Raw genomic sequence first — 115,343 nt, 5'->3', positions numbered from 1 at the left:
CTACAGGGCGGGTGTGCCGTGCGTCAGTCGACCAGGTTGACCGGGCGCACGATGTCGGCGCCGATCTCCGCGGCGATGCCGTTGAGCACGTCGGCCGGCACCGCCGAGTCGACGGTCAGCGCGACCAGCGCGCGGCCGCCCTTGGCGTCCCGGCTGACCTGCATGCCCGCGATGTTGACGCCGGCGTCGCCGAGCAGCTTGCCGATGATGCCGACCACGCCCGGGCGGTCGCCGTAGCGCAGGAACACCATGTGCTCGGTGAGCTGCAGGTCGACGTCGAAGCCGTGCACCTCGACGACCTTCTCGATGCGCTTCGGGCCGGCCAGCGTGCCGGACACCGAGATCGCGGTGCCGTCGTTGAGCGTGCCGCGCACCGTGACCAGGTTGCGGTGGTCCGGGCTCTCCGAGCTGGTGACCAGGCTGACCTCGACGCCGCGCTCCTGGGCGAGCAGCGGGGCGTTGACGTAGGACACGGCCTCTTCGACGACGTCGGAGAACACGCCCTTGAGCGCCGCCAGTTCCAGGACCTTGACGTCGTACTGGGTGATCTCGCCGCGGACCTCGACGTCCAGGCGCTGCGCGACGCCGCCGGCCAGCGCGGTGAAGATGCGGCCGAGCTTCTCGGCGAGCGGCAGGCCCGGGCGGACGTCCGGGGCGATCTCGCCGCCCTGCACGTTGACCGCGTCCGGCACCAGCTCGCCGGCCAGCGCGAGGCGCACCGACTTGGCGACCGCGATGCCCGCCTTCTCCTGCGCCTCGTCGGTGCTCGCGCCGAGGTGCGGGGTGACGACCACGTTGTCGAACTCGAACAGCGGGCTGTCCGTGCACGGCTCCTTGCTGAACACGTCCAGGCCGGCGCCCGCGACGCGGCCTTCCTTGAGCGCGGCGGCGAGCGCCTGCTCGTCGACGATGCCGCCGCGGGCGGCGTTGACGATGCGGACGGTCGGCTTGACCTTGTGCAGCGCCTCGTCGCCGATGAGGCCGAGGGTCTCCGGCGTCTTGGGCAGGTGCACGGTGAGGAAGTCGGCCTGGGCGAGGACGTCGTCCAGCGGCAGGATCCGCACGCCGACCTGGGCGGCGCGGGCGGGCTGCACGTAGGGGTCGTACGCGATGACGTTCATGCCGAACGCCGACATGCGCTGCGCCACCAGCACGCCGATGCGGCCGAAGCCGACCACGCCGAGGGTCTTCTCGGCGAGTTCCACACCGGTGTACTTGCTGCGCTTCCACTCGCCGTTCTTGAGCGCGGCGCTCGCCTGCGGGATGTTCCGCGCGACGGCGACGATCAGGCCGCACGCGAGTTCGGCGGCGGTGACGATGTTCGAGGTCGGCGCGTTGACGACCATGACACCGGCCTTGGTGGCGGCGGGCACGTCGACGTTGTCGAGGCCGACGCCGGCGCGGGCGACCACCTTGAGGCGGCCGGCGGCGGCGATCGCCTCGGCGTCGACCTTGGTGGCGCTGCGCACGAGGATCGCGTCGACGTCGGCGATCGCGGGCAGCAGCTCGGCGCGGTTCGCGCCGTCGCAGTGCCGGATCTCGAAGTCCGGACCGAGTGCGTCGACCGTGGCCGGCGACAGTTCTTCAGCGATGAGGACGACGGGCTTGCTCACTGCGATCCTTTGCTTTTCCTCGGCAGCGATGACGGCGCTCCTCGGCGCACGGCGACGCTGCGCGCGGAGGCGGGTGGGTCTGACGCGCTGCCGATTCTAGTGCCGGACTTGTGCGCGGATTGCCGGAGTCCGGAAGCTGGACGGGGCAAGATCGCCGCGGCACGGCGCGCCGAGCCTGGGACCGCCCGTTACGGAGCGACGAACCAGCCCACCGTGACGCGCCGCTGCCCCCCGCGGTCGGCGATGACGACCTCGCCCGAGCCGCGGCTGTTCAGCCGGTGGCTGCCGCCGTACGGCAGCGCGACACGTTCGCCGTTCTCCAGCCACACCTCGGACACCGGCGCGTCCTGCGACCCGCGGACCCAGGTGACCCACCACGCGCCCGCGGTGTCGCAGGCGAACTCCAGGTGCACCCGCGACACGAACAGCCAGTCCGCGGGCGTCACCAGGTGGCAGCGCGACGCGTCGCGGCCGACCGACATCCGGGCGCCCGGATCGGTGGGCGCGCTGGCCATCAGCATCGCCACGGTCGCCGCGTCGTCGGCGCCCGACGTCGAGGCCATGTTGAGTTCGAGCACCGGTTCTTCCCCTCCCGAAAACCTTGCCCCCGGAAACCCTGCGTCCCGTGCGGTCAGGCGCCGCTCGACCGGCGCGGCGATTGTGCGCCGCACGGGCACGGGCCGCGCCCCGCTATGCCGTGCGTGACCGCGGTCTGCGCGATCAGGTCCCAGCCGCCGTGCACGTGCCGCACGGTGTCCAGGTAGTTCGGGCCGAGCAGCTCGTTCAGCTCGGGGCACAGACCCGAACTGTAGAACTCGCGGCGCAGCTTCGTCTTGCACCGTTCCACGGTGGCCGCGGACAGGTGCAGCAGGTCGCACAGTTCGCGGGTGGATTTGGCGCGTTTGACCTGGCGGCCGTGGATCCAGTCGCAGGACATCGCGGTCAGGACCTCGATCTCGGTGTCCGACAAACGGTTCTGCAGCACGTAGGGCGCGACGTCCTGGGTCTCCGGGACGCCGATGTCGCCTTCGGTGGGTTCGTCGCCGGCCAGCTGCGGCAGGGACAACCGCCATTCGACGACGACCCGGCGTCTGCGTGCCAGGTCGCTGATGACGATGCGGCCGGAGCGCTGGGCGCCGAGCGGGAGGGTGGCCCCGTACGGCACGGGCTCCGACACGCCTTCACGGTCGATCTGCACGAGGGCGACCGGCCTGGTGTGCGAGCCCTGGATCCATTCGACGGTCCACCGCTTCTCGTCGGTGAACACGAACTCCAGGTGCGTGCGCGAGACGAAGCGCCAGTCCTTGGGGGTGTCCAGGCGGCAGCGCGACGGATCGCGGCCCACGGCGAGCCGCTGGCCCGGCTCACTGGGCATCTTCACCGTGCGGGACCGCGGTAGTTCCTGGTCGCGCAGGTCAGCGTCGTCCGACGTCGCCGCAGTGAGGATCAGTTCGAGCATCGCCATCCGTCCGGTCTCTGTCCCCTTGTGGGGGGTTCCTCCTGGTGCACCATGGTCGCGAGTCGACCGTAAGGCCTACCCGCCTGCCGGGGAATCCTCGGGTCCCTCCTGGGGCCGGGGACGGGGTGCGACCGATTGGGGTGTCGGCAGCGCCTCGCATTCGATGACGACCGCGGTGGCGTCGTCGTCGCCGCTCTGCACGGCGGTGACGGTGAGGGTCGTGGCGGCGTGGAACGGGTCGCCGTGGATCAGGTCCGCGACGGTCTCGTCGGCCAGGTGCCCCACCCCGTCGGTGGCGAGCACCACCCGGTCGCCCGGGTGGAGTTCGATGCGCTGGAGTTCCGGGTCGGGCTGCTGGGAGCCGCCCAGCGGGGTCGACGTGAGCAGCCACGGGCGGCCCAGGTCCGCCGCGTTGCCCTGCTCGGTGAGCCGGAACGCGGCACCGCCGCGGACCAGCCAGCAGACGCTGTCGCCGCAGCCGGCCAGGTGCAGGCGGCCGTCCTGGACGACCGCGGCGACCACGGTGGTGCGCATGCCTTCGTACGTCTGCCCGTGGCCGTGCCGGCGCACCGCCAGGTCGGCGAGGGCGATCGCGGCGCGCAGCCGGTCGCTCCAGCCCGCGGACAGGTCGGCGGCGGCGAGGTCGGCGACCAGGGTGCGGCAGGCGACGTCGGCGGCGTACCAGCCGGAAGGGTGGCCGCCGAGGCCGTCGGCGACGACGAAGACACTGCCCGTGGCGGCGTACCGGTCGTCGTTGTCGCGGGCGGTCAACTCCGGGCCGAGACCCAGGCGTTCGCGGCGGGCAGCGCGGCGGCGGCCGGGGTGGGACGCGGCGGACCAGGCGGACGCCTGGACTTCGACGTCCGGGGCGGCGGGCTTGGCGTCCTGTTCGCGGCGGCGCGCGACGCTGTCGGTGCGCGAGGTGGTCTCCACGTCGTCGTCGACCTCCGGGGCGGGCGCGGGTGCGGCAGGGGGCGGGGAAACGGGCTGGGGTGCGGGCTGCGGTACGGGTTGGGGGCGCGCGGGGGCGGCGCGCTGCGCGGGCGGCGCGGTGACCGGGCCGGGCGGCGGCGGTACGGCGGGCGGGTCCGCGGGCAGCGCGCGCAGCGACGGGACGGTGGTGTCCGCGCCGCCGGGCGGCGCCGACCGGGCCGGGTCGCCGGGCGCTGACTGCACGGGGCGGGCGGGGGCCGGCGGCGGGTCCGGCAGGCCGGGGCCGACGTCGAGGTACAGGTCGCCGTACATGTCGTCCACGGCGGCGTCGTCCGCGCCCGGGGCGTCCGCCCGGTCGGCGCGCAACTCGTCCTGCCGCAACGTGCGTTCGAATCCGGCGGGCGGCCGGAGCTCGCCGGGCGCGCCCGGGTCGCCGCCCGGCGCGCGTTCGCCGGACGGCAGCAAGCCGCCGCGGGCCGGCACGGCCCCCTCCCGGCGGATGGAGTCCCCTCTGCCCCTCATCTGCCTCACGCTCCACGAGGTCGGTCCGGAACTGCGATCCGGTGCGCCGTCGCAACGATCCCACCAGCATCGCGCCTTCGGGTGTCCCACCGCACCGGTCCACCGACTCCGATTGTTCCGCAAGCGCACCCGCGCCGTGCGGCGACCGGCCACAACATCACCGAACCGGGACGGGATCGGGCCGTTCCGCGGATATCGAACCAGGGCGTGTCGGGGGCCGAACGACGCAGCGCCCCCGGCCCGTTGGGCCGGGGGCGCTGTCGACGGTCCGTCAGAGCGCGGTTCAGCGCTCGTCGTTGACCCAGCTCATCATCTTGCGGAGCTGCTTGCCGGTGACCTCGAGCTTGTGCTCGGAGTCGGCCTTCACGTACTCCTTGTACTTCGGCAGGCCGGCCTTGTACTCGGCCATCCAGGTGGCGGCGAACGAGCCGTCCTGGATCTCCGCGAGGACCTTCTTCATCTCCGCCTTGGTGTCGGCGGTGATGATGCGCGGGCCGGTGACGTAGTCGCCCCACTCGGCGGTCTCGGAGATCGACCAGCGCATCTTCTCCAGGCCGCCCTCGTACATGAGGTCGACGATGAGCTTCAGCTCGTGGAGGCACTCGAAGTAGGCGATCTCCGGCTGGTAGCCCGCCTCGACGAGGGTTTCGAAACCGGCCTTGACCAGCGCGGCGGTGCCGCCGCACAGCACGGCCTGCTCGCCGAACAGGTCGGTCTCGGTCTCCTCGGTGAAGGTCGTCTTGATGACGCCGGCGCGGGTGCCGCCGATGCCCTTCGCGTACGACAGGGCGAGGTCGAACGCCTTGCCCGACGCGTCCTGCTCGACCGCGACGATGCACGGCACGCCGCGGCCCTCTTCGTACTGGCGGCGGACCAGGTGGCCCGGGCCCTTCGGGGCGACCAGCGCGACGTCGACGTTCGCCGGGGGCTTGATGAAGCCGAAGCGGATGTTGAAGCCGTGGCCGAAGAACAGCGCGTCGCCGTCCTTGAGGTTCGGCTCGATGGCCTCGGCGTAGACGTCGGCCTGGACCGGGTCCGGGGTGAGGATCATGATGACGTCGGCCTCGGCCGCCGCCTCGGCCGGAGTGACGACGCGCAGGCCGGCCTCCTCCGCCTTGGCGCGGCTCTTCGAGCCTTCCAGCAGGCCGACACGCACGTCGACGCCGGAGTCGCGCAGCGACAGCGCGTGGGCGTGGCCCTGGCTGCCGTAGCCGATGACCGCGACCTTGCGGTTCTGGATGATGGACAGGTCGGCGTCGTCGTCGTAGAACAGCTCGGCCACTTGGGGTATCTCCTTTGGACACGGATTTCGGGTCGCGACCCGCACGCCCATTTTGGCAAATGATGCGGCCGGTCCGTCCCGGTGGTTTGCAGTGTGAGACTCGGCTGCTCACCGCACGGCCGTGAGGGGCCGTGCGGCGGGCGGCGCGGGCGCCCGCCGGACGCGCCCTAGGCGCTGCGCTCGACCGGGCGCAGCGAGCGGTCGGTGATCGAGCGGGCGCCGCGGCCGATGGCGACGACGCCGGACTGCACCAGCTCCTTGATGCCGAACGGCTCGAGCATGCGCAGCATGGCGTCGAGCTTGTCCGAGCCGCCGGTCGCCTCGATGGTCACCGCGTCGGGCGACACGTCGACGGTCTTGGCGCGGAACAGCTGGACGATCTCGACGACCTGCGAGCGGGTCTCGTGGTCGGCGCGGACCTTGACCAGGAGCAGCTCGCGCTGCACCGACTGCGCCGGGTCCAGCTCGACGATCTTGAGGACGTTGACCAGCTTGTTGAGCTGCTTGGTGACCTGCTCGAGCGGCAGGTCCTCGACGGCCACCACGATCGTGATGCGCGAGATGTCGGGGTGCTCGGTGGTCCCGACGGCGAGCGAGTCGATGTTGAAGCCGCGGCGCGAGAACAGCGCGGTGATCCTGGCGAGGACGCCGGGCTTGTTCTCGACGAGGACCGAGAGGGTGTGCTTGGTCATGGTGTTTCGTCAGCCTTCCTGCTGCCGCGCGGGCGCGCTCACTCTTCGCCGTCGCCGAAGTCCGGGCGCACGTCCCGGGCGGCCAGGATTTCGTCGTTGGACGTGCCGGCCGCGACCATCGGCCACACCATGGCGTCCTGGTGGACGACGAAGTCGACGACCACCGGGCGGTCGTTGATCTCCATGGCCTGCTTGATGGTGGCGTCCAGGTCGTCCGGGTTGTCGCAGCGCAGGCCCACGCAGCCCATCGCGTCGGCGAGCTTGACGAAGTCCGGGATGTGCTTGCTGTGCAGGTCGGTGTTCGAGTAGCGCTGGTTGTAGAACAGCGTCTGCCACTGGCGGACCATGCCGAGGCTGCCGTTGTTGATGACGGCGACCTTGATCGGGATGTTGTTCAGCGCGCAGGTGACCAGTTCCTGGTTGGTCATCTGGAAGCAGCCGTCGCCGTCGATCGCCCAGACCGTGGTCTCGGGCATGCCGACCTTGGCGCCCATCGCGGCCGGGACCGAGTAGCCCATCGTGCCGGCGCCGCCGGAGTTGAGCCACGTGTACGGCTTCTCGTGGTCGATATAGTGCGCCGCCCACATCTGGTGCTGGCCGACGCCCGACGCGAAGATCGTGTCCGGGCCGCTGATCGCGCTGAGGCGCTCGATGACCAGCTGCGGGGACAGCGTGCCGTCGTCCGGCAGGTCGTAGCCGAGCGGATAGCGGTCGCGCCAGTCGTTCAGCTGCTCCCACCAGGCGGTGTAGTCGCCGCGGCGGCCGGCCTCGTGCTCGGCCTGGACGGCGACCACCAGGTCGGCGATGACCTCGCGGGCGTCGCCGACGATCGGCACGTCCGCGACGCGGTTCTTGGAGATCTCCGCGGGGTCGATGTCGGCGTGCACGATCGTGGCGTTCGGCGCGAAGGTGTCGAGCCTGCCGGTGACGCGGTCGTCGAACCGGGCGCCGAGGGAGATGATCAGGTCGGCGCGCTGGAGGGCGGTGACCGCGGCGACGGTGCCGTGCATGCCGGGCATGCCCAGGTGCTGCGGGTGGCTGTCCGGGAACGCGCCGAGGGCCATCAGCGTGGTGATGACGGGGGCGCCGGTCAGCTCGGCGAGGATGCGCAGCTCGGCGGATGCGTGCGCCTTGAGGACGCCGCCGCCGACGTACAGCACGGGCTGCTTGGCCTCGGACAGCAGGCGCGCGGCTTCCCGGATCTGCTTGGCGTGCGGGCGCGTGACCGGGCGGTAGCCGGGGAGTTCCGCGGTGCCGGTCCAGACGAACTCGGTGGCGGCCTGCAGCGCGTCCTTGGAGATGTCGACGAGGACCGGGCCGGGGCGGCCGGTGGACGCGACGTGGAACGCGGCGGCGATGGTGGGCGCGATCTCGGCCGGGTCGGTCACCAGGAAGTTGTGCTTGGTGATCGGCATCGTGATGCCGCAGATGTCGGCTTCCTGGAACGCGTCGGTGCCGATCGACGAGCTGGCGACCTGGCCGGTGATCGCGACGATCGGCACGGAGTCCATGTGCGCGTCGGCGATGGGCGTGACGAGGTTGGTCGCGCCGGGGCCGGACGTGGCCATGCAGACGCCGACGCGGCCGGTCGCCTGGGCGTAGCCCTCCGCGGCGTGGCCCGCGCCCTGCTCGTGGCGGACGAGGATGTGCCGGACCTTGGTCGAGTCGAGCATCGGGTCGTACGCGGGGAGGATCGCACCTCCCGGAATGCCGAAGACGGTGTCGACACCGGCGGCTTCCAGGGAGCGGATCAGCGCCTGTGCTCCTGTCACCTGCTCAGTCATGGGATTTCGTCTCTTCTCGATCGCGGTCGGCATCTCGTGGTCGCGGTGTCCCGCGGCAGGTCTCCCGGCGCTTCGACGAGGCGGGCACCGGTCCACCGCAACAAAAAACCCCTCGTGCCGTCAGGCATGCGAGGGGAGGCGCGTGGGCTGTGCGGTGCTCAGCTCACGCGCGCGGCTACTACGAGGATGCGGGTCTGCATGGGTCGACCATTCCTCCGAGGGCCACTCGGTGTCAAGCGGGCTTGTTTCGGGTCTCAGCATACGGACTGATCGTCCCATTTCAGCCTTGCGGGCGCTGGACGGGCAGCGCCGGGGAGCGTTCCGGAGGTGCGGGTTCGGCGGGTGCCGCACCGCTCGGGACCACGGCGGTCTCCCCCAGTGTGCCGGTCCGCAGGACGTGCAGCACACCGTCGTCTTCGAGCGGGCCGGAGTACAGGAACCCGGTGCCGCGCTGGCAGCCCATGTCGCGCAGCATGACCGCCTGGTCGGGGGTCTCGACGCCGGCCGCGACGAGGGTGAGCCCGAGGTCGAGGCCGAGCCGGACGATCGTCGAGGTGAGCGCGGTCAGGTGCGGACACGTGCCGACCTCGGCGACGAACGAGCGGTCGATCTTGAGCGTGTCGATGGGCATGCGGCGCAGGTAGGCGAGCGACGAGTGGCCGGTGCCGAAGTCGTCGACGGACAGCCGCACGCCGAGCCGCTTGAGGGCGCCGATGCGGTCGAGGAACGCGCCGGCGCTTTCACCGCGGACGTTCTCGGTGATCTCCAGGGTGAGCGCGTGCGGCGGCAGGGCGGAGCCGCGCAGCACGGCGTCGACGGTGTCGACGAAGCCGGGCGCGGTGAGCTGCCGGGCGGGGAGGCTGACGCTGGCGCCGATGTCGTGGCCCTCGGCACGCCAGCGCGCGGCCTGGTCGGCGACCTCTTCGAGGACCCAGCGGCCGAGCGGGGCGGGGGTGTCGGCACCTGAGACGGCACCGGACTGGCGCAGGTACTCGGCCGGGCCGATCAGCGCGCCGCGGTCGTCGCGGCGGCGCAGCAGCGCTTCGACGTCCCGGATCCGGCCGGTGGCCAGGTCGACGACCGGCTGGTAGAGCACGGTGAGGCGCTTCTCGTGGAGGGCGCGGCGCTGCCGGGCGGCGCGTTCGACGCGGCGGACGGCGTCGATGTGCATCTGCGGTGCGTACACCTCGACGCGGCCTTTGCCGCCGGACTTGGCGCGGTACATCGCCAGGTCGGCGTTGCGCATGAGCTCGGCGGGGTCGATGCCGGGGGTGGAGAACGCGATGCCGATCGACGCGGCGACGCGGACTTCCTGTCCGCCGATCCGGTAGGGCGCGGACAGCGTGGCGAGCAGGCGTTCGGCGATTTCCCGGATGGCTTTCGGGGAGGCGTCGCCGGCCAGCAGCGCGGCGAATTCGTCGCCGCCGAACCGGGCGACGGTGTCGCCGACCCGCACCGCGTGCTCCAGGCGGCGGGCGGCCTGGACGAGGAGTTCGTCGCCGACCGCGTGGCCGCCGGCGTCGTTGACCGCTTTGAAGCCGTCGAGGTCGAGGAAGAGCACGGCGACCGTGGGGGTCTGGCCGCGCCGCTGGGCGAGCGCGTGCTGGATGCGGTCCTCGAACAGCGCGCGGTTGGGCAGGTCGGTGAGCCGGTCGTGGAACGCGTCGTGTTCCAGCCGGGTCTGGAGTTCGACGCGGTCGGTGACGTCGCGGCTGCTGAGGATGATGCCGTCGCCGTAGTGGTTGACCGCGGATTCGGTGTGCAGCCAGGTGCCGTCGGCGGACCGGACCCGGCAGTCGACGCGGGTCATCGCGGGCTGTCCGGCCTCGTCGAGGAAGCGCCGCAGCTCGCTCTGCACCCGGGCGTTGTCGTCGGGGTGGATGAGCAGGTCGAGGCGGGTCCCGACGAGTTCTTCGGGCTCGAAGCCGTAGACGCGGCGCACGGCGTGGCTGACGTACTCCAGCACGCCGTCCCGGCGGGCGATGATGATGACGTCGCTGGAGCCCTGCACGAGGGACCGGAAGTGGCTTTCCGCGACCGCGAGTTCCTGGGCCATGAAGACGTTGTCGACGAGCATGATGCCTTGCCGCAGCACGAGGACGACGAGGACCGAGCCGCCCGCGACGAGGACCACGGGGTCGAGGCGCCGTCCGGCCACCGCGTCGCCGAGGACGCCCGCGGTGCACACGGCGGCGGCGATATAGGGGGTGAGCGCGGACAGCATGGACAGCGTGCGGTGCACGGGCGCCGGGTCGGCGGCGGCGTCCGGCGGCGGGTGGTCCACGTCGCCCATCCACGGGGCGACGGCGAGCAGGATGCTGCCGGTGAACCAGCCCGCGTCGAGGAGTTCGCCGGAGCGGTAGCCGCCGTGCAGGCCGGGGGTGGTCCACAGCGCGTCGCTGACGACGGTGACGGCGAGGGCGACGAGGGCCGCGTTGAGGGCGGCGCGGTCGGCGCTGCCGGCCCGGAAGCGCAGGCCGAGGACCATGCTGACGAGCAGGATGTCCATCACCGGGTAGGCGAGCGTCAGCGCGATCTTCAGCGCGTCGGTGCGGTCGCCGTCGGCGGCGCGGGCGAGCGCGAGGCTCCAGCCGAGGGTGAACAGCGACCCGGCGACGAGCCAGCCGTCGAGCACGATGCACACCCAGGCGGCGAGGCCTTTGGGGCGCTGGGCGACGAGCAGCAGGCCGAGGATCGCGGGCGGCGCGAAGAACAGGAAGAACCAGTCGGCCGGGCCGGGCGTCGGCACGGTCTGGTCGAGGACGACTTCGTACCAGCCCCAGATGCCGTTGCCCACGGCGACCATCAGGGCCGACATGCCGAGCAGCGCCCAGGACAGGCCGACCCGGTCGCGTTGGCCGACGGAGCGGGCCAGGCACGAGACGGCGGCGGTCCCGGCGGCGGCGGACAACCCGAAATCGCCCATGGTGAGCGAGACCGCGGGGCTGCCCCACCCCAGGATCGCGCCGATCGTGTACGCGACGCACAGGGGGACGGCGACGGCCACGACACGCCGCCTGGTGCGGGTTCCGGACAAGGTCAGCGATCGCGCCCGCTCGGGCCGTCCGCGGCCGGACTCGGCGTGCGGGCGGCGGGACCGGCGCAGGCGGCGCGGAATTCCCCCGGCATGTGACGACTCCCCTCCTCACCGGATCCTGGGGAAACCAGGGCCCGGCGTTCCACGAATCGGACGATACACCACTTCCGTCACTGTGTGCTTTCTCTCAGAAACACAGGGTAACGGACTTTGGTGTGGTGCAAGACGGCTTCCCGCAACTTGCGCCGGAACCCGCAGGAGAAGGGGCGGTGGCCGGATAACGACCGGCGAAGTTCGGGAAGGGAGAGGCCGGTGGGACGGCTGTGGCTCGATCCGGCCGGCGACCCGTCGGCCCGGCGCGTCTAGCGCTTCAGGATGACGACGCCCTTGCCGGAGGCCACGCGTGTGAAGCCCTGCTGCTCGACCATGAAGTCGATCCAGCTCTTGGCCCACTCCTGCTTGCCGTCCCACGCGTCGATGGCGAGCCAGCCGGGGCCGGGCAGCACGGTCGGGAAGGCGGTGACCCGGTCGCGGGAGGTGAGGCGCGGGGCGAGGCGTTCGGTGGTGGCGACGTTGACGCCGTCAGGGACGAGCGCGAGGAGTTCCTCCGCACGGTGGACGCGTTCGGGTACCACCCACTCCGGCTTGTGGAGCAGTTCCATGAGCGGGAAGTCACGGGCCAGGGAGACCGAGACGGCTATCGGGACGATCGCCGCCTTGGCGGCGTACCGGCGCAGCCAGTCCCGGCGTGATGCGCGCAGGCTGGTCACCGCGTCGGCGAAGGCCGCGAACACGATGGGCATCAGGACGGCGCTGTAGTGGAAGGCGGTGCCCCAGTAGTACTGGTTGCTGGACGTGAAGCGCCACAGCAGCGTCGGCAGGACGAGCGCGAGCAGCGGCGACCGCAGGGCGAGGAACCCGGTCGGCAGCAGCAGCATGAACAGCGTCATCCACTTCACGCTGGGGAACAGCATGTGCTTGGGCAGCCCGAGCGCCAGGTCGCCGAGCGGGACGGACGCCGCGCTCGCGCCGGGCACCGCGTTGCCGGCCCGTTCGGTGCCGTCGAGGTTGCCCCAGAACGGATAGGTGCCGGTGTCGTTCAGCGACGGCAGGACGACGAACACGACGAGGACGAACGCGACGATGCCGACGCCCGCGGAGACGGCCGCCCACTTCCACTGGCGTTTCCAGGCGAGCCAGCAGGCGACCGCGACGAGCGTGAGCGGCAGGTCCTCCTTGACCAGCACCAACGGCAGCAGCCAGCAGACGCCGGGGCCGTACTCGGCGCGCAGCAGGCGTTCGAGGCCGAACGCCAGCATCGGCACGGCGAAGCAGATTTCGTGGAATTCGAACGCGACGGCGCTCTGCAGGCCCCAGCTGAGTCCGTAGGCGATGCCGAAGGCCGCACCGCCGAGGTTGCCGAAGGTGCGCATGCCCATGCGGGTCATCGGCACGACGGACAGCGCGATCAGCACGGATTGCGCGACGAGCAGCGTGCCGGCCCCGGGGAAGATCCGGTAGACGGGCGCGAGCAGGGCGAGGATCGGGTGGAAGTGCTCGCCGAGGACGTTGAATCCGGGGTCGCGGATGTCCGAGACGGGGGCGCGGAAGTGCGCGTAGTTGCGGACGACCTGTTCGAAGAGGCCGAGGTCGTACGCGTGCGTCTCCATGCGGCGGTGCTTGAGGAGCGCGTACGTGGTGTAGACGATCGCGAAGGCCGTGAAGAGCAGGTACGGCACGGCTTCCGGCCCGAGTCCGAGCCGCGCGGGCAGGCCGCGCCGTTCGGACCGGCCGCCTTCCACCGGACCCGGGAGTTCGCCGGGGATGCGGGTGCGGGTGTCCGTTTCGGTGGCGATCGTGCCCTCCGCGGCGCGGCCGAGTCGGCTGGCCGGAATCTTCATGGTTCTCCGCTTCGATGCGCGGCCTTCGGTTGCCCCCCTGCGGCGCGGACCCAGACCTTACAACGGGAAACGCGGTCTCCGGGGCCGCCGGTTGCCGGCTGCCCCGGAAATAATCCGAACGATGTCCGCGGCGGGCGGGCCCGGTCGCGATGCGGGTCAGGCGCCCGGTCCGGCCACGATGTTGGCGAGCGGCCGTCCGGTCCCCCACGCGGTGAGCTGACGGTGGATCAGGCGTTGGGCGCGCGGCAGGAACGCCGACGAACTGCCGCCGACATGCGGGCTGATGAGCACGCCGGGCGCGTGCCGCAGCGGGTGGTCGGCGGGCAGCGGCTCGGGGTCGGTCACGTCGAGGGCTGCGGTGAGCCGCCCGGTGGCGACCTCGGCGAGCAGGGCGCCGGTGTCGACGACCGCGCCGCGCGAGATGTTGACGAGCAGCGCTCCGTCCCGCATGTGGGACAGGAACTCGGCGTCGGCGAGGCCGCGGGTGGCGGCGGTGAGCGGCGTGACGAGGACGACCACGTCGGCGTGCGGCAGCAGCTTCGGCAGGTCCGCGGCGGCGTGCACGGGAGCGCCGTCGGCGGTGGTGCGGGCCCGGGAGGCGACGCGGACGATGTCGGTCTCGAAGCCGGCGAGGCGGCGTTCGACGGCTTCGCCGATGGCGCCGTAGCCGACGATCAGCACGGTCTTGTCGGCGAGCGCCGGGTAGAAGCCCGCGAGCCATTCGCCGGAGTCCTGACCGCGGACGAACGCGGGGATACCGCGCAGCGAGGCGAGCGTGAGGGTGACGGCGAGTTCGGCGGTGCTTGCTTCGTGGATGCCGCGGCCGTTGCACAGCGTCGCGCCGTCGGGCAGGTACGGCAGCGTGTGCTCGTACCCGGCGGTGAGGGTCTGGACGACGCGGACCTGCGGCATGTCGGCGAGCAGCCGGAGCGGGGCGGGGTCGAACGTGTAGGGCAGGACGTAGAACGCGACGTCGGTGTGCGCGGCGGGCGGCTCGGCGATGCCGTCGTACACGTCGACCGCGGCGGGGTCGATGCCCTCGGGGACCGGGCCGAGGTCGGCCAGGGGGTACGGGACGAGGACGCGGTGCGGGGCGGAGGTGGCGCCGCCGGGGTGCACGGGGGTTGTCGCTGAGGCCATGCGGGGAACTCTACGGACACTCCAGGGGGCAACCGGGGCGGGTTCCCGGCATGGTCGGCGGCGAGAGGCGGATCCCGTGGTGCGTATCCGGTCCCGGGCGGTGGCGGTGGCCTGTGCGGCGGCGTTGGCCGTTGCCGCGGTGGGCTGTTCGGAATCGTCGTCGTCCTCGGCGGGGAAGCCGTCGGTCGTCGCGCCGGGCTCCGGCGCGCGGGTGTCCGAGCCGCCCGGGCCGACGGCGGGCACGGTGCCGGCACTGACGGTCACGGGCGACGTGGTGACCGGGCTCGACGCGCCGTGGGCGCTCGCCCGGCTGCCGGACGGGGACACCTTGGTCACCGACCGGGACACGGGAGCGATCTCCCGGTTCGGGCCGCACACCACGGGCGTCGTGGAGGTCGGCCGCGTGCCGGGGTCGGTGCACCGCGGCGAGGGCGGGCTGCTGGGACTGGCGCTGTCCCCCGCGTTCGACCGCGACGGGCTGCTGTACGTCTACACGACGACGGACTCGGACAACCGGATCCTGCGGATGCGCTACTCCCCCGACGGCGGCCTGGGTCCGGCCGAGGTCGTGCTGTCGGGGATTCCGTCGGGCTCGAACCACAACGGCGGACGCCTCGCCTTCGGCCCGGACGGCATGCTCTACGCCGGGACCGGCGAGGCGGGCGACAAGCCGCTCGCGCAGGACCCGTCGTCGCCGGGCGGCAAGATCCTGCGGATGACGCCGGACGGCAAGCCCGCACCGGGCAATCCGCGCGCCGACTCGGTCGTCTACACCCTCGGGCACCGCAACGTGCAGGGCCTCGCGTGGGACTCGGCGGGGCGGCTGTGGGCGTCGGAGTTCGGGCAGGACACGTGGGACGAGATCAACCTGATCGTGCCGGGCGCGAACTACGGGTGGCCGGTCGTGGAAGGACAGGCGGGCGACCCGAGGTTCGTCGACCCGAAGGCGCAGTGGCCGACGTCGGAGGCCTCGCCGAGCGGGATCGCGATCTCCGGCGACGTGATCTACATGGCGGCGCTGCGCGGTGAGCGGCTGTGGCAGATCCCCATCCGGGGCATCGAAGTCGGCACGCCGGTCGCGTGGTTCGAGGGGCGTTACGGGCGGCTGCGGACGGTGCTGGCCTTGCCCGACGGGACGCTGTGGGTCCTCACGAACAACACGGACGGCCGGGGGTCACCGCAGCCGGGCGACGACCGGGTGTTGGCGGTGCACCTGAGCTGACCTCTGTGCGGCGGCGGGGCCGCAGGAGGGCGGGCGGCAGGACGCGGGCGGGGGCAGGGCGGGCTGCGGCGCGGCAAGGAGCGGCGAACCGGGGTGGCCGTGGTCCGCAACGCCCGTCACTCCTCCTCAGCCCCCGTCCGTGCTCCCCTCACGCCGTGTCGAGCAGTTGCAGGCGGTTGGCGAGCGCGGCCGCTTCGCCGCGGCTGGAGACTTCGAGCTTGCCGAGGATGTTCGACACGTGGACGCTCGCCGTCTTCACGCTGATGAAGAGTTCCTCGGCGATCTGCCGGTTGCTGCGGCCGTCCACCACGAGCCGCAGGACGTCGCGCTCGCGCGGGGTGAGGACCGGGCCGTCGGTCACGACGGCGTCGGCGGTGTCGGCCGCGCGCAGGCCGGGGACGGGGGTGCCGTCGAGCGGGAGGCGGGCGCGGCGGGCGAGGAGTTCGGTTTCCTCGGCCAGCGGGCGGGCGCCGAGCGCGACCGCGGCGTGGTGGGAGGCGGACAGCACCTCGGCGGCGCGGCCGCGGTCGCCGGCCGCGATGAGCACGGCGGCCAGGCGGCAGCGGACCCGGGCGAGGACGTAGGGCTGGCCCGCCTTCTCCCATCCGGCGACCGCGTCCTCCCACAGGGCGACGGTTGCTTCGCCTTCCGCGCGGGCGAGTTCGGCGCGGAGGTTGACCGCGTGCGCGGCGTCCATCTCGCAGTCGCGGGCCAGCGACAGCGCGGCCGTGCGGATCCGGGTGAGGGCTTCCTGGCGGGCTTTCAGCTCCGCTCCCCCGCGCGGGTAGCCCGCGAGTTCGGTGACGTCGCCCTCGGCACGGGCGGCTTCGACGAGAAGTGGCCACACGTAGCGCTGGTGCCCGGCGGGCAGCGGGATGCCGAGTTCGGTGGCGAGGATCTCCCGGACGTCCGTCAGGCGGCCGAGGCGGCGGGCGACGGCGACTTCGAGGGTGCGCAGCGGCAGCCGGAACTGCGGCTCGATGTACCACTTGCTGGCGGCCATCTCGCGGGCTTTGTCGAGGCAGTGGGTGGCGCGGGCGATGTCGCCGCGGGCCAGGGCTATCTGCACGACGAGCTGGTGCATGTGGGCCTGTGTCTGGGCCTTGGGGTCGTATTCGAACGACTCGTCGAGGAGCCGGTCGGCTTCGTCCCACTGGCCGAGCGAGATGAGGCTTTCCGCGAGGTTGCCGATGGTGAAGGCGCCGATGCCGCGCATCAGGCCGCGTTCGCGGGCGATCCCGGCGGATTCCCGGGCGGCGTCGGCGGCTTCGACGTGCCGGCCGAGGCCTTCCAGGACGGAGGCCTGGTTGCTGAGCACCAGACACATGATGTCGGGTTCGGAGGCGCGCTTGGCGATCGCGAGGGCTTCGTCGAACTGCGCCAGCCCCTCCTCGACGTGGCTCAGGCTGACCAGCAGGCAGCCGAGGGTCTTGAGGATGGCGGCTTCGTCGGCGGGGCTGCCGATGCGCTGCGCGATGGCGAGCGCTTCGCGGGCGGTGGCGACGGACTTCTCGGTGGGCTTTTCGAGCATCTCGTCGCGCGCGATCTGGCCGAGCACGCGGGCGTGCTCGATGGACGGCGGGAGGTCGACGAGGAGCGCTTCGGCCTTCTGGAGTTCGGCGAGGCCGCTGGACCGGCTGCTGTTGCGCAGCAGTCCGGCGCGCAGCGTCCACAGGTGGGCGGCGGTGCGCGGGTCTTCGGCGGGGTCGACGAGGTCGAGGGCTTGGCGGGTGAACGCCAGGGCCTTGTCGTAGGCGCTGTCGAAGCGGGCCGGCGGGATGGCGGTCAGCAGCAGGTCGAGCAGGGTGATGCCGGTGAGGGCTTCCGGTTCGGCGACCTGCTCCCAGAGTTCGAGGGCGCGTTCGAGGAGGCGGAACTGCTCGCCGAACGCGTAGCGGGCGCGGGCGGCTTCGGCGGCGGCGAGGACCGCGGGCAGCGCCTCGGTCGCGCGTCCGGCGTGGTACCAGTACATCGCCAGGCGGCTGGCGTGCTCGTCGGCGGGCACCAGCTCGGGGTTGCGTTCGAGGGCTTCGGCGTAGCGGACGTACTTGCGCATGCGTTCGCCGGGCAGCAGGTCGTCGCGGACGGCTTCGCGGACCAGGGCGTGCCGGAACTGGTAGCCGTCGCCGTCCTTGGTGGGCAGCAGGACGTAGCGCGAGATGGCGGCGCGGAGGGCGTCGTCGAGTTCCATTCCGCCGAGCCCGGCGACCTCGCTGAGTAGCGCGTGGTTGACGGTGCTGCCGCCGACCGCGGCGAAGCGGACCACCCGCTGCCCGGCTTCGGGAAGCTCCTCGACGCGGATGAGGAGCAGGTCACGAAGGGTGTCGGACAGGCCGTCGAGGCGGCCGCCGCGCACGCTGCAGGCGAGTTCTTCGACGAAGAACGCGTTGCCTTCGGATTTCTGGAAGATCTGCCGGACCAGGCGGCGCGGCACGTCTTCGTCGAGGATGCCGCGGAGCTGTTCGCCGACCTGGGCGCGGGTGAGCCGGCCGAGGTCGAGCCGGCGGACCGCGCGGATGCGGTCGAGTTCGGCGAGGAAGGGCCGCAGCGGGTGGCGCCGGTCGACGGCGTCGGCGCGGTAGGTGCCGACGATGAGGATGCGGCCGCGGCGCAGCGAGCGGATGAGGAAGGCGAGGAGTTCGCGGGTGGAGGCGTCCGCCCAGTGCAGGTCTTCGAAGGCGACGACGAGGGTGCGGTCCTGGCCGAGGCGTTCGAGGACGCGGAGCATGAGTTCGAACAGGCGGGCGCGGTCGTAGTCGCCGGAGGCGTCGCCGGCCGGGGCGGGGGCGATGTGCGGCATGACCCACGCGAGGTCGTGCTCGCGGCCCGCGACCGCGTCGGCGAGTTCCGGGCCGAGGCCGTCGGACAGGGCGCGCATCGCGGCGGAGACCGGGGCGAAGGGCAGGCCTTCGGCGCCCAGCTCCAGGCAGCCGCCGACCGCGGTGACCGCGCCGGAGGACTCGGCCTGGGCGAGGAACTCCTGGAGCAGCCGGGTTTTGCCGACGCCGGCCTCGCCGCCGACGAGGACGACCGCGGGTGTCCCGCCGTCGGCGTCCCGCAAGGCCTCGGCGAGCCGCGACAGCTCGGGCAGGCGGCCGACGAAAACGGGACTGACAGCGACAGAAGGCACGCAGTCGAGGATGTCATGAAGGACCGTCACCGGGCCCCTCCTTTTCTCCCAGGGCGCACTGCGTTGTCGCAGGTCACACGTGAACCGCCGGGCGGTTTTCCGGGGGCGTCCGGACGGCCGGCGGGTTCCCTGCCGGAAACGGCCGGACGCGCGGGCGCGTCCTGTCAGCGCGCCCGCGCGTCCGCCGAAGAGGTCCGGGCCGCCCCCGACAGGCATCCCGGACCTCTGGTCTTTTCACAGTGCGGGCCGTACGGACCCGGCAATGCCTCCGGTACTGGAAGACCGTGAGTCGCGCTCCGCGAGGCGTGCCTGGCGGCGCTGCTCGCGGCGGGTGCGCAGGGCACGGGACACGGTGCGCTCGTGCTCGGCGGCACGGTGCAGTTCGTTCTCGCGGGCCCGGAAGTACTCGTACTCCAACATGCGATTTCTCCTTGTGACGTCCCGGCGGCGGCTCCGTTGTCGGTTCCGCTCTTTCCGGGGGCTCCCGGCCTTCCGGGGGCATGTCATAAGGTTCGCGTCCCAGACCCCGCCCGAGCATCGGGCGGATGCCCGATCTTGCCGGGCCGCGGGGCCTCAGGCGGGCCTAAGGCCCCCTCAGGGGGGCTTAGGCAGGCGATACGTGGCACCTACATGCATGGGGTGCGGGGCGTTTGCCCGCGTTGGGGGCCTCAGACGCCCCGGAAACGCCGACGGACGCCGTCCCCGGGGTGGGGAACGGCGCCCGTCGGGCGGAGCCGGGCCGGCGTCAGGAGACGCCGAGCTTCTCCAGGATCAGCTCCCGGACCCGGGCCGCGTCGGCCTGGCCGCGGGTGGCCTTCATGACCGCGCCGATGAGCGCGCCCACCGGGCCGAGGTTGCCGCCCTGGATCTTGGCGACCGCGTCGCCCTGCGCGGCGATCGCGGCGTCGATGGCGGCACCGAGCGCGCCTTCGTCGGACACGACCTTCAGACCGCGCTTCTCGACGACCTGGTCGGGGTCGCCCTCACCGGCCAGCACGCCTTCGATGACCTGGCGGGCCAGCTTGTCGTTCAGCTCGCCTGCCTTGACCAGCGCGGCCACCCGGGCGACCTGCGCCGGGGTGATCGGCAGAGCCGTCACCTCGACGCCCCGCTCGTTGGCGTTGCGGGCGAGTTCGCCGAGCCACCACTTGCGGGCCGCGTCCGAGTCGGCACCGGCGTCGACGGTCTCGACGATCGCGTCGAGCGCGCCCGCGTTGACCACGGACTGCATGTCGAAGTCGCTGATGCCCCAGTCGGCCTGGAGGCGCTTGCGGCGCACCGAGGGCTTCTCCGGGAGCGTCGTGCGCAGCTCTTCGACCCACTCGCGGGACGGCGCCACCGGGACCAGGTCGGGCTCCGGGAAGTACCGGTAGTCCTCGGCCTCTTCCTTGATGCGGCCGGCCGTGGTGCTGCCGTCCTCCTCGTGGAAGTGCCGGGTCTCCTGGACGATCGTGCCGCCCTCGGACAGCACGGTGGCGTGCCGCTGGATCTCGAACCGGATGGCGCGTTCGACGGACCGCAGGGAGTTGACGTTCTTCGTCTCCGAGCGGGTGCCGAACTGCTCCCGGCCGTGCGGGCGCAGCGAGAGGTTCGCGTCGCAGCGCATCTGGCCCAGCTCCATGCGGGCCTCGGAGACGCCGAGCGCCTTGATGAGGTCGCGGAGTTCGGCGACGTACGCCTTGGCGATCTCCGGGGCGAGCTCGCCCGCGCCCTCGATCGGCTTGGTGACGATCTCGATGAGCGGGATGCCGCACCGGTTGTAGTCGAGCAGCGAGTAGTCCGCGCCGTGGATGCGGCCGGTGGCGCCGCCGACGTGCGTCGACTTGCCGGTGTCCTCTTCCATGTGCGCGCGCTCGATGCCGACGCGGTACGTCTTGCCCTGCACCTCGACGTCCAGGTAGCCATCGAACGCGATCGGCTCGTCGTACTGCGACGTCTGGAAGTTCTTCGGCATGTCCGGATAGAAGTAGTTCTTCCGGGCGAACCGGCACCATTCCGCGATGCTGCAGTTGAGCGCCAAGCCGATGCGGATGGCGGACTCCACCGCGGTGGCGTTGACCACCGGGAGCGCGCCGGGCAGGCCGAGGCAGGTCGGGCAGACCTGGCTGTTGGGCTCGCCGCCGAACACGGTCGAGCAGCCGCAGAACATCTTGGTGTGCGTGCCGAGTTCGACGTGGACCTCAAGGCCCATGACGGGGTCGTACGCGGCGAGCGCGTCCTCGTACGACATCAGGTTTTGCGTGGCGGTCACAGTTCCTCGATCTCCGCGTGGTCGTCCTGCTCCTCGCGGAGCGAGCGGATGAGCAGCGCGAAGCCGGTGACGACGGCGGCGGCCGAGATCAGCGCGTCGGCCAGCTCCAGCTTGTCGTGCTTGCCCTTGGCTTCCTTGATCTGCTTCATGACGCCGATCGCGCCGAACACCTGCATGCCGACGCCGATGATCTTGCCGGCCTTGCTCTTGGGGGCCTTCTTCTTGGCCATCGCGTGTCTCCTCGAAAGTTCCCGTGCGAGTTCCGGGCGTTACAGCGCCGGGGCCTGGTCCAGCAGCGGACCGCCCCACCGGGCGAGGTACCCGGCCTCGACGGCGGCACCCACCTTGTAGAGCCGGTCGTCGGCCATGGTCGGCGCGATGATCTGCAGGCCGACCGGAAGGCCGTCCTCGGGCGCCAGACCGCACGGCAGCGACATCGCGGCGTTCCCGGCCAGGTTGGACGGGATCGTGCACAGGTCGGCGAGGTACATCGCCATCGGGTCGTCCGCGCGCTCGCCGATGGGGAACGCGGTGGTCGGCGTGGTCGGCGAGACCAGCACGTCCACCTGCGCGAACGCGGCGTCGAAGTCCCGCGAGATGAGCGTGCGGACCTTCTGCGCCTGGCCGTAGTAGGCGTCGTAGTAGCCGGACGACAGGGCGTAGGTGCCCAGCATGATCCGGCGCTTGACCTCGGGGCCGAAGCCGGCCTCGCGGGTCAGCGACATGACCTCTTCGGCGGAGCGCTCGCCGTTGTCGCCGACGCGCAGGCCGTACCGCATCGCGTCGAAGCGCGCGAGGTTGGACGACGCCTCGGACGGGGCGATCAGGTAGTACGCGGGCAGCGCGTACTGGAAGTGCGGGCAGGAGATCTCCACGACCTCGGCGCCCAGTTCGCGCAGCAGCTCGACGGCTTCGGTGAAGCGCTGCGTGACGCCGGCCTGGTAGCCCTCGCCGCCGAACTCCTTGACCACGCCGATGCGCATGCCGCGCACGTCGCCGCTGCGCGCGGCGCCGACGACGTCCGGGACGGGCGCGTCGATGGACGTGGAGTCCTTCGGGTCGTGCCCGGCGATCGCGGCGTGCAGCAGCGCGGCGTCGAGCACGGTGCGCGCGCACGGGCCGCCCTGGTCGAGCGACGACGAGAACGCGACGAGGCCGTAGCGGGAGACGCCGCCGTAGGTGGGCTTGACGCCGACGGTGCCGGTGACCGCGGCGGGCTGCCGGATCGAGCCGCCGGTGTCGGTGCCGATCGCCAGCGGCGCCTCGAACGCGGCGAGCGCGGCGGCGCTGCCGCCGCCGGAGCCGCCGGGGATGCGGGTGAGGTCCCACGGGTTGCCGGTGGGGCCGTAGGCGGAGTTCTCGGTGGAGGAGCCCATCGCGAACTCGTCCATGTTGGTCTTGCCGAGGATGACGACGCCGGCGTCCTTGAGGCGGCGGGTGACCGTCGCGTCGTAGGGCGGGAGCCAGCCTTCGAGGATCTTCGAGCCGACCGTGGTCGGGACGCCCTCGGTGGTGAACACGTCCTTGAGCGCGAGCGGGACGCCGGCCAGCGGGCCGAGTGCGTCGCCCTTGGCGCGGCGGTCGTCGACGGCCTTGGCGGCGGCGAGCGCGCCGTCGGTGTCGACGTGCAGGAAGGCGTGGACCTTGCCGTCGACTTCGGAGATGCGGTCGAGGTGCGCCTGGGCGACCTCGACGGCGGAGACGTCGCCGGACGCGATGCTCGCGGCGGTCTCGGCGGCGGTGAGCCTGGTCAGATCGGCCATCGCTACTGCTCCTCCCCGAGGATCCGCGGGACGCGGAAGCGCTGGTCCTCGGCGGCCGGCGCACCGGACAGGGCCTGGTCGGGGGTGAGCCCCGGCTGGACCCGGTCGGGCCGCATCACGTTGGTGATGGGCAGCGGGTGCGACGTCGGCGGAATGTCGTCGGCGGCGACCTCGCCGACGCGGGCGACCGCGCCGATGATGTCGTCGAGCTGCGTGGCGAGGTGGTCTAGCTCCTCGGCCTGCAGCTCCAGCCGCGACAGCCGGGCGAGGTGGGCGACCTCCTCGCGCGTGATGCCAGGCATGCAGCGATTCCTTCAGGGGTGGCTGGGGATGGTTGGGTCGTGGCCATCCTAGTTCCCGGGCGGGGTCGACCCCATGGCATATAGGGGTGCACCTGAGGGTGAGAGGTGGTCCGGGACCCGGCGGGGCAGCCGTCGGACGGCCCCGCGGTGCTTCAGCCGGTGACCCGGGTCTGCCGCTGCGCGGGCAGCGGCCGCTCCGCGGACCGCTTGTCGGCGGTGTGGCGGTGCGGGGCCATGCGGGCGCCGACGCCGTGCCGGACCAGCCAGGCGGTGGCTTCGTCGCGGGGCAGCGCGCGGGCGATCAGCCAGCCTTGCGCGCTGTCGCAGCCCAGGTCGCGCAGCCGGTCCCAGGTCGCGTCGTCCTCGACGCCTTCGGCGACCACCCGGAGGCCGAGCGAGTGGGCGAGGTCGACGGTGGAGCGGACGATCGCGGCGTCCTCCTCGTCGACGGTCAGCCGGGCCACGAACGAGCGGTCTATTTTGATCTCGCTGACCGGGATGTGCCGCAGGTGCACGAACGACGAGTAGCCCGTGCCGAAGTCGTCCAGCGACAGCCGCACGCCGAGCTTGCGGAGCGAGTCGAGGCTGTCCGCGGCGCGCTGCGGCTCCTCCAGCAGCACCCGTTCGGTGATCTCCAGGTGCAGCGCGCCCGGCGGCACGCCGTGCCGCAGCAGTCCGGCGGCGACCGTGTCGGCGAACGCGGGGGCGTGGATGTCGCGGGCGGACACGTTGACCGCGACCGGCACGTCGATGCCCGCGCGGTGCCAGATCGCCACCTGGGCGAGTGCTTCGTCGACGACGTAGCGGGTCAGCCGCGGCATGAGGCCGGTCTCTTCGGCGAGGTGCACGAACTCTTCCGGCGATATGTAGCCGCGTTCGGGGTGGCACCAGCGCACGAGTGCCTCGCAGCCGTCGACACGGCCGGTCGTGAACGACACCTTCGGCTGGTAGTGCAGTTCGACCTGGTGCATGTCGAGGGCGCGGCGCAGGTCGCCGAGCAGCAGCAGCTTCTCGCGCGTGTTGACGTCGCGCGCCGGGTCGTACAGCTCCACGCCGCTGCGCAGCCGCTTGGCGAGGTACATGGCGACGTCGGCGTACTGCAGGAGTCCCTGCATGCCGTCCGCGTGGTCGGGGAACACCGCTACGCCGACGCTGACTTCGATGTCGAGGGACAAGTCGTCGAGTTCGAACGGCTCGCCGAGGACCTCGACGACCTGCCGGGCGAGGGCCAGCGCGATCTTCTCCGGCGGCAGGACCCCGAATTCCACGTCGATCGGCCGCAGGTCCGGGATGAGCACCGCGAACTCGTCGCCGCCGAGCCGCGCGACGGTGTCCGCGGGTCCGACCACGTCGCGCAGCCGCTGCCCGACCTGGCGCAGCAGCCGGTCGCCGGACAGGTGCCCGAGGGTGTCGTTGACCTCGTGGAACCGGTGCAGGTCGAGGAGGAACAGGGCGACTTTGCGGGACCCGTCGGCGCGCCGCAGGGCGCGTTCGCCGCGTTCCAGGAGCAGCCGCCGGTTGGGCAGGCCGGTCAGCGGGTCGTGGCGGGCGTCCTGTTCGCGGTCGAAGCTGACCCGGGTGGCCTGGTAGAGGCTGAACATGGGGCCGGCGAACAGCGGGAGCGCCCACGGGTTGGCGTGCGTGACGACGGCGATGAGCGGCGCGAGGCCGATGAGCGCGCCGTGCGCGAGGAGGCGGGAGCGGAGTTCCTCGCGGGCCAGGGCGCTCGGCCGGGTGCCGCGCCAGCTCGACCGCAGCAGCCAGCCGAGGCCTTGCGACACCGCGACCAGAACAGCGCCCGCGGCCAGGACCGCGGGCAATTCGTCGGCGTCGAGGTGCCGGACGACGTCGGGTCCGGGGCTGATCCCGCAGAGCCGCAGCAGTCCCTCCGCGGCGAGGAACGCCAGGATGTAGTGGCCGACGAGGTAGGCGATCCGCCACAGCGCGTCGCGGCGGAGCACGCAGGCCACCACCACCGGGACCGCTTGCCAGATCGAGGCGACGACCCAGCCGTGCACGATCAGCAGCGCGTAGGTGACCGCGACGGACGGCACGGCGCCGGGGACGTAGAGGCCGCGGCGGGTGATACCGGTGTGCAGGCCGTCGAGCAGCACGAGGCAGAGCAGGATCCACAGGTCGGCTTCGGTGTACGGCACCGGGGTCTCGCCGGACGCCAGTTCGCCGGCGACCGCGCCGAACAGCGCGAGGTTGCCGACGGTGGTAACGACGAGGATGTTGGCGAGGAAGGGGCCCGGGCGCGCGATACGCGACAGATCCGTGCGTCCGATCCGTCGCATGCACATGCTCCCCTGCGGCTCTTCCGGGCGGTTCTCCCGTCCGGCGGGCCGGACTGCCCGGCCGCGGCAAGGGGTACGCAACACGTTCCGCGACCGGGCGGCAAGCCCGGCGACGACCGGGTTCCCGATCAGGGTAGGGGGCGAAGGGTGCAGGCGGCAGCGTTATCGCCCAGAACGCCCGCGTCCGGATTCGGAGGGTCGGCTTCCGACTTCCTTCCTCACCACGGCGCTTGACGGGACGTCAGATACGGCGTCCGGCCGGTTGCCGTGGTGCGGCGTTGGCGATGGCGTGGGTTGTTATTCGGCCGGTTCCTCGGCCTCCGCGGCCGCCTCCGGAGTCTCTCCCGCTTGTGCCGCGACCCATGCGCGGGCGGCGTCGGCGCCTTCGGAGAGCAGGACCGCGAAGCCTTCGTCGTCGAGGATCGGCACACCGAGCGAAACGGCCTTGTCGTATTTCGAACCCGGGTTGTCGCCGACCACGACGAAGTCGGTCTTCTTCGATACCGACCCGGTCACCTTCGCGCCTTCGTTCTCCAAGGCTTCCTTGGCGCCGTCCCGGGTGAATCCGGCCAACGTGCCGGTCACCACCGTCGTCAGCCCGGTGAGCATGCCGGGCACCTTCTCGGCACCGCCCTCTTCGACGAACCGGACGCCCGCGGCACGCCACTTCTCGAGGATCTCGCGGTGCCAGTCCTCCGCGAACCACTCGACGATCGACTCGGCGATGATCGGCCCGACGCCTTCGACCGCGGCGATCTCCTCGACGGACGCCGCGGCCAGCCGGTCCAGGTCGCGGAACTCGCTCGTGATGGCGCGGGCGGTGGTGTCGGAGACGTGCCGGATCGACAGCCCGGTCAGGATCCGCCACAGCGGCTGCTGCTTGGCCTTCTCCAGACCGTCGAACAGGACCTGCACGGTCTTCTTCGGCTCGCTCGGCTTCTTCTCGGTGCCCTTCGTCGCGAAGAAGGACATGACCTTCTCTTCGCCGGTCTTGTCGTCGATCTTGGGCATGCCGGTGCGGGGGTCGCGGACCAGCACCTGGATCGGCATGAGCTGTTCGACGGTCAGGTCGAACAGGTCGCCCTCGTTCTTCACCGGCGGCTCGGCCGGCTCCAGGGGCTGGGTCAGCGCGGTCGCCGCCACATAGCCGAGGCCGTCGATGTCGAGGGCCTTGCGCCCGGCCAGGTAGGAGAGCCGCTCGCGGATCTGCGCGGGGCAGAACTGCGCGTTCGGGCACCGCACATCGACGTCGCCCTCCTTCATCGGCCGCAGCTCGGTGCCGCATTCGGGGCAGTGCGTCGGCATCTCGAACGGACGCTCGGTGCCGTCCCGCAGGTCGACCACCGGGCCGAGGACCTCCGGGATGACGTCGCCGGCCTTGCGCAGCACGATGGTGTCGCCGATGAGGACGCCCTTGGCCTTGACCACGTCCTGGTTGTGCAGGGTCGCGTAGGCGACGGTGGATCCGGCGACCTTGACCGGCTCCATGACGGCGTACGGCGTGATGCGCCCGGTGCGGCCCACCCCCACCGCCACGTCGATCAGCTTGGTGTTGACCTCCTGCGGCGGGTACTTGTACGCGATCGCCCACCGCGGCGCCTTCGACGTCGCCCCGAGCCGGCCTTGCAGCGCGATCTCGTCGACCTTCACCACCACGCCGTCGATCTCGTGCTCGACGGAGTTGCGGTGCTCGCCGAAGTAGCGGATGAACTCCTTCACCTCGTCGACGGACTTGACGACCTTGTTGTGCTTGGCCGTCGGCAGGCCCCAGGCGAGCAGCCTGTCGTAGGCGTGCGACTGGCAGTCGATGGCGAAGCCGCGGCGGGCGCCGATGCCGTGGACGACCATGTGCAGCGGCATCTGTGCGACCGCACGCGGGTCCTTCATGCGCAGCGAGCCGGCGGCGGCGTTGCGCGGGTTCGCGAACGGCTTGTCGCCGGCCTCGACGCGGCGGGCGTTCAGCGCGTCGAACTCCTCGATCGGGAAGAACACCTCGCCGCGGATCTCCACCAGCTCGGGCACGTCGTGGCCGCCGTCGTCGCGCAGGCGCGTGGGGATCTCGCCGATGGTGCGGACGTTGACGGTGATGTCCTCGCCGGTGCGGCCGTCGCCGCGGGTGAGCGCGCGGACCAGCTCGCCGTTCTCGTACAGCAGGTTGACCGCGAGGCCGTCGACCTTCAGCTCGCACAGGTAGTGGAAATCGGCGCCCGCGAGGTCCTTGTGCAGGCGGTCGACCCACTCGTCCAGCTCGTGCTCGTTCATCGCGTTGTCGAGGCTGAGCATGCGTTCGAGGTGGTCGACGGACTCGAAGTCGCCGCCGGGCGCGCCGCCGACGGTCTGGGTCGGCGACTCGGGGGTGCGCAGCTCCGGGTAACGCTCCTCGATGCCTTCGAGTTCGCGCATGAGCGTGTCGAACTCGGCGTCGCTGACGGTCGGGGCGTCCTTGACGTAGTACCGGAACCGGTGCTCTTCGAGTTCCTTGGCGAGGGCCGCGGCCCGGTCGCGCACCTCGGCGGGGATGCCCTGGTCGTCGGTCAGGTCAGCCACGTCGTCAACCTCCAGCGATGCCGGTGGGCCGGCAGGTGTCCGGGTGTGTCCCGCTGTCTTGCTCTGGTTGTGCCTGGTCAGCTTTCGGGTGCTTCGTGCAGCACCTGGGCGGCCTCCACGCTGTGCTTGAGCACCCGGCGCACCCACGCCGGATCCGCCCCGGCCAGGCCGCACGCCGGCGTCACGACCACCGCCGCGCCCAACTGCTCCGGACGGAAGCCGAGCCGCTGCCACAGCGTCTTGACACCCCTGACGGTACCGGCCGGGTCCGACAACGGACGCGCTCCCGCGCCGGTGTTTCCCCTGGTCGTGGCACGGTTCGTCACCCGCGCGGGGACCGGGGCCGGGGGCAGCGACGGGATGATCCCGAAGAGGAATCCGACGCCGCTTTCCACCGCCTCGCCGATCGCTTCCTCGTCGCGGTCGCGGAGCAGGGAGAAGTCCAGGGACACGGCTTTGACCCCGGCTTGGCGCAGAAGGCCGATCGGGACGTTGGGCGCGCAGCTGTGCACGGCCGCCGGGCCTTGGACGGCGTCGACGACGATGGCCAGCGCGTCGCGCACCACACCCTTGTCGATGGCCCGGAGCTTCCCGAACCCGCTCGCGGTCGGCACGGTGCCGGCCAGCACGCCCGGCAGCGCGGGCTCGTCGAACTGCACGACGAACTCCGCACCGGGAATGCGCTTCCGCAGGTCGGCGAGGTGGTTGCGGAGGCCTTCGGCGAGAGACTCGGTGATGTCACGGCAGGCACCGGGGTCGGCCAAGGCCTTGTCGCCGTGCGGGAGTTCGACCGTCGCGGCGAGAGTCCAGGGACCGGCGACCTGCACCTTGAGCGGGCCCCGGTAACCCTGCGTGAACTCCTCGAGCGCGTCGAGGTCCTCGCGCAGCCACGAGACCGCCCGGCGGTGATCCCGTCCGGGCCGGTCGGCGAACCGCCAGCCGGAGGGCTGGACCTCCGCGAACAGGTCGACGAGCAGCCCGGCGCCACGGCCGGTCAGGTCCGCCCCGACGCCGCGGTCGGGCAGCTCCGGCAGGTGCGGAAATTGCCCCAGCTCCCCGACGACGAGCCGCACGGCCTCACGGGCGTCGGTACCGGGGAGAGACCCGACACCGGTGGCGGAGCCGGGGAGCCAGGGGTAGGGCGACGGGGACGCGGGGGTGGAGGCGTCGGCGGGGGTGGTGGTCACGGGGTTGAGGGTACTGACCGCGGGGTCGGCGGCCGTAGGACCGTGATCGGGACACGTTCCGTTTCGCGGGTGGGCCGCGACGGTGCTCCGGGAGCAGGGCACCGTCGCACGCACGCACGTGGCTAGGCCGGCTGACGGGCCGGGACCTGCTTCTCGGCACGCTTGGCGGCCAAGTGCCGCTGCCGCGCGGTGCCTCCGGAGATCCGGTGCAGGCGGTACCCGCCGGGCTTGCCCGCCTCGTCGGACAGGTGTTTGACGATGCCGGTGCACACGGTTTCCTTGAGCTTGGCGCCCATGCGGCCGTCGACGTTGAACCACACCGCGACGTCGGAGCGGGTGGCGAACTGGAAGATGCCGGTGTGGCGGCCCAGGCTGATGCACTGGGCGGCGAACGACTGGTTCAGCGTCTCCGGTTCCTCCCCCGCGATCCGGGACAGCACCGTGTCGGCGGCGCGCGCGCCCAGAGGCATCGCCGCCTGGCAGCTCATCCGCAGCGGCAGGTCCGAGGGGGCCGCGGCGTCCCCGGCGGCGATGATGCGCGGGTCGTCCACGCTCGTCAGCGTCTCGTCGGTGAGCAGGCGGCCCGCCGCGTCGGTGCTCAGACCGCTGCGGGCGGCCAGGTCGGGCACGGTGAACCCCGTTGTCCAGATGGTGACCCGGCTCGGCAGCTCGCGGCCGTCGGCGAGTCGCACGGTGTCCGCGGTCACCGCCGTCACCCGGGTGTCCGGGCCGTCCAGCACCGTCACCCCGAGGCGGGCGAGCTGCTTGGCGACCGAGCGCCGTCCCCGCGCGTGCAGGTACGGACCGAGGACCCCGCCGCAGACCAGGGTCACCGCGCGCCCGCCTTCGGCCAGTTCGGCGGCGGTCTCGATGCCCGCCGGGCCCGCCCCGACAACGGTGACCGCGGCCGACGCGGGCTCGCCGTCGAGGACCGCGCGCAGCCGCTGCGCGTCCTCCAGTTCGGCGACCGGGTAGGCGAACTCCGCCACGCCGGGCACCTCCGTGCCCGCGCCGGCACTGCCCACCGCGTGACGAGGTAGTCGTAGCCGACCGCGCCACCCGACGCGAGCGCCACGCTGCGCTCGGCCGCGTCGATCCGGGCCACGGTGTCGACGACCAGCCGCACCCGATCGTTGAGGACCTTCCGGTATTCGACGACCGCGCTGTCGGTCCCGCCGACCAGCTGGTGCAGGCGGACCCGGTGGACGAAGCTCGGGCGGGGGTTGACCAGCGTCACCGCGACATCGTCGCGCTGTGTCAGGCGGTTGGCCGCCATCACGCCCGCGTAGCCTCCGCCGATCACGACGACCTTGGTGTTCTCCATCATGGCGTCTCCTCCGTGTTCCAGGGGTTCGGCCTCAAGACACCGCTCCCCCGGGCCCCGTGACAGGTTGTGAGGCAGGCCACAATCCGTTGCTGTGCGGGGGTCGATCCACCGTGACGGCGCGCCCGCCCGGCGGTTCGCGGGTCGCGCCCGGTTCGGCGCCCGGATGCACCTCGCCGCTGTCGACGCCGATGACACCGGGGCATGAGCTGTTGCGGGGGCCTTCCTCGATGAGGAAGGCCCCCGCAACAGGTGAAGCGGTGATGTCGTTCGTTCAGGCCGCGAAGGCCTCGCCGATGCTCTTGCCGATCTCGCGGCGCATCAAGTAGAAGTCCGGATTGTGCGGGGCCGCGCCGTGTTCGAGGGTGTAGCCGCTGCGGAGTTCGGGGCCGGTGTTGGGGATATGGCCGGCGAAGAGCTGGGCGAGGCGGGGTTCGGCGGCGATGAGGTCGTCGCGGTCCGCGAGGTTGATCCAGCGTTCGACGTAGGCGGGCGGCTGGGCGGGCTGCGGGCGGACCCAGTCGTCGATGCACGTGTCGGGGCCGAGGGGCGAGCCGAGGGTGATGAGCAGCGGGAGCGGGCGGCGCAGGCGGTGCGCGACCTCGTAGGCGACGACCGCGCCGAGGGAGTGGCCGATGACGACGCGGGTGTCGAAGCCGATGTCGGCGGCGACGCGGTCGAGGACGCGGTTGCGGGTGGCGTCGTCGGTCAGGTAGCGGGTGAGTTGGCCGAGGGCCTTGGTGACGAAGCCGCCCGCCGAGCCGGGGCCGTCGGCGGCGAACCACTTGAGGCCGGAGAGGCCGCAGGTCGGGGACAGGACGACGGTGCGGCCGGTCTGGTCGGGGCCGCCTTCGAGGCGGGCGATCTCGCGGGCGGCCCGCTGCCGCTCGGGCGGCGCGGAGCTGCGGGCGGCGGCGCGGTCGAGCCATTCGCGGCCTATGCGGTCGGCCATCGCGTGCCGGAGGCCGTCGGCGTCGGCGGCGTCGGGCTGCGACGGGTGGCGGCGCATGACGTCGCCGTAGAAGGCCATGCGGGCGTCGATCCCGCGGCGGGTCTGGCGGTATTTCCACAAACGGTCCGCGGTCTCCGGGTAGCCGGCGGCTTTCACGCCGCGGGCCAGCCGGGGCAGCCACTCGTCCTCCAGGCTGCGGGCCGACCTGAACTCCTGTGCGATCCCGTGCACCAGCACGATTGCGGCCATCGCTCCCCTCCCAAGCCCCCGAGTCCCGAAGCGTGCACACCCAGCGAAAGGCCCGGCCGGCGCGGGGAACGCGGGCCGGAGAGTGGTTTCGCTACCTACTCTTACCCAGCCGGTCACCGAAGTTGCCTTCTGCGTAACAGGAGATCCGGAAATCCGGCGAAGGCGCCAAACATCATGTGATCGTCATATCGACCGGGCGGGGTCGGTGGGGTGTACAGGCAACGGCCGCACGCGCGGGGGGATTTGCCGGACGGTGCCGGCAGGGCCGTGCGCGCCCGGGACCGGGCTCCCGGGCGAACTGCCTACGCAGGCAAGGGAGAAGCGCTAGGCGGCGCTGCTCGTGCCGTCGATCGTCGCCGACCCGATGACGCGCGTCCCGTCGTACAGCACGACCGCCTGGCCGCGCGCCACCCCGCGCATCGGGGTGTGCAGCCGGACGCGGACGGTGTCGCCGTCGATCTCCGCGACCGCCGGGTGCTCGTCGCCGTGCGCGCGGACCTGCGCGGTGCAGTCGAGGACGCCGGTCGGTGCGGGGCCGCACCAGCGCGGGCGGATGCCGGTGAGGCCGTCGACGTCGAGCGCCTCGGCCGGGCCGACGGTCACGGTGTTGCTGACCGGCGAGATGTCGAGGACGTAGCGCGGCTTGCCGTCGTCGGCGGGGCGGCCGATGCGCAGGCCCTTGCGCTGGCCGACGGTGTACGCGTACGCGCCCTCGTGCTCGCCCAGCTTCGTGCCGTCCCGGTCGACGATGTCGCCGGGCGTGCGGCCGAGCCGGGTGGCGAGGAAGGCCTGGGTGTCGCCGTCCGCGATGAAGCAGATGTCGTGGCTGTCCGGCTTGCGGGCGACGGCCAGGCCGCGGCGCTCGGCCTCGGCACGCACGTCGTCCTTGGTGTCGGTGCCGAGCGGGAAGAGCGCGTGCGCAAGCTGGTCGGCGTCCAGGACGCCGAGCACGTACGACTGGTCCTTGCCCTGGTCGACCGAGCGGTGCAGCTCGCGGCCTTCCGGGCCGTCGACGACGACCGCGTAGTGGCCGGTGCAGACCGCGTCGAAGCCCAGCGCCAAGGCCCGGTCCAGGAGCGCCGCGAACTTGATCTTCTCGTTGCAGCGCAGGCACGGGTTGGGGGTGCGGCCGGCCTCGTACTCGGCGAAGAAGTCCTCGATGACGTCCTCGCGGAACCGCTCGGCGAGGTCCCATACGTAGAAGGGGATGCCGATGACGTCGGCGGCACGGCGCGCGTCGCGGGCGTCCTCCAGCGTGCAGCAGCCGCGGGCGCCGGTGCGGAACGACTTGGGGTTCTCGGACAGTGCCAGGTGCACGCCGGTCACCTCGTGCCCGGCCTCGTGGGCGCGGGCGGCCGCGACCGCGGAGTCGACGCCGCCGGACATCGCGGCGAGGACGCGCAGCGGGCGCCCCGCGGCGGCGGGGCCGGGCAGCGTGCCTTGCTCCGGGCGCGCGGTCCCGGCGCTCGGCTCGGGCAGCATCGGCAGCGGCTCGCAGACGGCGGGCGGCAGGGTGGCGTCGTGATCAGTCATGGCCCCACCAGGGTACGGGGTGCGCGGCCCCCACCCGGCGGCAATATCCCCGGTCGCACACGGGCGCGGGGCGCCCGCGACCCCGCTTACCGCCGCTGTGCCGTCAGTCCCGCCATCCGGGCCCGGGCCACCACCGGTCCGATGGCGCCGGCGAGCTGCTCGACCTCGTCCGCGGTGGACGTGTGGCCGAGGCTGAAGCGCAGCGAGCCGCGGGCGCGGGCGGCGTCCCGGCCCATGGCGAGCAGCACGTGGCTGGGCTGGGCGACGCCGGCCGAGCAGGCCGAGCCGGTGGAGCATTCGATGCCGCGGGCGTCGAGGAGCAGCAGCAGCGAGTCGCCTTCGCAGCCGGGGAACGAGAAGTGCGCGTTGCCGGGCAGGCGGTGGGCCGGGTCGAGCCGTGCGTCGCCGTTGAGTTCGGCGTCGGGGATCTCGGCGAGGATGCGCCGCACCAGGCCGTCGCGCAGGGCGCCGACGCGGGCCGCGTACTCGGGCTGCTCGCGGACCGCGATCTCGGCGGCCGCGGCGAACGCGGCGATGGCCGGGGTGTCGAGGGTGCCCGACCGGACGTCGCGTTCCTGACCGCCGCCGTGCAGGACGGGGACGGGCGTCAGGTGGCGGCCGAGCACGAGCGCGCCGCAGCCCAGAGGCCCGCCGAGCTTGTGTCCGGAGACGGTCATCGCGTCGAGTCCGGCGGCGGCGAAGTCGACCGGCACCTGGCCGACGGCCTGCACGGCGTCGGCGTGCACGGGGATGCCGAATTCGTGTGCGACGTCCACCAGCTCGGCGATCGGCTGAACGGTGCCGACCTCGTTGTTCGCCCACATGACGCTGACCAGCGCGACGCCGTCCGGGTCGCGGGCGATGGCGGCGCGGAGCACGTCGGGCGACACGCGGCCGTCGCTGTCCACGTCGAGCCATTCGACCTCGGCGCCTTCGCGGGCCACCAGCCAGTCGATCGGGTCCATGACCGCGTGGTGTTCGACGGGCGACGCGAGGATGCGGCGCCGCGCGGGGGCCTCGCCGGTCCGGGCCCAGTACAGGCCTTTGACGGCGAGGTTGTCGGCCTCGGTGCCGCCGCCGGTGAACACGATCTCGCTGGGCCGCGCGCCGACGGCCTCGGCCAGGATCTCGCGGGATTCCTCGACGATGCGCCGTGCCCGGCGCCCGGATGCGTGCAGGGATGAGGGGTTGCCGAGGACGCCGAGCTGCCGGGTCATGGCCCGGACGGCTTCGGGGCGCATCGGTGTGGTCGCCGCGTGATCGAAGTAGGCCATCGCATCGGGAAGTCTAGTCGCGTACCGCCAGTCGGTTGCGGCGTGGCGGGCCGTCGCCGGATTCCCGCGGGTCGCGCGGGGAGCGCGGGGCGGGTACGACGCGTGCGTCCGGGCGCGCGGCGGCTGTGGCCGACGGGTGGTCGGCGGCTTTCGGACGGCGCGGGCGGGGTGCGCGCACGCGTCCGTAGCGGGGTCCGCCCGGCAGCAGCGCGTCGAGGGTGAGGCGCAGCGCGAGCCACCGTGCGGCGAGGAAGCCGCGCGGCGGGGGCGGGGGGACGTCGACGTCGTAGGTCAGGGGTTGCTGGATCTCCCACACATCAGGTGCAACGCCGGTCGCGCCGGTTGGGCACGCGCGGCGCGCGGAGTTCCCCAGCACGTGCCGCCCGGCCTGGTGGGGCGCCGGCCTATTCGTACTTCTCGAAGACCTCGGAGTTGCGGCGCCAGGCCCGCGGCGCGCGCCAGTTGTAGCGGAGTGCGAGGACGCGGAAGGCGAAGGCGAAGACGGCGGCGCAGGTCGCGGTGAAGGCGTTGAGCGAGTCCGTTTCCACGAGGAGCGCGACCAGGCCGGCGCCGAGCATCGCGGGCACGGTGTAGATCTCCCGGTCCCAGCGCAGCAGCATGGGGACTTCGTTGGCGAGGACGTCGCGGATGGCACCGCCGCCGACGGCGGTGGTGATGCCGAGCGCGGCGGCCTGCACGGGGCCGAGGCCGTAGGCGAAGGCTTTGGCGGTGCCGGTGACGCAGAAAAGGCCGAGGCCGGCGGCGTCGAAGATGTCGATCGCGGCGTAGATGCGCTCTACCTGCGGGTGCAGGAAGAAGACGAGGAACGCGGCGAAGAGCGGGGTGATGAAGTAGCCCAGGTCGCGGAATGCGGCGGGCGGGACGTCGCCGATGATGAGGTCGCGGATGACACCGCCGCCGAGAGCGGTGACCTCCGCGAGCACCACGATCCCGATGACGTCGAAGTTCTTGCGTACCGCCGTGAGGGCGCCCGCCACGGCGAAGACGAAGATGCCGGTCAGGTCGAGCACTTGTTGGACGGTGTGGCTGTAGATCTCCTGGATCTCCTGAGGCGGCATGGCAGAAATTGTGCCTTGTTGTCCGGGCAGCGCAGTTCCCCGGGGCGGACCGCCGTTTTCCGCGGGCCCGGCGGGAACCGCTGGGTAGCCTCGGGGAATGGATGCCCGACTGCGCGCCTTGTGCGATCTCTCCCTCGCCTCCGCCCGAGAAGGCGCCGGCCTTCACGAATACGACGGCCGGATTCAGGACCTCTCCCCCGCCGGCGTGCGCGCCGCGCTCGGCGCGTTGGGCGGCGCACCGCTGGACGACCCGCACGACGAGGCGCACATCATCGCGTTCGAGGAACACGCGCGCGTCGTCCACGGCGAGCTGGAGATGCACCGCCGGGACCCGCGCCCGCACCTGGAGAACCTCGAACTCTCCGTCTACGACAAGGAGTACGCGCCCGCGGAAGAGCGGGCGCTGGCTCGCTCCCGGCATCTGGAGAAGTGGCCGGACGCCGTCGACATGGCCTTGGCGTCGCTCGACCAGGTGACCGCGCCGGTCGCCGACGCCCTGCTCGGCCCCGCCCGCGGGCAGGCCGCCGCGGTGCGGCCGGAGGACGGGGAGGTCGGCGAGAAGGCGCTGGCCTCGCTGCGCCGCCTGGTCGCGCATCTGGAGCGGGCGGCGCAGGTCGGCGACCCGGACACGGCCCTCGGCGGCGCGGCGCTGGCCCGGCTGATGGGCTCGGCGGACGCGGTCGACGTCGACCTCGGCAGGCTGGCCGAGCGGGCGGATGCCGAGCGGGACCGGCTGCGGGGGCTCCTGGCGGAGGCGTGCAAGGCGTACAACCCGGCGCGGACGGTCGAGGAGCTGGTGCCGGAGCTGCTGGCCGACCATCCGGATGCGGACGGGGTCCTCGCCGAGGCGCGGGCGCAGACGCTGGAGGTCATCGAGTTCACCAAGGCCCGCAAGCTGGCGCCGTACGTCGACGGCGTGTGCGAGGTCGGGCCCGCGCCGGAGTCGATGCGCTGGGCGATGGCGATGATGTCGTGGAACGCGCCGGGCGAGCCGGAGGCCCCGTCCTGGTACTTCGTGACGCCGCCCGAGCCGGACTGGCCGGCCGACGAGATCGAGGAGTGGCTGTCGGTCTTCAGCCGCACCACGCTCCCGGCGATCACCGTCCACGAGGTCGCCCCCGGGCACTTCGCGCACGGCCGCGCGCTGCGGCGGGCGCCGTCGGACGTGCGCCGGGTGCTGCATTCGTCGTCGTTCGCCGAGGGCTGGGCGCACTACATCGAGGAGGTGTGCCTGGAGGAGGGCTTCCGGGTCGGCGATCCGCGCTACGCGATCGGAATGTGCCTGGAGGCGCTGATCCGGGTGACCCGGCTGGCCGCGGCGATCGGCCTGCACACCGGCGCGATGGACGTCGCGGAGGCCACCCGCCGGTTCATGGCGGACGCCCACCTCGCCCGCACCGCCGCGGTGAGCGAGGCCCGCCGCGGCACCTTCGACTGGAACTACGGCTGCTACACGTGGGGCAAGCTCGCCCTGCGCGACCTCCGCGACGAAGCGAAGGCCGCATGGGGCGCGGGCTTCACGTTGGAGCGCTTCCACACCGCACTGCTGGACCTGGGCAGCCCGCCCGTGGGACTGGTGCGCACGGCGGTGGAACGCGGCTGAAGCCCGGCCGAATCGTCAGGCGTGGGGCCGGGGCGGCGTCGGCTGTTGCGGGTAGGCCTGCAGATAGGCCTGCTGTGCCGCGGCGACCCCGGCCTCCCGCCAGTGCCAGATCGTGGCGACCTTGGCGTGGAAGTCCGGGTCGCGCTGCCCCGGGCCGTCCAGCGGGACACGCAGGCGCACCCGGCGGCCGCTCGTCAGGGTGAGGCGCACGTACCAGGTGCCGAAGGTGTTCTTGGCTTCGACGGCGGCGATCTCCCCCCACGCGAAGTGCCGCGTGGTGAACGCCTTCAGGGTGAGGCCGTGCGGCGTGAGCACGGTCGCGAACCTCGCCGAGTAGAAGCCCATGAAGAGGAGCACCGGCCCGGCGCCGAGCCCGAAACGGGACACGTCGAAGGTGATCATGGCGATGCCCACCGCGGTGATCACCGCGCCCGGGACCAGCAGGGCCCAGCGCTGCCCGAGCGACAGCACCATGCGTATCTCATGCATGGCGGGCACTGTGGCAGACCGGGCGCGCGGCCGGAAGGCCGGGGCCCATCGTCCGGGTTGGCCTCAGACGAACGACCGCGTGTGGTCGCGGAGCCAGCCCGCGACCGGGTCGTACGGGTCGTCGAGCGGCACCCACGACAGCGGGCCGCCGGGCATCGCCGCGGAGGCCCGGGCGACGGCGGCGTGGACGCGGTCGGTGGTCGCCGGGTCGGCGTCCGCGGTGCGGATGCCGAGGACGACGCGGGGCGCCCCGACGGACGGTTCGACGTAGGCGCGGTGCGCCGCGCGGACCACGCCGCTGCCCGCCAGCTCGGCGGCCACCATCGACCAGAACGCCGGGTCCTGCACGCTGGGTTCGCCGACCCGCAGGGGTCCGGGCAGGGTGCGGTCCAGGCCGGTGACGATGCGCCGCAGGTCGAGGAACGGGATGCCGATCCCGCCGCCCTGCATGTGCGGGTCGAGCCAGATGCCCCACCGGTCCGGGTACAGCGTCGCGCCGATCTCCTTGACCGCGTGCACCTCCCACCCGCGGTCCCAGCGGCTCTCCCGGAGCTGCTCCTCGGAGGTGAAGGCCGGGGCGTAGTGCGAGCCGTGGACCTCCATGTTCCCGTACTGCGCGTCCGGGCTGCCGGGCTGTCCCTGCCAGAGCAGCATCCAGACGTGGCCCCGGTCCAGGGCCTGGAGCAGGACTTCGTAGGCTTCGTATCCCTGCGGCGCGACCTGCCGCATCGCGTGCTCGACCTCGTTGGCGGGAAACGCCACCGGTGTCCTCCCCGTGCGGTGCGTGACGAAGGCAACCATCGTATGTGCCGACAGGCGTCAAGGGCGTTCGTAGAACGGGCGGACCGCGTCCAGCATCCAGTCGCCGATGGGGTCTTGGGCGAGATCGATGAGCACGAGGTTGACCGGCCACGGGGATCCGGCGCGGGCCACGGCGCGCTCCAGCGCGGCCACGGTGGCACGGCGGTCCTCCTCCTGCCAGCGGTCGAGTTCGACGCCGACGAACAGACACGGGGCGTCGGATTCGACGACGCCGAGGGCGCGCCTGGCGGTGAGCACGACCGGGGTCACGGCGAACTCCTCGGCGGCCGCGGCGAGGAAGACGTACGGCTCCTCGGCGGGCTCCGGCTCGGCCAGCGTCACGCGGGCGCCCATCGCCCCGGCGCCCGGCGGGCGGGACAGCTCCAGGACGCCCTGCGGCGGTATCGGGATGCCGACCTCGCCGCCCGGGTTGACCGCCATGCCGACGTGCGGCGGCAGGCCGCGGGCGAACTCGCGGACCGGGGCGACGGTGAACGGCATCAGGCCCGCGGCGCGGCGCAGCTGCTCCTCGGAGCTGAACACGGGCACGTACGGCAGGCCGTCGATTTCCGTGGTGGGCAGCGTGAGTTCGGTGTCCTGCGGGCTGCCGCCCGCGGGCAGCGGCACCCAGACCTCGGCGTCCGCGAGCACCGCCAGCAGCTCGCCGGTCCGCGCCGGATCGTGCAGGGCCGCGGCCAGGCACTGCTCGACATGGTTCGCGGGGAACGCCACCGGGCCACCTCCAATTGATGATCTGCGGCCAGCCTAGGGCGTGGCGGGGCCGAGGCGGCGGGGCGGCGGCCGCGGACATGCGAACGGCGGGGACCTTCCGGTCCCCGCCGTCGCGTGCGTCTGCCGCTCAGCCGAGGAGTTCGGCCTGCAGCGAGATCGGCACGCCGGCCTTGAGCGCCTTGCTCACCGGGCAGTTCTCCTTGGCGTCCGCCGCAACCGCCGCGAAGTCCTCGGTGCTGATACCCGGCACGTGTGCCTTGACCGACAGCACGATGCCGGTGATGCCCTCGCCGGGCTGGAAGGTCACGTCCGCCCGGGTCTCCAGCGAGTCGGGCGGCGTCCCGCGGCCCGCGAGGGCGTGCGAGAGCGCCATCGAGTAGCAGGACGAGTGGGCGGCCGCGATGAGTTCCTCGGGGCTGGTCTTGCCGTTCGCCGCCTCCGCGCGGGACGGCCAGGACACCTCGTAGGTCCCCACGCCCGAGGAGTCGAGCGAAACGGTCCCCGAGCCGCCGATGAGCGGGCCCTTCCAGTCAGTGGTCGCGGTGCGCGTGGTCGCCACGGGCAAGCCTCTCTGTGCGGTGCGTGCGTCTCCGGTCGGCCGCGGTATCCGGCCTGGTCGCGCCCACGCTAGCAACGGAAGCCGCGGGTGCCGATCGGAGAAACCTCCGACACGCCCGCGGCATCCCCGGGCGGGACCGATAGCATGCGCCCACAACTTCACACCGGCCCTCGACCCCATGCGGGAGAGCCCCCGACGCCGCGCGGCCTTCCGGCCGAGCGTCCCGGGGCGCCGAAGGAGCAATTCCTCCCCGGAAACTCTCAGGCCCCAAGTACCGTGCGGGTGAGGCGACTCTGGAAAGCAGTCCCGCGCACGCCCGGCGGGGCTCACCCACGGTGCAAGCCGCGGTCCGCCCGACTCCGCTCGGGCCCGCGCGTGAAGCTCTCAGGTCCATGACAGAGGGGGAGGCGACCCACCAGCCCCGTGCTGCGTGCCCGGCTTGTCCGGCGTGCCGCGCGACGCCCAGGGAGCCCCCTTGCCGGACCGCCTGTTGTGCCCGCCGCCTGCGCCGCCGCTCGCGCCGTCTTTTGTCCCGCCCGCCGTCGCGCCTGTCGTGCGGGCTGCCGCGCTGCTTTGCGTGCCGGCGGGCCGCCGATCGCGCGCCGCCGCACCGCCTGCCCGGCGCGTGTGCGCGCGACATCGCGACAATCCGCACGAAATCATGGCGATCAGGTTCCCTTCGGCCCCAGCCGCCGGCCCCACCCGCGAGGAGTCCAGCCGATGACGTCCAGCCCCTCCCCCGCCGCCGAGGCACCCCGCGAGCGCCGTACGCCGCTCGACGCGGTGCACGACGCGCTCGGCGCCACCATGACCGACTTCGCCGGGTGGCGGATGCCGCTGCGCTACGGCAGCGAGTCGGCCGAGCACCGGGCGGTCCGCGAAGCCGCCGGCCTGTTCGACCTCACGCACATGGGCGAGATCGCGGTCACCGGCCCCGAGGCGGCTCGCGCACTCGACCACGCGCTGGTCGGCTACGTGTCCAAGATCGGCGTCGACCGCGCCCGCTACACGATGATCTGCGACGCCGACGGCGGCATCCTCGACGACCTGATCGTCTACCGCACCGGCGACACGGAGTTCCTGGTCGTCGCCAACGCCTCCAACGCCAACGTGGTCGCCGCCGAACTCGTCGCCCGCGCGGCCGGCTTCGACGCCGCCGTGGCCGACCGGTCGGAGGACTACGCGCTGCTCGCCGTGCAGGGCCCGCACGCCGTCGCGATCCTCGCCCCGCTCACCGGCCTCGACCTCGACGCGGTCAAGTACTACGCCGCCGACCGCGCCACCGTCGCCGGCGTGGACGTGCTGCTCGCCCGCACGGGCTACACCGGCGAGGACGGCTTCGAACTGTTCTGTGCCCCCGCCGACGCCGAGCGCCTGTGGACCGCGCTCGCCGAGGCCGGCGTTCCGCACGGCCTCATCCCCGCGGGCCTGTCGTGCCGCGACACGCTGCGCCTGGAGGCCGGCATGCCGCTGTACGGGCACGAGCTGTCCACCGCGCGCACCCCGTACGAAGCCGGCCTCGGCCGCGTCGTGCGCCTCGACAAGCCGGAGGACTTCGTCGGCCGCGACGCGCTCGCCGCGCGCGAGCAGGCCGGCCCGGCCGCGGCCCTCGTCGGCCTGCGCGCCGTCGGCCGCCGCGTGCCGCGCGCCGGATACGCGGTGCTCGACCCGGACACCAAGGAGCCGATCGGCGAGATCACCTCCGGCGCGCCGTCGCCGACGCTGGGCGCGCCGATCGCGATGGCGTACGTGCCCGTCGACCGCACCGAGCCGGGCACCCGCCTGGCCGTCGACGTCCGCGGCACCGCCGAGCCCGTCGACGTGGTCGCCCTGCCGTTCTACAAGCGCGCCTGACCCGGGCCGCCCGTCCCGGCGGCCCGCGCACGACCCGCAGCAAGACCCGCAGCAAGAGCCAGCGGAACCCCCGCTGCGAAACCCCGCAAACCGGCACGAAATCCCCTGAGGATCGGCGCCGCCCTCCCGGAATGGAGAATGGACCTGTGAGCGCACCCCAGCACCTGCTCTACAGCAAGGACCACGAGTGGCTGACGACGGACGGCGACCCGGCCGTCATCGGCATCTCGGAGTTCGCGGCCAACGCCCTCGGCGACGTGGTCTTCGTCCAGCTTCCCGAGGTCGGCACGCGGGTCACCGCGGGCGAGCCCTGTGGTGAACTGGAGTCGACGAAGTCGGTGAGCGACATCTTCGCCCCCGCCGACGGCGAGGTCGTCGAGGTCAACACGGCGGTCGTCGACGAACCCGAACTGGTCAACTCCGACCCGTACGGCGACGGCTGGCTGATCAAGGTGCGCCTGGACACCCCGGCGGAGAAGTCCGACGCGCTGCTGTCCGCCGACGAGTACATCGCCTTCACCGGCGCCTGAGCACCCGATCGAGGAGCTGACCCACCGTGACGATCCTGGACCGTCCCCTGGCCGAGGTGGACCCTGAGGTCGCCGCCGCCGTCGCCGACGAGCTGCACCGCCAGCAGTCGACCCTGGAAATGATCGCCTCCGAGAACTTCGCGCCCGTCGCGGTCCTCGAGGCCCAGGGCTCCGTACTGACCAACAAGTACGCCGAGGGGTACCCCGGGCGCCGCTACTACGGCGGCTGCGAGTACGTCGACGTCGTCGAGAACCTCGCCATCGAGCGGCTCAAGGCGCTGTTCGGCGCCGAGGCCGCGAACGTGCAGCCGCACTCCGGCGCGCAGGCGAACGCCGCGGTGTACTTCGGTCTGCTGCAGACCGGCGACACCGTGCTGGGCCTGGACCTGGCCAACGGCGGCCACCTGACGCACGGGATGAAGCTCAACTTCTCCGGCAAGCAGTACAACGTCGTCTCCTACAAGGTCGACGAGGCCGGACTGGTGGACATGGGCGAGGTCGAGCGCCTCGCCAAGGAGCACCGCCCGAAGATGATCGTCGCGGGCTGGTCGGCGTACCCGCGGCAGCTCGACTTCGCGGCGTTCCGCCGGATCGCGGACGAGGTCGGCGCCTACCTGTGGGTCGACATGGCGCACTTCGCCGGCCTGGTGGCGGCGGGGCTGCACCCGAACCCGGTGCCGCACGCGCACATCGTCACCACGACCACCCACAAGACGCTGGGCGGTCCGCGCGGCGGCGCGATCCTGGCCACCGAAGAGCTGATCAAGAAGATCAACTCGGCCGTGTTCCCGGGCCTGCAGGGCGGTCCGCTGGAGCACGTCATCGCGGCCAAGGCGGTGGCCTTCAAGGTCGCCGCGGGCGACGAGTTCAAGGACCGGCAGAAGCGCACCCTCGCGGGTGCGAAGCTGCTCGCCGAGCGCCTGCTGCGCGAGGACGCGGCGGCGGCCGGCATCAAGGTGCTGTCCGGCGGCACGGACGTCCACCTGGTGCTCGTCGACCTGGTCGAGAACCACCTCAACGGCCGCGAGGCCGAGGACCGCCTGCACGAGGTCGGCATCACGGTCAACCGCAACGCGGTCCCCAACGACCCGCTGCCGCCGATGAAGACCTCGGGCCTGCGCATCGGCACCCCTGCGCTCGCCACCCGCGGCTTCTCCGACGGGGACTTCGTCGAGGTCGCGGACGTCATCGTCGAGGCCCTCAAGCCCGACTACGACGACGCCAAGCGCGACGCCCTCAAGGCCCGCACCGCGGCGCTGGCGGCGAAGCACCCGCTGTACCCGAACCTCTGAGGGTTCCCTGCCTGATCCGACGGCCCCGCCGCGCTCGCGCGCCGGGGCCGTCGGCGTTCCCGGGTGGCCGTGACCGGGACACGCCTCCCTCGTTTGGCTCAGCATGAAAACGCTTAGTACAAAACCCAGGGCCGTTCTGTACAATTCAGACATGACTGCTGAGCCGCTGCACACTCCGACCGAAGTTCCCGTCAGCGAGGCTCGCCCCCGGCTGGCCGAGCTGGTGGACGACGCGGCCCACGGGCAGGTCGTCTACCTGACCCGGCACGGGCGCCGCGTGGCCGCCATCGTCCCCGCGGACCTGCCGGAGAAGGCCGGCGACGTTCAGGTGCGCGCACTCGCCCGCCAGTTCTCCGAGCGCCACGCGGGCCTGCTCGAGCGGCTGAAGGACGCATGACGGCGCCCGTCTACCTCCTCACCGCGGCAGACGTGATCGCGGTGGCCGAGGAGATCACCGGGAACCCCGGCGTGCGCGACATCGGATTGATCGAGTCCGCGGTGGCCCGCCCGGGCGCGTCGGCCTTCGGCCAGGACGCATATCCCGACCTGTGGACGAAGGCCGCGGCGCTGCTGCACTCGCTGGTCGCGAACCGCGCCTTCGTCGAAGGCAACAAGCGCACCGGGCTCGTGGCCGCCGTCGTGTTCCTCGCGCGCAACGGCGTCGACACCGACCGGCTCGACGAGGACGCCGCGTTCGACCTGGTGGTCGGCGTGGCCAAGGGCGTGCTCGTGGAAGTCGACGACATCGCGGCGGCGTTGCGTGCCGTCCTGCGCGCGGCGGCCTGACCCGCGCGTCGACCACCGACGGCCCCGGTCCCTCGCGGGGCCGGGGCCGTCGGTGCGTCGGTCGTCGGTGCGTCGGGTCCTGTTCGGCTCAGCGGCCGACGAACTTGGCCTTGCCCGGGCCGCTTTCCACGAAGCTCTTCATGCCGATCGCCCGGTCCTCGGTGGCGAACAGTCCGGTGAACTGCATGCGCTCGATCTCCAGGCCGGTGTCGATGTCGGCCTCCAAGCCGCGGTCGATGGCCTCCTTGGCGGCGCGGAGCGCGTACGCGGGGCCCTGGGCGAACTGCGCGGCCCACGCCAGCGCCGCCTCGTAGACCTCGGCCGGGGGCACCACGCGGTCGACGAGGCCGATCGCGAGGGCCTCCTGCGCGTCGACGAACCGGCCCGAGTAGATCAGGTCCTTGGCCTTGGCCGGGCCGACGAGCCGCGGGAGGCGCTGCGTGCCGCCCGCGCCGGGGACGATGCCGAGGAGGATCTCCGGCTGGCCGAGCTTGGCGTTGTCGCCGCAGACCCGGAAGTCCGCGCACAGGGCGAGTTCGCAGCCGCCGCCGAGGGCGTAGCCGGTGATCGCGGCGATGACCGGCTTGGGAATGCGCGCCACCGCGGTGAACGAGGACTGGAGGGCGGTGCCGCGGTCGACCATGTCCGTGTAGGACATGGTCTCCATCTCCTTGATGTCCGCGCCGGCCGCGAAGACCTTCTCGCCGCCGTAGATCACGACGGCGCGGATGTCGGCGCGTTCGGTCGCCTCCTGGGCGGCCGCCCGCAACTCCTCCTGGAGCTGCACGTTCAGCGCGTTCATCGGCGGCCGGCTCAGCCGGATCGTGCCGATCCCGTCGGCCACCTCGAGGTTCACGAACTCGCCCACGTCCCAGCTCCTTCTGCGCTTCGGTCACACGGGGCGGCGCAGAATCGCGGCGCCGCGCGTACGGCTCGGCACGGCCCGGGAGCCTGCCGCCGCCGACTCTACGGCCCGGTACACGCGGCGGCGGGGCCGGGCCGCCGAAGCGTGCCCGACCCCGCCGCGCGAGTCCCTCGATCGGCCGGATGCCGGCCGATGCCCGGAGGTCAGCCCTTGTTCGCGCTGCCCGCAATCCACTGGTCCCAGGAGAGGTTCCAGTCGCCGAAGCCGTTGTCGGCGGCGACGGTCTTCTCCTTGGCGTTCACGACCTGCACGACATCGCCGGGGTTGGCCGCGTTGTCGAAGAACCACTTCGCGTTGTCCGGGGTCATGCTGACGCAGCCGTGGCTGGTGTTCTTGGCGCCGAAGATCGCCGGGTCCGCCCAGTAGTTGCCGTGCACGAACGTGCCGGACGTGGTGATGCGGACCGCCGAGGGCACGTCCTTGATCAGGTATTCCGCGCCGAGACCGACCGTCTGCGAGTCCATCTTGGTCTGGGTGTACTTCTCCTGGACGACCATGATGCCGCCCCAGGTCGCGTACTTGGGGACCTCGCCGGTGGTGACCGGGATCGTCTTGACCAGCGCGTCGTTCTTGTAGACCTTCATGGTCTTGGTGTCGACGTCGACGACGCTGACCGTCTTGGTCTTGCTGATCTTCACGGTGAAGCTCTTGAACTGCTCGAACTTCGCACCGTTGCCGGCGTCCACGCCGCGCAGGTTCAGGTCGACCTTGACGCTGGTGCCGGTCGCCCAGTAGTCCTTCGGGCGGTAGTCGACGCGCTGGCTGCCGAACCAGTGCCAGGAACCCTGGACGGCCGGGGTGGCCGTCACCACGAGCGCCTTCTCCACCGCGGCCTTGTCCTTGACCGGGGCGTTGAACGTAATGGATATCGGCTGGCCGACGCCGACGGTGGCGCCGTCCTCCGGGGTGAAGCTGGCGGTGATCTTCTTGTCGTTGGTCAGCGTGGTGAAGGTCGTGGTCGCTGTCGTCGGGCCGACCTTGTTCGACGCGACCGCGGTCACCGTGTACTTCGAGCCGAAGGTGAACGGCGCATTGGGCTTCCAGGTCTTGCCGTCGGCGTCGAGCTTGCCGTCGACTTCCTCGTTCCTGGAGTTGGTGACCTTGACGCTCTCCAGCTTGTCGCCGTCGCCCACCGCGACGGTGATCGGCTGGCCGACCTCCACGCCAGTGGCCTTGTCGGCCGGGGTCACGGTCACCTGGGCCGGGTCGCCGCCGGTGCCGGGCGCGTTCGAAGCACCGGGTGCGCCGGGCTGGTCGGTGCCCGATGTCGCCGCCGCGTTGTCCGTCTTCTTCTTGTCGCCACCGCCGGAGCTGCAGGCGGTGACCAGGAGCATCGCACCGAGCAGGAGCGCGACGAGAGCGCGCCAGCGCGCCGGTGGTCGACCTGGGCGCGGCTGCGGTGCACGGGACATCTCGGGGGTTCCCTTCACGTACGAAATGGGCCCGGGTGGGAGCCGGGTCGCCGGGGAGAAACGGCCGGAGTGCCGGGGTATGCGCCACTGACCGTTCGCTTGATTGACGTCACGAGCCGTACATCGGTTTCACTTTCCGGCGCGTCGTAGCCGAATCGGAACACTTCGCACGACGTCAGACGCATGATTCCATGCGGCTTCGCACACTTGTCCAGCGGTGTCCCGTTCCGCGGTCGGATCTCAGCCACGCCGGTCGGCGGCGGCGAGCGCGGCGACCAAAGCGGGGTCGGGATCGGCGTCGGAGGCGGTGTCCGGAGCGGGCACGACGACGGTCTCGTACGGCGATTCGGGTGCCGCGGTGCCGGGTGGGAGGACGGTGACGATGCGCCGCAGCCCGGTGTCCTCGGCGGCGTCGAGGAGCCAGTCCCAGGTGTCGAGCGGGCTGCCGCCGCCGTCGGGTCCGGTGTCGAGGTGGACGACGGTGTAAGCGCCTTCGAGGACCGCGCCGAGGCGCAGCGGGTCGGAGAGGTCGCCGACCGAGACGCGCGCGCCGACGGCGCGCAGCGGGGCGGCACGGTGCGGGTCGCGGACGACGGCACGCAGGTCGGGCACGCCGGCCGCGGCGAGGTGGCGGACGAGCGCCCGGCCGAGCGGGCGGTCCGCGCCGGTGACGACGACGGGCATGGGCCCACGGTAGTCGGGTACGCGGGGGCGTCGGTGCGGTGGCCTGGCGCGCGTCGGAGTCGGCGGTATCGGCGTCTGCGGTGGCAATGTGAAGGTCTTGTGCAGGTGGAAGCGCGGTGTTCGGTGCCGTGCGCCGCACACATCGAGTTGAAGCACAATTGCGCGCTCCGCCAACCGGGTTGGTTGACGAGCACTTGTCTACAAAGTCACGAGACTGGGCGAAACGGGCGAATTCCATCCCGTACGGCGGAGCCTGACGCACCCTCAAGCGGCGCGCACTCGTTGGTTTCCGCGCTTCCGGATCACCCCCGCGAGGGAACCCCGCCGCAGACGTTGGATTTCGATCACTGCATGCGACAAGTTGGTCACACGACGTCGCCGCGCCGGAGGGGTTGGCCACCCCGTCCGGCACTCGATCAGCACCACCGAACTCCAGGTCCGCACAAGGCGCTCCGCGCGAGCCGCCGCCGGCCCGGAACCATCACGGAGGACTCTCATGAAGCGCACTCTCGGCACCCTCGCCGCCGCCCCCGTCGCCGCCGTCGTGCTGCTCCTCGGCGCCGGCGCCGCGTTCGCGGACAACGGTGCGGATGCCAACAACGGGTCCACCTCCACCTCGACGACGACGTCGACGTCCACCACGTCGAACTCGGGCAGCGGAAACGTGACCGGCGGCGTGGACGGCAACTACAACGCCACGCAGCAGAGCGCCACAGGCTCGGGCGCCAACAACCAGAACAACACCGCGGGCGTGAAGGACAACGGCGGCGTCGTGGTCATCCAGCAGGGCAACACCAGCCACGGCCTGGCCAACCAGGGCGCCTGGGGCGGCTTCTTCCCGTTCTGGTCCTGACGGAACGACCGACGGCCCGCGACTGCTTCGGCGGTCGCGGGCTGTTGTGTTGTCGGGGGTGGGTGCCGACGGGCGCGTTCGGTGTCCTCTGCCTGCTTGCTGATGCCCCGTCAGCGGGTCGCGCCTCCCCCGGACGGGCATGGCGCCTTTGGTGCGGGGCGGGAGCGGGAACACCCCTCTGCAAGTGGTGCTGTGCGGGCGGGAGGCCGACGGATGGGGCGTAAGCGGGAGGTTGCGGTCGGGAGGTTCGGGCGGTTTCGGGGGAATGCGCCCGCGCCGGAGGCAGTGCCCGGCGGGCGGAGCGTGGACGGGAGCGGGCCGCCGGGTGGGGTGGGGGCCGCCGTGGGGGTGGCGAACGGGGCCGCGGTGTCGGCCTCGTACGTGAACGGGCGGGCGGATCCGCCGTGGCCCGGGCGGCGGGTGCCGCTCGGCGCGCGGTGGGACGGGACGGGCACGAACTTCGCCGTGTGGGCGGGCGGTGCGGAGGCCGTCGAGCTGTGCCTGTTCGAGGACGGCCCGGGCGGCAGTCTGCGGGAGACCCGGCTGCCGCTGCGCGACCGGACGTTCCAGGTGTGGCACGGCTACGTCCCCGGCATCGGCCCCGGCAGCCGCTACGGCTTCCGCGTGCACGGCCCGTGGGACCCCGCGCGCGGGGCCCGCTGGAATCCGCAGAAGCTGCTGCTCGACCCGTACGCCCGGGCGATCGACGGCTCTTTCGTCCTCGACGACGCGGTCTACGGCGGCGGGCCGGACGGCCCCGACCCGCGCGACTCGGCGCCGTTCGTCCCCAAGTCGGTCGTGGTGCAGGACGACGCCGACTGGTCGCACGACCGCCGTCCGAAGACCCCGTGGGCCGAGACCGTCATCTACGAACTGCATGTGAAGGGCTTCACCGCCCGCCACCCCGGCATCCCCGACCACCTGCGCGGCACCTACGCCGGACTGGCGCACCCGGCCGCGCTCGACCACCTCGTCCGGCTCGGCGTGACCGCCGTCGAGCTGCTGCCGGTCCACCACTTCGTCGACGAGGAACACCTGCTGCGCAAGGCGGGCGGCAACTACTGGGGCTACAACTCCATCGGCTACTTCGCCCCGCACGCCGGCTATGCCGCGTCGGGCGGGCGCGGGGGCCAGGTGCACGAGTTCCGCAGCATGGTGCACGCCCTGCACGACGCCGGGATCGAAGTGATCCTCGACGTCGTCTACAACCACACCGCCGAGGGCGGCCCCGACGGCCCGATGCTGTGCTTCCGCGGCATCGACAACGGCGGCTACTACCGGCTGCGCGACGGAGGCCGGAACTACACCGACTACACCGGCTGCGGGAACACGCTCAACGTCGTGCAGCCGCACGTGCTCCAGCTCATCACCGACTCGCTGCGCTACTGGGTCACCGAAATGGGCGTGGACGGCTTCCGGTTCGACCTCGCGGCCGCCCTCGCCCGCTCGATGCACGATGTCGACCGGTTGTCGTCGTTTCTGACCGTGATCGGCCAGGACCCGGTGCTGTCCCGCGTCAAACTGATCGCGGAGCCGTGGGACGTCGGCGAGGGCGGCTACCAGGTCGGCGCGTTCCCCCCGCTGTGGACCGAGTGGAACGACCGCTACCGCGACACCGTGCGCGACTTCTGGCGCGGCGCCCGCCCGGACGTGCGCGAGCTGGCCTACCGGCTCTCCGGCTCGTCCGACCTGTACCAGCAGGACGGCCGCCACCCCTACGCGTCGGTCAACTACGTCACCGCCCACGACGGCTTCACGCTGCGCGACCTCGTCTCCTACGAAAACAAGCACAACGAGGCCAACGGCGAGGACAACCGCGACGGCACCGACGACAACCGCGCGTGGAACTGCGGCTACGAAGGCGAGACCGCCGACCCCGCGATCGGCCTGCTGCGCCGCCGCCAGCTGCGCAACATGATGACCACGCTGCTGCTGTCCACCGGCGTGCCCATGCTGGTCGCGGGCGACGAGATGGGGCGCACACAGCGCGGCAACAACAACGCGTACTGCCAGGACAACGAGCTGAGCTGGCTGGACTGGTCGGCGTTGGACGATCCGCACTGGCGGCCGCTGCTCGACCTGACCGCGCGGCTCGTCCGGCTCCGCCGCAGCCATCCGGTGCTGTGCCGCCGCGCGTTCTACTCCGGGCGGCCGTCGTTCCCGGACGGGCTGCGCGACCTCGCGTGGTTCACCCCGGCCGGCCGGGAGATGACCGACCGGGACTGGTTCTCGCCCGGGGCGACGCTCGGCATGTACGTGTCCGGCCTGGACATCGAGCAGCGCGGGCCGCGCGGCGAGCGGATCGTGGACGACAGCTTCCTGCTCATCCTGCACGCGTCGTCGCAGCCGATGCCGTTCGTGCTGCCGGGCGAGCCGTGGGCGCACTCCTACGAAATGGTCCTGGACACCGCGCTGGACACCGATCCGATGGCGCGCTTCAACGAGCCGGTCCCGGGCGGATCGGCGCTGACCGTGGCAGGGCGCTCCGCGGTGCTGCTGCGGGTGGAGCACGCTGTCTGGGCACCCACCTGAGCCGCCCGTCTCCCGGTCCCGGGCCGCACCCGCATGCTGTGGCGTACGCCACCGTAGGGGCTGTGCGGCACCCGTATCCGGAGGATGTCACTCTGGTAGGGCGCGGGCCCCGATCCGCGCCCCGTCGCCACCGCACGGACCGCCGCACGAACGGAGCCCGCCGCCGATGACCGCGCCCACGCCGATCCTGACCACCGCACCGAATTTCCGCGATGCGGGCGGCCACGCGACCGCCGACGGGCGCAAGGTGCGCACCGGAGTCGTCTACCGGTCGGACGGTCTCGCCGCGCTGGACGGCCCGGACACCGAAACGTTCGTGCGCCTGGGCATCGGCCTGGTCTGCGACCTGCGGTCGGACCAGGAGCGCGACAACGAGCCGGACCGGCTGCCGGCGGGTGTCGACCTGCTGATCGCGGACGTCATGGGGCAGGGCAACAACGAGCTGTTCGGCGACGTCTTCGCGGATCCGCAGCGGGCCGGCGAGACGCTGGGCGGTCAGGCCGGGATCGACCTGATGAGCGAGGTGTACCGGCGGTTCGTGACCACCGGGCTCGCCCGCGAGGCGTACCGCAAGGTCTTCACGCGGATGGCGGAGGCCGAGCGGGCGTCGGTGTTCCACTGCTCGCAGGGCAAGGACCGCACCGGCTGGACGTCGGCGGTGCTGCTGACGCTGCTCGGCGTGCCGCGCGAGACGATCCTCGAGGACTACCTGGCCAGCGCGGCGCACCTCACCGAGAAGAACAGCCGCATCCTCTCGGTGATCGCCGAGCGCGGGTTCGACCCGGAGCACCTGCGGCCGATGTTCTCGGTGCGCGAGGAGTACCTGAACACCGCCTTCGGCGAGGTCGAGACGCACTACGGCACCGTCGAGGACTACGTACGCGACGGCATGGGCGTGCCGCAGGCGAGCATCGACGCGCTGCGGGCCCGGCTGCTGGAGGGCTGACCCGGCGCAGGCCCGGCCACCAGGATCCCGGCCGTCGGCGTACCGTCGGCCCCCGTGCCGGGCCGGGCCGCGTGCCGGGCCGCCGACCGGCGGGTCACCACATCGCATGCTGCACCACCAGTGCGCGGTGGGCGGTGCGCCCGCCCGCGGCGGTTTCCGCGCCGGCCCGGCGCAGGGTGTCGCGCAGCAGGGCGACGACGCGCCGCGGTTCGTCGCGGATCTCGCGCGGCAGGACCGGTAGGACGAGCAGCCCGGCGGCTTCCAGGCGGGCCCGGCGGGCCGCGGTCCGCGCTTGGTCCCGGGGCGAGCCGTGGTGCACCACCGAGTCGACTTCGGCGGCCACCCCCTCGTCGGGCCACAATGCGTCCGGGCGGCCCAGGAAAGCGCCGTCGCGGGCGGACACGTGCGGGTTCCACAACGGCTCCGGGAGTTCCGACCGGGTGATCGCGCGCCGGAGATCGGCCTCGGGCACCGAGCGCAGGCCCACCCGGGCTTCGGCGAGGAGCGGCGCCAGCCGGGTCCGCTCCCGGGCGGGCAGGCGCTCGCATTCGGCGGCGATCGCGGCGGGGTCGCACAGCCGCGTCCGGACGCTGCCGAGGACCACCGAGCGGGCGTCCTGCTCGCGCGCGAGCCGCCGGCAGGCGTCGACGACCGCCCGGGCGTAGGGCGCGGTCGGCGGGAGCCGGAGCGGCAGGGGCTCGGGCGGCCGCCGGGTCCGTTCGTACCGCACCCCCGGTATCCGACGGCCGTCGAAGCCGCGCGCCACGAGGATGTGCAGTTTCGGATCGAACGGCACGAGGCCCGCGTCGGCGAACTCCAGCGCGGTGAGCCCGGTGACCGCCGCCTCGTGCTCGGCGTCGCGCACCGCATCCGCGGCAAGCCTCCGCCGAAGGGCGAGAAGCTGCCGCAGCACGGCCGCGGGTGGTGACGAAGTCCTCATGCCGCGACGGTAGTTCGGATGTCGGAGCGGACACGAAAGGCTTTCTCGGACGGGTGAACCACGAGGGCTTCCGACTCGCACACGCGTCCGAACCGGCGGCCGCACCCTCACCCGTCGCCGCAGGTCGGGCGGCGGTCGGCGACGGCCGTGGCCTCCACCGCCCACCCGGCCTGCGTCGAACATCCGATCGGGCAACGCCGCTCGGCACCCGGGTCACGCCTGCCGCGTCGGGAGCACCACGAGCTGGCGGAGGTTCACGTGGCGGGGGCGGGAGGTCGCGTACGCGATGAGGTCGGCGACGTCCGTGGCGGCGAGCGGGCCGAGGGCGTCGAACATCCCGTCGAGTTCGCCGCTGAGCGCCGCGTTGTCGATGTGCGTGCCGAGTTCGGTGTCGGTCAGGCCCGGCTCGATGTTGGTGACCCGGACGTCGCGCGGACCCAGTTCGGTGCGCAGGCTCGCGGAGAGGTGGCTGAGGGCGGCCTTGGTGGCGCCGTACACCGCGTAGTTCGGGAACGTGACGTGCGCGCCGATGGACGAGATGTCCACCAGGTCCGCCGCACCGCCGTCGGCCGCGGCGGCGAGCAGGTCGGCGGTGAAGGCGCGGATGACGCGCAGTGCGCCGGTGACGTTCGTGTCGATCATGCGCGCCCACTCGTCGATGCGGCCGTCCTCGATCGGGTTCGGCAGCATGACGCCCGCGTTGTTGACCAGAAGATCCGCACGGCCGAGTTCGGTGCGGACCCGCGCGGCGGCGGCGTCGACCGACGCCTGGTCGGTGACGTCGACCGCGACGGCGACGGCTCGTCCGCCCGCTTCGACGATCTCGTCGGCGAGCGCCTTCAGCCGGTCTTCGCGGCGCGCCAGCAGCGCGACGGCCGCACCGTTGGCGGCGAGCAGCCGCGCGGTCGCGGCACCCATGCCACTGGCGGCGCCGGTGACGACGGCGGTACGGCCGGCGAGGGCGGGGTAGGTGGCGGCGGCGGTGTTGGTGACGGTGTTGGTGGCGGTGTTGGTGGCGGTGTTCGTCGTGGAGTTCGTCATGGGGTTCGCTCCTGGAGGTGGGCCCGCGTCCGCAAGGGGCGGGGCGTTGCTTCCGGCTTGTGGTCTCCACTTTCGGGCGTCCGCCGCGGCCCACCCAGGGCTGCGGTTTTCCTGGGTCTGCGGTTACCACCTTCGCGACCTGCGCCGCGGCGGCGGCCCGGGTGGGGCTCGTAGAGTCGACGGCATGAGCACCGACACCGCGTACGACGAGCTGGGCGACTTCCTGCGGACCCGCCGCGGTCGGCTGCGGCCCGAAGACGTGGGCCTGCCGGACTACGGGCGGCGCCGCCGGGTGCCCGGACTGCGGCGCGAAGAGGTGGCCCAGCTGGCCGGGGTCAGCGTCGACTACTACATCCGGCTCGAACAGGGCCGCGGCCAGAACGCCTCGGACGCGGTCCTCGACGCCGTCGCGCGGGTCCTGCGCCTCGACGCCACCGAACAGGACCACCTGCGCACCCTCGCCCGCCCCGCCCGCAGCATCCCGGCGGGCACCAGCCCCGAGACGCCGCAGTCGGTGCGGCCGGCGGTGCAGCACATGCTGGACCTCCTGGACGCGCCCGCGTTCGTCCTCGGCCGCTGCATGGACGTGCTCGCCTGGAACGCACCGGGCGACGCGCTGTACGGCTTCGCGACGCGCAGCCCGGAGCTGCGCAACCAGGCCCGGCACGCGTTCCTGGCACGGGGCGACGGACTGTACGCGGACTGGGAGGACGTGGCTGCCGAGACGGTCGCCTATCTGCGGCTCGACGCGGCCCGGCATCCGGGCGACCGCCGGATCGCCGCATTCATCCGCGAGCTCTCCGACGGGAGCCCGGCGTTCCGGAAGCTGTGGGCGGCGCACGAGGTACGCGAGAAGACCTTCGGCACCAAGCGGATCCGGCACGACGCGGTCGGCGAACTGAACCTGAGCTACGAGACGTTGGCCCTGCCCGGCGATGTCGACCAGCTCGTCGTGGCGTTCCAGGCCGTGCCGGGATCGGTGGACGCGGACAAGCTCGCGTCCCTGCCGTCGGGAGTGTCGTCGAGCGCGTGGGCAGCGGTGGCCGTAACGGGCTAGTCACGCTCCGGCGGTGCGTGGCACCCTCGAACAGGCGCACGGCCGCGACCCACTTCCCGCGGATCCTCGCGCAGCGAACAGAAACACCGGTTGGCTACACTCGGTACCGACCACACCAGTTGGCGCTTCCGCGGGGGAGGCAGCACCACATGGATCTTTTCGCATCCATCGGCCGAAGTGCCGAAAAATATGCGATGGACATTACGCATTTGACCACCTTCGAGAACGACATCAAGAAGGTGATCGACGCGCTGAAGCAGGGCCCGATGGGCAGCGACAAACCGGCGGGTGAACCGCTCAAAGCCGGGGCCCTCGGCACCGGCTTCGACGAAGTCACCCGTGTCGAAACTAGCATGGCCCGCATCGGCACCGAACTCGAACGCCTGGCCCGGGTCCTGCACAGCCAGATCGCGGCCATGCAGCTCACCGTCAAGATGGCGAGCGACAAGACCCAAGAGACGGACGAGGCCAATCGGGCCGAGATGTCGCGCATCCTCGCCGACATCCAGCGCTACTCCGCTCCGGCCTTGCCGGACCCATCCCGGGGCGTCGGGTGACGAGATGACCACAGATTTCAGCAAGTTCTCGCACCAGCAACTCATGGACATGGTGGCCCAGGTGAGCCCCGAGTCGGCCACCGGCGCGGCCCTGCGGCTCATCTTCGTCAGCCAGCAACTCAAAGACGCCGCAACCACCCTGGACCTCAAGCTCGCCGACTCCATGAACGGCTGGACCGGCGTGGCCGCGGACTCCTTCCACACCTGGGCCACGGCTGTCACGCAGGCGACGCACCAACTGTCGCAATATTCCATGGACATGGGCAAGCAGGTGGGTCAGGTGGCCTCCGCTGCCGGCGGCGCTACCGCCATGCCGAAACTCCCGACGGCGGAAATGGCCAAGGTCGAGACCGTCAAGGCCATGACCGCGCCCACTGAGGTGGACGCCTTGGACGGGGTCAACGCGATGGCCTACGTGGAACTCCAGCGTCAGGAGGCCATCTCCACGCTGACGCGCATCGCCCACGGATACGACCAGGCCGTGGTGGCGATGGACCAAGGTGTGCCGCCTAGTTATCCACCGCCGGCCAACATCTACGAAGTGCCGATTGACACAAGCCGCAATGGCTTTGATGCACCCGGAGGAGGCGGAGCGGGATCACGCACCAGCGCGGGATCCACCACTCGCGGGACAACAGGAGGAACCACAGGCAATGGGCAAAGCAGCAGTGGTGCGGCCGCTCCGTCTCCGCCCATGCAAACCCTGGCCGAGGGCGGTGGCGGCACCGTACCTGTCACATCTCCGACGTCGGGCGTCGATCTGGCCGGAAACGGGACGCTGCATGCCGACCAGACCGGCCCGTTGACGACCGCGGGCCCTACACCCATGACCAACGTGCCTGGGGAGCCTGCTAAGTACGGTCTGCCCACAGGTCTTCCGCCCATGGGTGGAACCCCAGTGCAACTCCCTTCGAGCAGCAAGCCAGGTCTCCCTGGTGAAGCAGGCCGGTCTGGCGTCCCAGCCTTTGGCAAGCCCGGTGTGTCCGGCGGGAAAGCGGTGAGCAACCCGCGCGAGGTGGCACCGTTGGCGGGTCCACGCGGAGTCCCAGGCAACACCTTGCGCACCGGCCCGATCGAAGGCGGTACCCCCATGCGCGGCCCGGGGGTTCCCCCCGGCGAGGCGCCGCGCGGACTCGGCCGTGGCGGCATGCCGGTCAGCGGCGGCACCGCCAGCCCCGGCGGCACCGATGGTCGTGCCGGAACACCGCGTTCGTCCGTCCGGACTCCCGGCGGCACCGTGGGTGGAGAACCCACAGGAGGGGTCGGTGGACGCCCGTTCTCCCGTGGTGGTTCGGGTATTCGTGTCACTCCGGCGGAGGGTGCCCGACCGGGTGAGGCGTCGCCGACCGGACGCGCCATGCCGAACGGTGCCACGAGTCCGACCCGCCAAGAACGCCGTCGGCGTCGACGTGCTGAATACCTCGAAGAAGACGAGTCCACATGGACCGCGCACGGACAGCCGGTTCCACCGGTCGTCGACTGACGTCCTGACAAGATCGCGGGTGGGTGCTCCCGGCCAGGAGCACCCACCTCGTCCGTTACTGAAAGGACAGTCGATTCATGGGCGTCCAGTTACTGCGACGCGCGTGTGCTGTTGGGGCTGCCCTAACGGCCGTGTGCTCCAGCATGCTCGTGGTTCCACAGCCCGCCTTTGCCGACTCTGCGCGGGCCAAGCAGTGGTATCTCGACGCCTGGAAGATCGACGAGGCATGGCAGATCTCCCGAGGCAACGGGGTCACCGTGGCGGTTGTCGACACCGGAGTCGACGCCACGCACCCGGACTTGATCGGCCAAATCGCCGGCGCCCCTCTGGGCGACGGCGACAACAACGGGCACGGCACCGTCGTGGCTTCGATCATCGCCGGATCCGGTGTCAATGGCGGCGGCCAAGGAGTCTGGGGCGTGGCACCGAAAGCGAAAGTGCTTTCCTTCCGGGTGCCGGACACCCCCAAGAGCGGGATCTTCGACCCGGAAAAGCTCGCCCAGACGATTCGCGCAGCAGCCGATTCCCAAGCGCAGATCATCAACATCTCCATCGCCGGGACGGTCAACTACCCCGACAAGGCGGCGGCCATTCAGTACGCCCTCGACCGCGGCAAGTTGGTCGTCGCCGGCTCCGGGAATGCCAGCGAGAACGGTCGTGTGCCGGTCTACCCGGCGGCATACCCCGGCGTGCTCGGCGTCGGCGCCGTGGACCAAGACGGCAGAACGTGGTCGGACAGCAACCAAGGCTCCTGGGTCTCGATTGCCGCCCCCGGCACCAGGATCGCAAGCGCCTGCACCGAACCCACTCGGTATTGCCTGAGCGACGGCACATCCGACGCAACAGCCCTCACCTCCGGTGTGGCCGCCCTCGTCTGGTCCGTGCATCCCGACTGGACCGCCAACCAAGTCATCAAGCGGCTCACCGACACCGCCCGCAAAGCCGACGGCGAGATCGTCCCCAATGATCAGGTCGGCTACGGGATTGTGAGTCCGCGGAGCGCGCTGCAGTCGACCGACCCGCCAGGCCCCGCGGATGTGAACCCGCTGATGAACCTCCGCGGCATCAAACCGACCCCCACGCCGTCGCCCACACCGCCATCGACACAACCCGCACCAATCGCAGGCGACAGTGCGTCATCACCACCCCCCTCCTCGCCCGCACCCGCCATGGAGTCCGCCGACGGCAAGGGCGGCTCCGACAGCAACCTGCTCCCCCTCACGGCAATCGGCGGCGGAGTAGTGGTGCTGATCGCCGTGGTCGCGCTCTACTTCCGCTCGCGCTGCGGTCGCGGTACGCCGCCTCCGCCCCCGATGCCGCCGGCCCCGCCGCAGGGTTCTTGGTAGCCACGACGCCGCGAGGAACACCGATTCGCGGGAGCCCGATTCCGATCCCACCGGCCGACAGACTCCTGGTAACGGCTCACGTGCGAAATGGGACCGCCGACGTCCGTTCGCCGACCGGTTTTGTGTGGGCTGAGGGCGGACTTCGGTGTCCCCAGGCTGAGGGGCAACCCCCTGACCCCTCGGCGATACCTGCGATACCGTCCGTCATCGGAGCGGGCAGGCCGGGTGTGGCGTGCCGGTGAGCGGGCGGGGTCCGGCGGGCGGAGGAACGGCTCCGGCAGCGTCGACGCCGAGGGAAGGGCGGGCGAATGATCCACGCACTGCGGCCGGGCGATCCGCACGAGGTCGGCGGATACCGGGTGGTCGCGCGCCTCGGTGCGGGCGGCATGGGCGAGGTGTTCCTCGGCCGGTCGGCGAGCGGCCGGCTGGTCGCGATCAAGCTCGTGCGTGCCGAGTTGTCGGTGGATCCGGATTTCCGGGCCCGGTTCCGGCGCGAGGTGGACGCGTCCCGCCGGGTCAGCGCCTTCCACACCGCGGCGGTGGTCGCGGCGGACGCCGATGCCACGCCGGCCTGGATGGTCACCGAGTACATCCCGGGCCCGTCGCTGGAGGAAGCCGTGCGCGGGCACGGGCCGTTCCCCGGCCACGCACTGCGGGTGCTCGGCGCGGGCCTCGCCGAGGCGCTCGAGGCAATCCACGCGTGCGACCTGATCCACCGCGACCTGAAGCCGTCGAACATCCTGCTCGCCGAAGACGGCCCGCGGGTCATCGACTTCGGGATCGCCCGCGCGCTCGAGGGCGCGACGATGACGCGCACCGGGTTCATGGTCGGATCGGTCGGTTTCCTGTCGCCCGAGCAGTTGCAGGCGGAGCGCATCACCCCGGCGGCGGACGTGTTCGCGCTGGGCGCGGTGCTGTGTGCCGCGGCGGGGATCGCGCCGTTCGGCGAGGGCTCCGCGCAGGCGATGCTGTACCGGGTCGTGCACCAGGAGCCGAATCTGGGCGGGCTGCCGGACGAGCTTCGTGCCGTGGTGACCGCGTGTCTGGCCAAGGACCCGGAGGATCGGCCGCAGCCGATGGACCTGGTCCACATGCTGTCGACGGGTCCGGCGGGCGAGTGGCTGCCGCTCGGCGTGCTCGCGTCGGTCCGCGAGCGCCGTGACCACGCCGGGCTGTTGGCCCGGCAGGCGATGGCGGCGGGCGGCAACGCGGCGGGGCAGTCGCGGCCGGGAGTCGCGCCGGGCGCCGGGGCGGCGGGCGGTGCCGCGGCCGTCGGCGGTGCGCTCGCGGGCGGAGCGGCAGGCGCACCAGCAGACGCAGCTGCCGCGGCCTCGTCCGGAACGCCGTCGGAAGGCGCCGGATCCGCGCCGACGGCGTCGTCGCGCGGGAACGCCGACGGGCCCGGAGCCCCGGACAGTGCCGTCCCGCCGACCTCCGGTCCCGGTGCCGCACCCGCCTCGCTCTATGGTCCTCCGCCCGGCGCGTCCTCCGTCCCCCGCCCGGACCCGAACCCGTGGGCGCCCCACGGAGGTCTGACGGGTCCTGCGGCGAGCACCCCAGGCACCGCCCCGCCCCCGTCCACGCCCGGATACCCGCCGCAGCACGGCCCGTTCGATGCTGCGGGAGCCCCGGGCACCCCGAACACGCCGCAGCCCGCCCCGGGTCAACCCCCGATGCCACTGCCGCCCGCCCCCGGCCAACCGGCTCCGCAAGGCCCCTGGCAAACCCAGCACCCCCAGCAACCGCCCCACCCCGCAGGCGGCTACGGCCCCCCGCCCACCCCCGCATCCTCCGGCTTCGAAGGCTGGCCCCCGCCGAGCGGCCCCGCCGCGGCGGGCTCCCCCGGCGTCCCGGACCGCCCCGGCCCGCCTGCGCCCGCACCCGCACCCGGTCCGGAAGGTTGGGCACCCCTGCGGCTTCCCGGCGGCAGCGGGCACGCACCCGGTCCGGTAGGGCCTCCCGGATCCGGCCAAGGCGCGCCGGGAACACCGGGCGCACCGGCACCAAGCATGCCCGGCTTCCCTCCTGGCCAAGGCCAAAGCCAAAGCCCCAGCCCCGCCCCGGGCTCCCCCGCCGACGGCCCGAACCTCCCCAAGCCGGCCACCCCCGGCTCCGCCACCCCGCCCGGCGGCCCCGGCGGCCCCGGCGCCCCCGGCGGAGCGCACGCGAATCCGCCAGGTCCGGGGGCCCTCTCCGCCTACCCGCCCCCGGCCCCGCACCCCAACTCCCCCAACACCCCCAACTCCCCCGCCAACCCGGCCTACCCGCCGCCCGGCGCCCAAGCCCCGGGCCCCGCCGCCGCGTGGCCGCCCCCCGCGGCCACCCCGCCGACCCCCCGCACCACCCCACCCCCGCCCCCGACCGCCCCACCCGTCGTCGGCATGCCCGCCCCTCCGCCGCCGTCGCCGCAATCCGCCGGGCCGAACCCGGGCCCCGGCCTGCCCCCGCCCGGTGCCCCCGCGTACATCCCGCAGGGCCCCGGCCCCAGTCCGCACGCCCACCCGCACGCCCACCCTCAGCCCCACCCGCACCCGCAACCCCCGGCCTGGCAGCAGGGCTACGCCCCGCCGCCCGCCCCCGACAGTCCCGGGCGGCTCGACCGGCTCCCCGGCGGACGCAAGGTCTGGCTTCCGGTGGCCGTCGTCACTGCGCTGGCCGTGCTGGCCGGGGCCGGGGTCGCCATCGCCGCCGCATTCAGCGGCAACGGCGGCGGGAAGGGCACGGGCAACACCGGTGCGAGCAGCGGGCCCCTCGTCCCGGTCGTGCCGTCGCCCCCACCGGGCACGCCCGCGCCCAAGCGCGGCGGCAGCATCGTCGTGGGCGTCTCGGCCGACTCGATGTCGCTCGACCCGGCGACCGCGGAACTCGCCGCGTACGGCGACGGGCAGCGGATGTCCGCTCTCTACGACCCGCTGGTGGTCTTCACCCAGGCGACCGGCACCGTCACCCCCCAGCTGGCCAAGTCGCTCACGACCACGGACGGCGCCCGGTGGACGCTGGAGTTGCGTCCGAACGTCACGTTCAGCGACGGGACGCCGCTCGACGCCGCCGCGGTGAAGTTCAACTGGGAGCGGCTCGCCGACCCGACCCTGCTGTCCCTGCACGCCCAGACGCTCAAGGGCGTCACGCTGACGGTCGTCGACCCGACGCATCTGACGATCCAGCTGGCCGCGCCCGACCGGTCGTTCGACCACGTGGTCGCCGACGAGCTGGCCTACGTCGGCTCGCCCACGGCGATGAAGGCGGACTCGAAGGGCTTTGGGAAGAAGCCGGTCGGCGCCGGCCCGTACGTGCTCAAGAGCTGGGATACGACGAGCCAGGTGTTCGCGCGCAATCCCACCTACTGGCAGGGCGCCGACAAGGCCTACCTGGACGGCATCACCTTCAAGGTGCTGACCTCCGAGGTCGCCACGGCGGCGCTCAATGCCGGCCAGGCCGACGTCGCCTTCATGAGTTCCGGACGCGACACGAGCAGGGCCCAGGCCACCGGCCTCGACCTGATCCCGGTGGTCGGTCCGGGCGCCGTCATGATGGCGTTCAACGCGGCCACCGCCCCGTTCGACGACGTGCGGGCGCGCAAGGCGGTCATCGCGGCGCTCGACGCCGACCAAGTGGGGAAGGCGCTGCAGGCGCAGACCACCGACAGCGTCGTCCCGGACGCCTCCCCGCTGGCCTCGTCCGCGCCGCGGCAGGGCAAGCAGGACCACGCCAAGGCGCAGGCGCTGTTCGACGAACTCGCCGCGGCCGGCAAGCCGTTGTCGTTCACGCTGTCCGGCTCGCAGAGCCAGCTGGCGGCCTTCCAGGTGATCCAGAACCAGCTCGCGGCCTACCAGAACGTGACGTTCAAGTACGAGGTCCTGGACAGCTCGGCGTGGGTCGACAAGTACAGCAAGCGCACCTTCCAGGCCCTGTGGGGCTGGGAAGGCGGCACCGATCTCGACACCTGGCTGCGCGGCGTCACGCAGAGCGGCGCCCCCGCGAACTACCTGGGGTACAAGGACGCCGACGTGGACGCCGGCTGGACGCTGCTCCGCAACGCGTCGACGCCCGCCGACCGGCAGGGCGCGTACACGCGCATCTTCAAGGCGCTCGACGCCGCGCCGCCGTGGTGGATCATGGGGCAGCTGTCCGTGACCGCCGTGCAGAAGAAGGGTGCGCTGAACGGGTTGGACGGCGCCTACGCGGACGGGATTGTGCGGTGGGAGCAGGTGTCCAAGAGCTAAACTCGCGTCTCGTTTCCGGGCACCCGTCCAAGTGGTCTCCCGGCTGTCCTTTGGGGGGCATTTCGCGTGACCGAGCAGGATGAGCAGCGGGACAGCTGGCGTGTCCGCTTGCTGGACTACGGCATAGGAATACTGATCGCCCTGATCCTGACGCCGATCATCGGCTTCGGGGTGCTGCTCGCCGTCTCGGGGACGTTCCGCGACTGGGTCCTGCACTGACCCGCGGCAACGTATGAGGGCCCGCGCCCGGCCGGGTCCGGGCGGCGTCCGGGCGCCGTCTCCGTGTACCGCTTACGGAACTCCGCCGTCCGCATGACGGACGAGAAATCCCGGTCCGCCCTCTGGTAGGACCGGCAATCGGGGCGATACGTTTCGGCGCAGTCCCGCGCACCATGCCCTTTCTCCCGTCACCCCGGGGAGCTACGCGCATAGGTGCGCCCGTTTTGCCCTGGAAAGGACCTGTATGACGCAGCGTCACCTCGGCAAGGCCCTGACCGCCGCCATCGCGGGCTTCGCCCTCGTGGGCTTGGCTGTGACTCCGGCGGCGGCCCACCCGCAACAGGACGACAAGCTGGGCGACAAGCTCGCCCGCAAAGTCACCGCGGACAACGTCATGAAGCATCTCAAGGCGCTGCAGAAGATCGCCGACAAGAACGGCGGCACACGCGCGGCCGGCACTCCCGGCCACGAAGCTTCCGTGGACTACGTCGCGGACAAGCTGGAGGACGCCGGGTACGACGTCCGCATCCAGGAGTTCCCGTTCACCTTCGTCGACGCGATCGCCGAGTCCCTCAAGGTGGTCTCGCCGTCGCCGTCCGACGTGCCGGTCTTCGTCATGAGCTACTCGCCGTCGACACCCGTCGGCGGAGTCACCGCGCAGCTCGCCCTCGCCCCGGTCGACGGCGACGGGACGAACGGCTGCGACGCGGCCGACTACCCGGCGGGCGCGGTGACCGGGAAGATCGTCCTGGTCAAGCGCGGCGGCTGCACGTTCGCCCAGAAGGACACGGTCGCGGCCGCCGCGGGTGCGGTCGCCACGATCATCTACAACAACGTGCCGGGCGAGATCCACGGCACGCTGAGCGACCCGAACGTGGGCGGCGTCCCGACCGGCGGCATCTCGCAGGCGGACGGCGAAGCCCTCGCCGCGCAGGCCGCCGCGGGTCCGGTGACCCTCACCGTGGACCTGCGCGAGTTCCGCGAGGACCGGGTCACCCGCAACGTCGTCGCCGAGTCCAAGTGGGGTGACGCCGACAACGTGGTCATGGCCGGCGCGCACCTCGACTCGGTCACCAAGGGCCCGGGCATCAACGACAACGGCTCGGGCAGTGCCGCGCTGCTGGAGACCGCGACCCAGCTCGCCAAGTACGAGGACCACCCGGCGAACAAGGTCCGCTTCGCCTGGTGGTCGGCCGAGGAGTTCGGTCTCCTCGGGTCGGAGTACTACGTGAACTCGCTGGCCCCGGAGGACCAGCGCAAGCTCGCGCTGTACCTGAACTTCGACATGATCGCGTCTCCCAACTTCGCCGAGTTCGTGTACGACGGCGACGGATCCGGCAGCGGCGCCGACCCCGGCCCGGCCGGTTCGGCGGAGATCGAGGCGTTCATCAACGGCTACCTGGGCCGCGTGGGATCCGCGTACGGGCCCACCGACTTCGACGGCCGCTCCGACTACGGACCGTTCATCGCGGTCGGCATCCCGGCGGGCGGCACGTTCACCGGCGCCGAGAAGATCAAGACCGCCGACGAGGCGGCCAAGTTCGGCGGCCAGGCCGGTGCCGCCTACGACGCCTGCTACCACCAGGCGTGCGACACGATCACCAACATCAACAAGCGGGCGCTCGAACTCAACTCCGACGTGATCGCCTATGCCATGGGGGTGTTCGCGAACAACACCCACATGATCAACGGCGACAACGACGGCAACCCGGGCCTCCCGCCGACACTGCGCGCGACCACCGCGAACCAGCAGGTCCCCGGTGCGCTGCGGACCGGTGACGTCGCGGCCTGACGCCCACCACCGCACCAGCACCGCAAGCACCACACCAGCACCGCACACGCACCGCACACGCACCACTCCAGCACTGGTGCCCCGCCGTACTCCGGTACGGCGGGGCGCTCGCATATGCGGCACCGATACCGCAGACGACAGGCCACCGGGTGTGGCGTCCGCCACCGGCCGGAATCCGGCGTTCCCGGGCAACTCCCCTGCCGCTCGCGCAGATCGGTCAGTAGAGTACGGCCCGGAAAACCCGCCCGGCGGATACCGCACGATCCCGGCGGCTTTCGGACGGACCGACCCCAAAAAACTGCATCGATCTGGCGACATGAGTCGGGGGACTTGTCATGGCCGATCAACCACCCGGGCAGAACCAGCCGACTCCGGGCGCCACCGGCACCGCACCCGGCTCCACACCGGGCACGTCCGCCGGCACGCCGCGGCCGGGCCTGCCGAATCCGCAGACCGGACGGAATCCGGATCCGCAGAACCCGGCGTACCTGCCGGGCATCGATCCGGCGCGCGCCGTCGACTACACGGTCGACCCGGCGCTGCTCATGCCCGCGGCGTCGCGCGCCGACGCGGACGGCGACGCCCTCCAAGGGCTCAGCCGCGGCCTGGCGCTGGGCATGCCCGCGGGAGTGCCGGGATTCCAGACCGGATGGCAGGCGGGCATGCTCGCCGACGCGTGGGCGCACCAGCTCGACGTGCTCGCCCAGGCGGCCCACGCGTGCGCCACGAAGATCCGGGCCACGACCGAGGCGTATTTCCGCGCGGAGTCGGCCAACAGCTCGACGCTGCGTTAGGGCCGCGTCCGATGGTCACGTTCGACGAACTCAAGAACGCGAAGTTCGACGGCATCCGCGCGCACGCCGATGCCTGCACCCGCACGATGAACCAACTCGACGAGATCGTCCGCGACTTCGAACTCGGCGTGTGCGGCGCGACGGAGCAGGCGGGCTGGCGCGGCCACACCGCGGGCACCGCCAACCTCGAACTGGAGGAGACGCTCCGCCGGATCCGCGTCGCCTCCCTCGAAGTGCGCAGCATCGCCGCCGAACTCGACTTCGCCGCGGACGAACTGACGTCCTGCCAGGCGAAGCTCTTCACCGAAATGTACGCCGCGCTCTCCGACGGCCTCACCATCGCCGCCGGCAACGGGCAGTTCTTCGTCACCGAAGCCGCCCCGCCGACGACGCCGCGCGACGCGCAGCAGCAGGCCGCCGCGCAGACCAAGGCCGACGCGTGCGCGCAGCGCCTCCAGCAGGTGCTCGACGCGGCCTCGGCCGCGGACGCCCGCCACGCCGCGGCCCTCGCCCGGCTGAATCCCGACGAGGTCGCGGCGGGGGACGACGCGGCGCTGAAGAACGCGATGGCCGACCTCGACCGCACGTTCACCGGCATGGACCCGCAGCAGACCGCGGTGTGGTGGATGTCGCTGAGCGCGGCGGAACGGCAGACGTACCTCACGAACTTCCCGCAGCAGCTCGGCGGCATGGACGGGCTGCCCGCGACCGTCCGCGACCAGGCCAACCGGCTCGCGCTGAGTTCCCGGCTCGCCGAACTCAACCCGCTGGTGACAGGCGGCACCGCCACATCCCGCGAGAAGCGCGAGTACGAGAACCTCAGGCAGATCAACGCCGCCATGGCCACCAACCGCGACCGGCCGGCCGAAGCCCAGCTCATGCTGCTGGAGTTCGGCAGCAAGTCGGCGGACGGCGAAGTGGTCATCGCGGTCGGCAATCCGGACACCGCCAAGAACACCGTCGTGCAGGTCCCCGGCGCGAACACCACGCTCAAGGACAGCCTCCCCCAGCAGCTGAGCCGGCTCACCAAGCTCCAGCACTACTCCGACAAGCTCACCGCCCAGCCCGGCGACGCCGCCGCGATCCTGTGGCTCGACTACGACGCGCCGGAAATGTCGGCCACCGGGTTCAGCAGCGCCCTGGGCCCCGGCCGCGCGCAGGAAGGGGCGTCCGCGTTCAACCGGTTCGTCAACGGCATGCGCGCCGCCGGGCCGCCCGGCCGGCACCTGACCGCGAGCGGCCACAGCTACGGCACCGACGTGATCGCCTACGCGGCGAAACAGCAGCCGAACGGATTGGCCGTCGACGACATCGTGTTCATGGGCAGCCCCGGCGTGCACACGGACAACGTGAACGGCCTCCGGCACGATCCCGCCCACGTGTTCGCCGGGATGTCCGGCGACGACGCGGTCGCCCCCTGGGGCGCGCTTGTGCACGACCGGCTGCCCAACGACCCGGACTTCGGCGCGGCCCACCTGCCGACCAACGCCGGCGGCCACTACAGCTATTGGAACGAGTCGGGGCCGGACAAGCCCGACGTCAGCCTCACTGCCCAGGCGAACGTCACGATGGGCGTGTACCAGGATCTCGACCAGTACCGGCCGCAAGCCGCCGCGCCCGTCGACCAGCCCGCCGGGACGCCATGACCGAGCACACGCCCGACGTGCCGGTGCACGAGACGCGGAACTCCGCGTACCGGCTCCTTCTCGACGTCCTCGGTGCCGCGGGCGTCGACCGCGTCGAGGGCTACATCGACCTGTCGCCGGGCACCTGCACCGGCGGCTTCGACCGGCACCGCATCACCGACGGGTACTACACACTCGGCGTGCTCGCCAACATCGCCATCCCGGACGGCGCCCAGCACGACACGTTCGCCCGCCTCCACGATTTCGCCCGCGGCCGCGGCAACGACATCGCCGTCTACACGAACCCGCCGAACGGCACCCCGCACGGCGCGTGGCGCCTGTCCGCCTCGGTCCCGGGCGACCACGGCCAGCGCTACGGCTTCACCGTCTTCGTCGCCGAACACCCCGGCTGGACTCTCATCGCGGCGGGCCCCAACGGCTGCCGCCGCCACCCGGGGCCGGTCGACGACCTGGGCCCGTACAGCCTCCCGGCACTGGTCCCCGCCCTCCCGGCCGACGCCCCGATCTGGACACCGGCCCCCCGGGCGGACCCGGCACCGCACCCGACGCCAACGCCAACGCCGCAACCGAGCGAGACCCGGGCAGACGCGGGCACCCCGCTGGGGCACATCACCGACGCCCTCGGGTAGCGCGGCGCACCGCCCGAGAAACGCGGTGGGGGCGGACCGAGCGGCCCGCCCCCACCGACGCCCGCATCAGCGCAACGGCAGCCCGTCCGCCACCCCGTCGTCCTCCGCGGGTACGGCGATCAGGCCGAGTTCGGCCGGGGTCGCCAGCAGCGCGTGGGTGGGCATCACTCGGACGGTGTAACCGAACGGCCCTGTGCGGTCGAGTGCGAGGGCGCCTTCGTACAGCCAGCGGCCCTGCTCGTCGCGACGGACCGGCTTGAGCGGGACCGACGCGCCGTCCACGATCGCGTCCGTCGAGTCGACGCGGCCGTGCACGACCTGGACCTCGATGTCCGACGGCCGCAGGTCGCCCAGGGTGACGAGGACCCGCAGGTCGAGCGTGTTGCCGACCTCGGGGGCGTCTCCTATCCCGGCCGACTCGACGTGGTCCACCCGGACTTGCGGCCACGATCCGCGGACCTCGGCCTTCCAGGCGGCCAGCGTCTTCGCCCCGGCCAGGCCGTCCGTGGCCATCGAGCGCGCGGCCAGGGCGGCCGGCGCGTACAGCACGTTGACGTAGTCCTTGACCATGCGGGACGCCAGCACCTTCGGGCCGAGCGACACGAGCGTGTGCCGGACCATTTCCAGCCAGCGGCCGGGCAGGTCCTCCGGACCCCGGTCGTAGAACCGCGCCGCGACCCGGTTCTCGATCAGGTCGTAGAGCGCGTTGGCTTCCAGGTCGTCGCGCCGGTCCGGGTCCTCGACGCCGTCCGCGGTCGGGATCGCCCAGCCGTTCGAACCGTCGAACCACTCGTCCCACCACCCGTCGAGGATCGACAGGTTGAGACACCCGTTCAGCGCAGCCTTCATGCCCGAGGTACCGCACGCCTCCAGCGGCCGCAGCGGGTTGTTGAGCCATACGTCGCAGCCCGGGTACAGGTGCTGCGCCATGGCGATGTCGTAGTCCGGCAGGAAGACGATGCGGTGCCGCACGTCCTCGGTGTCGGAGAACTTCACCAGCTCCCGGACGAGCTTCTTGCCGCCCTCGTCGGCCGGGTGCGCCTTGCCCGCGACCACGATCTGGATCGGCCGGGTCGGGTGCAGCAGCAGCGACCGCAGCCGCTCCGGGTCGCGCAGCATCAGGGTGAGGCGCTTGTAGGACGGCACCCGGCGGGCGAACCCGATGGTCAGCACGTCCGGGTCCAGGGCCTCGTCGATCCAGCCGAGTTCCGCGTCGCCCGCGCCGCGCTGCTTCCACGACGCGCGCAGCCGGGTCCGGGCCTCGGCGACCAGCTTGCCGCGCAGCGTGCGGCGCATGTCCCAGACCGCGCGGGCCGGGATCTTGCCGATGGCTTCCCAGCCGCGGGCTTCCTCGACCAGGCCGGGGCCGAGTTCGCGCGCGGCGAGGTCGAGGACGTCGCGGTCGACCCACGTCGGCGCGTGCACGCCGTTGGTGATCGAGCCGATCGGGACCTCGGCGAGGTCGAATCCCGGCCACAGTCCGGCGAACATGCCCCGGCTGACGTCGCCGTGCAGCTTGCTGACGCCGTTGGCCCGCTGGGCGAGCCGCAGGCCCATGACCGCCATGTTGAACACGCCGGTCTCGCCGCCCGGGAACGACTCCGCGCCCAGGCCGAGCACGCGCTCCACGGGGACGCCCGGCACCGCGTTGTCGCCGCCGAAATGCTTGGCGACGAGTTCGCGGTCGAACCGGTCGATGCCGGCCGGGACGGGGGTGTGCGTGGTGAAGACCGTGCCGGCCCGCACCGCTTCGAGCGCGGCGTCGAAGTCGAGGCCCTCGCTCTCGTGGAACTCGCGAATGCGTTCGATGCCGAGGAACCCCGCGTGGCCTTCGTTGGTGTGGAAGACCTCGGGCTGCGCGTGGCCGGTGATCGCGCAGAACTCGCGGACCGCGCGGACACCGCCGATGCCCAGCAGCATCTCCTGGTGCAGCCGGTGCTCGCTGGTGCCGCCGTACAGCCGGTCGGTCACCTCGCGTTCGAACGGCTCGTTGTCCTCGATGTCCGAGTCCAGCATCAGCAGCGGAACCCGGCCGACCTGGGCCTTCCAGATCCGGGCGTGCAGTTCGCGGTTGCCGGGCAGGCCGATGCGCACCCGGGCGGGCGTCCCGTCGGCGGAACGCAGCAGGGTGAGCGGCAGTTCGTTGGGGTCGAGCAGCGGATAACGCTCCTGCTGCCAGCCGTCGCGGGACAGCGACTGGCGGAAGTAGCCGTGCCGGTAGAGCAGCCCGACGCCGATGATCGGCACGCCGAGGTCGCTGGCCGCCTTGAGATGGTCGCCGGCCAGGATGCCCAGGCCCCCGGAGTACTGCGGCAGGGCCGCGGTGATGCCGAACTCCGGGGAGAAGTACGCGATCGCGGCGGGCGCCCCGTCGGGCGCCGAGCCGGGTTCCGGCAGCGACTGGTACCAGCGCGCACCGGTCAGGTAGTCGGTCAGGTCCTCGGCCGCGACGGCGAGCCGGGCGAGGAATCTGCGGTCTTCGGCGAGCGCGGCGAGTTTGCCGGTCGGCACCGCGCCGAGGAGCCGGACGGGGTCGTGGCCGACGGCCGCCCAGGTCTCCGGGTCGATGGATTCGAACAGGTCGCGCGTCTCCGCGTGCCAGGACCAGCGGAGATTCATGGCGAGTTCGCCCAGGGGCTCCAGCGGAGCGGGCAGAACCGTGCGCACGGTGAATCGGCGGATTGCTCTCACAACCATCAGACACTAGCCGGAACCGGGCACGTCTTGCGACAGTGGATGCGTTGTGGTTGCAGCAAAAGAAAAATCTTGCAGGAAGTCTTGCAGACCACCCCTACCAATGGTGCATGGTGCGGTAATTGCGCCATTTGAGCCGTCACCCGCACAGGCTCGTGATCGTTGGAGCTGAAAGAGCGTGTCCCCGACTCGCCCGCCTCCTCTGCGCGGGTGAGTACACGTGTGCAATCCCCGTTATCGGGCAGTCGAGCAGGAGCGTGGGCATGGGCAGCAGTGCGGCCAGGAAGCGTGCCGGCGTGCCGGCCGGGGCCTCGCGGAAGGCCCCCTCCGCGCCCGCCGCGCCCGCGGAGGAAGCGGGCCGCGCCGCGGAAACCAAGCCCGCCGCCCACGCCGCGGCTGCTCCGGCTTCGAAGTCCTCGGCCTCGAAGCCGCCGGCCGCGAAGTCCCCAGCCGTCCGCGCGAGATCAGGACCGGAGCCGATGATCGGTCGCATTCCCATCCTCGACGTCCAGCCCCTCGTCGACTGCGGCACGCGCCCCGCGCGCTGTGTCGTGGGTGAGACCTTCGAGGTCGCCGCGACGGTGTTCCGCGAGGGCCACGACGCGCTCGGGGTGAACCTGGTGCTGCGCGACCCCCGCGGCCGCGCCGGGCAGTTCCTGCCGATGACCGAGGCCGCGCCGGGCACCGACCGCTACCGCGTGGAGATCACCCCGCCCGCCGAAGGCATGTGGTCGTACGCCGTCGAGGCGTGGAGCGACCCGGTCGGCACGTGGCGGCACGCCGCGCGGATCAAGATCCCGGCCGGGATCGACACCGAACTCGTGCTCGAAGAAGGCGCCCTCCTGCTGGAGCGCGCCGCCGCGGGCGTGTCCAAGCGGGCGGGCCGCGCGCCGGTGCTGGACGCCGTCGACGTGCTGCGCGACGTCACCCGTCCGGCGCAGGAGCGGCTCGATGCGGCGCTCGCCCCCGCGGTGACCCTGGCCTTGGCCGCGTCCCCGCTGCGCGACCTGATCACGTCGAGCCCGCGGTACCCGCTGCAAGTGGAGCGGCAACGTGCGCTGTTCGGGTCCTGGTACGAGATGTTCCCCCGTTCGGAGGGTGCCCAGGTCGACCCCGAGGGCCTGCGGCCGCCGGTGTCCGGCAACTTCCGCACGGCGATGGAGCGGCTGCCCGCGATCGCCGCGATGGGCTTCGACGTCCTCTACCTGCCGCCGATTCACCCGATCGGCCGCGCCTACCGCAAGGGGCCGAACAACAGCCTGGAAGCGGGCCCGTACGACCCCGGGTCGCCGTGGGCGATCGGCTCGCCGGAAGGCGGCCACGACAGCATCCACCCCGACCTGGGCACCATCGAGGACTTCGACGCCTTTGTCGCGCGCGCCCGCGAGCTGCGCCTGGAGGTCGCCCTCGACTTCGCCCTCCAGGTGTCCCCGGACCACCCGTGGGTCGAGAAGCACCCCGACTGGTTCACCCGAAGGGCGGACGGTTCGATCGCCTACGCGGAGAACCCGCCCAAGAAGTACCAGGACATCTACCCGATCAACTTCGACGAGGACTTCAACGGGATCGTCCGCGAGACGCTGCGGGTCCTGCGCTTCTGGATGGCGCACGGCGTCCGCGTGTTCCGCGTCGACAACCCGCACACCAAGCCGGTGGTGTTCTGGGAGAAGGTCATCTCCGAGATCAACGGCCGCGACCCCGACGTGGTGTTCCTGGCGGAGGCGTTCACCCGTCCGGCGATGATGCACACGCTCGGCCGGATCGGGTTCCAGCAGTCCTACACGTACTTCACCTGGCGTACCGGCAAGCACGAGCTGGAGGAGTACCTCGCCGAGCTGTCCGGTCCCGCCGCCGCGTACATGCGGCCCAACTTCTTCGTCAACACCCCCGACATCCTGCACGAGTACCTGCAGTACGGCGGCCCCTCCGCGTTCAAGATCCGCGCGGTGCTCGCCGCCACCCTGTCCCCGACCTGGGGCGTCTATTCCGGTTTCGAACTGTTCGAACACCGAGCGGTCGCGCCGGGCAGCGAGGAGTACCTCGACTCCGAGAAGTACCAGTACCGGCCTCGCGATTGGGCCGCCGCCGAGCGTGAGGGCCGCTCACTGGCGCCCTACATCACGACCCTTAACCGGGTGCGCCGGCACCATCCATCGCTGCAACACCTGCGAAACCTGAAATTCCACCACACCGACAACGATGCGGTGATGGCCTTCTCCAAGCGCACCCGCACGGGTGATGCAGAGGATCTCGTGGTGGTGGTCGTCAACCTCGACCCCCATGCCACGCACGAGGCCACCGTGTCCTTGGACATGCCCGCCCTCGGCATGGACTGGCAGGACACGTTTCCGGTGCACGACGCGTTCACCGGGGCGAGTTACCGCTGGGGCCAGCGGAATTACGTCCGTCTGGACCCCGCCGATGAACCCGCGCATCTCTTCTCGGTCCGGAGGAACAACCCGTGATCGTCAATGAACCCATCGCCGACACGTTCGACGACACGCCGCGCAGCCAACGCGACCCCTTGTGGTTCAAGCGGGCGGTCTTCTACGAAGTCCTCGTCCGCTCCTTCCAGGACAGCAACGGCGACGGCGTCGGCGATCTGCGAGGCCTGACCGCCAAGCTGGACTACCTCCAGTGGCTCGGCGTCGACTGCCTGTGGCTGCCGCCCTTCTTCGCGTCCCCGCTGCGCGACGGCGGCTACGACGTCTCCGACTACACCGCGGTTCTTCCCGAGTTCGGCGACCTCGCGGACTTCGTGGAGTTCGTGGACGCCGCCCACAAACGCGGCATGCGGATCATCATCGACTTCGTCATGAACCACACCAGCGACCAGCACATGTGGTTCCAGGAGTCGCGCAACAACCCGGACGGCCCCTACGGCGACTACTACGTCTGGGCCGACGACGACAAGCAGTACGAGGACGCCCGGATCATCTTCGTCGACACCGAGTCGTCCAACTGGACCTACGACCCGGTCCGCAAGCAGTACTTCTGGCACCGCTTCTTCAGCCACCAGCCGGACCTCAACTACGAGAACCCGCGGGTGCAGGAGGAGATGCTGGCGGGCCTGCGGTTCTGGCTCGACCTCGGCATCGACGGGTTCCGCCTCGACGCGGTCCCGTACCTGTTCGCCGAAGAGGGCACCAACTGCGAGAACCTCCCGGCGACCCACGAGTTCCTGCAGCGGGTCCGCAAGGAGATCGACGACAAGTACCCGGACACGGTGCTGCTCGCCGAAGCCAACCAGTGGCCCGAGGACGTCGTCGACTACTTCGGCGACGGCGACGAGTGCCACATGGCGTTCCACTTCCCGGTCATGCCGCGCATCTTCATGGCGGTCCGCCGCGAGTCGCGCTACCCGGTGTCGGAGATCCTGGCCGGCACCCCGTCGATCCCACTGAACTGCCAGTGGGGCATCTTCCTGCGGAACCACGACGAGCTGACCCTCGAAATGGTCACCGACGAAGAACGCGACTACATGTACGCGGAGTACGCCAAGGACCCGCGCATGCGCGCCAACGTCGGCATCCGCCGCCGCCTCGCGCCGCTGCTCGACAACGACCGCAACCAGATCGAGCTGTTCACCGCCCTGCTGCTGTCGCTGCCCGGCTCTCCGGTCCTGTACTACGGCGACGAGATCGGCATGGGCGACAACATCTGGCTCGGCGACCGGGACGGCGTGCGCACCCCGATGCAGTGGACGCCGGACCGCAACGCGGGCTTCTCCGCCTGCGACCCGGGCCGGCTGTACCTGCCGACGATCATGGACCCGGTCTACGGCTACCAGGTCACCAACGTCGAGGCGCAGATGAGCAGCGCGTCGTCGCTGCTGCACTGGACCCGCCGGATGATCGAGGTGCGCAAGCAGAATCCGGCGTTCGGGCTGGGCGTCTACAACGAACTGGCCTCGTCCAACCCGTCCGTGCTGGCGTTCCTGCGCGAGTACGAGGACGACGTCGTGCTGTGCGTGCACAACTTCTCGCGCTTCGCCCAGCCGACCGAGCTGGACCTGCGGCAGTTCGAGACGTACCAGCCGGTCGAACTGCTCGGCGGGGTGACCTTCCCCGCGATCGGCGAGCTGCCGTACCTGCTGACGCTCGCCGGACACGGCTTCTACTGGTTCCGACTCACGCGAGGGGCGCGGACGCTGTGACTCACTCCACCCGACCCCAGGACCTGCGCGGCATTCCCGCCGAGGCGGTGTGCGCGCAGCTGCTGCCGTGGCTGCCGCGGCAGAGATGGTTCGCCGGCAAAGGCCGGACGATCCGCGGGGTCGAGGTGGTGTCCGCGGTCGAACTGGTGCGCGGCGATCCGGGGATGTTCCACCTCGTCCTCGGCGTCGCGCTGGAGGGCACCCGCGGCCTGCCGGCCGCGGTGGACCATTACCAGCTGCTGCTCGGCGTGCGCCGGTGGCGGGTGGACCGGCTCGACCACGCGACGATCGGCCGGGTCGGCGGCGACCCGGCCGCCGGCGCGGTGCTGTACGACGCCGCGCACGACAGCGAGCTGACCACGTGGTTGCTGGAACGGTTTGCCGCCGCGGACGCGGGCGATCCGTGCGAGGTCGGCCCGCTGGTGTTCCAGCGCTGCGCGGAACGCGCGCCGCGCGGCCGGCTCGCGGGCCTGGTGGTCGGCGCCGAGCAGTCGAACACGTCGATCGTGTTCGGCGACGACGTGATCCTCAAGCTGTTCCGTCGCCTCACCCCCGGCGTCAACCCGGACCTGGAACTGTGCCTGGCGCTCGCGGGCGCCGGCTCGCGGCGCATCCCGCAGCCGGTCGCCTGGTTCGAGGCCGACTTCGAAGGCGAGGCCACGACGCTCGGTCTGCTCCAGGAGTACCTGCGCACCGGCACGGACGGCTGGGAGCTGGCCAAGACCTCGGTGCGCGACCTGTACGCCGACCAGGACCTGCTCGGCATCGGCGGCGGCACCGAGCCGCTGCACGCCCACGAGGTCGGCGGCGACTTCGCGGGCGAGTCCTTCCGCCTCGGCGTGGCCACCGCGGAGGTGCACGCCGATCTGGCCCGCACGCTGCCCACCGCGATCGCGGGCGAGGACGAGCTGCAGAGCCTCGCCGAGCAGATGAGCCGGCGCTTGGACGCGGCCGCCGAGCGCGTCCCCGAGCTGGAGCCGTACACCGACCGGCTGCGCGACGCCTACCGCGACTTGGCGCAGTTGCGCCGCGAGGACCATCCGGTGCCGCTGCAGCGCGTGCACGGCGACTTCCATCTCGGCCAGGTCATGCGCACGTCGACCCGGTGGGTGCTCATCGACTTCGAAGGCGAACCCGCGCAGCCGCTGGTCGAGCGGCGCGCGCTGCACTCGCCGCTGCGCGACGTGGCGGCGATGCTGCGGTCGTTCGACTACGCCGCCCGGCACCTCCTCGCCGAGCGCCGCACCGGCCAATCCGGCGCCCCCGCACCGCATCTGGTGCGCCGTGCGGAGGAGTGGGCGCTGCGCAACCGCGACGCGTTCTGCGCCGGGTACGCGAAGGCCGGTGCCGTCGACCCGCGCGCCGAACCGGTGCTGCTGCGCGCGTTCGAGACCGACAAGGCGGTCTACGAGGTCGTCTACGAGTCCGGCAACCGCCCCACGTGGCTGCCCGTCCCGATGTCCGCGATCCGCCGCCTTGCCGAGCGGTCGCCGCAAAGCTCACCCGCCGGCTGACGCGGTGGTGCCCCGTGTTCCCCCGGCTTCGTCCCTGTCCCGCCGCACCTTGGAGGTCAATACCGTGACGCCCACTCACTTGGTCGGCCCCGTGGACTCCGCCCCGGGGTCCGCACCGGAGTCCGGCCCCGAGCCCGGCCGCGCGAACGGCCGCGCGAACGGGTCCGCCGCGCCCGCCGTGCCCGCCGCCGTGCCCGCCGCCGCGGCCGCGCCGGGCGATGCGGTCCGGGCGCGCCCCGGAACCCCGGTCGACGAGGGCGAGCTGCGGCGCCTGCTGGACGCCGCGCACTACGACCCGCACTCCGTGCTCGGCCCGCACCCCGGGAAGGACGGCGTCTCGCTGCGCGTGCTCCGCCCGTGGGCGGAACGCGTCGTCGCGGTGGTCGGCACCGAACGGTACGAACTGCCGCACGAGGCGGAGGGCCTGTTCAACGGCCTGCTGCCCGCCCCGGCGGGCGCGCCCGTGCCGGACTACCGGCTGGAGGTCACCTACGAGGACGGCACCGTGCTCGCGGTGGACGACCCGTACCGGTTCCTGCCCACGCTCGGCGAGCTGGACCTGCACCTCATCAGCGAGGGCCGGCACGAGGAGCTGTGGACGGTGCTCGGCGCCCACGTGCGGGCGTACGAGACGCCCGGCGGGACGGTGACCGGCACGGCGTTCGCGGTGTGGGCGCCGAACGCGCAGGGCGTCCGCCTGGTCGGCGACTTCAACTACTGGGACGGCACCGGCTTCCCGATGCGCTCGCTGGGGCGTTCCGGCGTCTGGGAGCTGTTCGTCCCGGACATCGCGGACGGTGCGACGTACAAGTTCGAGATCCTCGGCCGGGACGGGCACCTGCGCCAGAAGGCCGACCCGCTCGCGTTCGCGACCGAGGCGCCGCCGCAGACCGCGTCCGTCGTGTCGACGTCGTGGTACGCGTGGGGCGACGACGCGTGGATGGCGTCGCGCGCCGGCCGCCTGCACCACGCGCAGCCGATGAGCGTCTACGAAGTCCACCTCGGATCGTGGAAGCCCGGCCTGTCCTACCGCGAACTGGCCGCGGAGCTGCCCCGGTACGTCCGCGACATGGGCTTCACGCACGTGGAGTTCATGCCGGTCGCCGAGCACCCGTTCGGCGGCTCGTGGGGCTACCAGGTCACCTCGTACTACGCGCCGACGTCGCGGTTCGGCTCGCCGGACGAGTTCCGGATGCTCGTCGACGCGCTGCACCAGGCGGGCATCGGCGTGATCGTCGACTGGGTCCCCGCGCACTTCCCGAAGGACGACTGGGCGCTCGCCCGGTTCGACGGGACGCCGCTGTACGAGCACCCCGACCCGCGGCGCGGCGAGCACCCCGACTGGGGCACGCTGGTCTTCGACTACGGCCGCCACGAGGTCCGGAACTTCCTGGTGGCGAATGCGGTCTTCTGGGCCAAGGAGTTCCACATCGACGGCATCCGCGTCGACGCGGTCGCCTCGATGCTGTACCTCGACTACTCGCGCGAGGGCGGCGACTGGGCGCCGAACGAGCACGGCGGCCGGGAGAACTGGGACGCCGTGCGGTTCCTCCAGGAGATGAACGCGACGCTGTACCGGCGGATGCCGGGCATCGTCACCATCGCCGAGGAGTCCACCGCGTGGGACGGCGTGACGCGGCCGACCGACCACGGCGGGCTGGGCTTCGGCCTGAAGTGGAACATGGGCTGGATGCACGACTCGCTGGTATACATCCAGAAGGAGCCGATCCACCGGCAGTTCCACCACAACGAGATCACCTTCTCGCTGATGTACGCGTGGTCGGAGAACTACGTCCTGCCGATCAGCCACGACGAGGTGGTGCACGGCAAGCAGTCGCTCCTGCACAAGATGCCCGGCGACCGGTGGCAGCAGATGGCGAACGTGCGGGCGTACCTGGGCTTCATGTGGTCGCACCCGGGCAAGCAGCTGCTCTACATGGGCACCGAGTTCGCCCAGGACGCGGAGTGGTCGGAGGCGCACGGCCTGGACTGGTGGCTGCTCGACCACGCCGAGCACCAGGGCGTCCAGCACCTGGTCCGCGACCTCAACATGGTCTACCGGGACAACCCGGCGCTGTGGTCGCGCGACACCACGCCGGACGGCTTCACCTGGATCGACGGCGGCAACGCGGCGGACAACTTGCTGTCCTACATCCGGCACGGCGCGGACGGCGAACTCCTGGTCGCGGTCGTCAACTTCTCCCCCGTGGTGCGGCCGGGCTTCGGCATCCGGCTGCCGCAGCCGGGCGTGTGGCGCGAGGTCCTCAACAGCGACGCCGCGGTCTACGGCGGCAGCGACGTGCGCAACCCGCAGGACATCGTCGCCGACGAGTCCGGCCTGGCGACGATCACGGTGCCGCCGCTGGCCACGGTCTGGCTCAAGCCGCACTGACCGGGCGCCGGCGCCGCGCCGGTGCCCCCCTGCCTGCACCGGCATCCACGGCACAGACAGCACCGACGGCACCGACGGCACAAAGAGGACCGGCCGGCGTCTCATCCACCAGAGACGCCGGCCGGTCCGTTTTGCGGGGAGTGGTTCAGGGGTGGTTCAGGGGTGGTTCAGGGTTTCTCGATCCGCATCGTCATGTCCGGGATCACCAGCGTGGCGCCGGTCTGGCCGGCCTGGGTGACGGTGACGTTGGTGAAGAACGCCACCGGGACGTTCAGCGGCGGCGGGGTGGTCGGGGTGAACTCGACCGGGATGAGGCCGAAGAGGTTGCCCTTCAGGCTCTCGGTGTAGAACGTGACCGTGCCGTCCTTCATGTAGGACTTGACGTTGTTCGTGGAGAACACGTGGAGGTGCTGCCCGTTCTCCTCCGGCGACGTCATGTCCAGGTTCCAGATGTCCACGCCGCCACTGACCTCGAACTTCAGCACCGGCTTGGTCTTGCCGCTGCCGGTGGTGACGTTGACGACGCCCTTGTAGTCCATGCCGGCCATCGCGAGCAGGCTGGTCCTGAGGATCCACGGCTCGTCCGGCAGGACGGGCTCCCCAGGGGCCGCCGCCTTGGCGTTCAGCGGAACCTCGGTCGGACACGGGTACGCGGGCTTGTCCCCCGTCGCTGACGCGGACGCCGACGGCGAGGCGGAACCGGACGGCTCGGCCCTCGGCGTGGCGGTCGGCTTGGCCGTCGCCTTGGTGGTCGACGGGGCCGCACCGGTCGGTGCCGCCGACGGCGTGGTCGGACCCGGGACGGGCGTACTCGGTGCGGACGTCGCCGCCGGAGCCACCGCGGGCGGCGCCGTCGTGGGCGCCTTTGGCAGCAGCGGCGACAGAATCGGCGACAGCAGGTCCTTGAGCGGGTCGAACAGACCGGGCTTGGCCGTGGTCGGCGTGCCCGATGGCTGCGGGGTGGCGCCGGGTGCGGCGGCCTGCGGCGCGACGCCCTGCGGTGCCGCGGCCGGCGTTCCGGAGCTCGCCTTGGCCGGTGCGGAACTCGCCGCCCTGGCCGTCGCCTTGCCCGCCGAAGCCGACGCCGAAGCCGACGGTGATGCCGATGCCGATGCCGAAGGCGACGCGGAGGCCGAAGCCGAAGCGGACGCCGACGGCGACGCGCTCGCGCACGGCCCGTCCGCGAACGGGTTGGGCGGGAGCGGGTCGCTCGGCCCGGCCATCGGCAGCAGTGCGGCCACCAGGGCCACCGCCGGGAAGCCGGCGATCGCGGTGAACTTGGCCGCGCCGTGCAGCGGCCGGGACGAGCCGTTCAGCGGGTCGGGGGTGCTGCCGGGGCGGCTAGGCGCCGACCCGGCCCAGGGTTCCCCCAGGCCGCCGCCGTTCCCGCCGGCCCGCGGGGCCGGCTGGTGTGCGGGTTCGGACGCAGGCTGCGGCGGAATCGGCGGTGGCGATACCGCGGGTTGGACCGCGGTGGTCTCGCCGGTCGACGGAGGGACGGGCGGTGCGGGCGGCGGCACGAAGATGTCGAGCCCGTCGTGCGGCCCGTCCAGCAGGTCGGATTCCCCGCCGCCGCCGCCGTCGCCGGACGCCGGGTCGGCCGGGTCCGCGTCGTCCTCCGCGTCCTCGTCCGGCGCCCAGGCCAGGGCCAGGGTGCCGCCGATCGACACGGAGAGCAGCCCCATGAAGAAGCCGCCGAGATTCGACGTGATGAACGAGATGAACCCGCAGACCAGCGCCACGACGCCGGCGTATATCCGGAATTGCGGCTGGAACCAGATCATCACGGCCAGCAGGATCAGCATCGTGCCGATGATCGCCGAGGCCGCGCCCGCCATCGTGGTCATCGTGACGCTGACGTCGCCCAGCCGCAGCGTGGCGTACGGGAAGTACAGGATCGGCACGGACCCGAGCAGGATGAAGAACCCCGCCCAGAACGGCCGGGCGTGCCGCCACTCGTGGACCCGGCGGCGCTCCCGCTTGAACGGGCCGCGGAACTTCGGCCCGTCGTCGGCCCGGTCGGCCTTGGCGTGCGAGGTCTGCGGCATCCCCTCCGGCGGAGGAGTGGCCTGCGGCTGGGTGCTACTCACGAAAAGCTCCAGTGGGAGGCGCCTGGATCGACATGTCACCCCGAGTGCGGGCGGGTGCGGGGGCGGGCCGGGTGCACGGAGTGCCGTGGCGCCGCCCCCGCGTACGTCCGATCAGAAACATTCCTTGTTGTCGAAGTTGACCGACAGGTCGAGGCTCGGCAGGTAGAACGTCTCCGCGCTGACGCCGTAGACGGTCTGGCGCGGGTTGTTCACGATGACGGTGTCGACCTGCTGGGCGAACATGCCGGGCGCCGGAGCCTTGCCGCCGATCGGGCCCTTGGTCGTCGCCTGTCCGTCGATGCCGATGTCGACGCCCTTGAATGTGGCCTCGCCCTGGAGCTGCGCCAGGTTGGCGACCATGTTGTCGGCCTTCGCGGTGCCGCCCGACTTGATGACCATGACCACCGAGTCGTGGCCCAGGATCGAGAACGGCAGCGGGATCTTCACCGACTGGCACAGGTTGTCGAACTCGGCGTGCGCGAAGCCCGAGTAGATGTTCGGCTTCGCGTCGTCGTTCTTGCCGCTCCCGGTCTTGGCGATGCCGCCGTACTGGGTGACGTCGGTGGCGACCATCTTGTCGCCGGACACCTTGAACGCGGTGCCGGAGATCGCGAACGACACCGGGATCGCACCGTTCGCCGCCGCGACCATGAGGCCCGAGATCACCGCGGTCGTCGGGATGAGCGCCAGACCGAACCGCTTCCAGCGCGTGCGGCCGGCCGCGGCCTTGGACTTGGCCATGGTCCTCCTTAGGGGACAGGTTCCGTCCGTACGCGGCCGGGGCGGCGCTGCGCACGGGGACGCAAAGGACGACAAAGCAAGCCCCGTTGTCGCGCGTGCGCGTCGAGCAAGGGGGCCGGAGGCCGTACCTGTCCGTGGTCGTCTGAGCGGAGGACCGGCACGGGCCTGGATGGGGATGAGGTCCGTCCGGCCGGACCCGGCCGGCTGCCGGGGCGGAACGGATGGACCGAGCGGGCCGATCGTGGCCCACTGTGGGCCGCGGCACAAGAGTCTTGTTACCGGCAAGTAATGGACGAGAACACGTTCCTGCTACCGGGTGCGCAGCGGCGTGTTACCCGGAGTAATAGCGGCCGGATTCGGCTGGGGTATTTTGACCTGCTTGTCGTAAATTGCGACAACGCGCAGCGCACCCACAGCCACCGAAAGCACACACGGTCAAAGATTTGCAAAGACTCCAGGTGGGCCGCCGGAGCCGGGCGGCAAACGCAAGATCCCCGCGGCGTTCCGGAGATCCGGAAAGCCGCGGGGATCCGCGAACTCCAATGGCGATAAATCGCCGGTCAGAACAGCACGCTGGTCAGCGCCGCCCGCGCCTTGATCACGCGCGGGTCGTCCGAACCGACCAGGTCGAAGAGACCGAGCAGGTGGACACGTGCCTTGTTGCGGTCGTCGCCCGCCGTGCGGCGCACGGTCTCGACCATCCGGCCGAAGGCGTCCTCGACGTGCCCGCCGGCGATGTCGAGGTCCGCGACGACCGCCTGCGCGTCCACGTCCGTCGGGGCGTCGGCGGCCTTCTGCCGTGCCGCGGCGGCGTCGACGTCCTGCGTGCGCAGGAGCAGCTCGACCTGCCCGAGCGCCAGCTTCGCCTCGGTGTGCGCGGGGTACTCGGCCAGCACATTCCGGTACGCCTGCGCGGCACCCGCGAAGTCGCCCGCGTCCAGCGCCTCTTCGGCCGGGGCGAGCAGCGGGTCGCCCAGCGGCTCGGCGCCCTCGTCCTGCTCCTCGCCGTCGCGAGCGCCGCCCGGGGCGCCGGCCAGGCCGGTCAGCCCGAACCGCTGCTCGCCGACCGCGATGAGCTGGTCGAGGATGCCGCGGAGCTGCTCTTCGGTGGGCGCGGCGCGGTCGAACATCGGGGCCAGCTGGCCGCCGACCACCGCGACCGCGGCGGGCAGGCCCTGCACGCCGGCCTGCATGACGAGTTCCTGGGCGAGCTGCGGGGTGGCGTCGATGTCCAGGCGGGCGAGCACGAAGCGGCCCGCGTACTCCGCGGCGAGGAGGTCGAACACCGCGCCCAGCTCGATGCTGTGCGGCGAGCGCTGCGAGGAGAACTCCAGCACCACCGGAGCCTGCTGGGACAACGCGAGGACCGAGTCGAAGTTCTCCTCGGTGAGGTCGAAGACGAACTCTCCGGAGCCCGCGCCTTGGTCAGCGCCACCCTGCGGGGCGCTGGCCGCCCGTGCGGCTCGCTGCGCGGCGGCGTCGGACGCCGCCTTGACCGCGCCGAGGTCGACAACCCCGCGCATCGACATGTTTCGTGGCTGCATAGGCCCTATCTTCCCCCGTGGCGGGCCCGCGCGGCGCACGGGTCGGCCCCATTCACCCCGCAAGGTGGTCGCGGCCGCGTCCGGGACACCCCCGCGAGGCGTGCGGGGCGGCGTTCCGGGCCGTGCGGCCGCGGGCAGGCAGCGATCGGCGTGCTCGAATCCCCATCCAGGCACCGTGATTCGCTACGACCCGTAGCGTAACGGGGAAGCGGGCGTCCGCCGCAAGTGCCGCCGCCGAAAATCAAGGGGTTTCGGCCTGTGAATTGGCTCACGCGACCGTCCGGTTCATATGCCCGCAAGTCCTGTGACGGCGATCATCGACGCTGACGTTACGAGCCGGTAACCTGACGGGCCGTACCGGGACGTATCCCGGCCTCCCGCGGATCGGCATGAGCGACACATGAGCGAGAACGGCACCGGCGCGGCGTCCCGCAAGGGCCGGCCGCGCAGTCCGGAGGCGGACGACGCAATCCTCGACGCGACGCGCGCGCTGCTCGCGGACCGCGGGTGGGCGGCGCTCACCATCGGGGACGTCGCGGTCCGCGCGGGCGTCGCCAAGACCACGCTGTACCGGCGCTGGGCGTCCAAGCAGGAACTCGTGCTGGCCGCGGTGGCGGACATGCTCGACACGCTCCACCTGCCCGATTGCGGCGATCTGGCGGCCGATCTGGAGTCGGTGGTGCGCCAGTTCGCGGCGCTGCTGGCCCGCCCGGAGATGCAGACCGCGCTCATGGGCCTGGTCGCCGACTCCACCCGGGACCCGGAACTCCGGCTACGGGTCCGGGAGGTCATCGTCGACCCGCAGAAGCGCCTGGTGGTCGAGGGCCGCGCGCAGGCCCGCGCCCGCGGCGAGACGACCGCGGCGAACGCGATCGACGTGGACCTGGTCTTCGACATCATCGCGGGGACGGTCGTGCAGCACATGCTGGTGAGCGCCGAACCGGCCGCGGACGTGTGGGTGAAGAAGTTCGTGGCGTTCGTCGGCGCGGGACTGATGGGGACGGCGGAGGGCCTGCCCGCGGACTGATCCGGAACCCGCGGAGGAACGCGAAGGGACCGGCCACGCGATGCGCGGCCGGCCCTTCGTTTGCCGGCGGGTGCCCGGGCCGCCTACCGGCCCGGACGGCGTCAGGCCGACGCGGCCGCGGGGGCCTCGGCGCGCTCGGCGGCGTCGAGTTCGTCCTTGGCCTTGGCCTTGAAGTAGAAGCTGCCGAACGGCGGGATCGCCCAGGCGATCGCGATCGCCGTCTTCTTGCCGTCCCAGCCGAGCTTCGTGCGCAGGTCGAGGGCCAGCAGGATGTACGCGACGAACAGCACACCGTGGATGAGGCCCAGCGGCATCATCAGGTAGTCGATGTCGGAGATGCGGCTGAGCAGCGATCCGAAGATCAGCAGCGCCGGGAAGGACAGGCCTTCGAGGGTCGCGACCAGCCGGAACCGGGACACGGGGTTGGACAGCATGAGTTCACCTTCGGATACGGCGGTTCGGAGTGGCCGAACCGGCACTCCGCGGGAGGGGCCGGACCCGCGCTTCGACGGGGCCCGGCGGGGCGTCAGGCCTGGACCGGCTCCGGGGCCCGTCCGTTCTCCCGGACGGACTCGACGACCTTCCGCTCGGCAACGAACGACGCACCGGGGAGGGTTCCGGCGAGCATGATCGCCAGCATGCGCCCGACCGGCCACTTCATCTTCATGCTCAGGTCGAACGCGGTGACCAGGTAGATCATGTAGAAGAGGCCGTGCAACTGGCTGACGTACAGGGTGAGGGTGGCGCCCATGTCGAAGCCGTACTTGAAGACCATGCACAGGCAGAGCAGGAGCAGCCATACACCGGTGACGTAGGCCATCACGCGGTAGCGGGTCAGGACAGCAGGCTTCACGGGTACACCTTCATCGACGTTTCGCCACGTTTGCGCTCCGATTCACGAGCGCGCAAGCAGACTACGTCGCGCTCCCCGCAGGCTCCGAATCGGCCCCCTGTTCCGGCACCGCGGCGGCCTCCTCGCCCGGCTTCCCGACCGGCTCTCCGGCCGCGCCCCCGACCGGTTCCCCGGCCCGCCCCTCGGCCTGTTCTTCGGCCTGTTCTTGGGCCTGTTCTTGGGCCTGTTCTTGGGCCGGCTCCTCGTCCGGGGTGAAGTCGCCCGCGTCGACGCGCAGCGGCAGCAGGACGCGGAAGATCTCGGCGCACTGCTCGGCGTCGTACACGCCGAGCCCGAAGTCGTTGGCCATCAGCTCGGCGGTGGCGCGTTCGACGACGTCGCGGCCCTTGTCGGTGATGGTGGCCAGGATGCCGCGGCCGTCCCGGGGGTTGGGGCGGCGGGCGACGAACTCGGACTTCTCCAGGCGGTCGATGGTGTTCGTCACGCTCGTCGGATGCACCATCAGGCGCTCGCCGATCTTGGAGAGCGGCAGCGCGCCGGTGCGGCTGAACGTGAGCAGCACGAGAGCCTCGTAGCGGGCGAAGGTGAGCCCGTACGGCTTGAGCACCGCGTCCGCCTCCGCGAGCAGGATCTGCTGGGCCCGCATGATCGACGTGATGGCGGCCATCGGGGGGCACGGGCCCCAGTGCCGCTCCCAGGATTGGGCGGCGCGGGCGATCGGGTCGAAGGGAAGGTTCAGCGGCTTGGACACGGGCGCAGCGTAGCCCCGATTCCTACCGACGGGTACGAAGCGCCCACAATACGGCCACCCCCACCCGGCCTTCACCTTTTGATGACTCGCCCTTGACGCGCCCGTTAACCGATGGACTGCGCGTGATGTCCCCGCGCCCCTACCGTGCGCGAGGTGGACTGGAATCGCCGAGCCTGCGCACGCCGCGGACATGAGACTTACGCCCCCGACGAGCCCGCGCTGCGGGCTCGCCTGCAGACCGAGACGCCCATGGGCGAGGCCTGGCGCTGCCTGCGCTGCGGCGACTTCGTCCTCGGCGGCCCCAAGGGCACCGGCCCTGCCGAGGAGGCCCCGGAGGTGCTGCGCGGCCGCGCGCTGCGCGACGTGCTGATCCTGCGCTTCCTCGCCATCGAGCGGGCGCTGCGCGGGGTGCTGGTACTGGCCGCGGCCTACGGTGTGTGGCGCTTCAGCAACTCGCGCGACTCGGTGCGCCGGGTCTTCGAGGAGGACGTCACGCTGCTCAAGCCGCTGGCGCAGCGCTACGGCTGGGACCTCGACCACTCGCCGATCGTCGAGTCGATCCGCAAGACGTTCGAGTACAAGCATTCGACGCTGGTGTACGTCGCCGTCGGCCTCGCCGTGTACGCGGTCATCGAGATCGTCGAAGCGGTCGGCCTGTGGATGGTGAAGCGCTGGGCCGAGTACCTCACGGTGGTCGCCACGGCGATGTTCCTGCCGCTGGAGGTCTACGAGCTGACCGAGAAGATCAGCTACGTCAAGATCGCCACGCTCGTCCTCAACATCCTCGCCGTCCTCTACATCGTGGTCGCGAAACGGCTCTTCGGGGTGCGCGGCGGCCATGCCGCGTTCGAGGCGGCGCGCCGCGAGGAGTCGCTGCTGGAGGTCCAGGACGCCGCGCACGGCGGTCCGGTGCGCCAGCCGTGGCAGGAGCGCCTGGTCGGCCAGGGCGGTCCGCCGGCGATGGAGGCGGCCAAACCGGTCGGGTGATGGATGGCGCGCCGTTTTTACGGTGTTATTGCTTTGGGGGATCGGACGGAAGGCCGGTTCCCCGAACGCGATCGTGCGGCGCCAAACATTATTGAATGTTCAACTGAACGAGGTACCCTGGTCTCATGAACGAACCGGAGACTCGCTGGCTGAGCGACGAAGAACAGCAGATGTGGCGGGCCTCCTTGGGCGTGCTCAATCTGCTTCCTCTGTACCTGGAACGCGACCTCCAGCAGCACGGCCTGACCATGCACGACTACGAGATCCTCGTCCGGCTGTCCGAGGCTCCCGAACGCCGCATCCGGCTGACCGAGCTGGCGGGCCTGAGCCACCAGTCGAAGAGCCGCCTGTCGCACCAGATGACCCGCATGGAGAACGCGGGGCTGGTGGTGCGCGAGAGCTGCGACTCGGACCGGCGCGGCCAGTGGGCGGTGCTCACCGACGCGGGCTGGGACCGGCTGGTCAAGGCCGCGCCCGACCACGTGGAGAGCGTCCGGCGGCACTATCTGGACCTGCTGACCGACGAGCAGAAGCGGGCCATCCTGGAGGCCTTCGCGGACGTCGTCGAGCACCTGCGCGGCGTCGACAACGGGGCGACCTGCCCGTCGCTGGCGGGCGAGCGCGCCGGAGCGCGGCCGAAGCCGCGGCCCGGGACGGCCGAGGCCGTCGCGCCGCGCTGAGCCGCTCCGCGCCCGGCTGCCCCGCGCCCGCTCACCCCACGCTCGGCTGCCCCGCGCTCGGCTGCCCCGCGCCGAGTCCGGCCACCAGCTCGTCGGCCGCCGCGTAGGGGTCGAGCGTGCCGTCCACCACGCGGTCGGCCAGCGCGTCGCCGGCCGCCGACAGGCCGCCCATGCGGGCGCGCAGGGCGGCCAGGGCGATGGCCTCGATTTCCGCGCGCACCCGCCGTTGGCGGCGCGTGCGCAGCATGCCGTTGCCGGACATCCACGCATGGTGCTTTTCCAAGGCCTCGACGACCTCGTCGAGGCCTTCGCCGCGTGAGGCGACGGTCTTGAGGATCGGCGGCCGCCATGCACCCGCCTCGCGGGCGGGGCCGAGGGACAGCATGTGGTTGAGTTCGCGCGCGGTGGTCTGCGCGCCGTCCCGGTCGGCCTTGTTGACCACGTAGACGTCGCCGATCTCGAGGATCCCGGCCTTGGCGGCCTGGATGCCGTCCCCCATGCCGGGGGCCATCAGCACGACGGTGGTGTCCGCGGCCGACGCGACCTCGATCTCCGACTGCCCGACGCCGACCGTCTCGACGAGGATCACGTCGCACCCGGCCGCGTCCAGCACCCGCAGCGCCTGCGGGGTCGCCCACGCCAGGCCGCCCAGGTGGCCGCGGGACGCCATCGACCGGATGAACACCTCCGGGTCGGTCGCGTGGTCCTGCATGCGGATCCGGTCGCCGAGCAGCGCCCCGCCGGAGAACGGCGACGACGGGTCGACCGCCAGCACGCCGACCCGCTTGCCGCGCGCCCGGAAGGCGCCGACCAGCGCCGAGGTCGACGTGGACTTGCCGACACCGGGCGGGCCGGTGAGGCCGACGACGTACGCGTGCCCGGTGTACGGCGCGAGCGCGGCCATGACCTCGCGGAGCACCGGCGAGGCGTCCTCCACCAGCGAGATCAGCCGGGCCACGGCGCGCGGCTGCCCGTCCCGGGCCTGCGCGACGAGCGTCGGTACATCGGTGCGCCGCGGCACGGCAGCTCCTTCACGGGTCACGAATCACGGCCTTCAGCACACACTGCCCGGGTACCCGGGCGCCCGAACGGGCGCCCGCCCGAACAAATGCGACGCGCGGGCGGCCAGGCCGCCCGCGCGTCGTGGTGGTCCGGTCCGCGTCAGCTCCGCGGCACCGTGAGGATCAGGGCGTCGCCCTGGCCGCCGCCGCCGCACAGCGCGGCCGCGCCGGTGCCGCCGCCGCGGCGCTTCAGCTCGAGCGCCAGGTGCAGCACCACGCGGGCGCCGGACATGCCGATCGGGTGGCCGAGCGCGATCGCGCCGCCGTTGACGTTGACCTTCGTCTCGTCGACGCCGAGGTCGCGCATCGACTGGACGCCGACCGACGCGAACGCCTCGTTGATCTCGATGAGGTCCAGGTCGTCGACCGTGAGGTCCTGCTTGCCGAGCGCGTGCTTGATCGCGTTCGACGGCTGCGACTGGAGCGAGTTGTCCGGGCCCGCGACGTTGCCGTGCGCGCCGATCTCGGCCAGCCACTCGAGGCCCAGCTCTTCGGCCTTGGCCTTGGACATGACGACGACGGCGCAGGCGCCGTCGGAGATCTGCGACGCCGAGCCGGCGGTGATGGTGCCGTCCTTGGTGAACGCCGGGCGGAGCTTGGCCAGCGACTCCGCGGTGGTGTCGGCACGCACGCCCTCGTCGACCGAGAACTGCACCGGCTCGCCCTTCCGCTGCGGGATGGCGACCGGGACGATCTCGTCGTCGTACACGCCGTTCTTCTGCGCGGCGGCGGCACGCTGGTGCGATCGGGCGGAGAACTCGTCCTGCTCTTCGCGCGTGATGCCGAGCTTGGCGTTGTGGTACTCGGTCGACTCGCCCATCGGGATCTTGTCGAACACGTCGGTGAGGCCGTCGTACGCCATCGCGTCGAGCATCTCGATCGCGCCGTACTTGAAGCCCTCGCGCGACTTCGGCAGCAGGTGCGGCGCGTTGGTCATGGACTCCATGCCGCCCGCGACGACGATGTCGAACTCGCCCGCGCGGATGAGCTGGTCGGCCAGCGCGATGGAGTCGAGGCCGGAGAGGCAGACCTTGTTGATGGTCAGCGACGGCACGTTCATCGGGATGCCGCCCTTGACCGCGGCCTGGCGGGCGGGCATCTGCCCGGCACCGGCCTGCAGCACCTGGCCGAGGATGACGTACTGCACCTGCTCGCCCGTGACGCCGGCGCGCTCCAGCGCGGCCTTGATCACGATGCCGCCGAGGTCGGTCGCGGAGAAGCCCTTGAGCGAGCCGAGGAGACGGCCCATGGGGGTCCGAGCCCCCGCGACGATGACAGAACCGGCCATGACAGTGGCCTCCTAAGAAGGTCAGCCCTGATGGGAAGTTGAGGGTGTGGGCGGAAACATACCCGGATGCGGTGCTTGGTCGGCAGGGGTCCCGTTGTGACGGAACGCACGACCCACCTCGGGAGACCCGATGGGGTCTCGATCCATAGTGTCGCTCTAGTGTCGCTTCGACATGCAGGGTACCTACCCAGAGGTAACCCGACGACCCGGGAGGGCATCGTGCTCACGCGCATCGACCACATCGGCATCGCCTGCCGCAACCTCGACGAGACCGTGGAGTTCTACCGGGCCACGTACGGCTTCGAGGTGTTCCACACCGAGGTCAACGAGGAGCAAGGCGTCCGCGAGGCCATGCTCAAGATCAACGAGACGGACGACGGCGGCGCGTCCTACCTCCAGCTCCTGGAGCCGATCCGCGAGGACTCGACGGTCGCGAAGTGGCTCGAGAAGAACGGCGAGGGCGTCCATCACATCGCCTTCGGCACCGCGGACGTGGACGGCGAGAGCGAAGCCATCCGCGGCAAGGGCGTCCGGGTGTTGTACGACGAGCCGCGGCGCGGTTCGATGGGCTCCCGCATCACGTTCCTGCACCCCAAGGACTGCCACGGCGTGCTCACCGAGCTGGTCACCTCCGCGCCCGCGGACGCCGCCGGGCACTGAGCCGCACCGGGCGCCGGCCCGGTTACATGCCGACACGGCAACCGGCAAAAACGCTGACACAGCGTCAAACAGGGGGCGGGATTCCTACGGACCCGCCCCTTGGCACGCCCCGGTGATCACGGTTACGTTACCGATGGGTAGTTTCCGCACAACCCTCAACTCCCGACGCCGACCCTGGAGGCCGACGATGAAGGAGATCCTCGACGCCATCCTTGCTGGGGACACCCCGCAGGAAGCGTACGAAGCCCTTCCCCTGCCCGAGTCCACCCGTGCCGTCACCGTCCACAAGGACGAAGAGACGATGTTCGACGGGATGGACTCCCGCGAGAAGGACCCGCGCCGCTCGCTGCACCTCGACGAGGTGGCCCTCCCCGAGCTGGGCCCGGGTGAGGCTCTGGTCGCCGTCATGGCGTCCGCGATCAACTACAACACCGTGTGGTCCTCGATCTTCGAGCCGGTCTCCACGTTCCGGTTCCTGGAGCGCTACGGCCGCATGTCCCCCCTCACCAAGCGGCACGACCTGCCCTACCACGTCCTCGGCTCCGACCTGGCCGGCGTCGTGCTGCGGACCGGCCCCGGCGTGCACGCGTGGAAGGCGGGCGACGAGGTCGTCGCGCACTGCCTCTCCGTCGAGCTGGAGAGCGCGGACGGCCACAACGACACGATGCTCGACCCCGAGCAGCGGATCTGGGGCTTCGAGACCAACTTCGGCGGCCTCGCGGACATCGCGCTGGTGAAGTCGAACCAGCTCATGCCGAAGCCGGCGCACCTGTCGTGGGAGGAAGCCGCCTCCCCCGGCCTGGTGAACTCCACCGCCTACCGCCAGCTGGTGTCGCGCAACGGCGCGGGTATGAAGCAGGGCGACAACGTGCTGATCTGGGGCGCGTCGGGCGGGCTGGGGTCGTACGCGACGCAGTTCGCGCTCAACGGCGGCGCCACGCCGATCTGCGTGGTGTCCTCCGAGGACAAGGCGCAGATCTGCCGCGACATGGGCGCCGACCTGGTCATCGACCGCAAGGCCGAGGGCTTCAAGTTCTGGAAGGACGAGCACAACCAGGACCCGAAGGAGTGGAACCGCTTCGGCAAGCTCATCCGCGAGCTGACCGGCGGCGAGGACGTCGACATCGTCTTCGAGCACCCGGGCCGTGAGACGTTCGGCGCGTCGGTCTACGTGACGCGCAAGGGCGGCACGATCGTGACCTGCGCGTCGACCTCGGGCTTCGTGCACGAGTACGACAACCGGTACCTGTGGATGAACCTCAAGCGCATCGTGGGCTCGCACTTCGCGAACTACCGCGAGGCGTGGGAGGCGAACCGCCTCGTCGCCAAGGGCAAGATCCACCCGACGGTGTCGCGCACGTACGCCATGGAGGAGACCGGCCAGGCGGCGTTCGACGTGCACCGCAACCTGCACCAGGGCAAGGTCGGCGTCCTGTGCCTGGCCCCGGAGGAGGGCCTCGGCGTCCGCAACCCGGAACTCCGCGCGAAGCACATCAACGAGATCAACCGCTTCCGCAACATCTGACGCACACCCCGCGGCCCCGCTTCCCCGCCGAACGGCGCGGAGGCGGGGCCGCGGGCGTTGGGCCGCCTCGGACGGGCGGTGTTTCCTCGGCCGGGTGGCCGCCGGTCGTGTGAGTCGAGTCACGTGGCGGGGGGTGGAACGCGGGGGGCTGGGGGCGTGGTTGGGGGGTGCGGGTGGGAAATCGTTCGTCGAGGCGGCACTAAGCTCTCCCGGGATCTGACACCATTTCCCCTGGCGGCGCACGGGCAGGCGGGCGGCTCGCGCGCCGGGGCATTACGGTGGCTGCCTGCACCGGCCTCCGCCCGGCGGATACGGTCGAGATCCGGCGGATCCCCCGTTTTCCGGTCGAACGCGGATCGGAGACCGGTCGGGATCGGGTTGGAACCGCTCGGGTCCGGAGGAGTCCGGAAGAGTTCGGTTCTCGGGCGGATTCGGGCCGGTCCGGGTCTGGTCAGCCCCGGGGATGGGTCGGATACGGTAACGGCGCTGGTGAAGACGCGGCCAGGGGATGGAGTGGGACCCCACAGTGCGGGGCTACGACGACCGCTTCGAGGTTGACGACGGCCTCGGCCAGATCGAAGCCGAGATGAAGCGGCTGCGAACTGAGCGCGAGGAGAGTGTCGCGCACGCGGAGGACCTCGGTTATCAGGTCGAGGTGCTTCGCGCAAAGCTGCATGACCTCAGACGCCAGCTCGCCACTCCCCGTTTCGACAGCATCGGCGGCCAAGCCGAGCAGATGCTCCGCAACGCCCAGCTGCAGGCCGAGCAGGTCCGCGCGGACGCCGAGCGCGAAGTCGCCGAGTCCCGCGCCCACACCCAGCGCCTCATGCAGGAGGCCCAGCAGCGCTCCGCGCAGTTCGAGGCCGACTGGCAGGCCGAACTCGCGGCCCGCCGCCGCCGTCTCGACGAAGAGCTGGCGCACGCCCGGCAGCAGACCGAGGCCCGCGTCGGCGAGAACGTCCAGTGGGCCGAGCAGGTCCGCGCGCAGGCCGACGAGCGCGCCCGCCAGGTCGTCGAACAGGCCCGCGCCGAAGCCGAGCGGCTGCTCGCCGAGGCGTCCGCGCAGGCGATCGCCGCCCGCGACCAGGCCTCCGGCGCCGCGCACCGCGCGCAGGCCGACGCGGACACCGTGCTGGCCCGCGCTCAGGCCGAGGCCGACCGCATGCTGGCCGCCGCGCAGAAGCGCGCGGACTCGGTCGGCGAACAGGTCGACCAGATCACGTCGGACCACCGCAACCAGGCCGAGGCGTTGGTGGACGGCGCCCGGCAGGAAGCCGACCGCATCCGCCACGAGGCCCGCGCCGAAGCGCACCGGGTCACCGGCGAGGCCGCCGAACGCGCCGAAGGCGCCTCGGCGAACACCGCGAGCATGCTGCGCGACGCGCAGGAGGAAGTCGCCCGCCTGCGCGCCGAAGCGGCCGCCGAGGCCGAACGCCACCAGGCGGAGGCCGAGCGCCTCAAGGGCGAAGCCGAAGCCCTCCTCCAGGTCGCCGGCACCGACGCCGCGGACCGCATGGAGAAGGCGACCAGCACCGCCGAGTCGCTGATCGGCAAAGCCCGTACCGACGCCGACGAACTCCTCGCCAAGGCCCGTGAAGAGGCCGAGGACGTCCTGACGAAGGCGCGCACCAGCGCCGACGAGCACACCGCGAAGGTCAAGGGCGAAGCCGACAAGCACGCCGCGCAGGTCCGCGGCGACGCCGACGAACAGGCCGAGCGGGTACGCACCGAGGCCGCCGCGGAAGCCGAGCGCATCCGCGGCGAGGTGTCCGGCCTGCTGGAGGCCGCCCGCGCCGAGGCCGCCGAACTCGCCGAGCAGGCCCGGGCCGAGGCCAACCGGCTGCGCGCCGAGGCGGAAGCCGCCGCGGAGAGCCTGCGCACCGAAACGGTCGCGCAGGCGGAGGCGGACCGGGACGCCGCGCTCGACGAGGCCGCGCAGGCCCGCGAGAAGGCGCTCGGCATGCACGCCGAGGTCACCGCGGCGATAGAAGAGCAGCGCGCCGAGGCCGACCGGCTCAAGTCCGAGGCCACGGCGGCGAAGCAGCAGGCCGAGGAGGAGTCCGCCGAGCGTCTGGCGGCCGCGACCGCGCGCGCCGACGAGATGCTCGCGAAGGCCGAAGCCGCCGCCGCGAAGCAGCAGGCCGAGGCGGCGCGGGCGCTTGCGCAGGCCGAGTCCGGTGCCGCGGAGCAGTTGGCGGCGGCGACCGCGGCGGCCGAGGAACTCCTGGGCCAAGCCCGCGCCGAGGCCGAACGGCTGCGCGCCGAGGCCGACCGCATGGTCGCCGAGTCGGAGGCGCAGGCGGGCGAGCGGCTGGAGTCCGCGTCCGCGGCGGCCGACGAGGTGCTCGCCAAGGCACGTGCGGAGGCCGAGCGGACGACCGCGGAAGCGCGTACCGAAGCGGACGAACTCCGCTCGCGGGCCCAGGCGGACGCCGAAGCCGTGGAAGCGCGCACCCGCGAGACCGGGGAACGCCTCCTCGCCGAGGCGAAGACGCACACCGACGAAGTCAAGGCGCGTGCTGAGGCCGCGGCCGAGGAGATCCTGGAGCGCGCGCAGGCCGAGTCCGGCAAGCTGCGCGAGAAGGCGGTGGCCGACACCGCCCGGCTCCGGGACCTGACACAACGCCAGCAGGCCGAGTCCGCCGAACGGTTGGAGGCCGCGCGGGCCGAGGCCGAGCGCCTGGCCACGGAGTCCGCGGAAGCTGCCGCGCAGGTGCGCGCGGAAGCCGATACCATCGCCGGCGAACTCGTCGCCACCGCCAAGGCGGAGGCCGAGCGCGTCCAGCAGCAGGCCGCCGAGACCGCCGGCCGCGCGCACGCGGAGGCCGAGGAACTCCTCGCCACCGCCCGCGCCGACGCGACGAAGAACACCGAGACGGCCACCCGCCGCGCCCAGGACCTCGTGCGCGAAGCCGAGACGTGGTCGAACGAACTGCGCGCGGAGTCCCAGGCGTGGGCCGACAACCTGCGCAACGACGCCGAGACGTGGGCGACCGGCGTCCGCACCGAAGCCGAGACCCGCGCCGCCGAGCTGCAGACCGAAACCGAGTCGTGGGCCGACGACTTGCGCCGCAAGACCGAGGCCTGGGCCGCCGCGCTGCGCGGCGAGACCGAGGCGTGGTCCCGCGAGCTGCGCACGGCGTCCGAGTCCGAAGCCGAACAGCTCCGCACCACGTCCGAACTCCAGGCCGCCGAACTCCGCGCCACGACGAAGGCGCAGGCCGAGGAACTCCGCGACGCCACCGAGGCATGGGCGGCCAAGGTCCGCACCACGACCGAAGCGCAGGCCGAAGAGCTGCGCACCGCGACCGAGGCCTGGGCCGCGGACCTGCGCGGCACGACCGAAGCGCTGGTCGCCGAGATGGACCGCGACGCCGAGACGCGGGCCGCCGAGTTGCGCCGGGCGTCCGAGACCGACCGCCGCGAGGCGCAGGCCACCCTCAAGGCGGCGCGCGCCGAAGCCGCGGCGCTGACCGAACACGCCGCCGCGGAAGCCGCTTCCGTCACGGAACGCGCCGCCGCCGAGGCGGCCAAGCGGACCGAGACCGCGGCCCGCAACGCCGAACAACTGCTCGCCAAGATCCGCGCCGAAGCCGAGGAGATCCTCGGCGACGCCCGCGGCGAAGGCGAAGGCATCCGCAACGCCGCCCGCCGCGACGCCGCCGAACTGCGCGCGGACACCGAAGCGGCGGTCCGCCGGCAGCGCGAGGAATCCGAAGCCGGCGCGGCTCGCACGGTCGCGGAAGCCGAACGCATGTCCGCCGAGGTCCGCGAGACCGCCCGGCAGGCCCTCGAAGAGGCCCGCCTGGAGGTCGTCGACCTGCGCGACCGCACGCAGGCCCGGGCCCGCGAACTCGTCGAGGCCGCCGAGACCAAGGCCCGCGAGATCCAGGACGCCGCGCAGCTCAAGCTCCGCAAGGCGGACGAAGAAAGCGCCCGCACGATCCGCGAGGCCAAGGGCGAAGCCGACACCATCCGCGCGGCCGTCTCCGGCATAGAGGATGCGGCGCACGAAGAGATGGCGCGGCTGCGCACCGAGGCCGAACGGGAGTTGGCCAAGTCCCGCGACGAGGCGCAGACCCATCTGGTGCGCGCCCGCGCCGAGGCGGACGCCACGGTCACCGCGGCCCGCAAGCTGGCCGAACGCCTCAAGAACGACTCCGAGCGCGAAGCCGAACGCACCCGCACCGCGGGCCGCGACGAGGCGACCGCGACGCTGAAGTCCGCGGAGTCCGACGCCAAGTCGATGCGCGAGAAGGCCAAGGCGACCCTCGACCAGGCGGTCGACGAGGCCGAGGAAACGCTGGTCAAGACGAAGGGCCACGTCACCGAACTCGTCGCGCAGGCCGAGCGCAAGGCCGAGCAGAAGCTGAAGTCCGCGTCCGAGCAGGCCACCAAGCTCGTCGCGGAGGCGGAGGCGGAGGACCACCGGCTGCGCACCGAGGCCGCCGACGTCATCGAGAAGGCCCGCAAGGACTCCGACAAGATGATCGCGGAGACCCGCCGGGACACCTCCGCCACCCGCGAACGCGCGGACAAGGAAGCCGAAGAAGCCGTCGAAGCAGCCCGCAAGCAGGCCGCGGAAAGCCTCAAGGCGGCGGGCAAGCGCGTCGACGCGCTCGTCGAAGCGGCCGAGGAACAGTGCGCCAAGTCCGTTGCCGAGGGCGAGAAGGCGAAAGCGGATGCCATGGAAGAAGCCGAGCGGATCCGCGACAAGGCCAGCGCCGAGGCCGATAGGGTACGTATTGCCGCGGTAAAGAAGGCCGAGGCGCTGCTTTCCGAGGCGGAGCAGCGGCTTGGCGATGCCCAGAAGGGCGCGGACGACCTGCGTGCGAAGGTGGCCGAACAGATCGCCGCCGCCCAGCGCGAGGCCCAGGCCGTCCGCCGCAAGACTGCGGCCGACGCGGACAGGATTCTGGACGACGCGCGGAGGGAGGCGGAACGCCTGCGCACCGAGGCTCGCAGGGAAGCCGAGCGGTCCCGGGCCGAAGGTCAGCGCAAGTTGGACGAACTCAACCGCCGCCGCAAGGACATCGCCACCGAAATGGCGCGCGTGCAGGGCGTCTTGGATGCACTGGCGTCTCCGGCCGGCTCGTCGTCGGGCAAGAACAGCAGCGCGTCACCACCCGATTGAGGGACGAAAGCCGGTTGTTCTCCGCAGCGTAGGTCGATGAGCCGTCTGATTCGTGCCAGGATTCCACCCGTCACCTCATTAACCGCACCGGTCATACGACAGGAACCCCATGAGCGACACACACTCTCCGCACGGCTTCGATCTCGTCCGCCGGGGCTACGACCGTTCGCAGGTCGACGACCGCATCACGAAGCTCGTCTCTGACCGGGACAGCGCCCTGGCCCGCATCTCCGCACTGGAGAAGCGCATCGAGGAACTCCACCTCGAAAGCCAGAACGTGCAGGCCCAGCTTGCCGATGCCGAGCCGTCGTACGCGGGCCTGGGTGCGCGCGTCGAGAAGATCCTGCGGCTGGCCGAGGAAGAGGCCAAGGACCTGCGCGAGGAGGCCCGCCGGGCCGCCGAGCAGCACCGCGAGCTGGCGGAAGCCGCGGCGCAGAACACCCGCGCCGAGGCCGAGCAGTACAGCAAGGAGCGCAAGGCGAAGGCCGAGGACGAGGGTTCGCGCATCCTCGACAAGGCCAAGACCGACGCGAACCAGCTGCGCGCGGAGGCGTCGAAGGACGCCGCGACCAAGCGCGAGGAAGCCGACGCGCTGTTCGAGGAGACCCGCGCCAAGGCCGCCCAGGCCGCCGCCGACTTCGAGACCAACCTGGCCAAGCGCCGCGAGCAGTCCGAGCGCGACCTGGCCGCCCGCCAGGCCAAGGCCGAGAAGCGCCTGTCCGAGGTGGAGCACCGCGCCGAGCAGCTGCGCCTGGAAGCGGAGAAGCTGCGCACCGACGCGGAGCGCCGTTCCCGTCAGACGATCGAGACCGCGCAGCGCCAGGCGGACGACATCGTCGCGGACGCCCGCGCGAAGGCCGACCGCATCCGCAGCGAGTCGGAGCGCGAGCTGGCGGCGCTGACGCACCGCCGCGACAGCATCAACGCCCAGCTGACCAACGTCCGCGAGATGCTCGCGACGCTGACCGGTGCGGCAGTTGCCGCGGCCGGCGGAGTCGGGGACGACGACGACAAGCTGACCGGGGTTCCGGCCCAGCAGACCCGATAGCGCGCCCCGGGTCCGCGGACACCGCGCGGTCCGGGCGGCACGTTCCCGCACGCCGCGCCCGTTTGCCGGTACGGCCGTTCCGATCCGTCGGGGCGGCCGTACGGCTTTTGTCCGGCCGCGGTACGCCGCACGGCGGCGCGGTCCCCTACGTCTCGCGGAGGAGACGAGGGACCTCCCTCGAACTTGAGAACGTCTCCGAACGCGCCTTGCGGGCGGCAAAGCGATCACCGTCGGTTCTCTATGGTGGTAGGGCACCGGGCACCCCGCAGCCGGCCCCGCCGGAGCGGCACCCGCACAAGCCGACCCCTACGAGGACGTGATGATCGAAGCCCAAGGCTTGACGAAACGGTACGGCACCAAGCTGGCGGTCGATCAGCTCTCGTTCCAGGTCCGGCCGGGTACGGTGACCGGCTTCCTCGGCCCGAACGGCTCCGGGAAGTCCACGACGATGCGGATGATCCTCGGCCTCGACTCGCCGACCGCGGGGAACGTTCTGGTCAACGGCCGTCCGTACCGGCACGTCGCCGCGCCGCTGCGCGAAGTCGGAGCGCTGCTGGACGCCAAGGCGATGCACGGCGGGCGCACCGCGTACAACCACTTGCTGTGCCTGGCGCAGAGCAACGGCATCCCGAGCCGCCGGGTCGACGAGGTGCTCGACATCGTCGGCGTCCGGGCGGTCGCGAAGAAGCGCACCCGCGGCTTCTCGCTCGGCATGGGCCAGCGGCTGGGCATCGCCACCGCGCTGCTCGGCGACCCGGGCATCCTGATGTTCGACGAGCCGGTCAACGGCCTGGACCCGGAGGGCATCCTCTGGATCCGCAACCTGATGAAGGCGCTCGCCGCGGAAGGCCGCACGGTGTTCGTGTCGAGCCACCTGATGAGCGAGATGCAGGTGACCGCGGACCATCTGATCGTCATCGGCCAGGGCCGGATGATCGCGGACATGTCCATGCGGGACTTCATCGAGCGGAACTCGCAGGCGTACACGATCGTGCGCTCGCCGCAGCTGGACAAGCTGACGGCGCTGGTGGAGGCGAAGGGCGGGACGGTCGCCCCGGACGAGGGCGGCGCGGTGCGGGTCACCGGGCCGGATCCGGCCGCGATCGGCGACATGGCGGCGGCGCACGGCATCGCCCTGCACGAGCTGGCGCCGAAGTTCGCGTCGCTCGAAGAGGTCTACATGGCGCTGACGGGGAACGCCGTCGAGTACCGCGCCGGGGTTCCGGGCCAGCCGCACCCCGGTGCGCCGGCTGCGCCGCAGGGCTGGGGGGCGCCCGCCGGGTGGGGTGCTCCGCCGCCCGGAACGGCGATGCCGCCGGCCGGTGCGCCGCCGGCCGCGTACCCCGCCCCGCAGATCCCCGCCCACGGAAGCGAGCGCTGACCATGGCAACTCCGACTCCCCCGCCGGCGCCGCCCGGTTCCGCGGCGCCGAACGGCCACGGTGCGCCGTACGGTCATCAGGCGCCAAGCTACGGGCAGCAGCCCTACGCCCAGCCGTACCCGCCGCAGGCGGGCATGCCCGGTGCGCAGCCCGCCCACCCCGTTCAGCCCGCGCAGTTCGGCGTGCCCGGTCCGGCGCATCCGCACTTCGGGCGGATCCTGCTGTCCGAGTGGACGAAGATCCGCACCGTCCGGTCGACGACGTGGACGCTGCTGGTGATGGCCGCCATCATCATCGGCATGGCGGCGATCGTCGGCGGCTCGGCGAACCCGAACACCGACCCGGACACCACGGTGACGCTGAGCCTGATCGGCGTGATGATCGCGCAGATCGCCGCGGCGTCGCTGGGCGTGCTGACCATTTCCGCGGAGTACACGACCGGGATGATCCGGTCGACGCTGACCGCGTATCCGCGCCGGGTGAGCGTGCTCGCGGCGAAGGCCGTGGTGTTCGCGGCGATCATGTTCGTGGTCGGGCTGGTGTCGTGCACCCTGGCCTTCCTGCTCGGCGACGCGATGATGGCGAGCGATGTCGCGCGGGAGCCGACGAACAGCGACATCGTGCGCGGCCTTGTCGGCAGCGCCGTCTACCTCGCGCTGATCGGCCTTTTCAGCCTCGGCATCGGGACGATGCTGCGGCACTCGGCGGGGGCGATCACCACGGTGCTCGGCCTGATCCTGCTGCCGTCGATGTTCGGCGGGTTCGTGCCGGGCAAGCTCGGCGAGGCGATCTCGCACTACAACCCGATGAACCTGCTGCTGAAGATGATCGCGGGCGCGGGCGACGTGGGCGGCAAGCTCGAACCGTGGCCGGGCATGCTGCTCATGGCGGCCTACGCGGGGGCGGCGCTGCTCGGCGGCGCGGTCCTGCTGCGATCGCGCGACGTCTGATCCGGCCTCCCGTTTCGCTTCGGCCTCGTCCGGCAATTTCCGTGCCGGACGGGGCCCTTTGCGTTTTCACGGCATTTGGACGGACATGCCGTTTCCGCCCAACCGGAACATACGCATCCGTATAGCCAAAGATGACAAAGGAGTTGCGGGAACCGGGACCTTCCGGCCCGGGAGTGTGAGGATAGGATCCCTAGCCATGTTTCGGGAGGGGACGAAAATGGTCGGGGGAAACGCCATATCCGCGGACCCCGCGGCCGATTCGCGTGCGCCCGTGCTCCCCCTCGCGGACCCGCCCGCCGAACCGCCCGCCGAACCACCGGCAACCGGATGGGCCATGCCGGGCACCCGGATCGCCCCGATGAGCGGTGCGGCGATCGCCACCGCGACCGCCGCCGCGATGCTCGGCCTCACCGCGGCGATCCTGTCGGTCCTCACCCTGCATTCCGACGGGGCGAACCTGCACGCGGGCATAGTCGCGCTGTTCTACCTGCCCTCCGGAATCGTCGGCGTGATCTCCGCCCGGCTCCAGCACCGGTTCGTCGGCGAGCGCTTCGCCGCGTTGCAGGCCGAGATCGCCCGGCGAGCCGACGGGCAGCGCCGCCTCGCCGACGAAATAGAACGCCGCGGCACCAAGATCGCCGAACTCAAACGCCGTCAGCAACTGCTGCTCGCGGAAGACGACCTGCTGCGCGAACGCATGCAGGAATCGTTCGTGAACCTGTCGATGCGGACGCTGACGCTGGTCGAACGCCAGCTCTCCTTGATCGAGCGCCTGGAACGCGGCGAAGAGGACGCGAAGCGCCTCGACGACCTGTTCCGGCTCGACCACTTGGCCACCCGGATGCGGCGCAACAGCGAGAACGTACTGGTGCTCGCGAACGCCGACGAGCGGCACGGGCACCGGCCGCCGGGGACACTGCTCGACGTGGTGCGGGCGGCGGTGTCCGAAATCGAGTTCTACGAACGGGTGGACATCGGCCACATTCCGCGCGCCGACCTGTCCGGCCATGCGGCCGACGACATCAGCCACCTGATCTCCGAACTGCTGGAGAACGCGGTCGAGTACTCCCCGCCGAGCACCCGCGTCACGGTCGCGGCGCGCACGCTGGAGAACCGCGGGATCCTGCTGACCGTCGAGGACGAGGGCTTCGGCGTCCCCCCGGAACGCCTTCCGGAGCTGAACGCCCAACTCCAGGGCGGCCGCGCGGCGGCCTCGGCCTCCGACCTCGCCGGCCTCGGCGTCTTCGTGGTCGGCACCCTCGCGGTCCGGCACGGCGTCCGCGTCCAACTCCGCCCCCGCCGCGACGGCGGACTCGCCGCGATCGTCATGCTCCCGGCGGGCCTGGTCCACGGCACCGGCCCCAGCCCGACGGAAATCAGCCACGAGAAAGACCGGGGCCGCAGGGAGAGCGCAGGCCCGGCTACGCCGGTGTACGGGACACCGGTGGTGCGGACGCCCGCGCACGGGACCCCGGCGGCCCCGGTGGCAGGGACCCCGGCCCAGGGGGCGCCGACGGCCGGCAACTCGCGGCTCGGCGCCGCCGCCGCGGCGAAGGCCGAAGGGGCAGGCACCGACCGGACGCCGGGCGCACCGACGAGCCGCGCACCGGGCGGGGCCCCGCCTGACAACGCGGACGCAACACGACCCGCCGCGACCGTCGCGGGGTTGCCGCGCCGCGTGCCGAAGGCCGCACCGACACCACGGCAGCGCGCGGGCGAGCCGACAGGCCCGGGTAAGAGCGACACGGTCGCAGGCAACGCGTCCGAGCGGGTCGCCGACGCAGGGCGCGACTCCACCGATCCCGGCCACCACCCCGCAGGTGCGCCGACGGACCGCGCCACCGCACCGGGCTCCGACCCGTCGGAACCTCACGACGCAGTGGCCGGCGCCGCGACTGCCGAGACGCCCGCGGCAACCCCGAGAACCCAGCGTCCCGCGGCATCCGATGCTGTGTCGGCGCTGTCGGACGCGGCGGCGCCCGCGGCCGCGTTGCCGCGTCGACGGCCGCCCGGCGACCGCACCGGAGCCGCGACCGAACGGGCCTTGCCCGAGCCGCTGTCCCACCCGGCCACCGCGGAGCCGGAAGGCACCCGCGCCGCCGATCGCGGGGCTGCACCCGGCGAGTACGCGTTCCCCGGTTCCGCCGCCGGGGCGCAACCCGCCTTGACCGACCCACTGTCCCACCCGGCCACCGCGGGCTTGGAAAGCGGGCACGCCCCCGATCGCGGAACTGGGTCCGCCGAGTTGTCCGCCTGGCAGTCGGGCACGGCCGGTGCCCCACAAGCCCACGCCCCGGGCGCGCCCGGCGAGTCCGCGTTCCCGGATTCCGCTCTCCCGCACGCCGTTCCCCGCGGGCCGTCAGGCCCGGCTGCCGCGCAGCGCGGCGGCGCGGCGGCCGCCGACGCGGCGCGCCAGGGCGGCCCCGGGTCCCCCGGCTCCGCGGCCCCGGCCCCGCCTCGCATCGGCTCCGTCCCGGCCGCCGCGCAGCGCGGGGCTTCGCCGGGCGCGGCTTCCGGCGACGGCGGCACGTCAGCCCCCGTCGGTTCCACTCCCCCGCTCCCGTCGCGGGCCGCCGTCCGGCCGACGACCGCCACACCGTCCGGTCTGCCCAAGCGGGTGCCCAAGGGCGGCGCGTCCGACGCGGCCCCCGCGTCCGGGTTGCGTGAGAACGGTCCTATCGCCGCCGAGGAACTGCGGCGTAGGCTCAGCGGGTTCCAACTGGGCAGCACTGCCGCGCGGGAAGCGCTCGGTGCGGAGGCGCCGCCCGAGCCGTCCGCACCGTCCGGGTCCGCCGGCTCCGGGCAGTCCGCCGGTCCCGCATCCGGCCCACCATCCGCCGCACCGGCTTCCGGAGGTGACACTCGGTGAACGCTCAGGACACCGCCGCAGGACACGTCAAGTGGTTGGTGGAAGCCCTCGCGCAGGACGTGCCGGGGGTCCGGCAGGTCGTGCTGGTCTCGTCGGACGGCCTGCTGCTCGCCGCGGCGGGTGATCTCGTCGACGCGGACGGCGAGTCGGGCGGCGAGCGCCTCGGCGCGATCGTGTCCGGTCTCGTCAGCCTCGCGCAGGGCGCGTCCCGCGTCATGGGCCTCGGCGAAGTGCGTCAGCAGATCGTCACGATGGCCGAAGGGCACGTCGTGGCGATGTCCATCAGCGACGGTTCCTGCCTCGGCGTGCACGCTTCCGGCACCTGCGATCTGGCCGTGGTCGCCTATCAGATGACAGCATTCGTCCGCAGGGCCGGACACGTTCTCACCCCGGCCCTCCGCGCGCAGCTCCACCGCAGCCACGAACCGGGCACCGAGGCAGGGAGGTAGTCGCGATGGCCGCTGAGGACGGGGGACGGGTCGGCAACGCGAGGCGCTCGTCGCGCGTGCGCCCCTACGCGATGACCCGAGGACGCACCGGCCACGGACCGATCCTGTCCGTCGAAACGCTCGTCACCACCCTCGACTGCGAACCCGGCGGACCGGACGGCTCGAACGGCTCGAACGGCTCGAACGGCTCAAACGTCTTGGAGTCGGCCGCGGACGCCGCCGACGGCGACATGCCGGAGGTCCGCGCCATCGTCGCGTTGTGCCGGGGCGTCCGGTCGGTCGCCGAGGTCTCCGCTTTGCTGGACCTGCCGCTGGGCGTGGTCCGGGTCCTGATCGGCGATCTGGCCGCGCAGGGCCGTATCAGCGTCTACCAGACCGCCGGCGACGCCGGCGGCCCCGACCGCGCACTGCTCGAAAGGCTCCTCGGTGGACTACGGAAGCTCTGACCGCGGCCTGCACGTGCCGCCGCTGGCGGTTCCGCCGGCCCGGCGGGACGACGGCGCGCCGCCGATCACCTCGACGAAGATCGTGGTGTCCGGCGGTTTCGGCGTCGGCAAGACCACGCTCGTCACCTCCGTATCGGAGATCGAACCGCTGACCACCGAGTCCGTCATGACCGTGATGAGCGAGGCGACCGACCGGCTGGACGGCCTGCCGGGCAAGGTCACCACCACCGTCGCCATGGACTTCGGCCGCGTCACCCTGGCCGACGATCTGGTGCTCTACCTGTTCGGCACCCCGGGGCAGGGCCGTTTCCAGTTCATGTGGGACGACTTGGTGCGCGGCGCGGTCGGCGCCGTGGTGCTGGTGGACACCCGCCGGGTCGAGGAGTGCTTCCCGGCGATCGACTACTTCGAGCGCAGCGGGCTGCCGTTCGTGGTGGCGATCAACACGTTCGACGGTGCGCCGATCTACCAGGACGCCGATCTGCGCGACGCGCTGTCGCTGCGTCCGCAGACGCCGCTCATCGCCTGCGACGCGCGCGACCGGCGCAGTGCCGCGGATGCGCTGGCGTCGGTGGTGATGCACGCGCTGCAGGTGGCGACGGGCTGATCGTGCGCAAGATCCTGATTGTCGGGGCCGGGCAGTCCGGCCTTCAGCTGGCGCTCGGCCTGCAGGACCGCGGGTACGAGGTCACGGTCATGTCCGACCGCGGCCCCGACGAGATCCGCGCCGGGCAGGTGATGTCCACGCAGTGCATGTTCGCCACCGCGCTGGGCCTGGAGCGCGATCTGGGCCTGGGCCTGTGGGAGGACGAGGCGCCGTGCGTGCACGGTCTCGGCGTCGCGGTCGCGGCACCGGACGGCACGCGTGCGATCGACTGGGTCGGCCGCCTGGACGGCTTCGCGCAGTCGGTCGACCAGCGGGTGAAGATGGCCGGGTGGCTGGAGCGGTTCGTGGACCGCGGCGGCAACCTGATGGTGCACCCGGTGTCGCTGTCCGATCTGGACTGGTATGCACGCAAGTTCGACCTGGTGCTGCTCGCCGCGGGCAAGGGTGCGCTGGCGGCGATGTTCGACCGGGATCCGGCGCGCTCGCCGTTCGAGCAGCCGATGCGGTCGCTGGCGGTGGCCTACGTGCACGGTCTCGCGCCGCGCCCGGACAGCGATCTGGCGCCGGTCGGCATCAGCGTGGTGCCCGGCGTCGGCGAACTCATCGTGATTCCGGCGCTGACCGGGTCGGGCCCGTGCGACATCCTGTTCTTCGAGGGGGTGCCGGGCGGGCCGCTGGACGCGTTCCAGGGCATCCGCGACCCCGAGGCGCATCTGCGGCTCACCCTGGATCTGATGCGCGAGTTCGTGCCGTGGGAGTACGCCCGCGCGGCCGGCGGCGTGGAGCTGACCGACGCGCGCGGCATCCTCGCCGGGCGCTACGCGCCGACGGTGCGCCGTCCGGTGTCGTCGCTGCCGTCCGGCGGGCTGGTGCTGGGCGTCGCGGACGCGGTGGTGGCGAACGATCCGATCACCGGGCAGGGCTCCAACACCGCGGCGCGGTGCGCGGCGGTCTATCTCGCGGCGATCGAGGACCGCGGTGAAGAACCGTTCGACCGGGCATGGATGGAGCGGACGTTCGAGGCGTTCTGGGCGCAGGCCGGGCGCCCGGTGACGGCGTGGACGAACGCGATGCTGGCGCCGTTGGAGCCGCATGTGCGGGAGCTGCTGGCTGCCGCGGAGCATCACCCCGTCCTGGCGGACCGTTTCGCCAACGGGTTCGACGAGCCCGCGGACTTCGACGCGTGGTTCTACACGCCGGAGCAGGCGCACACCTATCTGGCGTCGCTGGCCTGAGCGCGGGAATCGGGCAGGCTTCCTCAGCGGCGGCGGCCGCGGTGCCGGTGGGATCGGTTGGCCCAGCAGGTGCGGTGCCAGTGGCGGCGGTCCTCGACGGAGGTCAGGCCGTCGGCACGCCAGGCGACGATGTGCGGGGTGCCGACGGCGATCTCGTGGTCGCAGCCCGGGCACCGGTAGACCTTGCCCGCGGCGGCGCCGGTCACCGGGCGGACGATCCACTCGCCATCCCGGTCGGTTTCCCGTGCTTCCAGCCCGAACCAGCTGCCGCTGACACCGTCGGACCCGCCGTCGGACTCGGGGTCGGCGTCGGGGCGCGGGCGATGGTCGCCGCGGTCGCGGCGCTCGGGACGGTTTCGGCGTGGCACGTGACCAGGGTATCGGCGGGTTTCCGCCGGTAGGGAGTCGGAGAGCGGCCGAGCGGGTGACGGCGCCGCTCTCCGCCGGGTCGTGAGGCAAGTCCCTATTCCCCGGCCGCTCTTGGCGTGCCAAGCTCCCCCTGTGGTTCACGGTCGTGACGGGGGGTTAGCCATCGGCACCATGGTCCCCACCCTGCTGCGCCGCCGGGGCGTTTGCTGATGGCGGGGCTGTTCAACGCCTTCGGCCGGATCGGCGACAGCCCGGCGGAGCACGTCGCCGCCGTCGAGCGCGCCGCGCAGTTTCGGGCCAACGGCCATGCCCCGCGCGCCAAGCGGCAATACGAGCGCGTGCTGGCCAACATCGCCCGGCTCGGCACGCCCCCGAACCTGCACGAATCCCGGCGGCTGTCGCTCGTCGGCCTGGGTGAGATGGCCGTCGAGGCGGGCGCGGCGGATGAGGCGTTCGCGCACGCGGAGGCGCTCGCCGCGAACCCGTACTGGGTCGAGGACGCCGCGCGCCTGCTCGTCCATCCGCTCACCCTGGACCCCGAACTCCGTTCCCGGGCCAATGATTTGCGCTTCACGCTCGGCTACCGGCTGTTCTCGTCCGGGCAGCTCGCCGCGGTGGCTGCCGTGCTGCGCGCGCACGACGCGCGGGGGCCGCGCGAGACCGCGCTGCTCGGGCACGCGCTCGCGCGCGGCGGCGACCTGGCGGGTGCCGTCGAGGCGCTGCGCGGGGAGCCTGCCGTGCGGCTGCAACTCGGCCACGTGCTGGCCGCGGCCGGACGCCCGGCCGAGGCGCTGGCCGCCTACGACGCGGCGCCCGAGACCCCCGGCATCCAGCTGTACCGCGCGGATGTCCTGCTGCGGTTGGGGCACCTGCACCGTGCGAAGACCGATCTCGACCGCGCCGAGCCCGGAGCCGCGGTGTCCTACACGCGCGGCCGCCTCGCCTTGGCCGACGACGACCCGGCGACCGCACGCACGCACTTCTCCGCGGCGTTGGAGCAGGATCCGCGCTACGGTGCGGCCCGGCTCGGCCTCGGCATGGCCTGCGAACTCGACGGCAACCTCGTGCAGGCGCACGCGGCCTACGAGGACTACCGCGACACCACCCGCGTGGCGTCCCCGCGGCTCGCGGTGACCGCCGTCCGGACCGGCATCGGCGCGGACGCGGCCCTGCTCGACACGGTCGCCGACCCCTACCTGCGCGGACTCCTGCACGCGCACCTGCGGCAATACGACGCGGCCGTCGCCCGCTGGAACACGCTCGGCACCGCACCCGAAGCCCTCGCCGTCCTCACCGCCGCCCGCGCCGACCGGCTCGCCCGGGCGGCCTTCGACGCGGGCGACCGCACGACGGCCCGCACCCACTGGCAGGCGGCCCGCGACGCGGTACCCGGCGAACCCGCCTACCCGCTCGCCATCGCCGAAACGCACGTCCGCGACCTCGCCGGTGCCGCGGGACCCGACGCCGCGGCCGTGACCGCCCTGGGCCGCGCCGCACCGGACGACCTGCGGGCCCGCCGCTACGAAGCCCAGGCGGCACTCCTCGGCACGACCCCCATCCGCACCGCCGCCGGAACGGCCGAGCCGCGGGAACGGCAGGTCGAGACGGTCCTGCGCACCCTGCTCGACGGACCGCTGGCCGACGACTCCGATTCGCGCACGTTGCGCTGGCGCGCCGCCGCCTACCTGGAACTCGGCAAACCGGCGACCGCCGCGCGGCTCGCCGAGATCGCCGGCTCCCCCGCACCGCTCACCGACCTCGCCCGGCTCGCCTGGGCGGTGGAGCGCGGCGACCGGGAAACGGTGCGGACCCTGTCCGACCGGGTCACCGCCCGCTTCGCGACCGGACCCGCCGCCGTCGACCAGGCCTACCTCAATGCCGTCCGGGCCCTCGTCGCCGCCGACACCCGCGGCATGAGCCCCGCCGAGGCCACGCAATCCCTCACCCAGGCCGCCGAGTTCGCCCGCGGTACTCCCGCCGAAGGCCCGGTGGCCGCCGAGCGGGCCCGGCGGGCGCTCGCCGCGGGCGACGAAGCCGCCGCGCTCGCCGTGCTCGGCGAGCAGGGGCCGAAACAGCTCCAGGCGACGCTGCTGCAACGCGCCGCCGGACGGCACTTACGCGAGGGGCGACGGACCGAGGCGTACGTGCACATGCTGCGTGCCCTGCGTCTGGACGAGTCGCCGCCCGTGCTGTGGCGGACCGCACTGGTCACCGAGCAGTGTGCCCGGGCCGGCGCCCCGTTCGGGGACGTGTGGCGGCTGCTCGTCGGCACCTGGGCCGCGATGCTCTCCAGCCGCGCTTACTGGGACGATCTGGCCCGCCGCACCGGGCGCCCGGCCGATCCCGAACGCATCGCTGCGGCACGCGACTTCCACCGCGAGCGAATATCCCGCCTGATCGGCGAACGGGCTTCGGAGAGCCGCGACTTCCGCTCGCTGGCCACAACCTGGCGGCTGGAATGCGCCTTCCTGGAACGCGCGGAGCCGCTGCGCGCGCAACCCAGCGGGATCCTTCTCCTCGGTTACGGGCCGTGCCTCGCCATGGCTCTCGACCGCATCGTCAAGCGCATCAAGCGCTACGCGGCGCTCTGCGAGGACGCCGGCGCCTTTCCGGAGCTCTGGGCGATGCTGGGCGTCGGCCGCTACCCGTTCCTGCTCGACGAGGGCGACTACGACGCGGTCATCGACGAACTCGCGGGTACGAAGCCGACCGGCCCCACCGCCGACTATCTGGTCGCCGCGTACGCCGCCAAGATCACCACGTTGCACGGCCGTGCCGCGTGGGAGCCGTTCTTCGAACAGCTCGCCGTCGTGTGGGCCGACGCGGGTCCGGTGCGCGGCATGGAGTCGATGATCGCCGACGCCGCGCAGGCGCTCGCCAAAACGGCACTCGCGGGCGACGACCGGGCGGGCGCGGCGGAGGCACTGGAACGCGGCCTGCGGTACGCCCCCGGCGATGCGCGGATCATCGGCGACCTGGCGGCGACGTACAACGCCTGGGCGGCGATGCTGAGCCGCCGCGAGGAGACCGGGAAGGCGCACCGGCTGGTCGGCAAGGCGCTGGCGCTGTCCCCGCAGGAGCCGCTGTTTCGGGAGAACTACACGGTGAGCGCGTCCAATTGGGCGTCGAAGCTGATGCGTTCCGACCGGTTCGGCGAGGCCGCCGAGGTGCTCCTCGAACTGCGCGAGCGCCTCGGCGAGCCGAAGGAACTCGACCTGCTGTTCTACTGCCTGGCCCGGACCGACCGCCTCGCCGACGCGGCCCGCTACCTCGCCCCCGGCGCGGAGGCGGACAAGGCCTGGCGGGTGGCTGTCGGGCGCTACGCCTCCGAGGTCGCCGAGCAGGCCGCCACCTACCGCGGCCGCGACGGCATCCCGGCCGGGATCGACGTCCTCGAATACGCGATCGGCCGCCGTGACGACGCGCAACTCCGCTGGCTGCTGGTCAACTTCCTCATGGACCTGAAGCGTTTCCGGGAGGCCGCCGAGGCCATCGAGGACGCCCAGCGCCGCACGCCCCGCACCGATGATGTGGCAGCCGAGAACCTGGAGCGCATGCGCGGCCTGCTGCCGGTCGCCCGGCACAACCACGCCATGGCGCTCACCGACGGCGGCGACTACTCGGCGGCCATCACCCAGTTCCGGGCCGCGCTCGATGCGGGCGGGTCGGAGACCACACGCAACATGATGGCGCAGTGCTACGCGGTCTGGGCCGTCGACCGCACCAACAGCCGGGCCTTCCGGGAGGCCCGGACGCTGATCGACCAGGCCGTGCAACTCAAGCCGCATGATGCCGAGTTCCTCGAACTCCAGGGCAAAATCCACCTGCTGGCGCGAGGCTACTGACACGGCTGCGAGGAGGATCGTGGACGAATCCCTGTACACGCTGCTCGGCATCACCCCCGACGCCGACGCGAAAGCCGTGCATGCCGCCTACGCCCGCGCCATCACCCGCCACCGCGACCGGCGCCAGGAGATCACCCAGGCCCGGCAGGAACTGCTGCGCAACCGGCTGGAACACGACGTCCTGTACTACTTCGACCCGGACCTGCCCGACGACCCGGCCGCGGAACTCGGCGACGGCGGCGACCTCCTCGACCCGCGGCACCTCCCGCCCCTCGACCTGACCGCGATGTACCTGGCGTCCGACGCGGAACGCGCCCGCGACCACCGCCCCCTCCCGCCGCCCCCGCCCGTGCCGCTCCCGCCCTTCCCGCCGCCGGACCCGGACGACCTGCCCGCGCTGCGGCCGCCGCTGTGACCGCATCCGGCCGGGCGGCCGAAGCCCCGCGAGCCACCCCCGTGACCGACGAGGAGAGCCCGATGTCCGATCCCTTCCGGATCGACGAACAGCCCGTCCCGGTCGCCGGGGAGCCGCCCGGCGTCGACCTGTACGACGCGTTCGCGCGCCTCATGGAACGCCGCGCCACCCTCGAATCGCTGCTCGTCCAGGAACGCGACCGCATCGGCGCGGAACGCCGCGAACTCGCGCTCGGCCTCCTCGACGTGTGCGACGCCCTCGACCAGGTGCTGCTGCGCCAGCTTCCGCGCGAACTGTCCGGCGTCAGCGCCGCCGTCGACAAGCTCCGCGACAACCTCGAAGCCACCCAGCGGCTGATGCAGCGCAACCTCGACCGGCTGGGCGTGACCCGCATGCGGCGCAGCAACGTCGCCGACCCGGAACGCTGCGACATCGTCGCCGTCGAGGACCGTGCGGGACTGCCCGAAGACACCATCCTCGCCGAGGTCACCGCGGGCTACTGGCAGGACGGCGCGGTGCTGCGCCGCGCCCGCGTGGTGGTCAGCCGGCTGCCCGACACGCCCCCGGAAGCCCCCGACGTCCCGGCCGCCCCGGCACCGCCCGCGGACCCCCCTTATTCCGCGGCGCCCGAACCGCCCCGACCGCCCGAATCCCCCGATGACTCGGAAGGATGATCCGTGCAGCGCACGCTCGGCATCGACCTCGGCACCACCAACTCCGTGATGGCGTACCTGTCGCGCGGAGAGCCGAAGATCCTGCTCAACCGCCAGAACCGCGACTCGACGCCGTCCGCGGTGGCGCTCGGCAAGCGCGGCGACCTGCTCGTGGGCGCTCCGGCGCGCGGCCGCGGCGCCGAGGCGATCGTCTCGGTCAAGCGCTTCATGGGCCGCCGGTTCGACGACGCGGAAGTGCAGGCCGCCTTGGACCGGGTCGCCTACGACCTCGGCCGCAGCCCGGACGGCGACGTGCAGGTGCGCCTCGGCGGCCGCGACTACTCGCCGATCGAGGTGTCCGCGCTGATCCTGCGCCGCCTCAAGCTGGACGCCGAGCTGCGCACGCACGAGGAGTTCAACCGGGCGGTGATCACCGTCCCGGCGTACTTCGGGGAACGCCAGGTCGCGGCGACCCGCGAGGCGGGCCGGCTGGCCGGATTCCAGGTCCTGAAGATCATCAACGAGCCGACCGCCGCGGCGATCGCGTTCGGCCTGACCGCGGACGCGGGCGACGAGCCGCGCACGATCCTCGTGTACGACCTGGGCGGCGGCACGTTCGACATCTCCATCCTGCTGCTCGTGCAGGGCATGATCGACGTGATCGGCATCCGCGGCGACAACCTGCTCGGCGGCGACGACTTCGACGACCTGCTGCGCCGCCGGCTGAGCGAGGCCGCCGCCGCGGAGCACGGCGTGGACCTCGCGGACGACGTGTCGGCGCAGGTGCGGCTGCGGTCCGCGGCCGAGGAGGCGAAGGTCGCGCTGTCCGACCAGCTCGCCACCGACATCGTGCTGCCCGCGCTGGGCCGCGAGGCGATCAGCCTGGACACCGAGGTGTCGCGCGAGGAGTTCGAGGCGCTGGTCGGGCCCGCGATCGACCGCACCGTCGACCTGGTGCGGCAGGCGCTGGCCGACGCGCACTTGGACGTGGCGTCGGTCGACCAGGTGCTGCTGGTCGGCGGGTCCACCGCGATCCCCATGGTCGAGCAACGGCTGACCGCGGTGTTCGGCGCGGGGCGGATCCGCAAGGACGTCAACCCGATGCAGTGCGTCGCGGTCGGCGCGGCGATCCAGACGGCGCTGCTGGCGCACATCGAGTGCCCGTCGTGCGGGCTGTCCAACGCGCTCCAGGACGAGGCGTGCGCGTGCGGGGCGTCGCTTGTCGGCAGCCGGAAGGTGGATTGCGCGACGTGCTTCCTGCCGGTCGACGCCACCGCCGCGGCCTGCGGCAAGTGCGGCACGGCGGTGGCGGACAGCCCCGCCGCGCCGACGGCTTCCGCCGGGCCGTCCGGGGTCGAGCCGACCGCCGAACTGTGGGCGTGCGACCGCTGCGGCAAGGCCAATGCGCCGGAAGCCAAGGCCTGTTCGGTGTGCGGGGCGACGGCCGCCGACGCCGGGCTGCGCTGCCCGGCGTGTGCCCGCGTCAATCCGACGGGTGTGGACGACTGCGTGGGCTGCGGCGCCGCGATGCCCATCTCGAATCCGCAGGACATCACGCCGAAGGACCTCGGGGTGGAGCTGGACGACGGCCGGATGAGCGTGGTGATCCCGAAGGGCACCACATATCCGACGTCGAGCCCGGTCAGCCGCGACTTCCGCACCGCGGGCGGCGGGTCCACCCGCCTGGAAGTGTCGGTGTACGAAGGCACGCACGACATCGCCGAGTTGAACGAGCTGTGCGGCCACGTCAACGTGCAGCTCCCGCCCGACCTGCCCAACGGGACGCCGCTGACCGTGTCGTTCGGCCTGTCGGGCGACCGGACGATCACCGTGTCGGTGCACGTGAAGGCGCCGGGCATGCAGCCGCACACCGTGCAGCTCCAGCGCTTCGGGCGGCTCGACCCGGCGAAGCGCAGCGAGATCTCCGAGGTCCGGGAGGGCGTCGTCGGGTTCCTGGACGCCTGGGACCGCGAGATGACCGAGCGGGAGCGCAGCCAACTGCTGGCGTCCGTGCAGCAGTTGGAGGGGATCCTGTTGGAGGGTCCGGGGAGTGAGCCGGTCGACCGGGAGATCCGGCGCACCCGTGAGCAGCTCGCCGCGGTGCGGGAGATCCGCGGGGTGTCGGCGCAGTTGTCGGTGACGTTGGCGCTCGCGGGGAAGTTCCTGACCGCGGAGCAGAACGTGTCGCTGGCGTCGTACCGCGAGCAGCTCAAGGCCACGCGCGAGCGGGGCGACTGGATCGCGGGTCTGGCGACCGCCGAGCAGGCCCGCAGCGCGTTGGCGGCGCTGCCGCAGGTGATCTCGATGATCGTGGACTGCCGGGCGTTCGCCGGTCAGGGCGACCTGTCGCCGGGCCTGACGATGCGCGTCAACCAGCTGATGAGCCGCCTCGACGACGCGGTGGAGGCCGACGACACGATGGCTTTGGACGCGGCACTGAAGGAGCTGCCGGAACGCTGGTCCGAGGTCATGACGGAACTCGCCGAGGACCGCCGCGGCCCCGCGGGCCCGGTCAAGCCGACGGATCGGGGGAACTGATGGTCCGCAGCGGGCGGGGACGGCGGCAGAGCGGCAAGGGGCGAGGACGGACGAGTCGGCCGACGGAGCGGACGGCCCACGGGCCGGTGACGGGCGGGTCGGATCCGGGCGCGGACACGGACCCGGGCAGGACGGCGGACCTCGGCCGGGTTGTCGGCGCGGGCGGGGGCCCGTCCCTGGCGGGCGAGGACGGCCGCGGAGGCAGCGCGCCATCCGACGCGGGGTCGGACACGAACGCCGGCGCCGGGGCGCCGCCCGCCGCCGCCCCGGCACCTGCCGCCACCGCGCCGACGCACACCGTGCTCCTGCCCTCCGCCACCGCGGACGACGGCGCGTCGCCGCGCGTGTGGCAGCCGGAGCCGCCCGTGTGCCCGGTGTGCCGCATCCCGCCCGCGCCCGGCGCGACGACCTGCCCGGACTGCCGCGAGGACCTCGCCCCGCTGCTGTTCCTGCGGTCGCGCGCGGACCGCGGCTACAACGCGGCGCTCGCCGACGCCGTCGACGGCCGCCACGCGGCGGCTCTCGACGAACTCCGGTGGGTCCTCGCCGACAATGCCCGACACGTCCCGGCCCTCGTCCTGCTCGGCAAGGTGCATGCCCGGCTCGGCGCCGACACGGACGCCCGCGCGGCCTGGCAACGCGCACTCCGCCTCGCACCGGGACACGAGACCGCCACCGCGTGCCTGGGAGCCCTGCCCGCCGCCAAGCCGACCTCGGACGGTTGAGGCCGACGGCCGACGGCCGACAGCCACAGCGCCGACTCGGAACTCCCTTAACCAGCCTGCCGGTTGGGAGCAGGCGCAGGTCGGGCGGCCCGCGGTGGGCAGCAGTCGGCGCATGCCGGTTGGGGAACGGCCTGCGTGGGACGGCCTGCGTGGGACGGCCCGCGCTTGGCGGCGGTCGGCCCCGGTGCTTCCGTGCCCGGCGTGCGCGGGCTGGTGCCCGGTGGACGGGTCGGCATGCCGCTTGTCAGGCGGGGTGCGCCGACCGGCACACGGCGCTTCGGCGGGCGAGACGCTTCCCGTAGCGGCCTCGCGCGCCTCCTCCCGCCGCCCCGCCATGACGCCTCCCCACCCCGCAGCGTCCGCCGGAAACGCGACACGGCGGCCGCGGGATCCCTGGCAGAGGATTCCGCGGCCGCCGTGGTCTGCCGCTTCCGGGGCCGGCCCGCGCCCGGTCGGCTGCTCGCCGGCCGGCGGGCCGGCGCTTGCCGCGCCGGCCCGCCGACCGTTCTGCCTACTTCTTCGCGTAGTCGCGGAAGCCGCGGCCGGTCTTGCGGCCGAGGTAGCCCGCGGTCACCAGGTGCTCGAGCAGCGTCGCGGGCGCCCAGCCCGGCTCGCGGAACTCGGCGAACAGCACCTGCTCGATGGCCAGCGACACGTCCAGGCCGACCACGTCGAGGAGTTCGAACGGGCCCATCGGGTAGCCCGCGCCGGTCTTGATCGCGGTGTCGATCTCGTCGGCCGTCGCGTAGTTGGCCTGGAGCATCTTGACCGCGTCGTTCAGGTACGGGAACAGCAGCGCGTTGACGATGAACCCGGCCCGGTCGCCGCAGTCCACCGCGTGCTTGCGGGTCCGCTTGCACACCTCGTGGATGGTCGCCACGACGTCGTCCGACGTCGTCACCGTCCGCACCACCTCGACGAGCTTCATCACCGGCGCCGGGTTGAAGAAGTGCATGCCGACGACGTCCTCGGGACGCTTCGTCGCCATCGCGCACTCGATGACCGGCAGCGACGACGTCGTGGTGGCGAGCACCGCGCCCGGCTTGCAGATCTCGTCGAAGTTCTCGAACAGCGCCTGCTTGACCGAGAGTTCCTCGACCACGGCTTCGAGGACCAGGTCGGCGTCGGCCAGGTCGTCCAGCTTGGTGGTGCCGGTCACCCGGGCGAGGGCCGCGTCGCGGTCCGCCTCGGCGAGGCGGCCGCGCTGCACCTGCTTGTCGAGCGAGCGGGTCAGCGCGGTGACGACCGCCTCGACCTTCTGCTCGCTGCGCGCCACGAACGTCACGGTGTAGCCGGACTTGGCGAACACCTCGACGATGCCGGTGGCCATCGTGCCGGAGCCGACCACGCCGACCACGTCGACCTGGCGCGGCGTCCCGGCGACCGCGGCGGAGCCGGCGGCGTCCGCGACGACGACGGACGAGCCGGGCTCTTCGTACCGGTAGAAGCCGCGGCCGCTCTTGCGGCCGAGCAGGCCCGCGGTCGCCATCTGCTTGAGGATCGGCGCGGGGGCGTGCA

85 protein-coding genes, 3 pseudogenes and 1 riboswitch (1 of these 89 only partly in view) are annotated in these 115,343 nt (G+C 72.2%); of the genes and pseudogenes, 43 read left to right on the top strand and 45 right to left on the bottom strand.

Features of this window, described 5'->3' with window-relative positions; translation table 11 throughout:
• Positions 1-23 precede the first annotated feature (23 nt).
• From serA to ACPA54_RS22515, 10 genes are all read right to left on the bottom strand, one after another.
• On the bottom strand, positions 24-1,613 hold the full coding sequence (serA, locus tag ACPA54_RS22560; protein WP_423532506.1) for a phosphoglycerate dehydrogenase: 1,590 nt from the start codon (positions 1,611-1,613) through the stop codon (positions 24-26).
• A gap of 188 nt (positions 1,614-1,801) precedes the next feature.
• Positions 1,802-2,191 (bottom strand): FHA domain-containing protein, encoded by a 390-nt coding sequence (locus tag ACPA54_RS22555; protein ID WP_345673223.1) that lies wholly within the window; start codon positions 2,189-2,191, stop codon positions 1,802-1,804.
• 53 nt (positions 2,192-2,244) lie between these two features.
• On the bottom strand, positions 2,245-3,078 hold the full coding sequence (locus ACPA54_RS22550; protein WP_345673222.1) for a hypothetical protein: 834 nt from the start codon (positions 3,076-3,078) through the stop codon (positions 2,245-2,247).
• Positions 3,079-3,147: 69 nt separating this feature from the next.
• Complete coding sequence (locus ACPA54_RS22545) at positions 3,148-4,488, bottom strand: PP2C family protein-serine/threonine phosphatase (RefSeq protein ID WP_423532503.1); 1,341 nt, start codon at positions 4,486-4,488, stop codon at positions 3,148-3,150.
• 322 nt (positions 4,489-4,810) lie between these two features.
• Positions 4,811-5,809, bottom strand: coding sequence for a ketol-acid reductoisomerase (gene ilvC, locus ACPA54_RS22540; RefSeq protein ID WP_345673220.1), 999 nt, complete (start codon positions 5,807-5,809; stop codon positions 4,811-4,813).
• Between the two features lie 167 nt (positions 5,810-5,976).
• The gene (ilvN, locus tag ACPA54_RS22535; protein ID WP_345673219.1) at positions 5,977-6,501 is read right to left on the bottom strand and encodes an acetolactate synthase small subunit; all 525 of its coding nucleotides are present in this window, start codon (positions 6,499-6,501) and stop codon (positions 5,977-5,979) included.
• Positions 6,502-6,539: 38 nt separating this feature from the next.
• Positions 6,540-8,318 (bottom strand): acetolactate synthase large subunit, encoded by a 1,779-nt coding sequence (locus ACPA54_RS22530; protein WP_423532501.1) that lies wholly within the window; start codon positions 8,316-8,318, stop codon positions 6,540-6,542.
• Positions 8,319-8,565: 247 nt separating this feature from the next.
• Positions 8,566-11,292 (bottom strand): putative bifunctional diguanylate cyclase/phosphodiesterase, encoded by a 2,727-nt coding sequence (locus tag ACPA54_RS22525; RefSeq protein ID WP_423532499.1) that lies wholly within the window; start codon positions 11,290-11,292, stop codon positions 8,566-8,568.
• Between the two features lie 392 nt (positions 11,293-11,684).
• Positions 11,685-13,223, bottom strand: coding sequence for a DUF2079 domain-containing protein (locus ACPA54_RS22520; protein ID WP_423532497.1), 1,539 nt, complete (start codon positions 13,221-13,223; stop codon positions 11,685-11,687).
• Between the two features lie 156 nt (positions 13,224-13,379).
• Positions 13,380-14,363, bottom strand: a complete 984-nt coding sequence (locus ACPA54_RS22515) for a 2-hydroxyacid dehydrogenase (protein ID WP_423532495.1) — start codon at positions 14,361-14,363, stop codon at positions 13,380-13,382.
• An 85-nt stretch (positions 14,364-14,448) separates the two neighbouring features.
• On the opposite strand from ACPA54_RS22515, the gene ACPA54_RS22510 reads away from it, so the two are divergent.
• Positions 14,449-15,585 carry a PQQ-dependent sugar dehydrogenase gene (locus ACPA54_RS22510; protein ID WP_423532680.1) on the top strand — a complete coding sequence of 379 codons (1,137 nt, stop codon included), beginning with the start codon at positions 14,449-14,451 and terminating at the stop codon, positions 15,583-15,585.
• Positions 15,586-15,733: 148 nt separating this feature from the next.
• Here the strand turns inward: ACPA54_RS22510 and ACPA54_RS22505 are convergent, their stop codons facing one another.
• The 15 genes and pseudogenes from ACPA54_RS22505 to ACPA54_RS22435 all read right to left on the bottom strand — a co-directional run bounded on the left by ACPA54_RS22505 (position 15,734) and on the right by ACPA54_RS22435 (position 35,473).
• Positions 15,734-18,745 carry a helix-turn-helix transcriptional regulator gene (locus ACPA54_RS22505; RefSeq protein ID WP_423532493.1) on the bottom strand — a complete coding sequence of 1,004 codons (3,012 nt, stop codon included), beginning with the start codon at positions 18,743-18,745 and terminating at the stop codon, positions 15,734-15,736.
• A gap of 204 nt (positions 18,746-18,949) precedes the next feature.
• Positions 18,950-19,135, bottom strand: a complete 186-nt coding sequence (locus ACPA54_RS22500) for a hypothetical protein (protein WP_345673212.1) — start codon at positions 19,133-19,135, stop codon at positions 18,950-18,952.
• 325 nt (positions 19,136-19,460) lie between these two features.
• Positions 19,461-20,966, bottom strand: a complete 1,506-nt coding sequence (gene gatB, locus ACPA54_RS22495; protein WP_423532491.1) for an Asp-tRNA(Asn)/Glu-tRNA(Gln) amidotransferase subunit GatB — start codon at positions 20,964-20,966, stop codon at positions 19,461-19,463.
• A complete protein-coding gene (locus ACPA54_RS22490; RefSeq protein WP_345673210.1) occupies positions 20,963-21,196 on the bottom strand; it encodes a hypothetical protein in 234 nt (77 codons plus the stop codon). Before ACPA54_RS22490 ends, gatB begins: the two co-directional genes overlap by 4 nt.
• 39 nt (positions 21,197-21,235) lie before the next feature.
• Positions 21,236-22,729 carry an Asp-tRNA(Asn)/Glu-tRNA(Gln) amidotransferase subunit GatA gene (gene gatA / locus ACPA54_RS22485; RefSeq protein WP_423532489.1) on the bottom strand — a complete coding sequence of 498 codons (1,494 nt, stop codon included), beginning with the start codon at positions 22,727-22,729 and terminating at the stop codon, positions 21,236-21,238.
• 2 nt (positions 22,730-22,731) lie between these two features.
• Complete coding sequence (gatC, locus tag ACPA54_RS22480) at positions 22,732-23,031, bottom strand: Asp-tRNA(Asn)/Glu-tRNA(Gln) amidotransferase subunit GatC (RefSeq protein ID WP_423532487.1); 300 nt, start codon at positions 23,029-23,031, stop codon at positions 22,732-22,734.
• 152 nt (positions 23,032-23,183) lie between these two features.
• Complete coding sequence (locus ACPA54_RS22475) at positions 23,184-25,328, bottom strand: putative bifunctional diguanylate cyclase/phosphodiesterase (protein ID WP_423532485.1); 2,145 nt, start codon at positions 25,326-25,328, stop codon at positions 23,184-23,186.
• A 297-nt stretch (positions 25,329-25,625) separates the two neighbouring features.
• Positions 25,626-27,875, bottom strand: a complete 2,250-nt coding sequence (gene ligA, locus ACPA54_RS22470; RefSeq protein ID WP_423532483.1) for an NAD-dependent DNA ligase LigA — start codon at positions 27,873-27,875, stop codon at positions 25,626-25,628.
• 77 nt (positions 27,876-27,952) lie between these two features.
• Entirely contained in the window at positions 27,953-29,062 is a 1,110-nt protein-coding gene (locus ACPA54_RS22465; RefSeq protein WP_423532481.1) for a methionine synthase, read from the bottom strand.
• Positions 29,063-29,184: 122 nt separating this feature from the next.
• Positions 29,185-30,389: pseudogene (locus ACPA54_RS22460) on the bottom strand (NAD(P)/FAD-dependent oxidoreductase).
• 271 nt (positions 30,390-30,660) lie between these two features.
• Entirely contained in the window at positions 30,661-31,587 is a 927-nt protein-coding gene (locus ACPA54_RS22455; RefSeq protein WP_423532480.1) for a hypothetical protein, read from the bottom strand.
• Positions 31,588-31,911: 324 nt separating this feature from the next.
• On the bottom strand, positions 31,912-33,120 hold the full coding sequence (gene mnmA / locus ACPA54_RS22450; protein ID WP_423532478.1) for a tRNA 2-thiouridine(34) synthase MnmA: 1,209 nt from the start codon (positions 33,118-33,120) through the stop codon (positions 31,912-31,914).
• A gap of 86 nt (positions 33,121-33,206) precedes the next feature.
• A complete protein-coding gene (locus ACPA54_RS22445) occupies positions 33,207-34,394 on the bottom strand; it encodes a cysteine desulfurase family protein (RefSeq protein WP_423532477.1) in 1,188 nt (395 codons plus the stop codon).
• 13 nt (positions 34,395-34,407) lie between these two features.
• Positions 34,408-34,710: a hypothetical protein gene (locus ACPA54_RS22440; RefSeq protein ID WP_423532475.1), complete on the bottom strand. Its 303-nt coding sequence runs from the start codon at positions 34,708-34,710 to the stop codon at positions 34,408-34,410.
• 88 nt (positions 34,711-34,798) lie between these two features.
• Positions 34,799-35,473 carry a trimeric intracellular cation channel family protein gene (locus ACPA54_RS22435; RefSeq protein WP_423532473.1) on the bottom strand — a complete coding sequence of 225 codons (675 nt, stop codon included), beginning with the start codon at positions 35,471-35,473 and terminating at the stop codon, positions 34,799-34,801.
• Positions 35,474-35,570: 97 nt separating this feature from the next.
• On the opposite strand from ACPA54_RS22435, the gene ACPA54_RS22430 reads away from it, so the two are divergent.
• A complete protein-coding gene (locus tag ACPA54_RS22430; RefSeq protein WP_423532471.1) occupies positions 35,571-37,076 on the top strand; it encodes a DUF885 family protein in 1,506 nt (501 codons plus the stop codon).
• A gap of 15 nt (positions 37,077-37,091) precedes the next feature.
• Here the strand turns inward: ACPA54_RS22430 and ACPA54_RS22425 are convergent, their stop codons facing one another.
• The 4 genes from ACPA54_RS22425 to ACPA54_RS22410 all read right to left on the bottom strand — a co-directional run bounded on the left by ACPA54_RS22425 (position 37,092) and on the right by ACPA54_RS22410 (position 39,657).
• Entirely contained in the window at positions 37,092-37,565 is a 474-nt protein-coding gene (locus ACPA54_RS22425) for a hypothetical protein (RefSeq protein ID WP_423532469.1), read from the bottom strand.
• A 63-nt stretch (positions 37,566-37,628) separates the two neighbouring features.
• On the bottom strand, positions 37,629-38,327 hold the full coding sequence (locus tag ACPA54_RS22420) for an enhanced serine sensitivity protein SseB C-terminal domain-containing protein (RefSeq protein WP_423532467.1): 699 nt from the start codon (positions 38,325-38,327) through the stop codon (positions 37,629-37,631).
• 57 nt (positions 38,328-38,384) lie between these two features.
• Positions 38,385-39,098 carry an enhanced serine sensitivity protein SseB C-terminal domain-containing protein gene (locus tag ACPA54_RS22415; protein ID WP_423532465.1) on the bottom strand — a complete coding sequence of 238 codons (714 nt, stop codon included), beginning with the start codon at positions 39,096-39,098 and terminating at the stop codon, positions 38,385-38,387.
• Between the two features lie 127 nt (positions 39,099-39,225).
• Positions 39,226-39,657 carry an OsmC family peroxiredoxin gene (locus ACPA54_RS22410; protein ID WP_423532463.1) on the bottom strand — a complete coding sequence of 144 codons (432 nt, stop codon included), beginning with the start codon at positions 39,655-39,657 and terminating at the stop codon, positions 39,226-39,228.
• A 171-nt stretch (positions 39,658-39,828) separates the two neighbouring features.
• Positions 39,829-39,944: riboswitch (glycine riboswitch) on the top strand.
• Between the two features lie 433 nt (positions 39,945-40,377).
• On the opposite strand from ACPA54_RS22410, the gene gcvT reads away from it, so the two are divergent.
• The 5 genes from gcvT to ACPA54_RS22385 all read left to right on the top strand — a co-directional run bounded on the left by gcvT (position 40,378) and on the right by ACPA54_RS22385 (position 44,119).
• A complete protein-coding gene (gene gcvT, locus ACPA54_RS22405; protein WP_423532461.1) occupies positions 40,378-41,511 on the top strand; it encodes a glycine cleavage system aminomethyltransferase GcvT in 1,134 nt (377 codons plus the stop codon).
• A gap of 146 nt (positions 41,512-41,657) precedes the next feature.
• Entirely contained in the window at positions 41,658-42,041 is a 384-nt protein-coding gene (gene gcvH, locus ACPA54_RS22400; protein WP_345673191.1) for a glycine cleavage system protein GcvH, read from the top strand.
• 26 nt (positions 42,042-42,067) lie between these two features.
• A complete protein-coding gene (gene glyA / locus ACPA54_RS22395) occupies positions 42,068-43,333 on the top strand; it encodes a serine hydroxymethyltransferase (RefSeq protein WP_423532459.1) in 1,266 nt (421 codons plus the stop codon).
• Positions 43,334-43,484: 151 nt separating this feature from the next.
• Entirely contained in the window at positions 43,485-43,730 is a 246-nt protein-coding gene (locus ACPA54_RS22390) for a type II toxin-antitoxin system prevent-host-death family antitoxin (RefSeq protein ID WP_423532457.1), read from the top strand.
• Entirely contained in the window at positions 43,727-44,119 is a 393-nt protein-coding gene (locus ACPA54_RS22385) for a type II toxin-antitoxin system death-on-curing family toxin (RefSeq protein ID WP_423532455.1), read from the top strand. The genes ACPA54_RS22390 and ACPA54_RS22385 overlap by 4 nt, the downstream gene beginning before the upstream one ends.
• 88 nt (positions 44,120-44,207) lie before the next feature.
• Here the strand turns inward: ACPA54_RS22385 and ACPA54_RS22380 are convergent, their stop codons facing one another.
• From ACPA54_RS22380 to ACPA54_RS22370, 3 genes are all read right to left on the bottom strand, one after another.
• Positions 44,208-44,975, bottom strand: a complete 768-nt coding sequence (locus ACPA54_RS22380) for an enoyl-CoA hydratase/isomerase family protein (RefSeq protein ID WP_423532678.1) — start codon at positions 44,973-44,975, stop codon at positions 44,208-44,210.
• A 212-nt stretch (positions 44,976-45,187) separates the two neighbouring features.
• Positions 45,188-46,456 carry a L,D-transpeptidase gene (locus ACPA54_RS22375; protein ID WP_423532453.1) on the bottom strand — a complete coding sequence of 423 codons (1,269 nt, stop codon included), beginning with the start codon at positions 46,454-46,456 and terminating at the stop codon, positions 45,188-45,190.
• Between the two features lie 240 nt (positions 46,457-46,696).
• Complete coding sequence (locus ACPA54_RS22370; protein WP_423532451.1) at positions 46,697-47,140, bottom strand: SDR family oxidoreductase; 444 nt, start codon at positions 47,138-47,140, stop codon at positions 46,697-46,699.
• 496 nt (positions 47,141-47,636) lie between these two features.
• Here ACPA54_RS22370 and ACPA54_RS22365 point away from each other — a divergent pair, with 496 nt between their 5' ends.
• From ACPA54_RS22365 to ACPA54_RS22355, 3 genes are all read left to right on the top strand, one after another.
• Positions 47,637-47,993: a hypothetical protein gene (locus tag ACPA54_RS22365; RefSeq protein ID WP_423532449.1), complete on the top strand. Its 357-nt coding sequence runs from the start codon at positions 47,637-47,639 to the stop codon at positions 47,991-47,993.
• 213 nt (positions 47,994-48,206) lie between these two features.
• The gene (gene glgX, locus ACPA54_RS22360; RefSeq protein ID WP_423532448.1) at positions 48,207-50,525 is read left to right on the top strand and encodes a glycogen debranching protein GlgX; all 2,319 of its coding nucleotides are present in this window, start codon (positions 48,207-48,209) and stop codon (positions 50,523-50,525) included.
• 166 nt (positions 50,526-50,691) lie between these two features.
• Complete coding sequence (locus ACPA54_RS22355) at positions 50,692-51,471, top strand: tyrosine-protein phosphatase (protein WP_345673183.1); 780 nt, start codon at positions 50,692-50,694, stop codon at positions 51,469-51,471.
• A 94-nt stretch (positions 51,472-51,565) separates the two neighbouring features.
• On the opposite strand, the gene ACPA54_RS22350 is transcribed toward ACPA54_RS22355, so the two are convergent.
• Together ACPA54_RS22350 and ACPA54_RS22345 are read right to left on the bottom strand one after the other, a co-directional pair.
• Entirely contained in the window at positions 51,566-52,411 is an 846-nt protein-coding gene (locus tag ACPA54_RS22350; RefSeq protein ID WP_423532446.1) for a hypothetical protein, read from the bottom strand.
• Positions 52,412-52,624: 213 nt separating this feature from the next.
• A complete protein-coding gene (locus ACPA54_RS22345; RefSeq protein WP_423532444.1) occupies positions 52,625-53,452 on the bottom strand; it encodes an SDR family oxidoreductase in 828 nt (275 codons plus the stop codon).
• Between the two features lie 184 nt (positions 53,453-53,636).
• On the opposite strand from ACPA54_RS22345, the gene ACPA54_RS22340 reads away from it, so the two are divergent.
• The 10 genes from ACPA54_RS22340 (at position 53,637) to ACPA54_RS22295 (ending at position 67,198) form a co-directional block, all read left to right on the top strand.
• On the top strand, positions 53,637-54,509 hold the full coding sequence (locus tag ACPA54_RS22340) for a helix-turn-helix transcriptional regulator (protein WP_423532442.1): 873 nt from the start codon (positions 53,637-53,639) through the stop codon (positions 54,507-54,509).
• Between the two features lie 149 nt (positions 54,510-54,658).
• Positions 54,659-55,066, top strand: a complete 408-nt coding sequence (locus ACPA54_RS22335; protein ID WP_423532440.1) for a hypothetical protein — start codon at positions 54,659-54,661, stop codon at positions 55,064-55,066.
• Between the two features lie 4 nt (positions 55,067-55,070).
• The gene (locus ACPA54_RS22330) at positions 55,071-56,549 is read left to right on the top strand and encodes a hypothetical protein (RefSeq protein ID WP_423532439.1); all 1,479 of its coding nucleotides are present in this window, start codon (positions 55,071-55,073) and stop codon (positions 56,547-56,549) included.
• Between the two features lie 149 nt (positions 56,550-56,698).
• The gene (gene mycP, locus ACPA54_RS22325; protein ID WP_423532437.1) at positions 56,699-57,895 is read left to right on the top strand and encodes a type VII secretion-associated serine protease mycosin; all 1,197 of its coding nucleotides are present in this window, start codon (positions 56,699-56,701) and stop codon (positions 57,893-57,895) included.
• 308 nt (positions 57,896-58,203) lie between these two features.
• Entirely contained in the window at positions 58,204-62,118 is a 3,915-nt protein-coding gene (locus ACPA54_RS22320) for an ABC transporter substrate-binding protein (RefSeq protein WP_423532435.1), read from the top strand.
• A gap of 66 nt (positions 62,119-62,184) precedes the next feature.
• Positions 62,185-62,337 carry a hypothetical protein gene (locus tag ACPA54_RS22315; protein WP_345673175.1) on the top strand — a complete coding sequence of 51 codons (153 nt, stop codon included), beginning with the start codon at positions 62,185-62,187 and terminating at the stop codon, positions 62,335-62,337.
• Positions 62,338-62,581: 244 nt separating this feature from the next.
• On the top strand, positions 62,582-64,129 hold the full coding sequence (locus ACPA54_RS22310; RefSeq protein ID WP_423532433.1) for a M28 family metallopeptidase: 1,548 nt from the start codon (positions 62,582-62,584) through the stop codon (positions 64,127-64,129).
• Between the two features lie 335 nt (positions 64,130-64,464).
• Positions 64,465-64,923 (top strand): hypothetical protein, encoded by a 459-nt coding sequence (locus ACPA54_RS22305; protein WP_423532431.1) that lies wholly within the window; start codon positions 64,465-64,467, stop codon positions 64,921-64,923.
• An 11-nt stretch (positions 64,924-64,934) separates the two neighbouring features.
• Complete coding sequence (locus ACPA54_RS22300; RefSeq protein ID WP_423532429.1) at positions 64,935-66,569, top strand: alpha/beta hydrolase; 1,635 nt, start codon at positions 64,935-64,937, stop codon at positions 66,567-66,569.
• Positions 66,566-67,198: a hypothetical protein gene (locus tag ACPA54_RS22295; protein ID WP_423532428.1), complete on the top strand. Its 633-nt coding sequence runs from the start codon at positions 66,566-66,568 to the stop codon at positions 67,196-67,198. Before ACPA54_RS22300 ends, ACPA54_RS22295 begins: the two co-directional genes overlap by 4 nt.
• 66 nt (positions 67,199-67,264) lie before the next feature.
• Here ACPA54_RS22295 and glgP read toward each other — a convergent pair whose 3' ends face one another.
• The gene (gene glgP, locus ACPA54_RS22290) at positions 67,265-69,889 is read right to left on the bottom strand and encodes an alpha-glucan family phosphorylase (RefSeq protein WP_423532426.1); all 2,625 of its coding nucleotides are present in this window, start codon (positions 69,887-69,889) and stop codon (positions 67,265-67,267) included.
• A 482-nt stretch (positions 69,890-70,371) separates the two neighbouring features.
• On the opposite strand from glgP, the gene ACPA54_RS22285 reads away from it, so the two are divergent.
• Genes ACPA54_RS22285 through glgB form a run of 4 tightly spaced genes read left to right on the top strand, consistent with a single transcriptional unit; the run spans position 70,372 to position 77,954 of the window.
• Entirely contained in the window at positions 70,372-72,357 is a 1,986-nt protein-coding gene (locus tag ACPA54_RS22285) for an alpha-1,4-glucan--maltose-1-phosphate maltosyltransferase (RefSeq protein ID WP_423532424.1), read from the top strand.
• On the top strand, positions 72,354-74,048 hold the full coding sequence (gene treS / locus ACPA54_RS22280) for a maltose alpha-D-glucosyltransferase (protein ID WP_345673168.1): 1,695 nt from the start codon (positions 72,354-72,356) through the stop codon (positions 74,046-74,048). The genes ACPA54_RS22285 and treS overlap by 4 nt, the downstream gene beginning before the upstream one ends.
• A complete protein-coding gene (locus ACPA54_RS22275) occupies positions 74,045-75,562 on the top strand; it encodes a maltokinase N-terminal cap-like domain-containing protein (RefSeq protein WP_423532422.1) in 1,518 nt (505 codons plus the stop codon). The genes treS and ACPA54_RS22275 overlap by 4 nt, the downstream gene beginning before the upstream one ends.
• 7 nt (positions 75,563-75,569) lie before the next feature.
• On the top strand, positions 75,570-77,954 hold the full coding sequence (gene glgB, locus ACPA54_RS22270; protein ID WP_423532420.1) for a 1,4-alpha-glucan branching protein GlgB: 2,385 nt from the start codon (positions 75,570-75,572) through the stop codon (positions 77,952-77,954).
• A 167-nt stretch (positions 77,955-78,121) separates the two neighbouring features.
• Here the strand turns inward: glgB and ACPA54_RS22265 are convergent, their stop codons facing one another.
• The 3 genes from ACPA54_RS22265 to ACPA54_RS22255 form a co-directional block, all read right to left on the bottom strand.
• Positions 78,122-80,044: a DUF6114 domain-containing protein gene (locus tag ACPA54_RS22265; RefSeq protein ID WP_423532418.1), complete on the bottom strand. Its 1,923-nt coding sequence runs from the start codon at positions 80,042-80,044 to the stop codon at positions 78,122-78,124.
• 111 nt (positions 80,045-80,155) lie between these two features.
• Positions 80,156-80,785: a DUF6230 family protein gene (locus ACPA54_RS22260; protein ID WP_345673164.1), complete on the bottom strand. Its 630-nt coding sequence runs from the start codon at positions 80,783-80,785 to the stop codon at positions 80,156-80,158.
• Positions 80,786-81,345: 560 nt separating this feature from the next.
• Positions 81,346-82,329 carry a tetratricopeptide repeat protein gene (locus ACPA54_RS22255; RefSeq protein WP_423532416.1) on the bottom strand — a complete coding sequence of 328 codons (984 nt, stop codon included), beginning with the start codon at positions 82,327-82,329 and terminating at the stop codon, positions 81,346-81,348.
• 400 nt (positions 82,330-82,729) lie between these two features.
• Between ACPA54_RS22255 and ACPA54_RS22250 the strand changes: the two genes are divergently transcribed.
• Positions 82,730-83,356: a TetR/AcrR family transcriptional regulator gene (locus tag ACPA54_RS22250; protein WP_423532414.1), complete on the top strand. Its 627-nt coding sequence runs from the start codon at positions 82,730-82,732 to the stop codon at positions 83,354-83,356.
• Positions 83,357-83,457: 101 nt separating this feature from the next.
• On the opposite strand, the gene ACPA54_RS22245 is transcribed toward ACPA54_RS22250, so the two are convergent.
• The 3 genes and pseudogenes from ACPA54_RS22245 to ACPA54_RS22235 all read right to left on the bottom strand — a co-directional run.
• Positions 83,458-83,790 carry a DUF3817 domain-containing protein gene (locus tag ACPA54_RS22245; protein WP_345673161.1) on the bottom strand — a complete coding sequence of 111 codons (333 nt, stop codon included), beginning with the start codon at positions 83,788-83,790 and terminating at the stop codon, positions 83,458-83,460.
• A 92-nt stretch (positions 83,791-83,882) separates the two neighbouring features.
• Positions 83,883-84,209 carry a DUF3817 domain-containing protein gene (locus ACPA54_RS22240; RefSeq protein WP_423532412.1) on the bottom strand — a complete coding sequence of 109 codons (327 nt, stop codon included), beginning with the start codon at positions 84,207-84,209 and terminating at the stop codon, positions 83,883-83,885.
• A gap of 253 nt (positions 84,210-84,462) precedes the next feature.
• Positions 84,463-84,960: pseudogene (locus ACPA54_RS22235) on the bottom strand (MarR family transcriptional regulator); the annotation flags it as partial.
• A 153-nt stretch (positions 84,961-85,113) separates the two neighbouring features.
• On the opposite strand from ACPA54_RS22235, the gene ACPA54_RS22230 reads away from it, so the two are divergent.
• On the top strand, positions 85,114-85,947 hold the full coding sequence (locus ACPA54_RS22230; protein ID WP_423532410.1) for a DUF2127 domain-containing protein: 834 nt from the start codon (positions 85,114-85,116) through the stop codon (positions 85,945-85,947).
• Positions 85,948-86,072: 125 nt separating this feature from the next.
• Positions 86,073-86,525: pseudogene (locus tag ACPA54_RS22225) on the top strand (MarR family winged helix-turn-helix transcriptional regulator); the annotation flags it as partial.
• Positions 86,526-86,658: 133 nt separating this feature from the next.
• Here the strand turns inward: ACPA54_RS22225 and meaB are convergent.
• A complete protein-coding gene (gene meaB / locus ACPA54_RS22220) occupies positions 86,659-87,648 on the bottom strand; it encodes a methylmalonyl Co-A mutase-associated GTPase MeaB (RefSeq protein ID WP_423532408.1) in 990 nt (329 codons plus the stop codon).
• A 140-nt stretch (positions 87,649-87,788) separates the two neighbouring features.
• Positions 87,789-88,976 (bottom strand): acetyl-CoA C-acetyltransferase, encoded by a 1,188-nt coding sequence (locus tag ACPA54_RS22215; protein WP_423532406.1) that lies wholly within the window; start codon positions 88,974-88,976, stop codon positions 87,789-87,791.
• A gap of 219 nt (positions 88,977-89,195) precedes the next feature.
• Between ACPA54_RS22215 and mce the strand changes: the two genes are divergently transcribed.
• The 11 genes from mce (at position 89,196) to ACPA54_RS22160 (ending at position 105,280) form a co-directional block, all read left to right on the top strand.
• Positions 89,196-89,636 (top strand): methylmalonyl-CoA epimerase, encoded by a 441-nt coding sequence (mce, locus tag ACPA54_RS22210; protein ID WP_345673155.1) that lies wholly within the window; start codon positions 89,196-89,198, stop codon positions 89,634-89,636.
• Between the two features lie 187 nt (positions 89,637-89,823).
• Positions 89,824-91,161, top strand: a complete 1,338-nt coding sequence (gene ccrA, locus ACPA54_RS22205; RefSeq protein ID WP_423532403.1) for a crotonyl-CoA carboxylase/reductase — start codon at positions 89,824-89,826, stop codon at positions 91,159-91,161.
• Positions 91,162-91,669: 508 nt separating this feature from the next.
• Complete coding sequence (locus tag ACPA54_RS22200) at positions 91,670-96,295, top strand: hypothetical protein (protein ID WP_423532401.1); 4,626 nt, start codon at positions 91,670-91,672, stop codon at positions 96,293-96,295.
• A 109-nt stretch (positions 96,296-96,404) separates the two neighbouring features.
• A complete protein-coding gene (locus ACPA54_RS22195; protein WP_345673152.1) occupies positions 96,405-97,343 on the top strand; it encodes a coiled-coil domain-containing protein in 939 nt (312 codons plus the stop codon).
• A gap of 319 nt (positions 97,344-97,662) precedes the next feature.
• The gene (locus ACPA54_RS22190) at positions 97,663-98,724 is read left to right on the top strand and encodes an ABC transporter ATP-binding protein (protein ID WP_423532399.1); all 1,062 of its coding nucleotides are present in this window, start codon (positions 97,663-97,665) and stop codon (positions 98,722-98,724) included.
• A 2-nt stretch (positions 98,725-98,726) separates the two neighbouring features.
• Positions 98,727-99,674 (top strand): ABC transporter permease, encoded by a 948-nt coding sequence (locus ACPA54_RS22185; RefSeq protein WP_423532397.1) that lies wholly within the window; start codon positions 98,727-98,729, stop codon positions 99,672-99,674.
• 271 nt (positions 99,675-99,945) lie between these two features.
• Positions 99,946-102,543: a sensor histidine kinase gene (locus ACPA54_RS22180; protein ID WP_423532395.1), complete on the top strand. Its 2,598-nt coding sequence runs from the start codon at positions 99,946-99,948 to the stop codon at positions 102,541-102,543.
• Positions 102,540-102,992, top strand: coding sequence for a roadblock/LC7 domain-containing protein (locus tag ACPA54_RS22175; RefSeq protein WP_345673148.1), 453 nt, complete (start codon positions 102,540-102,542; stop codon positions 102,990-102,992). Before ACPA54_RS22180 ends, ACPA54_RS22175 begins: the two co-directional genes overlap by 4 nt.
• A gap of 5 nt (positions 102,993-102,997) precedes the next feature.
• Complete coding sequence (locus ACPA54_RS22170; protein ID WP_423532393.1) at positions 102,998-103,438, top strand: DUF742 domain-containing protein; 441 nt, start codon at positions 102,998-103,000, stop codon at positions 103,436-103,438.
• Positions 103,419-104,045 (top strand): GTP-binding protein, encoded by a 627-nt coding sequence (locus tag ACPA54_RS22165; protein WP_423532391.1) that lies wholly within the window; start codon positions 103,419-103,421, stop codon positions 104,043-104,045. The genes ACPA54_RS22170 and ACPA54_RS22165 overlap by 20 nt, the downstream gene beginning before the upstream one ends.
• 2 nt (positions 104,046-104,047) lie before the next feature.
• Positions 104,048-105,280: a styrene monooxygenase/indole monooxygenase family protein gene (locus ACPA54_RS22160; protein ID WP_423532389.1), complete on the top strand. Its 1,233-nt coding sequence runs from the start codon at positions 104,048-104,050 to the stop codon at positions 105,278-105,280.
• A 23-nt stretch (positions 105,281-105,303) separates the two neighbouring features.
• Here the strand turns inward: ACPA54_RS22160 and ACPA54_RS22155 are convergent, their stop codons facing one another.
• Positions 105,304-105,648 carry a hypothetical protein gene (locus ACPA54_RS22155; protein WP_423532387.1) on the bottom strand — a complete coding sequence of 115 codons (345 nt, stop codon included), beginning with the start codon at positions 105,646-105,648 and terminating at the stop codon, positions 105,304-105,306.
• A gap of 210 nt (positions 105,649-105,858) precedes the next feature.
• On the opposite strand from ACPA54_RS22155, the gene ACPA54_RS22150 reads away from it, so the two are divergent.
• The 5 genes from ACPA54_RS22150 to ACPA54_RS22130 all read left to right on the top strand — a co-directional run bounded on the left by ACPA54_RS22150 (position 105,859) and on the right by ACPA54_RS22130 (position 113,825).
• A complete protein-coding gene (locus ACPA54_RS22150; protein ID WP_423532386.1) occupies positions 105,859-109,494 on the top strand; it encodes a hypothetical protein in 3,636 nt (1,211 codons plus the stop codon).
• Between the two features lie 19 nt (positions 109,495-109,513).
• Complete coding sequence (locus ACPA54_RS22145) at positions 109,514-109,909, top strand: hypothetical protein (RefSeq protein ID WP_423532384.1); 396 nt, start codon at positions 109,514-109,516, stop codon at positions 109,907-109,909.
• A gap of 62 nt (positions 109,910-109,971) precedes the next feature.
• The gene (locus ACPA54_RS22140) at positions 109,972-110,583 is read left to right on the top strand and encodes a nucleotide exchange factor GrpE (RefSeq protein ID WP_423532382.1); all 612 of its coding nucleotides are present in this window, start codon (positions 109,972-109,974) and stop codon (positions 110,581-110,583) included.
• Between the two features lie 3 nt (positions 110,584-110,586).
• On the top strand, positions 110,587-113,100 hold the full coding sequence (locus tag ACPA54_RS22135) for an Hsp70 family protein (RefSeq protein WP_423532380.1): 2,514 nt from the start codon (positions 110,587-110,589) through the stop codon (positions 113,098-113,100).
• Positions 113,101-113,186: 86 nt separating this feature from the next.
• Positions 113,187-113,825: a hypothetical protein gene (locus tag ACPA54_RS22130; RefSeq protein WP_423532379.1), complete on the top strand. Its 639-nt coding sequence runs from the start codon at positions 113,187-113,189 to the stop codon at positions 113,823-113,825.
• Between the two features lie 511 nt (positions 113,826-114,336).
• On the opposite strand, the gene ACPA54_RS22125 is transcribed toward ACPA54_RS22130, so the two are convergent.
• Positions 114,337-115,343, bottom strand: partial view of a 3-hydroxyacyl-CoA dehydrogenase family protein gene (locus ACPA54_RS22125; protein WP_423532676.1) — the 3' portion only. 769 nt of this gene lie beyond the right edge of the window; 1,007 of the gene's 1,776 nt are visible here — the last part of the coding sequence; its start codon lies beyond the right edge, outside the window — the gene reads right to left on this strand; the stop codon is at positions 114,337-114,339.

Source organism: Uniformispora flossi (assembly GCF_049534875.1).
Lineage (GTDB): Bacteria > Actinomycetota > Actinomycetes > Streptomycetales > Streptomycetaceae > Yinghuangia > Yinghuangia aomiensis.
This window is presented reverse-complemented; position numbering and strand designations above follow the sequence as displayed.

Excerpts from the sequence above, each read along its gene's own strand:
- ACPA54_RS22390 (WP_423532457.1), top strand. The coding sequence starts at position 43,485 with ATGACTGCTGAGCCGCTGCACACTCCGACCGAAGTTCCCGTCAGCGAG.
- ACPA54_RS22335 (WP_423532440.1), top strand. The coding sequence starts at position 54,659 with ATGGATCTTTTCGCATCCATCGGCCGAAGTGCCGAAAAATATGCGATG.
- ACPA54_RS22340 (WP_423532442.1), top strand. The coding sequence starts at position 53,637 with ATGAGCACCGACACCGCGTACGACGAGCTGGGCGACTTCCTGCGGACC.
- ACPA54_RS22195 (WP_345673152.1), top strand. The coding sequence starts at position 96,405 with ATGAGCGACACACACTCTCCGCACGGCTTCGATCTCGTCCGCCGGGGC.
- ACPA54_RS22430 (WP_423532471.1), top strand. The coding sequence starts at position 35,571 with ATGGATGCCCGACTGCGCGCCTTGTGCGATCTCTCCCTCGCCTCCGCC.
- ACPA54_RS22215 (WP_423532406.1), bottom strand. The coding sequence starts at position 88,976 with ATGGCCGGTTCTGTCATCGTCGCGGGGGCTCGGACCCCCATGGGCCGT.
- ACPA54_RS22435 (WP_423532473.1), bottom strand. The coding sequence starts at position 35,473 with ATGCCGCCTCAGGAGATCCAGGAGATCTACAGCCACACCGTCCAACAA.
- ACPA54_RS22355 (WP_345673183.1), top strand. The coding sequence starts at position 50,692 with ATGACCGCGCCCACGCCGATCCTGACCACCGCACCGAATTTCCGCGAT.
- ACPA54_RS22300 (WP_423532429.1), top strand. The coding sequence starts at position 64,935 with ATGGTCACGTTCGACGAACTCAAGAACGCGAAGTTCGACGGCATCCGC.
- ACPA54_RS22475 (WP_423532485.1), bottom strand. The coding sequence starts at position 25,328 with ATGCGACGGATCGGACGCACGGATCTGTCGCGTATCGCGCGCCCGGGC.
- ACPA54_RS22150 (WP_423532386.1), top strand. The coding sequence starts at position 105,859 with ATGGCGGGGCTGTTCAACGCCTTCGGCCGGATCGGCGACAGCCCGGCG.
- ACPA54_RS22305 (WP_423532431.1), top strand. The coding sequence starts at position 64,465 with ATGGCCGATCAACCACCCGGGCAGAACCAGCCGACTCCGGGCGCCACC.
- ACPA54_RS22375 (WP_423532453.1), bottom strand. The coding sequence starts at position 46,456 with ATGTCCCGTGCACCGCAGCCGCGCCCAGGTCGACCACCGGCGCGCTGG.
- ACPA54_RS22320 (WP_423532435.1), top strand. The coding sequence starts at position 58,204 with ATGATCCACGCACTGCGGCCGGGCGATCCGCACGAGGTCGGCGGATAC.
- ACPA54_RS22190 (WP_423532399.1), top strand. The coding sequence starts at position 97,663 with ATGATCGAAGCCCAAGGCTTGACGAAACGGTACGGCACCAAGCTGGCG.
- ACPA54_RS22295 (WP_423532428.1), top strand. The coding sequence starts at position 66,566 with ATGACCGAGCACACGCCCGACGTGCCGGTGCACGAGACGCGGAACTCC.
- ACPA54_RS22515 (WP_423532495.1), bottom strand. The coding sequence starts at position 14,363 with ATGGCCTCAGCGACAACCCCCGTGCACCCCGGCGGCGCCACCTCCGCC.
- ACPA54_RS22140 (WP_423532382.1), top strand. The coding sequence starts at position 109,972 with ATGTCCGATCCCTTCCGGATCGACGAACAGCCCGTCCCGGTCGCCGGG.
- ACPA54_RS22250 (WP_423532414.1), top strand. The coding sequence starts at position 82,730 with ATGAGCGAGAACGGCACCGGCGCGGCGTCCCGCAAGGGCCGGCCGCGC.
- ACPA54_RS22245 (WP_345673161.1), bottom strand. The coding sequence starts at position 83,790 with ATGCTGTCCAACCCCGTGTCCCGGTTCCGGCTGGTCGCGACCCTCGAA.
- glgX (WP_423532448.1), top strand. The coding sequence starts at position 48,207 with ATGGGGCGTAAGCGGGAGGTTGCGGTCGGGAGGTTCGGGCGGTTTCGG.
- ACPA54_RS22285 (WP_423532424.1), top strand. The coding sequence starts at position 70,372 with ATGATCGGTCGCATTCCCATCCTCGACGTCCAGCCCCTCGTCGACTGC.
- ACPA54_RS22500 (WP_345673212.1), bottom strand. The coding sequence starts at position 19,135 with ATGTTGGAGTACGAGTACTTCCGGGCCCGCGAGAACGAACTGCACCGT.
- ACPA54_RS22445 (WP_423532477.1), bottom strand. The coding sequence starts at position 34,394 with ATGGCCTACTTCGATCACGCGGCGACCACACCGATGCGCCCCGAAGCC.
- ACPA54_RS22200 (WP_423532401.1), top strand. The coding sequence starts at position 91,670 with ATGGAGTGGGACCCCACAGTGCGGGGCTACGACGACCGCTTCGAGGTT.
- ACPA54_RS22425 (WP_423532469.1), bottom strand. The coding sequence starts at position 37,565 with ATGCATGAGATACGCATGGTGCTGTCGCTCGGGCAGCGCTGGGCCCTG.
- ACPA54_RS22365 (WP_423532449.1), top strand. The coding sequence starts at position 47,637 with ATGAAGCGCACTCTCGGCACCCTCGCCGCCGCCCCCGTCGCCGCCGTC.
- ACPA54_RS22455 (WP_423532480.1), bottom strand. The coding sequence starts at position 31,587 with ATGGCCGCAATCGTGCTGGTGCACGGGATCGCACAGGAGTTCAGGTCG.
- ACPA54_RS22260 (WP_345673164.1), bottom strand. The coding sequence starts at position 80,785 with ATGGCCAAGTCCAAGGCCGCGGCCGGCCGCACGCGCTGGAAGCGGTTC.
- ACPA54_RS22370 (WP_423532451.1), bottom strand. The coding sequence starts at position 47,140 with ATGCCCGTCGTCGTCACCGGCGCGGACCGCCCGCTCGGCCGGGCGCTC.
- gcvT (WP_423532461.1), top strand. The coding sequence starts at position 40,378 with ATGACGTCCAGCCCCTCCCCCGCCGCCGAGGCACCCCGCGAGCGCCGT.
- ilvN (WP_345673219.1), bottom strand. The coding sequence starts at position 6,501 with ATGACCAAGCACACCCTCTCGGTCCTCGTCGAGAACAAGCCCGGCGTC.
- gatC (WP_423532487.1), bottom strand. The coding sequence starts at position 23,031 with ATGCCTGGCATCACGCGCGAGGAGGTCGCCCACCTCGCCCGGCTGTCG.
- ACPA54_RS22385 (WP_423532455.1), top strand. The coding sequence starts at position 43,727 with ATGACGGCGCCCGTCTACCTCCTCACCGCGGCAGACGTGATCGCGGTG.
- ACPA54_RS22255 (WP_423532416.1), bottom strand. The coding sequence starts at position 82,329 with ATGCAGCCACGAAACATGTCGATGCGCGGGGTTGTCGACCTCGGCGCG.
- ACPA54_RS22490 (WP_345673210.1), bottom strand. The coding sequence starts at position 21,196 with ATGGCCAAGAAGAAGGCCCCCAAGAGCAAGGCCGGCAAGATCATCGGC.
- ACPA54_RS22330 (WP_423532439.1), top strand. The coding sequence starts at position 55,071 with ATGACCACAGATTTCAGCAAGTTCTCGCACCAGCAACTCATGGACATG.
- mnmA (WP_423532478.1), bottom strand. The coding sequence starts at position 33,120 with ATGACTGATCACGACGCCACCCTGCCGCCCGCCGTCTGCGAGCCGCTG.
- ACPA54_RS22310 (WP_423532433.1), top strand. The coding sequence starts at position 62,582 with ATGACGCAGCGTCACCTCGGCAAGGCCCTGACCGCCGCCATCGCGGGC.
- ACPA54_RS22550 (WP_345673222.1), bottom strand. The coding sequence starts at position 3,078 with ATGGCGATGCTCGAACTGATCCTCACTGCGGCGACGTCGGACGACGCT.
- ACPA54_RS22530 (WP_423532501.1), bottom strand. The coding sequence starts at position 8,318 with ATGCCGACCGCGATCGAGAAGAGACGAAATCCCATGACTGAGCAGGTG.
- ACPA54_RS22520 (WP_423532497.1), bottom strand. The coding sequence starts at position 13,223 with ATGAAGATTCCGGCCAGCCGACTCGGCCGCGCCGCGGAGGGCACGATC.
- gatA (WP_423532489.1), bottom strand. The coding sequence starts at position 22,729 with ATGGCCGATCTGACCAGGCTCACCGCCGCCGAGACCGCCGCGAGCATC.
- ACPA54_RS22170 (WP_423532393.1), top strand. The coding sequence starts at position 102,998 with ATGGCCGCTGAGGACGGGGGACGGGTCGGCAACGCGAGGCGCTCGTCG.
- ccrA (WP_423532403.1), top strand. The coding sequence starts at position 89,824 with ATGAAGGAGATCCTCGACGCCATCCTTGCTGGGGACACCCCGCAGGAA.
- ACPA54_RS22345 (WP_423532444.1), bottom strand. The coding sequence starts at position 53,452 with ATGACGAACTCCACGACGAACACCGCCACCAACACCGCCACCAACACC.
- ACPA54_RS22350 (WP_423532446.1), bottom strand. The coding sequence starts at position 52,411 with ATGAGGACTTCGTCACCACCCGCGGCCGTGCTGCGGCAGCTTCTCGCC.
- ACPA54_RS22185 (WP_423532397.1), top strand. The coding sequence starts at position 98,727 with ATGGCAACTCCGACTCCCCCGCCGGCGCCGCCCGGTTCCGCGGCGCCG.